The sequence below is a fragment of the Proteiniphilum sp. genome (assembly GCF_040307845.1).
Lineage (GTDB): Bacteria > Bacteroidota > Bacteroidia > Bacteroidales > Dysgonomonadaceae > Proteiniphilum.
In genome coordinates, this window is the sequence record NZ_JAWRIS010000027.1 from 57672 (window position 1) to 173014 (window position 115343).

General features: G+C 46.0%; 91 protein-coding genes (2 of these 91 cut by a window edge). 40 read left to right on the top strand and 51 right to left on the bottom strand.

Going from position 1 to position 115343, the window contains the following annotated elements; translation table 11 throughout:
• The 11 genes from ABV001_RS06270 to ABV001_RS06320 form a co-directional block, all read right to left on the bottom strand.
• Positions 1-5: the start of a CYTH domain-containing protein gene (locus ABV001_RS06270; protein WP_352422001.1), read on the bottom strand. It extends 466 nt beyond the left edge of the window; the window shows 5 of its 471 coding nt (coding positions 1-5); its start codon is at positions 3-5; its stop codon lies off the left edge, out of view.
• A gap of 13 nt (positions 6-18) precedes the next feature.
• On the bottom strand, positions 19-663 hold the full coding sequence (locus tag ABV001_RS06275) for a hypothetical protein (protein WP_352422002.1): 645 nt from the start codon (positions 661-663) through the stop codon (positions 19-21).
• Between the two features lie 123 nt (positions 664-786).
• On the bottom strand, positions 787-1623 hold the full coding sequence (locus tag ABV001_RS06280) for a lamin tail domain-containing protein (protein ID WP_352422003.1): 837 nt from the start codon (positions 1621-1623) through the stop codon (positions 787-789).
• 24 nt (positions 1624-1647) lie between these two features.
• Positions 1648-3024, bottom strand: coding sequence for an OprO/OprP family phosphate-selective porin (locus ABV001_RS06285; RefSeq protein WP_352422004.1), 1377 nt, complete (start codon positions 3022-3024; stop codon positions 1648-1650).
• 28 nt (positions 3025-3052) lie between these two features.
• The gene (locus tag ABV001_RS06290) at positions 3053-4810 is read right to left on the bottom strand and encodes an inorganic phosphate transporter (RefSeq protein WP_352422005.1); all 1758 of its coding nucleotides are present in this window, start codon (positions 4808-4810) and stop codon (positions 3053-3055) included.
• A gap of 10 nt (positions 4811-4820) precedes the next feature.
• Positions 4821-5483, bottom strand: coding sequence for a DUF47 domain-containing protein (locus ABV001_RS06295; protein ID WP_352422006.1), 663 nt, complete (start codon positions 5481-5483; stop codon positions 4821-4823).
• Between the two features lie 213 nt (positions 5484-5696).
• On the bottom strand, positions 5697-7139 hold the full coding sequence (gene creD / locus ABV001_RS06300; RefSeq protein WP_352422007.1) for a cell envelope integrity protein CreD: 1443 nt from the start codon (positions 7137-7139) through the stop codon (positions 5697-5699).
• A gap of 93 nt (positions 7140-7232) precedes the next feature.
• Positions 7233-7535, bottom strand: a complete 303-nt coding sequence (locus ABV001_RS06305; RefSeq protein ID WP_352422008.1) for a winged helix-turn-helix domain-containing protein — start codon at positions 7533-7535, stop codon at positions 7233-7235.
• The gene (locus ABV001_RS06310; RefSeq protein WP_352422009.1) at positions 7532-8161 is read right to left on the bottom strand and encodes a hypothetical protein; all 630 of its coding nucleotides are present in this window, start codon (positions 8159-8161) and stop codon (positions 7532-7534) included. Before ABV001_RS06310 ends, ABV001_RS06305 begins: the two co-directional genes overlap by 4 nt.
• Before the next feature lie 91 nt (positions 8162-8252).
• A complete protein-coding gene (locus ABV001_RS06315) occupies positions 8253-9632 on the bottom strand; it encodes an aspartate kinase (RefSeq protein WP_352422010.1) in 1380 nt (459 codons plus the stop codon).
• 129 nt (positions 9633-9761) lie between these two features.
• The gene (locus ABV001_RS06320) at positions 9762-10349 is read right to left on the bottom strand and encodes a Maf-like protein (protein ID WP_352422011.1); all 588 of its coding nucleotides are present in this window, start codon (positions 10347-10349) and stop codon (positions 9762-9764) included.
• Between the two features lie 98 nt (positions 10350-10447).
• Here ABV001_RS06320 and ABV001_RS06325 point away from each other — a divergent pair, with 98 nt between their 5' ends.
• Positions 10448-11167: a 2-phosphosulfolactate phosphatase gene (locus tag ABV001_RS06325; RefSeq protein WP_352422012.1), complete on the top strand. Its 720-nt coding sequence runs from the start codon at positions 10448-10450 to the stop codon at positions 11165-11167.
• Between the two features lie 13 nt (positions 11168-11180).
• Here ABV001_RS06325 and ABV001_RS06330 read toward each other — a convergent pair whose 3' ends face one another.
• From ABV001_RS06330 to ABV001_RS06350, 5 genes are all read right to left on the bottom strand, one after another.
• Positions 11181-11579, bottom strand: a complete 399-nt coding sequence (locus ABV001_RS06330; protein WP_352422013.1) for an RNA-binding S4 domain-containing protein — start codon at positions 11577-11579, stop codon at positions 11181-11183.
• Between the two features lie 112 nt (positions 11580-11691).
• Complete coding sequence (gene pth, locus ABV001_RS06335) at positions 11692-12252, bottom strand: aminoacyl-tRNA hydrolase (RefSeq protein WP_352422014.1); 561 nt, start codon at positions 12250-12252, stop codon at positions 11692-11694.
• 14 nt (positions 12253-12266) lie between these two features.
• Positions 12267-12848 carry a 50S ribosomal protein L25/general stress protein Ctc gene (locus ABV001_RS06340; protein WP_323423811.1) on the bottom strand — a complete coding sequence of 194 codons (582 nt, stop codon included), beginning with the start codon at positions 12846-12848 and terminating at the stop codon, positions 12267-12269.
• Between the two features lie 18 nt (positions 12849-12866).
• Positions 12867-12998 carry a hypothetical protein gene (locus tag ABV001_RS06345; RefSeq protein WP_323423812.1) on the bottom strand — a complete coding sequence of 44 codons (132 nt, stop codon included), beginning with the start codon at positions 12996-12998 and terminating at the stop codon, positions 12867-12869.
• Positions 12995-14896, bottom strand: coding sequence for a beta-N-acetylhexosaminidase (locus ABV001_RS06350; RefSeq protein ID WP_352422015.1), 1902 nt, complete (start codon positions 14894-14896; stop codon positions 12995-12997). Before ABV001_RS06350 ends, ABV001_RS06345 begins: the two co-directional genes overlap by 4 nt.
• Positions 14897-15146: 250 nt before the next feature.
• Here ABV001_RS06350 and nusB point away from each other — a divergent pair, with 250 nt between their 5' ends.
• The 6 genes from nusB to ABV001_RS06380 all read left to right on the top strand — a co-directional run bounded on the left by nusB (position 15147) and on the right by ABV001_RS06380 (position 21256).
• Positions 15147-16073, top strand: a complete 927-nt coding sequence (gene nusB, locus ABV001_RS06355) for a transcription antitermination factor NusB (protein WP_352422016.1) — start codon at positions 15147-15149, stop codon at positions 16071-16073.
• Positions 16074-16090: 17 nt separating this feature from the next.
• Entirely contained in the window at positions 16091-16414 is a 324-nt protein-coding gene (gene yajC, locus ABV001_RS06360; protein WP_352422119.1) for a preprotein translocase subunit YajC, read from the top strand.
• A 12-nt stretch (positions 16415-16426) separates the two neighbouring features.
• Positions 16427-17422 (top strand): CdaR family protein, encoded by a 996-nt coding sequence (locus tag ABV001_RS06365; protein ID WP_352422120.1) that lies wholly within the window; start codon positions 16427-16429, stop codon positions 17420-17422.
• On the top strand, positions 17419-18012 hold the full coding sequence (gene coaE / locus ABV001_RS06370) for a dephospho-CoA kinase (RefSeq protein ID WP_352422017.1): 594 nt from the start codon (positions 17419-17421) through the stop codon (positions 18010-18012). The genes ABV001_RS06365 and coaE overlap by 4 nt, the downstream gene beginning before the upstream one ends.
• Positions 18013-18115: 103 nt before the next feature.
• On the top strand, positions 18116-18313 hold the full coding sequence (locus tag ABV001_RS06375; RefSeq protein ID WP_352422018.1) for a winged helix-turn-helix domain-containing protein: 198 nt from the start codon (positions 18116-18118) through the stop codon (positions 18311-18313).
• Between the two features lie 123 nt (positions 18314-18436).
• Positions 18437-21256 (top strand): FAD-binding and (Fe-S)-binding domain-containing protein, encoded by a 2820-nt coding sequence (locus tag ABV001_RS06380; protein WP_352422019.1) that lies wholly within the window; start codon positions 18437-18439, stop codon positions 21254-21256.
• A 12-nt stretch (positions 21257-21268) separates the two neighbouring features.
• Here the strand turns inward: ABV001_RS06380 and ABV001_RS06385 are convergent, their stop codons facing one another.
• From ABV001_RS06385 to ABV001_RS06395, 3 genes are all read right to left on the bottom strand, one after another.
• Entirely contained in the window at positions 21269-22141 is an 873-nt protein-coding gene (locus ABV001_RS06385) for a YitT family protein (protein WP_352422020.1), read from the bottom strand.
• A gap of 1 nt (position 22142) precedes the next feature.
• On the bottom strand, positions 22143-24896 hold the full coding sequence (leuS, locus tag ABV001_RS06390; RefSeq protein WP_352422021.1) for a leucine--tRNA ligase: 2754 nt from the start codon (positions 24894-24896) through the stop codon (positions 22143-22145).
• A 269-nt stretch (positions 24897-25165) separates the two neighbouring features.
• Positions 25166-26968 (bottom strand): AMP-dependent synthetase/ligase, encoded by a 1803-nt coding sequence (locus ABV001_RS06395; RefSeq protein ID WP_352422022.1) that lies wholly within the window; start codon positions 26966-26968, stop codon positions 25166-25168.
• Positions 26969-27185: 217 nt separating this feature from the next.
• Here ABV001_RS06395 and ABV001_RS06400 point away from each other — a divergent pair, with 217 nt between their 5' ends.
• The 4 genes from ABV001_RS06400 (at position 27186) to ABV001_RS06415 (ending at position 32489) form a co-directional block, all read left to right on the top strand.
• A complete protein-coding gene (locus ABV001_RS06400; RefSeq protein ID WP_352422023.1) occupies positions 27186-27827 on the top strand; it encodes a DUF4294 domain-containing protein in 642 nt (213 codons plus the stop codon).
• A 213-nt stretch (positions 27828-28040) separates the two neighbouring features.
• Complete coding sequence (locus ABV001_RS06405; RefSeq protein WP_352422024.1) at positions 28041-29756, top strand: SulP family inorganic anion transporter; 1716 nt, start codon at positions 28041-28043, stop codon at positions 29754-29756.
• A gap of 4 nt (positions 29757-29760) precedes the next feature.
• Entirely contained in the window at positions 29761-31593 is a 1833-nt protein-coding gene (locus ABV001_RS06410) for a YgiQ family radical SAM protein (protein ID WP_502929863.1), read from the top strand.
• A 155-nt stretch (positions 31594-31748) separates the two neighbouring features.
• Positions 31749-32489, top strand: coding sequence for a NigD1/NigD2 family lipoprotein (locus ABV001_RS06415; protein WP_352422025.1), 741 nt, complete (start codon positions 31749-31751; stop codon positions 32487-32489).
• A gap of 101 nt (positions 32490-32590) precedes the next feature.
• On the opposite strand, the gene ABV001_RS06420 is transcribed toward ABV001_RS06415, so the two are convergent.
• The 10 genes from ABV001_RS06420 to dnaE form a co-directional block, all read right to left on the bottom strand.
• Positions 32591-34285: a cellulase family glycosylhydrolase gene (locus ABV001_RS06420; protein ID WP_352422026.1), complete on the bottom strand. Its 1695-nt coding sequence runs from the start codon at positions 34283-34285 to the stop codon at positions 32591-32593.
• Positions 34286-34312: 27 nt separating this feature from the next.
• Positions 34313-36403, bottom strand: coding sequence for a hypothetical protein (locus ABV001_RS06425; protein ID WP_352422027.1), 2091 nt, complete (start codon positions 36401-36403; stop codon positions 34313-34315).
• 53 nt (positions 36404-36456) lie between these two features.
• Positions 36457-38265, bottom strand: coding sequence for a hypothetical protein (locus ABV001_RS06430; RefSeq protein WP_352422028.1), 1809 nt, complete (start codon positions 38263-38265; stop codon positions 36457-36459).
• A gap of 73 nt (positions 38266-38338) precedes the next feature.
• Complete coding sequence (locus ABV001_RS06435; protein ID WP_352422029.1) at positions 38339-40012, bottom strand: RagB/SusD family nutrient uptake outer membrane protein; 1674 nt, start codon at positions 40010-40012, stop codon at positions 38339-38341.
• 18 nt (positions 40013-40030) lie between these two features.
• Positions 40031-43150: a SusC/RagA family TonB-linked outer membrane protein gene (locus ABV001_RS06440; protein ID WP_352422122.1), complete on the bottom strand. Its 3120-nt coding sequence runs from the start codon at positions 43148-43150 to the stop codon at positions 40031-40033.
• A 124-nt stretch (positions 43151-43274) separates the two neighbouring features.
• On the bottom strand, positions 43275-45794 hold the full coding sequence (locus ABV001_RS06445; RefSeq protein ID WP_352422030.1) for a glycoside hydrolase family 2 TIM barrel-domain containing protein: 2520 nt from the start codon (positions 45792-45794) through the stop codon (positions 43275-43277).
• Complete coding sequence (locus ABV001_RS06450) at positions 45791-48655, bottom strand: TIM-barrel domain-containing protein (RefSeq protein ID WP_352422031.1); 2865 nt, start codon at positions 48653-48655, stop codon at positions 45791-45793. Before ABV001_RS06450 ends, ABV001_RS06445 begins: the two co-directional genes overlap by 4 nt.
• Positions 48656-48784: 129 nt before the next feature.
• Positions 48785-52948 carry a hybrid sensor histidine kinase/response regulator transcription factor gene (locus ABV001_RS06455; RefSeq protein WP_352422032.1) on the bottom strand — a complete coding sequence of 1388 codons (4164 nt, stop codon included), beginning with the start codon at positions 52946-52948 and terminating at the stop codon, positions 48785-48787.
• Between the two features lie 235 nt (positions 52949-53183).
• On the bottom strand, positions 53184-53498 hold the full coding sequence (gene trxA, locus ABV001_RS06460) for a thioredoxin (protein WP_352422033.1): 315 nt from the start codon (positions 53496-53498) through the stop codon (positions 53184-53186).
• A gap of 22 nt (positions 53499-53520) precedes the next feature.
• Positions 53521-57342, bottom strand: a complete 3822-nt coding sequence (gene dnaE, locus ABV001_RS06465; protein ID WP_352422034.1) for a DNA polymerase III subunit alpha — start codon at positions 57340-57342, stop codon at positions 53521-53523.
• Positions 57343-57679: 337 nt separating this feature from the next.
• Here dnaE and ABV001_RS06470 point away from each other — a divergent pair, with 337 nt between their 5' ends.
• The 3 genes from ABV001_RS06470 (at position 57680) to ABV001_RS06480 (ending at position 60228) form a co-directional block, all read left to right on the top strand.
• Positions 57680-58507: an AraC family transcriptional regulator gene (locus ABV001_RS06470; protein ID WP_352422035.1), complete on the top strand. Its 828-nt coding sequence runs from the start codon at positions 57680-57682 to the stop codon at positions 58505-58507.
• Between the two features lie 89 nt (positions 58508-58596).
• A complete protein-coding gene (locus tag ABV001_RS06475; protein WP_352422036.1) occupies positions 58597-59157 on the top strand; it encodes a sugar O-acetyltransferase in 561 nt (186 codons plus the stop codon).
• A 12-nt stretch (positions 59158-59169) separates the two neighbouring features.
• Positions 59170-60228 carry an alpha/beta hydrolase gene (locus ABV001_RS06480; protein ID WP_352422037.1) on the top strand — a complete coding sequence of 353 codons (1059 nt, stop codon included), beginning with the start codon at positions 59170-59172 and terminating at the stop codon, positions 60226-60228.
• On the opposite strand, the gene ABV001_RS06485 is transcribed toward ABV001_RS06480, so the two are convergent.
• The 10 genes from ABV001_RS06485 to ABV001_RS06530 all read right to left on the bottom strand — a co-directional run bounded on the left by ABV001_RS06485 (position 60209) and on the right by ABV001_RS06530 (position 76888).
• On the bottom strand, positions 60209-60904 hold the full coding sequence (locus tag ABV001_RS06485) for a hypothetical protein (protein ID WP_352422038.1): 696 nt from the start codon (positions 60902-60904) through the stop codon (positions 60209-60211). The genes ABV001_RS06480 and ABV001_RS06485 overlap by 20 nt on opposite strands.
• A 16-nt stretch (positions 60905-60920) precedes the next feature.
• Entirely contained in the window at positions 60921-61124 is a 204-nt protein-coding gene (locus ABV001_RS06490) for a hypothetical protein (protein ID WP_352422039.1), read from the bottom strand.
• 386 nt (positions 61125-61510) lie between these two features.
• The gene (locus tag ABV001_RS06495; RefSeq protein WP_352422040.1) at positions 61511-63898 is read right to left on the bottom strand and encodes an ABC transporter permease; all 2388 of its coding nucleotides are present in this window, start codon (positions 63896-63898) and stop codon (positions 61511-61513) included.
• Position 63899: 1 nt separating this feature from the next.
• The gene (locus tag ABV001_RS06500; RefSeq protein WP_352422041.1) at positions 63900-66227 is read right to left on the bottom strand and encodes an ABC transporter permease; all 2328 of its coding nucleotides are present in this window, start codon (positions 66225-66227) and stop codon (positions 63900-63902) included.
• Positions 66228-66249: 22 nt separating this feature from the next.
• Entirely contained in the window at positions 66250-66924 is a 675-nt protein-coding gene (locus ABV001_RS06505) for an ABC transporter ATP-binding protein (RefSeq protein WP_294081916.1), read from the bottom strand.
• Between the two features lie 61 nt (positions 66925-66985).
• On the bottom strand, positions 66986-69328 hold the full coding sequence (locus tag ABV001_RS06510; protein ID WP_352422042.1) for an ABC transporter permease: 2343 nt from the start codon (positions 69326-69328) through the stop codon (positions 66986-66988).
• Between the two features lie 79 nt (positions 69329-69407).
• The gene (locus ABV001_RS06515) at positions 69408-71774 is read right to left on the bottom strand and encodes an FtsX-like permease family protein (RefSeq protein WP_352422043.1); all 2367 of its coding nucleotides are present in this window, start codon (positions 71772-71774) and stop codon (positions 69408-69410) included.
• Between the two features lie 14 nt (positions 71775-71788).
• Positions 71789-74137 carry an ABC transporter permease gene (locus ABV001_RS06520; RefSeq protein ID WP_352422044.1) on the bottom strand — a complete coding sequence of 783 codons (2349 nt, stop codon included), beginning with the start codon at positions 74135-74137 and terminating at the stop codon, positions 71789-71791.
• A gap of 113 nt (positions 74138-74250) precedes the next feature.
• Positions 74251-75501, bottom strand: a complete 1251-nt coding sequence (locus ABV001_RS06525; RefSeq protein ID WP_294081920.1) for an efflux RND transporter periplasmic adaptor subunit — start codon at positions 75499-75501, stop codon at positions 74251-74253.
• 49 nt (positions 75502-75550) lie between these two features.
• On the bottom strand, positions 75551-76888 hold the full coding sequence (locus ABV001_RS06530) for a TolC family protein (RefSeq protein WP_352422045.1): 1338 nt from the start codon (positions 76886-76888) through the stop codon (positions 75551-75553).
• A gap of 300 nt (positions 76889-77188) precedes the next feature.
• On the opposite strand from ABV001_RS06530, the gene ABV001_RS06535 reads away from it, so the two are divergent.
• Complete coding sequence (locus tag ABV001_RS06535; RefSeq protein WP_352422046.1) at positions 77189-78568, top strand: sigma-54-dependent transcriptional regulator; 1380 nt, start codon at positions 77189-77191, stop codon at positions 78566-78568.
• 47 nt (positions 78569-78615) lie between these two features.
• Entirely contained in the window at positions 78616-79989 is a 1374-nt protein-coding gene (locus ABV001_RS06540) for a sensor histidine kinase (RefSeq protein ID WP_352422047.1), read from the top strand.
• Here the strand turns inward: ABV001_RS06540 and ABV001_RS06545 are convergent, their stop codons facing one another.
• A complete protein-coding gene (locus tag ABV001_RS06545; protein WP_294081497.1) occupies positions 79990-81528 on the bottom strand; it encodes a peptide MFS transporter in 1539 nt (512 codons plus the stop codon). It lies immediately after the preceding gene.
• A 440-nt stretch (positions 81529-81968) separates the two neighbouring features.
• Here ABV001_RS06545 and ABV001_RS06550 point away from each other — a divergent pair, with 440 nt between their 5' ends.
• The 4 genes from ABV001_RS06550 to ABV001_RS06565 all read left to right on the top strand — a co-directional run bounded on the left by ABV001_RS06550 (position 81969) and on the right by ABV001_RS06565 (position 86248).
• Positions 81969-82817 carry a prephenate dehydratase gene (locus ABV001_RS06550; protein ID WP_294081498.1) on the top strand — a complete coding sequence of 283 codons (849 nt, stop codon included), beginning with the start codon at positions 81969-81971 and terminating at the stop codon, positions 82815-82817.
• Between the two features lie 110 nt (positions 82818-82927).
• Positions 82928-84088, top strand: a complete 1161-nt coding sequence (locus ABV001_RS06555; protein WP_352422048.1) for a pyridoxal phosphate-dependent aminotransferase — start codon at positions 82928-82930, stop codon at positions 84086-84088.
• Between the two features lie 114 nt (positions 84089-84202).
• Positions 84203-85273, top strand: coding sequence for a chorismate mutase (locus tag ABV001_RS06560; protein WP_352422049.1), 1071 nt, complete (start codon positions 84203-84205; stop codon positions 85271-85273).
• A gap of 201 nt (positions 85274-85474) precedes the next feature.
• The gene (locus ABV001_RS06565; protein ID WP_352422050.1) at positions 85475-86248 is read left to right on the top strand and encodes a prephenate dehydrogenase/arogenate dehydrogenase family protein; all 774 of its coding nucleotides are present in this window, start codon (positions 85475-85477) and stop codon (positions 86246-86248) included.
• Between the two features lie 8 nt (positions 86249-86256).
• On the opposite strand, the gene ABV001_RS06570 is transcribed toward ABV001_RS06565, so the two are convergent.
• From ABV001_RS06570 to tgt, 3 genes are all read right to left on the bottom strand, one after another.
• A complete protein-coding gene (locus ABV001_RS06570; RefSeq protein ID WP_352422051.1) occupies positions 86257-87066 on the bottom strand; it encodes a peptidylprolyl isomerase in 810 nt (269 codons plus the stop codon).
• Positions 87067-87188: 122 nt separating this feature from the next.
• Positions 87189-88289: an LptF/LptG family permease gene (locus ABV001_RS06575; RefSeq protein ID WP_352422052.1), complete on the bottom strand. Its 1101-nt coding sequence runs from the start codon at positions 88287-88289 to the stop codon at positions 87189-87191.
• The gene (tgt, locus tag ABV001_RS06580) at positions 88286-89416 is read right to left on the bottom strand and encodes a tRNA guanosine(34) transglycosylase Tgt (RefSeq protein ID WP_352422123.1); all 1131 of its coding nucleotides are present in this window, start codon (positions 89414-89416) and stop codon (positions 88286-88288) included. Before tgt ends, ABV001_RS06575 begins: the two co-directional genes overlap by 4 nt.
• Before the next feature lie 323 nt (positions 89417-89739).
• Here tgt and lipA point away from each other — a divergent pair, with 323 nt between their 5' ends.
• The 15 genes from lipA to ABV001_RS06655 all read left to right on the top strand — a co-directional run bounded on the left by lipA (position 89740) and on the right by ABV001_RS06655 (position 103465).
• Positions 89740-90603: a lipoyl synthase gene (gene lipA / locus ABV001_RS06585; RefSeq protein ID WP_352422053.1), complete on the top strand. Its 864-nt coding sequence runs from the start codon at positions 89740-89742 to the stop codon at positions 90601-90603.
• Between the two features lie 137 nt (positions 90604-90740).
• The gene (locus ABV001_RS06590) at positions 90741-90905 is read left to right on the top strand and encodes a hypothetical protein (protein WP_352422054.1); all 165 of its coding nucleotides are present in this window, start codon (positions 90741-90743) and stop codon (positions 90903-90905) included.
• Positions 90892-91263 (top strand): type II toxin-antitoxin system VapC family toxin, encoded by a 372-nt coding sequence (locus ABV001_RS06595; protein ID WP_352422055.1) that lies wholly within the window; start codon positions 90892-90894, stop codon positions 91261-91263. Before ABV001_RS06590 ends, ABV001_RS06595 begins: the two co-directional genes overlap by 14 nt.
• A gap of 32 nt (positions 91264-91295) precedes the next feature.
• Positions 91296-92069 carry a lipoyl(octanoyl) transferase LipB gene (gene lipB / locus ABV001_RS06600; protein WP_352422056.1) on the top strand — a complete coding sequence of 258 codons (774 nt, stop codon included), beginning with the start codon at positions 91296-91298 and terminating at the stop codon, positions 92067-92069.
• Between the two features lie 139 nt (positions 92070-92208).
• Complete coding sequence (locus ABV001_RS06605) at positions 92209-93204, top strand: AAA family ATPase (protein ID WP_352422057.1); 996 nt, start codon at positions 92209-92211, stop codon at positions 93202-93204.
• A 21-nt stretch (positions 93205-93225) separates the two neighbouring features.
• Complete coding sequence (locus ABV001_RS06610; protein ID WP_352422058.1) at positions 93226-94095, top strand: DUF58 domain-containing protein; 870 nt, start codon at positions 93226-93228, stop codon at positions 94093-94095.
• A 1-nt stretch (position 94096) separates the two neighbouring features.
• Positions 94097-95194, top strand: a complete 1098-nt coding sequence (locus tag ABV001_RS06615; protein ID WP_352422059.1) for a hypothetical protein — start codon at positions 94097-94099, stop codon at positions 95192-95194.
• Positions 95195-95196: 2 nt separating this feature from the next.
• On the top strand, positions 95197-96180 hold the full coding sequence (locus tag ABV001_RS06620; protein WP_352422060.1) for a vWA domain-containing protein: 984 nt from the start codon (positions 95197-95199) through the stop codon (positions 96178-96180).
• A gap of 19 nt (positions 96181-96199) precedes the next feature.
• On the top strand, positions 96200-97225 hold the full coding sequence (locus tag ABV001_RS06625) for a vWA domain-containing protein (protein WP_352422061.1): 1026 nt from the start codon (positions 96200-96202) through the stop codon (positions 97223-97225).
• Between the two features lie 132 nt (positions 97226-97357).
• A complete protein-coding gene (locus ABV001_RS06630; RefSeq protein WP_352422062.1) occupies positions 97358-98098 on the top strand; it encodes a tetratricopeptide repeat protein in 741 nt (246 codons plus the stop codon).
• Positions 98099-98341: 243 nt separating this feature from the next.
• Complete coding sequence (locus ABV001_RS06635) at positions 98342-100180, top strand: BatD family protein (protein WP_352422063.1); 1839 nt, start codon at positions 98342-98344, stop codon at positions 100178-100180.
• A 143-nt stretch (positions 100181-100323) separates the two neighbouring features.
• Entirely contained in the window at positions 100324-101154 is an 831-nt protein-coding gene (locus ABV001_RS06640; RefSeq protein WP_352422064.1) for an SH3 domain-containing protein, read from the top strand.
• A gap of 17 nt (positions 101155-101171) precedes the next feature.
• Entirely contained in the window at positions 101172-101870 is a 699-nt protein-coding gene (locus ABV001_RS06645) for a phosphatase PAP2 family protein (protein ID WP_323423877.1), read from the top strand.
• A 136-nt stretch (positions 101871-102006) separates the two neighbouring features.
• Positions 102007-102297 (top strand): DNA-binding protein, encoded by a 291-nt coding sequence (locus ABV001_RS06650; RefSeq protein WP_323423878.1) that lies wholly within the window; start codon positions 102007-102009, stop codon positions 102295-102297.
• 22 nt (positions 102298-102319) lie between these two features.
• Entirely contained in the window at positions 102320-103465 is a 1146-nt protein-coding gene (locus ABV001_RS06655) for a universal stress protein (protein ID WP_352422065.1), read from the top strand.
• 63 nt (positions 103466-103528) lie between these two features.
• Here the strand turns inward: ABV001_RS06655 and ABV001_RS06660 are convergent, their stop codons facing one another.
• The 7 genes from ABV001_RS06660 to ribD all read right to left on the bottom strand — a co-directional run bounded on the left by ABV001_RS06660 (position 103529) and on the right by ribD (position 111654).
• Positions 103529-104038: an OmpH/Skp family outer membrane protein gene (locus ABV001_RS06660; RefSeq protein ID WP_352422066.1), complete on the bottom strand. Its 510-nt coding sequence runs from the start codon at positions 104036-104038 to the stop codon at positions 103529-103531.
• Between the two features lie 68 nt (positions 104039-104106).
• On the bottom strand, positions 104107-104619 hold the full coding sequence (locus ABV001_RS06665) for an OmpH/Skp family outer membrane protein (protein ID WP_352422067.1): 513 nt from the start codon (positions 104617-104619) through the stop codon (positions 104107-104109).
• Between the two features lie 314 nt (positions 104620-104933).
• A complete protein-coding gene (locus ABV001_RS06670) occupies positions 104934-107591 on the bottom strand; it encodes a BamA/OMP85 family outer membrane protein (RefSeq protein ID WP_352422068.1) in 2658 nt (885 codons plus the stop codon).
• A 26-nt stretch (positions 107592-107617) separates the two neighbouring features.
• Entirely contained in the window at positions 107618-108361 is a 744-nt protein-coding gene (uppS, locus tag ABV001_RS06675) for an undecaprenyl pyrophosphate synthase (RefSeq protein WP_352422124.1), read from the bottom strand.
• Positions 108362-108380: 19 nt separating this feature from the next.
• The gene (gene porG / locus ABV001_RS06680) at positions 108381-109088 is read right to left on the bottom strand and encodes a type IX secretion system protein PorG (protein ID WP_352422069.1); all 708 of its coding nucleotides are present in this window, start codon (positions 109086-109088) and stop codon (positions 108381-108383) included.
• Between the two features lie 63 nt (positions 109089-109151).
• On the bottom strand, positions 109152-110498 hold the full coding sequence (locus ABV001_RS06685; RefSeq protein ID WP_352422070.1) for a DUF6242 domain-containing protein: 1347 nt from the start codon (positions 110496-110498) through the stop codon (positions 109152-109154).
• Positions 110499-110583: 85 nt separating this feature from the next.
• Entirely contained in the window at positions 110584-111654 is a 1071-nt protein-coding gene (gene ribD / locus ABV001_RS06690; RefSeq protein WP_352422071.1) for a bifunctional diaminohydroxyphosphoribosylaminopyrimidine deaminase/5-amino-6-(5-phosphoribosylamino)uracil reductase RibD, read from the bottom strand.
• A 96-nt stretch (positions 111655-111750) separates the two neighbouring features.
• Between ribD and prmC the strand changes: the two genes are divergently transcribed.
• The 5 genes from prmC (at position 111751) to ABV001_RS06715 (ending at position 114943) form a co-directional block, all read left to right on the top strand.
• The gene (gene prmC, locus ABV001_RS06695) at positions 111751-112590 is read left to right on the top strand and encodes a peptide chain release factor N(5)-glutamine methyltransferase (protein WP_352422072.1); all 840 of its coding nucleotides are present in this window, start codon (positions 111751-111753) and stop codon (positions 112588-112590) included.
• Positions 112583-113083, top strand: coding sequence for a regulatory protein RecX (locus ABV001_RS06700; RefSeq protein ID WP_352422073.1), 501 nt, complete (start codon positions 112583-112585; stop codon positions 113081-113083). The genes prmC and ABV001_RS06700 overlap by 8 nt, the downstream gene beginning before the upstream one ends.
• A complete protein-coding gene (locus ABV001_RS06705; RefSeq protein ID WP_352422074.1) occupies positions 113070-113765 on the top strand; it encodes a ComF family protein in 696 nt (231 codons plus the stop codon). The genes ABV001_RS06700 and ABV001_RS06705 overlap by 14 nt, the downstream gene beginning before the upstream one ends.
• A gap of 108 nt (positions 113766-113873) precedes the next feature.
• The gene (pyrE, locus tag ABV001_RS06710; RefSeq protein ID WP_352422075.1) at positions 113874-114527 is read left to right on the top strand and encodes an orotate phosphoribosyltransferase; all 654 of its coding nucleotides are present in this window, start codon (positions 113874-113876) and stop codon (positions 114525-114527) included.
• On the top strand, positions 114524-114943 hold the full coding sequence (locus ABV001_RS06715) for an SRPBCC family protein (RefSeq protein ID WP_352422076.1): 420 nt from the start codon (positions 114524-114526) through the stop codon (positions 114941-114943). The genes pyrE and ABV001_RS06715 overlap by 4 nt, the downstream gene beginning before the upstream one ends.
• 28 nt (positions 114944-114971) lie before the next feature.
• Here the strand turns inward: ABV001_RS06715 and ABV001_RS06720 are convergent, their stop codons facing one another.
• Positions 114972-115343, bottom strand: partial view of a glycoside hydrolase family 95 protein gene (locus ABV001_RS06720; RefSeq protein WP_352422077.1) — the end only. The gene runs 2085 nt beyond the window's last position; only the last 372 of its 2457 coding nucleotides appear in the window; its start codon lies beyond the right edge, outside the window — the gene reads right to left on this strand; its stop codon occupies positions 114972-114974.

Genomic DNA, 115343 nt, shown 5'->3' on the forward strand with positions numbered 1-115343 from the left:
GCCATGATTGTTATATAATTAATTTGCCAATGGTTTGTTGATCATTCCGATCACACGTTTGATCGCCTGCAGGTAATTGATATTTTCCACATCTCCCAGACCGACTTCCTGAATGGTTTTTTTAATATCTTCCACTTCGGTCGATTCGGAGTTGATGGTTTTCACCATCGCGCCGTTGATATACACTTCTCCGGTTTCACAGATCGTGTCGTTCACCATATATCCATAGCGATGTTTCTCTACTGTCACAGCCTGCAGGTCGGGATGCGCATCGATCATACCCAGGAACTCCTCCAGTGTATAGGTATCTTTGGTGAGTTGGGGCAGGTTATCTACTTTGAAAGCGGGAAATACCTCTTCGTTCAGCACGGTAGCGGAGATAGGAAATTCACCTTTCATCAGCGGATTCCATTGTTCCAATCCGTCAACAGTCTGTACGTAGGTCTTGATATCCATTTTTCCGTCGCGTATCTTTGTATTATTTACATCGTTCGTACGGCTCACGATATAGGTTTCCGTGCTGCGACGCTCCCATACTTTCTCGGGTACGGGAATGGAAAGACGGGCCATCCGTTTTTCCGCCTCACAAAAACAACGTCCGAATGAACGGAACTCAAATCTTGGTTTCGAGATTGCACCAATCTCCATCTTTTCTTTGCTCATATTATTTTGATATTTATTATTACAACTCATACGACAACCTCAGAAAGGACCGGAATAAACAAACCGAATCGGCATGCAACATCCCGGTCTTCCGTCTGATTTACATATCGAGAAATTGTTTTATTAGCTTTGAGGAATATCGTTTCCTGTGGCTGGATTAGCAGCACCGTTTGTCGGCGTGGCCAACTTCCAGTCTCCGGTTCCATTGGGAATCCGTTGATAGGAATTGGGTGCGGTATCACTGATACCAACACCAAGATTCGATTCATCTCCACGCAGGAAGACGCCTAAACTCGCTCCATCAGGTCCGAACAATTCAAATTTCAGGTTTTGCTTTGGTGAAATTCCGCTTCCTCCTGACAAATGCGGATTGTCAGGGTTACTCTGGATAATAAGCACATATCCTCCTGCGGGTATTTTACCGCTCTCCGCCGTTCCTGTCCACCAGGCACTTGAACCATTATTCTTCACAAGTGATACGCCGGTCAATGAAAGCTCCACCGATCCCTTGTTAAATAACTCAATAGCTTTGCTATTGCCATCAATTTCATTTAATACCAGATTGTTATAATCAATAGGAGGTGCTCCCACCGTATACGTCAGTTCATTTGAGACGGCAGAGACCCCTGCTTTATTATCGGCTGACACAGTAAATGTAACAACTGCCTTATCGGCCTGTTTTGGAATTACCCCGGTATAAGTATCTCCGTTTCCTTTTGTCATGGTTACCTGCGACTGGCTTCCGCCGTTTACCTTATATTGAATCTTGGCTCCGGTCACGCCTTGCAGGTCGGTAATGGTCGCCGTTATGGTCACGTCATCAGCAGGAGTTACTTCCAGCGGGGCGAACTCTACTTTCTCTATGTTTGCCGGGCCTTTATACATCTCGTCTTCCACGCATGATACAGCCAGTAATACCAGTACAATAAATATATTTGCTATTAAAAATTTAGTCTTCATTATGATTGTAAATTTAGAGGATTATTAGAAAACAATTTCACAACGCAGTGATACCATACTGTAATCTACACCCGCTTTGCCTTTCGACTCGGTCACTTTTGTATAGTCTTTCGTAGGTTTACCGGCCACATCATGGCCTACCAACAATTTACCTTTACCATTCGCATAACGGTCGTTGTTGTTATACTGGTAGTTGAGCATGAATTTCACATTATTATTCACCCAGAAGTTCATGCCCAGGGCATAAGCTTCGGATGCTCCACCATAGACACCTCCATCGAAATCGTTCAGGTCGATACTCTCATAACGGGCAGTCAATTCCAAATCACCCCATTTTTGTCCGCGCTGTACACGATTGTATTTTGCTCCTCCGTAATCGTAGCGTTGCTGACCGCCGAAAAGAAGATATCCGGCCTGTGCATACCATCCGCCGAAATTCTTGTTATCCTTGTTCACCATGGGGGAATCGTCCTTAAGGGAAACGGTACTCCCAATATAGGCGGTTTCCACGCGAAGCCCTTTATAATGGCCTGCCAACTCTGCTGTATAGAGCAATGAGTGATCCACCCCTTTAATCACATCGGTATCGACATACTTTTTCCGGTTGATAGAAGTAGAGTTCCTGGCACTGTAGCGTACACCGCCAAAATCGGATGGCGCATCAGTAGATTTGGGAGTCCGGTATGATACCGCTCCTCCTATATGCAACCCCATGTCATTGTATTTGTGTAACGGGCGTAAAACCAGTTTTCCGGTGTACGACTCTCCGGTACTGCGACCATAATCCTTATTGTTATCCTGTACATTGGTCACTTCTTCCAATCCTGCAATCTCCTGAAAGAAAATACCGGCTGACGCCCAGATCAATGGGATACTATACTTGATATTGGCTCCCAGATGACGGGATGGCGCGAGATATGTCACCATAGGACGCTCCATAAACTGAAGGTAACGGGATGAGGTATTCCTTTGCATGGAAAAATTTTCTTTGAAGTTACCCACTTGTATTTCCACATTCTTGATCCCGTCGTAACGGAGAATGGCATCTTTCAACTCCGCAGTCCCGTCAGCCATGTCGATATCAAATTCACCGTACCAGTTCCGCGTTACCTGGGCTTTTACTGCAAAACGGGCACGACGGATACTGGCTCCGTTCCCAATCTCGTCATAATCATCATCCACACCGAAAAAGCCTGCGTAGTCGGCTTGCACGCGTGCGTCGAACCAGAACTTGTAGTCAGCATCTGCCGATTCAAATACAAGCCTTCCATCCTGCATTTCAGTCTTCACTTTTTTAGACTGTACTTCCATTCCATACTGGTCGTATTTCACTTCGTCCTGTGCGAAGGCAGACCCTGCAGCAAAAAGAACCAGTAAAAGATAAATTGTTTTTCTTTTCATTCGTAATATTATTTTTAAATTAAACATGTTATAGTGACTGGATAAACTGTGTCAGGCTATCGTTCCGGTTCAGTCCCATTTTGGTCCGTAACCGGTAACGGGATATTTCCACACTTTTAGTGGAGATATTCAGCAGGGGTGCCATCTCTTTAGATGACAAACCGATTCGCAGCAAGACCAGAATCTTCTTCTCTTTACTTGTCAGGTTAGGATAAGACTGGTGTAGTTTTTCAATGAAGTCCATATGTGCTTGTTCCGTCTGACGATAGATTTCATCTACCTCACCCGAGAAACTCATGCGTTGCTTGATCTCTATCAACTGATTTTTCAGGATCTTATTCTTTTCCTCGGTAGTATCGGCTTTAATTGCCTCATCGATAGAGTCGGAAATCAGTTCCAGATATTTTCGCTGCTCACCGATGCTAAGCGAATAGGTAACCAATTGGTTCTTTTTCTCCTCCAACCGGGTAGCCAGGCTCATATTCTCCAAATGCACAGTGCTTACCTCTATCTCATTGAGTGCTTCCTGATAATCAGTGAACTGGTTCTGCTCGGCCTGGCGATAGCCTTCGGCCCGGGCCTTCGCATAATTACGCCTGTTCAGCATAATAGTATATATGATAAAAGCAATTACCAATAGTATCAGCATCACAAGAAAAAACCTGTTGGTTGAATTTACAGGTATGTGATAGTTCACTGTTGTCGCAGTTTGTTCCGCATAGGTCACAGCATCCGCAATGATCTCATTGCCGGATACCGGAATTCCAAAAACCCTGTCGACAAAGAACAGGCTGATAAATGTGAATGCAGCAGACAGCACCGGCGTCGTAATCCAGCTCAACATGATATTCCCGAGCGTCTTCATTTTCAGCTCCTGTACTCCTTTCACCAATCCTATACCGACCAGGGAACCCACCAACACCTGTGTACTGGAGACCGGCACCAAAGGAATAGGAGGTAAACCGGCACTTACCAGCATATTAGAAAGCCAGGTGGAAGAAAATATAAATAAGACAAGTGCTTGTGCCAGTACTGCCACAATAGCCATCTCCGGCGTCATAGACAATACCCCATTCCCTATTGTGTACATCACTTTCCTGCTATAGGTAAAAATACCCAGGGCGATTGCAAGAGAGCCGATAAAAAACAGCAATTGCGTAGAAGAAATATAGAGGGAGCCGATACTCAATGAGACCGGAAAGGAATTCACGAACACCCCCATTACATTGGCTATATTATTCGCTCCCAGGCTGTAGGCGGCAAACGCACCGACCACAATTAATGAAGTCCTGATGATCGACTCCATCTTCAGCATGTGGATCTTCGACCTGCGGATAAATCTGCGCACCAGCAGGTACAACACAAATGAGAAGGCAGCACCCAGTATCGGTCCGAAAACCCAAGAACCGACAATCTTCACCAAAACACCATAATCAACAGGATTGGCGGTATAATAACACCAACCTACGATAGACCCCACAATAGTTTGTCCCGTCGAGATGGGCAATCGATACCTGGTCATTACCGTCACGATAATGGCGGCACACAGCGCTACCGTGAAAGCGCCGCCGATAGCATCTACCGAACCCAGCTCGGATAAGGTTTCCGTGGTCCCCGACCCCTGTAACACTGATCCCAGTATGACAAATATGCTACTAATGATAGCCGCGGTCCTGAATTTGACCATACGGGTAGCGACGGCCGTTCCAAACAGGTTGGATGCGTCGTTAGCCCCCAGGGACCAGCCCAGGAACAATCCACTGACAAGGAAGAGGTATATAAACATATTTCCTGTATTATACCATTCGTTTAATTGCCATGATAGAAAGCAGGTCGGCTACCTTTTCGGCCGTATCCGAAATATTTTCTATATGCAATGTAAAATAACGCAAATGGAACTTCTCACTCAATTTCAAATCAGGCATTTCCTTAAATATCTTTCTTCGGATGATATCTGCCATCAGGTCGGTTTCCTTTTCATAAAAATAGACCCTGTGTATTTTCTCATTTACATTTACCGGCCCATTGAAATAAGATTTTGCGGCAGGGATGGTAGATTCGGCAGCAGATACCGATGTTTGGGTAAGCCGGATAAAGTCGGAGATCAACTCGGCGGGGATATGGGGTGTCTCCACCTCAAATTGGAATAGATTCTTTTTTGCCTGGTCAATCAGATTGTCCATCTCTTCGAGCAAACGCATGATATCTCCCCGTACTTGCGGCATCAGCGATTGTACATACAGTGTTGTTTCGATCTCACGGCGTAATTTATCGGATTCTCTCTCTGAATTGGCGAGTTGTAGGATATCGTTATTGAAATTTTCCGTATTATTATATAGGTAATTTTTCACTCCTTCCTTGAAAAGGAGCAGACTCTGGTCAACACAATTCAAAAAATTGTCGATGAGTTCTATAGATTTATTTGTACGGGAAAATAGCATGATCGATTTTTTCTGCAATGTTACGAAACTTTTCAATCATGACATCTCAATGGAGGAGAAAATCCACACTACACATCTAATGGGGATAGTGGCTAAATGTAGGGTTATAAATTTACCATTTTATTCTTATTATCAATATGATAAATTAGTGAATGCATAGTTGTTAATTATAAAAAAAACAACTCTACATCCAAAATGTAGAGTTGATGTAAAGGTATATATATGAGGTGACTACAGTTTCACCTTTCTCGCATAATACATAATAACCCCGAGTATGGCAAATAACCCCAGGCTACCGACTAACAGGGAGTAGCTTTCCATACGGATCAACAGGAAAACAAAAACATACAGGAAAGCCAGTAATGATCCCACCAGCAATCCCTGTTTCCTGTTCCGCAGGATAGCTGCCATATGAAGCGTAATCATTACGATGGTCATCACCGCTGCAACTGCATACGAGAGATTAAACCCCCATATTTCAGACATCGAGAGAAGCAATGCATAAAAGAGTACCAGCGCCAATCCAACCAATAAATAATGAAACGGATTGACTGCTTTTTTCCTGATCAATTCAATGAAAAGCACCACTACAAACGTAAGCAAAATAATTAATATGCCATATTTCACGCTCCGCAAATTTTGTTGATACTGATCTACCGACTGAATGAACTTTACGCCGAAGAGCGATGAAGACATCATACTGATCGCTGCGCTATCATCGCCCCCTATAACTTGTCCGTAACTGCGGTTAAGATCCAGCACTTTCCATGAAGCCGAGAAACCTTCATCGGAGATATCATGGCTCAGCGGCAAAAAATCACCGCCGAAACTCGGAGTGGACCAGTTCGACCGGAAAGTGGTGGTTGTCACTTTTCCCACCGGTACCACATACAACCCCGTCGAACCATTCAGATGCAACGTGACTGAGAACGGTATTTTTTCATTTGTCATTGTCTTCCCGAGCAATGAATCAGGACGGACGTTCAACCCGGCTGCAAAGATCCCGGTAGAGATATCCGGCGCTCCTACCGGTTTTACTGTTTCGGGAATATACATATTCATACCCGGTCCGGTAAATAAATTTTCTATGGGAATTCCGGGTTCCATTGAGAAAGTTTCTCCATTTAATTGTAGAGAAACAAGGTCCCTGATACCTTTCAAATCTGTAATCCCCATAATAACACGGGCTTTATCAAATTGTATATCTTCCCGCCTGATACCTTCTTTTTCAATCTCTTCCATATTGAAAACACCTGTCAATGTAATTTCCGCTTTATAGACCGACGCATCGTAAATACCCCGCTTCCGCCTCTCCACCGCCGCATTAGCCTCCACATCCAATTCTTGCGGCAGTAAAAGAAGATGTTTTGTAACCACTTCGCGCTTGTCGTTCACGATCCGCTCCTGTATATAAGGAATAGCGATGCATGGGCCGGTAACAATCTGCTCCCCGCTCCATTTCGATGTGATTTCCTGTATGGCGCTCGTCTTGGTGTATTTTCTCTCATTAATGAGTCCGCGAATCATTCCCAAGGGAATGAGCAACAGGAGTGTCAGAAAACCTATTGCCAACAATTTAACCGTCACTGAATGGCGCTCAATGATACTCTTCTTATTACCGTTCTCTTCCGGCGGCAACGGCTTCGCCTGATTAGATGAATCGATTGTCTCCATATTATCAATTACCAATTACTAATTACCTTATTTAGAAATGAAAAATTAAGAGTGAAGAGTGAAGAGTGAATGTCAGAGCAGTCCCACTTCAATCTACCTTTCCATTTTATTCAGGAAAGACTCCAACGCCGCAAGATGTGCCCGGAATGCTTTCTCTCCTTTCCCTGTCCGTGCAAAGGTGGTTCTTGGTTTTCGTCCGACAAACTGTTTTTTTATAACGATATAGTCCAGACTTTCCAACGCCCGGGTATGGCTCGCCAAATTGCCATCTGTCACGCCCAACAATTCTTTCAGTGAATTAAAATCGACCTCTTCATTCACCATCAGCACCGACATAATTCCAAGACGTACTTTGCTCTCGAATGCCTTGTTGATATCTTCCAGATGTTCGATCATTTTCCTGAATGTCGTTCAACACAAAAATAGAAATAGATCCCGTATATAATATGCAGGATTCCAAATCCCATTGCCCATAACAGTAATCCTCTTCCGGGAAAGAAAGCACAGATAAGCCCCAGGACTAATTCGCCACATCCCAGCCAGAAGATACTTCCGTACGTATACTTCGAGGCATTGATAAGTGACAACCCGTAAAACAGAAGCATAACAGGCGCAATAACCCCTATATTTCCGGCCACAAGAAGCGCCACACTAAAAATTCCACCCACAGTAAGGGGAAGGAAAAAATTCAGGAAAGTGCGATAAGCCGGACCACTACTGAAAGAATAGTTCATTTTTTTAGCTTTCCGGAATGAGAAAAACAGAATTGTAGACAATGACAATACAAATACAATCGCCGCCACAAGAGCAATATCAGGCAGAATACCAATCCACATGGGAACAGAATATACGTCCGGAACATAGCGGACAGATGATATAATACTGTGGCCAACAAATGCCCCTGCCAGCGCATATGCACCGATAAGAGTAGCTGATGTGCCACTGAATGATAAGAAACGGGACGATTTCTCCATCATTACCCGTATCTCTCTGACTGCTTCGAATGCTTCGTTATCCTTCATATTAAAAAGTACTTTGAATTACAAAGTAAATATATAAAAATAAACTCCCCATATACGAAGAGCTTATTTAATAACATTTAACAAAATAATATCACTTGCACAATGCCTCGTTGAGTGCGACCACCGCGTCTTCATACCGCTCACGCCGGATCACGAACTGCATATTGACCTGCATCAGTGACTGGCCGAAACTCTCCACATTAATTTCTTTCTCATACAAGGCTTTGGTTGCCCTGTAGAGAAATCCCGGAAGTGCTATATTAGACCCCATGGCGCAAACAATGGCCATCGGTTCTGCCGTCACCTGATAAAATTGTTCCTGCAAGACTTTAACCAGATCCCTGCTCTTTTCATTATCCCATACCACCATGGTGATGGAGTTGGCGTTGGTCGATTTCAGGATATAACTCACGCCATGCTTCACAAAGTATTGCATAAGATGTCCGTCGAATCCCACTTCACCCACCATCATCGGGTCGTGCACTTCAATGGCCAGCACTTTCCTTGAACCGGAAACGATCTCCACGCGAGGCTCGGGCGAAACATAATCACGCGATATCAGTGTTCCGGGATGGTTGGGTTCAAAGGTATTTTTTATACGGATATTGATGCCGGCCAGTTCCAGCGGTTTAGCCGCCTTGGGATGGATCGCCTCCATGCCGATGTCAGCCAGCTGGTCGGCAATGATATAATTGGTATGTCCCACGGGAATACTATTCTCCACTCCCACTATCTTGGGATCTGCGCTCGAAAGATGATATTCCTTGTGGATGACTGCTTCATCCGCTTTTACTTCGACGGCGATCTTACTGAAAGTCACTTCGCTGTACCCCCGGTCGAAAGCCCGCATAATACCTTCGGTTCCCTTCGTATATCCGGTAGCGATACAAAGCACGCTACTAAAATCTATATCACTGAACTCCTTATGGATACGCTCATCAATGGTGAGTGATTCGTTATCATTGAAACCGCATAAATCCACAAACCGGGCATTGATACCGTTATTATTGAGGATATTGACGGAGTTCCATCCCGAATGGGCTTCTCCGATCGATGCCAGAATTTCGCGGGCAGCCAGGTGTATCGCTTTCGGATCGACATATCCCGATGCCAACACTTTTCCTAAACTATAAAGCACTGTTTTAGCCTGATCCACGCGAAAACGGATAAAATCCCGTGCTTCTTTCAAATCAAGACCGTAATCGGCAAAACCATCATTGATCAGAAGCAATCGCTGACAGAAGGAATCCAAAGCACTACTGTAATCCTCACCGTTCAGGAATTTATTATAAATACCCGGCTCACCGGTCTTTTTGTGCTCCAGCAACCAATTGGTTACATTGTTATAAGCTGAAACCACAAAGATACGGTTATACAACTCGTCCCTCTTGCGGTCTCCCCTGATAATATTTTGAAGCACGTCCTGAAACTGGGACATGGAGGTACCTCCGATTTTTTCTACTGTCAGCATGTTTGTAAGTGAAAAGTGAATAATGAAAAATGAAAAGTGAATAATGAATAATGAAATAAACGATCACACGGGATGCAAAGATAGATTTTTTTTAATTTCCTTCACTAATTGATCGGAAAAAATTGACACCTAAAACTGTCTCAACTCCCGGTACACTTTAAAAATAGGCAATCCCATCACATTGAAGTAAGAGCCTTCTATCCTCTCTACACCCACGTAGCCGATCCACTCCTGCACCCCATAAGCGCCTGCCTTATCCATCGGATTGTATCTTTCCACATAATAATTTATCTCTTCGTCGGTCAACATGCCGAAGGTAACATGGGCAATGTCCGAGAAACAGACCTGTTTTTCTTTCGAAGTCAGGCAAATTCCTGTAACCACCCGATGCGTTTCACCGGAGAGATCTTTTAGCATCTGCTTCGCGTCCTCCTTATCCGACGGCTTCCCTAAAATCCGGCCATGCAACAACACAACCGTATCAGCCGTAATAAGTAATGTATCATCCTGCATCAGGGAAAGATATGCTGATGCTTTTTTCTTTGACAGGAATTCCGGAATTTCCTCATGAGGAATGTCGTCGGGATAAGATTCGTCGATATCCGGCAACGTCCATACTTCATATTCCACATCAATTCCCGAAAGTAACTCTCTCCTTCTTGGCGAATTGGAAGCCAGAATGAGGTGATAACCTGAAGTTGGGTGTGTAAAATCCATTTTTATCTGTTTAATTAGGGTCACAAGATACGAAAAAAGGCTTTATTTTGTACTTTTGCCCTCTATTTTGTACCTTTGCCTACAAAGTCTCAATATATATGATACTCGATCTTTGCCCTTGTCCGGCTTTATATCCCTATTATCAGAAAGAGGACGACACGGTGATCGTGGTGGATGCCTTCCGTGCTTCCGCTACCATCTGTGCCGCGTTTGCCGGTGGCGTATCAGCCGTGATCCCCGTAGCTTCCATTGAGGAGGCGAAAAGGTATAAGTCGGAAGGGTTTCTTGTGGGGGCGGAACGCAATGCCCGCAAATGTGATTTTGCCGATTTCGGCAACTCTCCATTCGATTATATACCGGAAAGAGTATCCGGCAAGGAAGTGGTGTTTACTACCACCAACGGCACACAAGCCATCCAGGCGGCCAAAGGATGCCGGCAATTGTTTATCGGCACCTTTTCCAATATCGATGCAGTGCTGGAAGCGTCTCTGCGGTCAGTCGAACGCGTGGTGATACTCTGTGCCGGATGGGAAAACAGGATCAATATAGAAGATACGCTCTTTGGCGGGGCTTTCGCCGAAAAATTAGCGGAAAAGGACGAATTAATTATCGGGTCGGATAGTATCAGAATTGCATTGGAGTTATGGCAGCAGGCAAAAGAGAATCCGCTGGAATACGTGAAGGGCAGCGACCATTACGCGCGGCTTATAGCCAATGGTGCCGTAAGTGATGCCCCCTATTGTTTACAGATGAACACGGTTTCAATGGTACCTTGTTACGATAATTGCGAAGGGAAATTAAAAGTGGTTCCCCAATAAATATAAAGGATGCTCAAAAATCGGATTCATCAAAGTCGAATGAATCGGTAAACTGCTCCAGGTCGCGACGCTCTTTCTTGGTAGGGCGTCCGGTACCTCTCTGCCGGTCAACAAAACCGCTGATCCGGTTCAGTTCCATCAGTTCATACTGATCGGGAGGTGTCACATTTTCCATGAATCCGGATACTTTAGGGGCACCCATCCTTTTGTCGGATAGGGCCAACACTTTGAATGAAAAGGTAATTGGCGGTTTTTTCACATCGATGATTTCTCCCACCCTGATATTTCTCGACGGCTTCACGGCAACGTTACCGATCAACACCCGTCCCTTTTTACAGGCTTCGGAAGCGACAGTGCGCGTCTTGAAAATACGTACCGCCCACAACCATTTATCTATTCGTACCTCATCCATTTTTTTAGAACCAAGACACAAGACTATTAGAACCAAAACTAAACCAATGTGCTAATTTTCCCACTTAGCCACTTGTCCACCCGACCACATAGCCACCGCCCACTTAGAGTGTCTACTTGTTATTGTATAGATTCATCGTATTCTGGACTCCCGCCAGACAAAAGCTGCGTATCATATCTACCGCCATATCGATCCGCTCGGGTAACAGTTTTTGCTCTTCTTCAGAAAACCGATCCAGCACATAATCGACCTGTCCTCCACGCGGAAAATTATCCCCGATTCCGAACCGGAGCCGCGGATAATTCTGACCTATCAGATCCTGAATATGTTTCAGGCCGTTATGACCGGCATCACTTCCTTTCGATTTCATCCTTAATGTACCGAAAGGTAATGCCAGGTCGTCCACCACCACCAGCAGGTTTTCATTCTCAATCTTCTCTTTCTGTAACCAGTAACGGACGGCATTTCCGCTCAGGTTCATAAAAGTAGACGGTTTGAGCAGGATAAGCGATCTGTTCCTGAGCCGCATCTCCGCCACGAAACCGTATCGCCTGTCTTCAAAAACAGCATTGGACGCCTTAGCAAAAGCGTCCAATACCATAAAACCAATATTGTGGCGGGTTTGCTCATAATCGGGTCCGATATTGCCCAATCCCGCAATCAAATATTTCATTTGATTCTCTCTTTTTATCCCTCACCCTTTGCTGCTGCTCCTCTTGCGGCACGTGTCAGCTGCACACGGCAAACAACAGCATTCTTGGCGTTCAATATTTCAACATCCTCGAAATTCAATTGTCCAACCTGGATAGATTTGCCCAATTCCAGCGTTTCCACGTTCACCACTAACTCCTCAGGCAATTTTGACGGTAATGCTTTCACTTTCAGCTTACGGATATCGAGCGACAACTTACCACCGGCTCTTACCCCGGCAGCCAAACCAGTCAGGCGAACAGGAATTTCAATCACTACAGGTGCATTTTCAACCACATGCAAGAAGTCGATATGAAGAATAGTATCTTTTACCGGATGAAACTGTAACTCTTTTACAATGGCTTGTAATTTCTTTTCTCCAAGATCAAGATTTACCAGGAAGACCTCCGGCGTATAAATCAATTTGCGTACGTCGCCTTGCTTCACTACGAAGTTCACGTTTTCCTCTCCATGTCCACCATATACAACACATGGAATCAGCCCTTCGCTGCGGTAGGCCCTGGCCGCTTTTTTCCCGAAATCGTCCCTGATCTCGCCTTTCAATTCAAATGTTTTCATTTTTACAATTTGTTTGTGTTACTCAAAATAAAGTGCTTTCTCTTTATTTCCCATCACACGGGAGCTTTCAAAAAAGCGGCGCAAAGGTAATGATTTTCTTTTTATTAAACAACCACTTCCCGCACTTTTAGTTTTCAACTTTTCACTCATCTGGCCCTTTTCATCAGCTCCTCGGCGGAAATACTCATCAGCCGCCCGACAGGTTTTCCATCGCGATAGGTAATAATTCGCATTACATAAGCATCTTTAGGTACCTGTAATGGTTCTTTATATACCGGATAGAAATTGTCAGGGGTAGAAGCATCGAAACTGGCATATATATCCAGCCCTTCAATCTCCGTGGTGAGTGTAACCATAAGTTTTTCACCTTCTTTTGCCACCTTTACAATCGGATCATAGATGGCCGGCGAGTACTTGATCCGCGCATAATCGAAGCGGGCAAAATGATCTTCAGTCTTGGAGGCGAAACGGTTCCAATCCTTCTTTTCCTTCGGCGACCAGAGCGATTCGGCTACAGCAAATCCGCGCGGCCAGACCATATATTCCACCTGACGGATATTGTAGATCTGTTCTGTCCACAAGTTCGCCTGTCCTCCCAATATATACTTCGCATTGGCACCCTCCGGTATCGGGTCGAACTGGTAGGTTTGATTCAATCGTAAGCTGCCATATACACGCGGCTCAGTAGAAAGATCCCCCTGCATATAGTCGATATAGACATAATTGGTTGGGCTCATCACTACATAATGCCCCGAATTGGAAGCTTTGATGCCATGTTCGATGCCGCGCCAACTCATCAAGGCGGTAGTGGGGGTAATGCCACCCTCCAGGATCTCATCCCAGCCCATCATTTTCTTTCCTTTGGAGAGGATGATTTGTTCCACCCGTTTACCGAAATAAGATTGTACACCGGACATATCTTTTATACCTTCACGTAGCATTAGCTTTTTTATGTCAGGACTTTTCTCCCAAAAAGTATAGGGAGCCTCGTCTCCGCCGGTATGGATATATTCAAAAGGGAAAAGGGCAGCCACTTCAGTGATTACCTTATCCATAAACTCATACACGTTTTCATTGGCCGGACAAAGCGTATTCTCATACATAGCGGCAGGGCGCCCGCCGGTATTCCAGTCGAGGAAAGGTGCCCCCGTACGCACGAAATGATCACCGCTCTCGGGGAAGCATGCCAGTTCGGGATATGCTGCCAGCACCGCAGAACTATGTCCCGGCACATCGACCTCCGGCATCACCTGCACGTTACGTTCCATGGCATATGCGATCACCTCCCCAATCTCATCCTGCGTATAAAAACCACCATAGTTTTTAGGAGCATCGGGGTCAGGGTCGGAAAGACTACCGAACCAGCCTACCTGTTCGGTTCGCCATGCACCAACCTGCGTCAGCTTCGGCAGACTCTTTATTTCAATACGCCATCCCTCATCATCGGTAAGATGCCAGTGAAATATATTATACTTGTACCTCACCATATTATCAATAAATTGCTTTACCTCATCCACCGTAAAAAAGTGCCGCGACACATCAAGCATCAACCCACGCCATTCTACCCGGGGATAATCCGTGATCTCCACCACAGGTATCTGCCAGGAGACATTCTCCTTCTTTTTATCACTCTCGATCTGGGGAGGTAAAAGCTGGAAAAATGTCTGTACCCCATATAACAGGCCCGCCGGTTCATTGGCTTTTATAACCACTTTCTGAGGTGTCACATCCAACCTGTATCCTTCGCGACCAATCTCTTTATCGGTAATCTTATTCAAAAGAAGTTCGATATGGGCGTTGTCAGCAGAAGAGGATAGCTTCACTTTCTTACCCGGTGCTGTGGAAAGTTTCTCCACCAGCAAGCTATTTATGTAAGCGCCCTGAGCGAGAGGGGTTGAAATAACCACTTCGTCAGGCAATACAAAATGTCCGCCTTTTTTAAGAAGCGAAACCGGCTCTGGAATAATGGAAATATTCCGTTCCTGCTGCTGCCCCATTACCGATACACTCATCAACATAATTGCAATTATAAATATTCCTTTTCCCATATGATTAATTTATTTTAGAATAAAGACTTTTAGACACCATTCCACTTAGCCACTTAGGCACCTTACCACTTAGGCACCTTACCACTCAGGCACCTTACCACTTTTCTTGCAAATCTACGAAATTTGTTTAAAAAACAGGTCGCAAACTGTCCTGATTTTACCCGACTTGTTTACTTTTCGCTCAACAGTATGTGTAATCCCAAAAAAATAGCTACTTTTGCAACTTAAAACGAAAACGTTCATTGCATCAATGATTAACAGGAATTTAATTCGTATCAGGGTTGTACAATTAGTTTATGCTTGGTACCAGAATACGAATAAAGATTTACGCAATGCCGAAAAAGAACTATTATTCGGCCTGCAGAAATCATACGATCTTTACTATTTTCTACTTCTTCTGATGGTAGAGCTCACCGATTCGTATCAAAACAGGGTGGAGACAAAACGGAATAAATTTTTGCCGACGGAGGAGGATCTACATCCCAATACCCATCTTATTGATAATAAGTTCATCCTGCAATTACGCGAGAACAGGCAATTCCGGAAACAGCTTGCAGAGCGCCCCATGTCCTGGGAATCCAATGAAGCGTTCATCAAAAGCCTGTTAGACGAGATATTATCTTCGGACACTTACCAGGAATATACAGCCATTGTTTCCCCTACTTACGAAGAGGACCAGGAATTCTGGCGGAAGACTTTCAAACAGTGTATCTATCTGAACGAAGAGTTGGATGAGATCCTGGAGGATGAGTGTATCTATTGGAATGATGATGTGGAGATCGTACAGACATTTGTCATGAAGACCATCAAACGGTTTTCTGCAGGGAATGGCGACGATCAACCCCTGCTACCGATGTTTAAAGATGAGGAAGACAAGGAATATGCGTTAAAGTTGCTGCATAACTCCATCCTGGACGAAAAAAAGTACCGCGGGCTCATCGAGAAACATACTGAAAAGTGGGATTTCGACCGAATTGCATTCATGGATCTTATCATCATGCAGGTAGCTCTTTCCGAGATATTCACATTTGAATCTATTCCGACCAATGTTACGCTAAACGAATATATCGAGATCGCCAAATCGTATAGTACCCCCAAAAGCGGCACTTTCATTAACGGAATTTTGGATGCGATTGTGCAGGAAATAAAAAAAGAAAAGCGTATCTTTAAAAATTAATTATAAACACCTAAACAATAACTCTTATGAATGTTCTATTACAAGCAGCACCGGGTGGTGCAGGAGGCATGGGCGGCACCCTGTTTATGATGGTAGCCATTTTTGCCGTATTTTATTTCTTCATGATACGTCCCCAGCAAAAAAAACAAAAAGAACTCCAGAAGAGCCGCGAAGCTATGAAAACGGGAGATAAGGTTGTCACTTCAGGCGGTATCCATGGAAGGATCAGGGAGGTAGGTGACACATGGTTCTTAGTGGAAGTGGCTGATGGCGTAAAATTAAAATTTGAAAAAGGCTCAGTATACGCCTCACCGGCCGATGTAGCACAACAGACCAAATAAATTGCGTTTGTGATGGAAGTAAAAGCTATCATCCAGAAATGGCTACCCAGGATTAAAGCCTTTTTCTCCACTGTCCCGTGGAAAAATGTACTGGCTTTCCTGCTCTTCCTGGTGCTGGCTTTTATTTTCTGGTTAATGCTCTTCTTTCAGAAAGAAAACGTGGAGGGCACTTACAGGATACCTTTGAAATACACGAACATCCCTAACGATGTGGTGTTCGACAATCCCTTACCTTCCTTTATAGAGGTAAGTGTTGCCGACAATGGAGCGCAGATCTTCCGTCTTGATGTGATAAAAAGGGATTCACTCGAAATCAATGTTGCCGAAATGGCCGAAGGTGAGAACACCGTAATCCAGGGAGATCAGTACAGGCAACTGATCCGTGGCCAACTATTTCCAAGTACCAATATAAGGGGCTATTACCCTATGAATATCTCTTTGGCAACCTCTAAGCTGCAGAAGAAAGAATTGACGGTGATTTTTGACGGAGAGATCACCACAAGCCGGGCCAACCTGGTGGCAGACAGTGCTACCTTTATTCCGGAAACGGTAATGGCGTATGGCTCCCAACAATCGCTCGAACCGCTGAAAGAAGCCGTAACCGAATATACCCTATTCAAGAACCTGAAAGCTACGTCACAGTTACCCGTCAATATAAACAATGTAGAAGGCGTAAAATTCATTCCTTCACAGGTAGACATCTATATTCCTGTGCAAGAATATACCGAACGCACCTTTGAGGTGCCCATTACCGCCACGCACATGCCGGGAAAGCTCGATGTGAAGTTTTTCCCGTCGCGTGCCAACGTCACTTTCTCTGTCACTCTCGAAGAGTACAAGAAGATCGTACCGGAAGATTTCTCCATCGAACTCGACTACAGGAAGTTTCACGCCAACGAGGATGGTCGCGTGGAACTCGAACTTACAGACAAGCCCTCTTCCATTGTCAATCCCCGAATCTCCCCCATTTCTGTGGAATTCCTTTTTGAAAGCAAGAGTGACAGATGATAAAGATGGGTATCACAGGAGGGATAGGAACCGGGAAGTCTGTCGTCTCGGACATTTTCCATTTGCACGGCATTCCTTTGTACAATGCTGACCGGGAAGCAAAAAAACTGAACGACTCTTCACCCTATATCCGCGCACAACTGACATTACAGATCGGAGAAGACCTTTACACAGAAGACAAACTCGACAGGAAAAAACTGGCCTCCATCATTTTTCACGATAGCCGCAAGCTGGCCATCGTCAACTCTATCATCCATCCGGAACTGGCCAGGCATTTTACTGAATGGTGCCGCCAACGGGAATGGTCCCATCCAATGGTGATCATTGATGCCGCACTGCTTATTGAGGCAGGATTCTATCAATTTGTAGACAAAGTGGTCATGGTACAAGCACCCAAAGAACTCCGTATCGCCAGGGTTATGCAACGTGACCGGTCGACACGTGACGAGGTAGAAGCCCGAATGAATAGCCAGCTTCCTGAAGAGGAAAAAATAAAATATGCTGATTATCTGATTTGTAATGACAACCGGCATTCACTCATTCATCAGGTCGCTGAAGTGATAAAAAAAGTAGCCGGAAATTCATTGTAAAGCACTACTTAATTGATAATCATTACCAATTTGTTGTTTTTATGCAAATATAACCGTAACTTTGCATCGAAATTATTAGGTTATACTATTAAACATCAAAAGAATGGTTGAACAAATTGGAATCAACGCCGGTAAAGTATGGTCAGTTCTTGACGAAAGTGGCCGGCAGAATGTAAAAGAGGTCAAGAAAGCTACTAAACTTACTGACAAAGATCTCTATGCAGCACTCGGATGGCTGGCAAGAGAGGGAAAAGTTACTTTGGAGGCTGAAGAAAAAGAGGTCTTCGCATCATTGAGTTGAAAAGTAAACGCATCGTTTAAATGAAAAAGAGTGTAAAAGCTGTCTAAACGACAGCTTTTTTCTTGTTAATTCTTCTACTGCTATGAATTTATCGCCTATCTTTACCAAAAAGATAGTGACTAAATGGAAATTAAACAATTACGCAACCGGCTTTTGCAATTATTCCCTGAGGACCAGGTTTTTACCGATGAACTATTCCGCCTGGCCAAAGGAACTGACGCAGGACTCTACCGTCTTGTACCCAAAGCAGTAGTAAGAGTGAATTCCGAAGACGAAGTAATCCGTTTATTGGGATTTTGCCGGACAGGGAACCTGCCGATAACATTTAAAGCAGCCGGTACCAGCTTAAGCGGGCAGACCATCTCCGATTCCATACTCATGGAGACAGGGAATGGCTTTGAGTTCTCCACCATCACCCATGAAGGAGCTACCGCCACATTTGGTTGTGCCCTCGCCGGCGCTGCCGCCAACCGCATGTTGATGAGATATAAACGTAAACTGGGACCGAAACCCGCATCTATCAATTCCGCGAAAATAGGAGGAATCATTGCCAATAACGCGAGTGGATCGAGTTATGGTATCCGGCATAACAGTTACAATACGGTCAAGTCGATGCGCATTATCTTTGCCGACGGGTCTGTATTGGATACTGCAGATAGCGAAAGCTGCCGCTCGTTTATTGCCGCCCATCCGCAACTTATCGCAGAAATCGAACAGTTACACCGGGATGCCACAAACAATGAAGCGGTCCGGGAGAAGATCGCTTCAAAATTCCAGTTGAAGAACACCTGTGGTTACGGGATGAACTCACTGATCGATTTCAATGACCCCATCCAGATTATCCAACATCTGATGATCGGTTCTGAGGGTACACTGGGTTTTATTTCCCAGGCCACCTTCGAAACGGTACATGATGCACCGCTAAAGGCTGCGGCGATGGTCTATTTCTCCAACCTCCGTGATGTGAGTAATACCATCATTCCCCTGAGAAGTTGCCGGGTAAGCGCTGCCGAGTTGATGGACCGTAATGCCTTGCGTGCCGTGGAAGACCAGGAAGGTATGCCGGAAGAGTTAAGATCATTGCCGGAAGGTGCGGCAGCACTATTGATAGACACCTCTGCCGACGACGAAGCGACCTTATTGTCGCAAATGGCGGAGATCGAAGAGAAGCTGGCACATATCCAGACACTTGCGCCGATCAAATTCACCACCGACAAACAACGCTACAACCTCTACTGGAATGTACGCAACGGCCTTTTTACTTCGGCTGCGGCCACACGCCCTCCCCGCACGGCAAGTATTATCGAAGATGTCGCCTTCCGGGCTGAGACGTTAGGCGATGCGCTGACCGATGTGCGCGAATTGCTCGTACGCAGCGGTTATGGAAACGCGGTGATGTGGGGCCACCTGCTCGACGGCAATATCCATTTCACCGTTTTCCCCGATATCAATTCCCCAGAAGAAGTGGAAAAATATGCCCTCTTCATGCATGAGCTCTGCGAGTTGGTGGCCGTAAAACACGGCGGCAGCCTCAAGGCGGAACACGGTACCGGACGGAATATGGCTCCTTTCGTGGAAAAAGAATGGGGTGTTGAAATCTATGACTTGATGAAACGGATCAAGCGAATATTCGACCCGGAAGATATCCTCAACCCTGGTGTATTGATCAACGATGACCCTGACGTATTTATCAAAAACCTGAAACGGATACCGGAAGCCAATCCCATCATTGACAAGTGTATTGAATGTGGTTTCTGTGAGGTAAATTGTCCCTCAAAGAACCTGACCATTACTCCCCGGCAAAGGATTATAGCCTACCGTCACCTGGCAGGGCTTGCCGTTTCCGGCAATGAGAAAAATAATCCGGTCCGGAAACAGCTGAAGGAAATCTCCTACCCTCTGGAGGAGACCTGTGCTACCGATGGATTGTGCGGACTTGCCTGTCCGGTAGGGATCGACACGGGAAAATTGGTCAAAGAATTGCGTTGGAAACAGAACGGCAAATTGGCGAACAAGGTAGCCGATATCATTGCCAATAATATGGCGGGTACGACCGCCCTGTTACGCAGATTGTTGCCGATCCCTCATTATATAGGAAAAACTGTGGGCTATCCTGCTATGGAGAGTGTGACAAAAGGGCTTTACAGGTTAGGTGACGGGGCGTTTCCCCTATGGACACGCCACACCCCTTCGGGCAGTAAAAAGATCGCCCGCAACATTCTGCCTGCCAGCAGTCCGGACAGCCCCATGGCAGTCTATTTCCCGGCATGTATTACCCGTGCCATGAGCGGACCCTCATTCGGGTATAAAGAGACGGAAGATATACCTCAAAAGATGCTTTCTGTATTACGGAAAGCAGGATATACTGTGATTATCCCTGAAGAAAAAGACAGGCTTTGCTGCGGGATGGCTTTTAGCAGCAAAGGATTCCGGGAGCAGGCACAAAAAAAGGAGAATGAACTGAATGAGGCACTTTTGAAAGCCAGCCGCAACGGCGAACTGCCGATTGTTTGTGATATGAGTCCCTGCCTGTTACACATGCGCGAGACATTAGACAAACGGCTTAAGCTGTATGATCAGGTGGAATTTATCCACGATTTCCTGCTCGACCGGCTTCAATTTATAAAACAACCCGTCTCTGTCGCCATACATACAACCTGCAGTTCCACCAAGATGCATCTGGAGGAGAAACTGCATACAGTGGCGTCACGTTGCGCGGAAAAAGTGATCGTCCCCGAAAATATCGGGTGTTGCGGATGGGCAGGCGACCGGGGATTTTTTTATCCGGAACTCAATAATTCGGCACTTGCTCCGTTAAGAGAAGGTATTCACGATGCTACAGAAGGCTATTCCAACAGCCGGACCTGCGAAATCGGATTATCGATCAACAGCGGTATTACCTACAAGTCGATGGTATACCTGGTAGATAAGGCTACTACCTAAAAGAAGAAAAGGTTATTTCATCCGGTCGAATCCCTGCCCATAAACCCCTACCACATTGCTTTGAGATATAAAGGCACTGCTATCGATCTGTTTTACCAACCGGAATATGGAAGTCGATTCGGTTCGTTTGGCCATCACCAGAAGTACCTTTTGCGGTTTTTTGGAGTACCAGCCGATACCATCCAAAACGGTGCAGCCACGGTGCAGTTGAAGATTGATCTGGGTGGCAATTTCCTCATATTGTGACGAAAAGATAAAGAACTGCACCGATTGCCGGATACCGTTCAGTACCCAGTCGACCGAGGTGGCCATCACGGCAATAATAATAATCCCGAATACAATAGTTTCCACACTTCCGAAAATCAGGAAAGAAGAAGAAACAATGATAAGGTCGACAAACAGCATTGTCCGCCCGGGGGTAATATTACGGTACTTATTGATGATAAGGACGACAATATCGGTTCCGCCACTACTACCATTCACCGACATTACCAATCCGACTCCGCCACCCGCCACGATAGCTCCTATCAGTCCCGCCATCAATGGTTCGTCCATCATAATCGGGGGCCATTGAAAACTTTCAAACATACCAATAAACGTAGAAAGAAGCCCCACTCCCACTATCGTCTTCACTAAGAACTCCGATCCTAATATCCTAAAGGCGGCCAATAACAACAGGGCATTCATGATCAACACCATCAACGATACGGGCAATCCGAAAGCATAATTAAGGAGTACCGCAACCCCCGCCAGACCACCCATCACGAAATGATGCGGCATAATGAACTGGGTGACCCCCAAGGCATACATGAAAGTCCCCAAGGCTATAATCAGATAATCTTTCCAATAAAATCTCTTCAGGCTGAATTCAGGTAACTTTTCCATCTTATATCACCACATTCACAATTTTTTTCGGGACAATAATTATTTTCTTCGGGCTTCTGCCTTCCAGCCATTTCCGGGAATTGGGATGTGCCAGTACCGCCTCTTCGATCTCTTCAGGGGTCGCATCTGCCGGAAATTCCAGCACATAACGCGATCTTCCGTTGAACGAAATAGCATAAGGGAAAGCATCCTCTTTGAGATATTCCTCATTCCATGCCGGCCACTTTGCATCACATACCGAACTATTATTCCCCAAAGCGTGCCAAAGTTCTTCTGCCATATGCGGGGCAAAAGGGGCAAGACAAATGACCAGGTCGGTCAGGATCACCCTCTTGGAGCATTTCAACGAGGTCAGCTCATTCACACAGATCATGAAAGCGGATACAGAAGTATTGAACGAAAAATGCTCAATATCGAACGACACTTTCTTAATCAGTTTATGCAGTGACTTCAACTCCTCGGAGGAAGCCACATCGTCCGTCACCGACGAACTTCCATCCTTATAGAATAGAGTCCATACCTTACGAAGGAAACGGTGTACTCCGTCGATGCCGTTGGTATCCCACGGCTTGGATTGTTCGAGTGGTCCCAGAAACATCTCATACAGACGAAGGGTGTCAGCGCCGTATTTTTCCACAATATCGTCAGGATTTACCACATTAAACATCGATTTCGACATTTTCTCGATAGCCCATCCGCAGATATATTTTCCATCCTCAAGGATAAAATCCGCCGTCCGGTATTCGGGGTTCCAGTTCCGGAAAGCCTCAATATCAAGGATATCATTATGCACTATATTGACATCCACATGAATGGGTGTCACCTCATATTGCTCTTTCAGGTTCAGCGACACAAATTTATTCGTCCCTTTGATCCGGTACACGAAATTGCTCCTGCCCTGGATCATTCCCTGGTTCACCAGCTTCTTAAAAGGTTCCTCTTCGCAGGAAATACCCAGGTCGAACAGGAATTTATTCCAGAAACGGCTATAGACAAGGTGTCCGGTGGCATGTTCGGTACCGCCTATATAAAGGTCCACATTCCGCCAGTAACTGTCGGCATCTTCAGATACCAATGCATGCTCATTTTGCGGGTCCATATAACGCAGGTAGTAAGCCGATGATCCCGCAAATCCGGGCATCGTATTCAATTCCAGCGGATACCCTTCTTTGGTTTGCCAGTTGGCTGCGCGTCCCAGCGGCGGTTCTCCTGTTTCCGTGGGGAGGTACTTATCCACTTCGGGGAGTTCCAATGGCAGTTCGCTTTCATCCAAAGGATAAGGCATCCCGTCTTTATAATAGATAGGGAACGGTTCGCCCCAATAGCGCTGTCTGGAGAAGATCGCATCACGCAGACGGAAATTGATCTTCCGGTAGCCAACCCCCTGTCTTTCCACCTCATCGATGGCTGCGGGAATGGCCTCTTTCACTGTCATCCCGTTCAGAAAACCGGAGTTCATCATCATTCCCTCTTTGGCGTCGAAACTCTCTTGCGATATATCACATCCCTCAATCAGGGGAATAATGGGAAGATCGAAATGCCTGGCGAAAGCGTAGTCGCGGCTGTCATGCGCCGGTACCGCCATAATGGCGCCAGTCCCGTATCCTGCCAGCACATAGTCCGATATCCATACCGGGATTTGTTCACCGGTAAAGGGATGGATGGCGTGCGACCCGGAAAACACCCCGCTGACCGATTTGTCAGCCATACGTTCCCGTTCGGTTTTTTTCCTGGTCCTGAGGATATACTCCTCTACGGCTTCGCGCTGATCAGCGGTAGTCAGTGTTTGTACCAGTTCACTCTCCGGCGCAAGCACCATAAATGTCACGCCGAAAATCGTATCGGCACGGGTGGTAAAAATATCAAAGGAAAGTCCTTGCGAAGTTTTGAAATGCATCACCGCACCTTCGCTGCGTCCTATCCAATTTCGTTGTGTTTCTTTCAAGGAATCTGTCCAGTCCACCTTATCCAAACCATCCAACAGGCGTTGGGCATATGCCGAAACGCGCAGGCACCACTGCCTCATCTTTTTCTGTTCCACGGGATACCCACCGCGAATGGAAAGGCCATCGCTTACCTCGTCGTTGGCGAGTACCGTCCCCAGCGCCGGGCACCAGTTCACCATAGTATCACCCAGATAGGCGATACGGTAATTCATCAATATCTCCTGTTGCTCTTTTTCGGATCTGGCATTCCACTCTCCGGCAGAAAACTCCATCGGCTCGTTACAGGCCAGGTCGAGACCGTCAGTTCCCTGTTGGGAGAAGACCTCTACCAATTCGGCAATAGGGCGGGCCTGTTGTGCCTGATTACAATAGTAGGAATTGAACATACGAATGAATGCCCATTGCGTCCATTTGTAATAACCGGGATCACAGGTGCGCACTTCACGGCTCCAGTCGTAGGAGAATCCTATTTTATCCAGTTGTTCGCGATATCGCTTGATATTGTTTTCAGTAGTGATAGCCGGATGCTGTCCGGTCTGAATGGCATACTGTTCTGCCGGAAGCCCGTAGGCATCGTATCCCATGGGATGCAAAACATTGAATCCCTGTAACCTTTTATATCTCGAAAAAATATCCGAAGCGATATATCCCAGGGGATGCCCTACATGCAACCCTGCCCCTGAAGGATAAGGGAACATGTCCAACACGTAGAATTTCGGCTTAGAAGTGTCTTCCGTCACTTTATACGTCTGTTGATCAATCCAGTAGTGCTGCCACCGTCTTTCTATCTCTCTGAAATTGTAGTCCATTCCTATACACTTTTAAAAACGGTGCAAATATAGCGAAAGCCGAGTGAAATGCCAAACATGTTTGAGCATTTCCGAGGCGCATCCTATATTATGAAAAGATAGTGAATTTTCGATAGTTATTCGGCTTCGCTGTTATTTGTGCTTTGCGGGATAACCCAATTACCATCGAATACCTACCGAACTACAACCGAATTACAACTGAAATACAACCGAATTACAACCGAATAACAATTGAATAACAATTGAATAACAATTGAATAACAACCGAATTACACATACAATCCATCAATAATATCCGCATATCGTTCAAGAATTACCTTCCGGCGGATTTTGAGGGTATTGGTCAGTTCACCTGACTCCAATGTGAAGGGATGCGGGAGGAGTGCAAAGCGTTTAATTTTTTCATAGGAGGTGAATTGCGCCTGCAACAGTTCGATCCGACCAAAAATAAAAGCATGGATTTCAGGGTTGTTCACTAACTCTTCTGTCGAATCGAACGGGATACCTTGCTCCCGTGCGTATTTGCTGAGTGCATCATAATTGGGGACAATCAATGCACTCACAAATTTCCGCTCATCTCCGATCACAGCTACCTGATCGATATATTTGTCTTCACCGATCCGCGTTTCAATCATTTGCGGTGCAATATATTTCCCATTAGAAGTTTTGTATAGGTCTTTGATCCGGTCGGTAAGAATAATTTCATTGTTCTCCGTAAGGGAACCGGCATCGCCTGTCCTGAAATAGCCATCCTCCGTAAAGGCGGCTTTGGTTGCCTCCGGCTTATTGTAATACCCGCACGTCACTGTCGCCCCCTTTACCAGAATCTCGTCATTATCCCCTATCTTCACATCCACATCAGGCATTACTTTTCCCACCGTGCCTATCCGGAATCCTTTTGCCGGGAAACAACTTACTGTGGCGGTAGTTTCTGAAAGGCCGTACCCATATATTAGGTGCACGTCTATCGATTGCATGAATTCATTAATAGTATCGGATAAAGGCGCCCCTGCCACAGGGAAGAAATTCCCCCGGTCAATCCCCACTACCCGTTTTACCAGATAAAAAACAGTGTGTCTGTAAAGGGAAAATTTCAGACGGTTACCTAACGGCGGTTTTTTCCCTTCGTTCACAAATTCCAGGTTGTGCCTGTGTCCGGTTTTCACGGCATCAGTAAACAACCATTTCATTATCCCCGAGGCATTGTCCATTTTCTCTTTCACGCCGTCATACACCTTTTCCCAGAAACGGGGAACGTTACTCATCAATGTGGGGCGCACCTGTTTAATGGTTTCCCTGATTTCGCCCGGCTCCCTATTCACTGCCACGGTTATTCCCTTGTAAAGGCAGTAATAACTCCAGGCCTTTTCAAATATATGGGTAAGGGGAAGGAAACACATCGAGAGGTCTTTGTCCGACAAATTGGTGAGCCGGATATCATGTATCCTGAATATCTCCAAGAAATTGGAGTGTTTCAACATCACTCCTTTCGGCTCACCGGTAGTACCTGAAGTATAGATAATAGCGGCAAGGTCGTTGTTGTCAAGTTGTTTCAACCGGGCATTTACCAGCGCCTGCGACTCCGAATTATCGCCTGTTGTGATAAAGTCATCAAAATAAACCGAAGTCTTGTCGTCAGGTTTCAGTACCACATTCTTGTCGAAGACGATCATCTTTTGCAAAAACCGGCTCTCCTGCTGTACCTTATATGCATTATTATACTGGAATTGTTCACCTACAAAAAGCAGTTTTATCTGCGCATCATTGATGATGTAACTTACCTGCATAGGCGATGCTGTGGCATACATGGGTACCATCACTCCCTTATTGGCATAGACGGCAAAATCGGTGATCAGGTATTTTTCCATATTCTGGGAATATATCCCGACATTTTCGCCCGGTTTTAGGGCGATCTCGGCCAAAGCCTGCGCTGCTTTCATGATTTTAGAAGAGAGTTCATTCCACGACAAATGTAACCATTCGCCGCCCGGACCCTGATACATAAGAGCGGTTTTATTACCATATTTTTGTGCCTGTTTATGAACAAGTCCACTCAGATGAGAATATGCCATTACTTTCTGTTTAATCCAGTCAAAAATACACTTTTTCCCCGATTATTCCTCACAATAATGTATTTTTTTATCCTTGTTGCGCTGATTGGCTTATATCCTGTTTTTACCTACATTGCCTCTATTTTACTTAACAATCTAAAAACTCGAAGATTAATTAACTACACTTAACGGGTTTTTTGGAGAGAAAATAAAAGCGACCCATTATCTTTGTACTGTTATGGAAAGACTTATTATCATACTTCTTACACTGGCAACCCTTTTATCCTCCGGAATAAAAGCGCAGGGGTATTATGCTTCTAACATAAGCTCCAACTCCGACACACCCGTCTCCACTATCTTTTTAATGCCGAATGTATATCCGGCCGTGGTATTGGAGGGAGATACCGTGGCCTGTATGTGGCTGAATGATTTTATTAAGTATTCCCCTCTCACTTTTCGGACAACCAAAGACCAGATAGCCTACACAAAACTGCTCCGTGACGTAAAGAAAACACTCCCCTATGCCAAAGAGATTGCCGCTATCATTTTGGAAACATATGAATATATGGAAACGCTCCCCAACGATAAAGAGCGGCAAAAACACCTGAACAGGATGGAGAAGGACCTGAAGGATCAATATACCCCGAAAATGAAAAAACTCACCCGGTCGCAGGGGCAATTACTCATAAAATTAGTAGACCGGGAGACCAACTCCTCCTCCTATCACATCATCGATGCCTTCATGGGTAGTTTTAAAGCATGGACTTACAACCTGTTCGCCGGGATGTTCGGCAATAGCCTTAAAGTCCGGTATAATCCGTATGGAGAGGATCGGATAACCGAACGCGCTTGCGTATTGGTAGAACAAGGAGCAGTGTAACAGACAACAATCACCAAGAACCGTTAAAACCATTATAATCAAACCATTCCAATCATCACATCAACAAATTATCAAATCACCACATTAATCACTACCTTTGTACCGCCAATTATTTCAGCACGACCTGCCCCGATTCATCGGGATTGGCATTAGGCGCATTAGCACATTTAACTACACTTCGTTCCGTTGAACGTTGTTTGTCACATTGATTTCATGAAGGTAAATTTCTTGCAGGATTTTCAACCGGCACTTTTTCAATCATTAAAGACCTATAACAAGGAAAAATTCTTTGCCGACCTGATGTCGGGATTGATTGTGGGGGTGGTAGCATTACCACTGGCCATTGCTTTTGGAATTGCTTCGGGGGTTGCGCCCGAGAAAGGGATATATACTGCCATCATCGCCGGATTCATCATCTCATTCCTGGGCGGCAGTAAAGTACAGATCGGTGGCCCTACCGGCGCCTTCATCGTGATTGTCTATGGCATAGTAGAGCAATACGGGGTACAGGGTCTGGCCATCGCAACCGTACTTGCGGGCGTAATGCTCATGGCGATGGGATTTTTAAAACTGGGAGCGGTCATCAAGTTTATACCCTATCCTATCGTCATCGGTTTTACAAGCGGTATCGCTCTGACCATCTTCTCTACCCAGATAAAAGATTTCTTCGGGCTTACCACCCCGTCATTACCTGCCGGATTCATTGAAAAATGGGCAATTTATTTCCAGCATTTCAATACGATTAACTGGTGGGCAGCACTCATCGCTTTTGCCAGTGTGGCCATCATCGTGATTACCCCGAGAATATCAAAAAAAATACCCGGATCATTGATCGCCCTTATAACGATGACCCTGGCAGCCTACCTGATGAAAACCTATGGAGGCATTACCTCCATAGAGACTATCGGCGACAGGTTTATCATCAACAGCCAACTGCCCGATATGGAACAAATACCACTGAGCCTCGAAAGTATCCGCCTGTTATTCCCGGCCGCATTTACCATTGCCATGCTGGGGGCTATCGAATCACTATTATCGGCGACGGTGGCCGATGGAGCGACAGGACAGAAGCACAACTCCAATATGGAGTTGGTGGCACAGGGTGCTGCCAATATCATCACTCCGTTTTTTGGTGGCATCCCGGCTACCGGAGCCATTGCGCGCACAATGACCAACATCAACAATGGCGGGAGGACGCCTGTCGCAGGGATTATCCATGCCGTGGTACTCCTGTTGATTGTCCTGTTCTTAGGCGACCTCACCCGCCACATCCCGATGGCTTGCCTGGCAGGGGTATTGGTAGTGGTAGCATACAATATGAGTGAATGGCGTACATTCGTGTCATTGACCAGACAATCAAAATCAACTATGGGTATTCTGATGGCGACCTTTCTTCTCACTGTTATTTTCGACCTGACCATCGCCATAGGAGTCGGTTTGATGCTTGCGATCTTTGGTTTTCTCAAGCGAATGAACGAAAGCACCCAGGTATCGCGAACCACCGGAAGTATCAACCTGGCGAAAGAGATGGAGTCCCATTTCACCGACGTGCCGGAAGAAGTGCTTCAATTACCCCATGGCGTGGAGGTGTATGAGATCGAAGGACCTTTTTTCTTTGGCGTGGCCAGCAAATTCGATGAGATCACACGTGAACTGGGAGAGCATCCACATATTCGTATTATCCGTATGCGTAAGGTACCTTTCATTGACTCAACCGGATTGAACAACCTGGAAATATTATGCCGCCATTCCAGGAAAGAGAAGATACAAATCATTCTCTCAGGAGTGAAAGACAGCGTACGAGAAAGTATCGAAAAGACCGATATACCGCAGATCATCGGCAGTGAGAATGTCTGCTCCAATATCCACCTGGCGGTGGAAAGAGCCGTGTTGCTGGATGCGGAACGAAAACAGACAAACAAGGGATAATCTGATGAACAACCCATCCTACCAACTCACCGATTGGTTACCTACCACAAAGAAAGAATTGGATCTTCGTGGATGGGACACTCCTGATGTAATACTCTTCTCAGGGGATGCTTATATCGATCATCCTTCTTTTGGCACCGCAGTGATTGGCCGCCTGCTCGAGAACCAGGGATTACGTGTGGCGATTGTGCCACAGCCCAACTGGCGGGACGACCTTCGTGATTTCAGGAAACTGGGTGCTCCCCGCCTCTTTTTTGCAGTGACCGCCGGCGTAATGGACTCGATGATCAATCATTACACAGCCAATAAGAGGTTACGGTCCCAGGATGCCTATACGCCGGACGGCCGTGCCGATATGCGTCCCGATAGGGCCGTAACGGTATACTCCCGCATCCTGAAGGAACTCTATCCCGACGTGCCGGTAGTCATCGGCGGAGTAGAAGCTTCACTGCGCCGGGTCACCCATTACGACTATTGGGATGACACACTTCACAAGAGTATCCTGGCAGATACAAAAGCCGACCTACTGGTATATGGAATGGGAGAACTCCCCCTGAAACAACTGATACATGAAATCAGTAACGGTAAACCTATCCGCGAAATCAATGACATCCCGCAAACTGCTTTTCTTCGCAATGAGGTGCCTGAGAACCCGTTCAATGAAGAAATCTCCCTTTTTTCGCACGAGGAATGCACAAAAGATAAGCTGAAACAGGCCAAAAATTTCCGTGTGGTAGAGGAGCAATCCAACCGGCTTTCCGCTGCACGTATCCTTCAAAAGGTAGACGGCAGGACGCTTGTCGTTAATCCGCCCTATCCCCCTATGAAAGAGGAGGAGATCGACGCCTCGTTCGACCTTCCCTATACCCGCCTGCCCCATCCCAAATATAAGGACAAGCATATCCCCGCCTACGAGATGATCAAATTCTCAGTCAACCTTCATCGCGGATGCTTTGGCGGATGTGCCTTTTGCACTATTTCCGCACACCAGGGGAAATTCATCGCTTCCCGTTCCAAACAATCTATTTTAGAGGAAGTGAAAAAGATCACCCAAATGTCCGGCTTTAAAGGATATATCAGTGATCTGGGAGGCCCCTCGGCCAATATGTACCGCATGCAAGGAAAGGATTTGTCAATTTGCGAAAAGTGCAGGAAACCCTCCTGTATCTTTCCGAAAATCTGTTTCAACCTGGATACCAATCATACCGACCTGCTGGATATATATACATCGGTGGACGCGTTGCCCGGAATAAAAAAATCATTTATAGGAAGCGGCATCCGCTATGATATGCTGTTGCAGGAAAGTGACGATCAGGAAACCAATGAATCCCACCGTACCTATATCAGCGAACTGGTCAGGAACCATGTCTCCGGAAGATTGAAAGTGGCTCCCGAACACACTTCCGACGCCACGCTTACCATCATGCGAAAACCATCTTTCCGTTTTTTCGACCAGTTCAAACAAACCTTCGACACACTGAATAAAAAGTATTCTCTGAACCAACAATTGATCCCTTATTTTATTTCATCCCATCCCGGATGTACCGATGAAGATATGGCGGAACTGGCGGCAACCACCAGGAAGTTAAATTTCAAATTGGAACAAGTACAGGATTTCACGCCTTCTCCCATGACACTGGCGACTGAGATTTATTACACCGGTTACCACCCCTATACATTAAGACCGGTATATACGGCCAGGAGCAAAGAGGAAAAAAATGACCAACGCCAGTTTTTCTTTTGGTACGATCCCAGCCAGAAACCCTCGGTGATCAAAAAATTGAAACGCATAGGCCGTCCGGATCTGATTCAGAAACTTTACGGACACAAAGGTTAAAAATATCGGGATTTGCGACCATTTCCTCCCTTTTGAAAGTACTCACCCTTTCCATCCACTTAAAGAATGTTAAATAATGCAACTTTATGGCTCTTCTATGCAGCGTTTTCTTTTTTTCTGCATCTGATATAATAAAGAAAACAAAAAATAGTCGCATGAAGAAATCGGTATTAAAAATCAGTATCCTGTTGATGGGGATTCTATTGGCTATTCCCTCTTGTGACGATAATAATGGAAGATCGTTGGGAGATATCTATATCAGCATCGCCACTGTGGTGCCGGAGGGTGACAATGCCTATTCATTCTTGTTGGACAACGGCAAACGCCTATGGCCTGCCGCCGGCAATGTAAGATATACACCCACATACAACCAGCGTGTCTTTCTTAATTACACCATCCTTTGGGACAGTCCGGGAACAACATACGATTACGACATCAAAGTAAACGACATCTGGAATATCCTCACAAAACAAGCTATTGAATTGAATGCTGAAAATCAGGACAGCATAGGCAACGACCCGGTCAGAATCCAGGATATATGGGTAGGGGGTGATTATCTGAATGTCTCTTTTTTGTTCAATTACGGTGGCGTCAAACCGCATCTGGTGAACCTCGTCGAGAACACCCTCTCTGAGGAAACATCGCCCGGGGCAATTGATCTGGAGTTCCGCCATAACGCCTATGAGAGTACACAGACAAAATTATATGAAGGATTCGTTTGTTTCGATCTCAAGCCTTTCAGGGATGACGACGCCGACGCTGTAAACCTTTCCATTAAAGTGAAAGGATGGAACGGGGAAAAAACATACGATTTGATTTACAGGTATAACCAACCGGCAGCGGAAAAGACTGCCCGGACACTTACCCCTGTGATCTCATCCAATGAATACTATTAAATATCAAAACCACAATGTATTTAGTTCTATTTCTTATATGACTTTTTGATTTTCCAATAACCGGGTGGTCCCTGTGAAGAGACCGCCCGGTTTCCTTTATCTCAGAAAGGATATTTCCCTTCTCTGGCTCCTTTCACAATGCCGTCCATCGCGTAGTTGTCCTTGATAGCACCCGTATTGCGGTTGACCACTCCACCCGTTTCCCAGTAGAAGGGTACCATCCCGTGGTTCTTGGCTTCACGCGTCACGGTTTCGTCGTAGAGGTTGCGCGACTTGTTGTGCGCTTCCTGAAGGTCGCCCAATCCGGTGCGCATCGTGATGGCGCCATACTCGCCTAAGATAACGGGTATGCCTTTGTCCACAAACTTCGTCTTCATCCTGGCGAACAGCGACTTCATCTCGGCTTCGTCGCCGGAGGTGGCATTGCGGTCGGACCCGCTTACGGCATGGGCTCCCCAGAAGTAAGCCATCTTACCCCAGCTTTCATCCTTTTCCAGGCCGCAGAACGTCCATGGATTATAGTAATGTACCTCAAGCATCAACCGGTTGTCAACCACATCGGTAGGCATATCGCCAAACAGCTTGTCGGTCATGTCGATATCGGTATTGGGACCTTGCACGATCAGGTTGCGCACGGCATTATTTCCACCGGTGGCGCGTACCGCATCGATGAAAGTCTGCAGGTATGATTTCAGCACAACCATCTTCTGGGCATTATCCACATTCGGCTCGTTGGTGCCGGCAAAGAGCAGGTGCTCGTCGTAGTGGTTCAGTTTGCCGGCGATCTGAGTCCATAGCGCATGCTGTTTTTTGTTGTTTTCCTCCTGCTTGTCGGGAGTACAGTTGTTTTCCAGCCAGCCGCCGTCCCAATGGATGTTGACAATGGCATACATGTCGTTAGCCACACAATAGCCTACCACTTCGTTGACCCTATCCAGCCAGCTCTCCTTGATCTTATAGGTCTCGGGATCTTCAATATACTGGTCCCATGCGGATGGGATGCGTATGGCATTGAAGCCAAGCTCCTTGACCTTCTTGATATAGGCTTCGGTCACTTTAGGATTGTCCCAGGCCGTTTCACCTCCAATGGCTTCGAGGGTATTGCCTATATTCCAACCGGCATACATCTTGGCGGCCAATGCCAGTGCGTCACTCTCCATGCCGGCATTCGGTATATTGCCTGCGAGCTGGTTGACCGTTGCGGTTTCCGTGAGGTCTCCCAGGGTGAAAGTGATACTTCCCATGCGGCGGTCGCCGTAGTTGGCGGCCACGTTGAAAGTCACCGTTTGTTCCGTCATGGCGGCACGAGAGGTTACTTGGGTGATCCAACTATCGTTGATAGTAATTTTCACTGCACCGTTGGTCGTCAGCTTGACCTCTATTTGGGTACCCTCTCCGGTTATATCATCAAATACAGTGGGCTTCACAATCAACCCATCGGCAGCAGTCTGCACCACATTGACGGTTTGGGTGATATTGCCCCCTTTTATAGTGATAGAGGTGGAACGGTCACTCGTTTCCGGATTGGCATCCAATATGACAGTGAATTTATACACGGCATCCGAAGTGGACGAAGCCGGCACCACGCGGCACCAGCTTTCGTCATTACTCTTCACCTCCAATGGCACATTCGACTTGACAGACAGCGTCTCGCTCCCTCCTGTCCTGGAGAAGGCTATCTCCGTCTTGGCCGGCACGATTTCCGGCGTCACCGGATCATCGCTGCCGGAGCAGGCTGTCATGCCGACAAAAACCGCCGGCAGCAAAAAAATGATTATCGTCTTAATGAAATTCATTACTTTTTTAGAAATATGCGTGTAAAGTTAATACTTTCCCGGGGTAATCACCTTATTGATAGTCACACCGGCCTTGGAACTGTCGACAAGATCCTTCCAAAGGTCGTATAATTCGATTGTCCAAACCACCGCGCCTTCACAATTCCCATTCAGATAGGTGTATACCCGGTATGTCCCATCGCCGGTGACGGTATCGCTTCCATAATTTGCACCGCCCCAATAACTTGGATCCCAACTTGCCGCGGCATAGCTCAACTCGGTATGGTAGTTTTTAGACGCACCATCCACAAGATTCCCGTTTATGCCGTCGATGGTGAATTCAACCAGCATCAACCCATTGAATTTCATGCTGCTGTTATAAGCGCCGGGGGCCGCTGCACCCGAAGAGCCATATTCGTTATAAATCTCGATACGGCCATCTACACCGTTTCCGTCTTTGTTGTTGAAGTCCACGATGGAGTGATTTATCTCCTGCGCCACATCGGCATCTAATTTGATCGCATTCACTTCCACTCCTACCTTTTCCCAATCAACAATATCGGCACCCAGTCCGTCGATGTCCACACAAAATACGACGGCACCATTGGCCCGTTCCAAGACTTCCATCCAGACGGTATAAGTGCCGTCACCCGTTACCAGGGCTTCATATTCATGCATCTTGAGATCGGACCAATAACTCACTCCCCAACTTGGATCGGAGTACTCAAGGCCTGCCACGTATGCGCTTGCCGCGCCACTCTTCAGGTTACCGGTAATACCTGTAAGGGTGAATGAGACCACCATGTTGTTGTTGAACTTGATGGAACTGGGATCAATAGGCGGATTCTTTTGGGTATCGCCATATTCGTTATAAATCTCGATGCGTAATCGTCCATTACCTTCTATATCTCCAAAAGCAAGCTTGCCCGATTCAGGGTTCAACTCCGCGTAAGGTCTTACGGGACGGAGTGAAAGCCCGAGACTCCGTTTAGAGATCCCTGCCTTTGCAGATGAGCTATTGAATGTCAGAGTATTGGCATAATCGTTATGCACGGTGCTTATATTTCCACTCCAGTAATACCCTGCGGCATCGGAAACCGTTGTTTCACCGTCACGATAGCCACCTGCCGGAAGGAAGATGCTGTTCCCGTTCTTGGCGGTGAACCGCATACCCTCCACACCGTCGACCGTTGTCCATTGGCGTGTGGTGTTATTCACCAGCTCCGCCATCTGGGCATTGGTAGGCATCTGGCTTTTCATGGGCGAATCCCCATCCAGATCAAGATTGTGGATGATATCATAAGCACTCCCCACGATATCGGAAGAGGGGTAATCGTCCACTCTTGTCGAAGTCAGCATGCCAGTCTGGTCGCCATAACCGAAGAGCGTCCCGGCATCCGTCTCCCTGTCGGCGCCGATATTGTTTTTAGCCCAGAGGATGCTCAATCCCAGATCTACATATTCCATCTGCTGCGTGGCGGTGGTAAGCGTCTTGGTTTCCCCATAGACATAACCGTTGCCGATCTTCGCGAATGCCGTGTAATAGTAGGTCGTCCCCGGCAATAAGCCGCTCACGGTAGCCAGTTCGTGGCTCATGCCGGAGGTGATGTCATCAGCAGACAAAGACAATTTCACTCCCTTCTCATACGCCGGGAGTCCATCCGTCCCGGTGATATCGGCCGAAAAGGTGGCCTTGCCACTGGTGACATCCGTGGCCTCTTTCGTGGAGACTTTCGTGTTGGTCGCCACAAACGACTTGACCTCGCCGAACCGGGTCACTTTATTCTGGAGGGTGACATAGGTGACGTAATAATAGGTGGCGCCTGTGGTAAGCCCGGTGATGGAAGCCACCACATGGCCGTTCTCATCCACGCTGCCCACTTTCTTGCTCCCCGTAGTGGCGGGATTGTCGGAGGTGCCATAGTAAGCGCCTACTTCATACGAGCTTGGCGAGACCAAAGTGAGGTCTTTCACCGTGCCTGAAACTTCAGCCGAAATGGCCGTCACACTGGCATTTCCCGTGGTGACCTCGGAGATAATCTCACCGGTCCTGACGGAGTAGTTCTCTTCATCGTCACATGAAGTGGCAAACAAACCTGCCGCCAGCAAGAGGATGCCTGATAAATATCTTATTTTCATATAGTTCTATCTTTTTATTGTAAATTTATCATCTACACAGCCATTCTCCCCGGTCATTCGGCAATGAATGGCGTGCCGTTGTCCATCGTCACGGCCACAGTGACTACTATGCTTGCGTTGAACACGTAGTTGGGCGCGTCATCGGCAGTCTCTCCCCAGGGATTGAGGATATAACGGCGGGCGGTCGTGCTGTCGTCCCCCTCACCACGGTCGATCTTCCCGTCATCAAAAGTGATGTTTGTGCCGTCCACCTTGATATCCTTGATTACGACATCCATATTCGGATTATCTTTTAATATTTTATGGATATCCAGGAACATTCCGTAAGGTTTGTCGCTCGCTCCCTTTATCTCGAAAGTATAATCCCCATTTCCGGAAATAAAGAGGGGGGCCGCTTCAAAGAAGGTCCAGTTTTCGTCGAAGAAGCTCAGTGTAGCCTTAAACGACTTGACGGCGTCTGCGGTCTGCACCACAAAATGGTACCCCATATACTGGTAGAGGTTGCCTTGGTCGTCCAGTTCCTGGCTGCCTAACCACAGGTCGGTCAACCCGCCGGAATAGTCACTGGTTTCGTAAGACATGATACGCAGGGTATGGTCGGCATTGCTTTTGAACCATGCCCTTCCATCGGCAGAAAGTGCCATCTCGGGGAGTGCCTCGCTGAAGGTGTAGATACCCTCATTGCTCAATGTATATTCCCCACTGTGCTCCGCGCCGTCTATATCGGTGATGGTATACTCCCCTGTTCCGCTATTAATGACAAGGGTTACCTCTTCTATTCCGCCACGGGCAGGAACGGTATTAATTCCCTTGACAGAACCGTCGAGGTTGCACCAGTCGAAAGGAGTATCGTCGGAGAGCTTGTAGGTGATCACCCGGTTGGTTTTGGGTTCCACATAATCCCGCCAGTCGGCGGGAAGCGACGGTTCGGGCTCTACCTGCTCGCCCGGAGTCCAGTTGTCGTAATAGTCCTGGCTGATGAAATTATAGACTAATAGGCATGCTCCTTCGCCCGATAGGGCTGCATCGCGTAATACGGCCAATTGCATCGTGTTTTCGGTAAGCGACAATATTTTGATATCTCCCCAGTCTATGACTACCCCGTCTCGGTTGGTATCGTGCAACGGCGTGGCATCGGTCATCCTCAGGGTATGTTCGTTCACATCGAGCATATAGGTACCCTTTTCTGTGCCTCTTCCGGAGATCGTCTTGTGTTCTACCACCACATTGGCGCCGTCCTTCAAATCGAAGGTCATCGTGCCGAAGTCGGCCGCATCCATTATCCAACTGTTGCCCGGCCAGTCGGCGTCCCAGCTCCAGGAATCACTTCCATCCGGCAGTTTAACACCATTGGTGACTGTTTCCCAACTATCATCGGTACCATAAAAAAACAATGGCCCCACGAAGTAACGGCTCAAACCATACGCATCGAGATCAAGATACCAGGTCTTGGCGTTGCCCACACCACCCGAGAGCAATTCCCACAATTCGTCACTGACAAATTCGGCATAGAAGTTGTCAACCTTAAAAGTAACTGGGTTTCCATATACTACCCCACCCCGCGTCTCCACACCGAACTTCACTTCATAGGTACCGGGAAAGGCTATCTGCAGCGTTACCTTTTGCTTTTGGCTGCGCCCCTGAGGATGACTCCACAAGGGAGTATAGCTGGCGCCCAATTTACTTTCCAAGTAAACAATATTGGGGTTATTGGCATCGTGGGTGACGGTATAGGCAATACCCTCCACCAGGTCATCCGGCGTCACATCCTTCGCGCCCAGGTCATATTCGTCGGGCGAGCAAGCGGAAAAGAGCGCGATCACGCTTGCTATACACAGGTATATAAATGATTTCAGTTTCATATAATTATATTTTTCTTGTTGGCATAAAAAATATGCATTCTCCATTATCCATTTTCAATTTCAATTTCTGCATTTACCATCCCGGGTTTTGCACCAGCATACCGTTAGCCAGCGTTATCTGATTATAAGGGATCTGGCTGAGTCCTTTCGTCGCACGGATCCGGTCGGCCTTGATGGAGACCACATCCTGGGAACCGCCGCTATACACGGAGATGTCACCGGCAAGTTTATTGGCCGCATAGTCTACTCCCTGGCGGAGCAAATCCCAATAGTTGATGCTCTCAAAGGCGAATTCCAAACGGCGCTCCTGCATGATATTCTCCTTAGTGGCAGGAAGCGACGAGTAGGAGGAAGAGAGCTGGCCATCGGCGGTGTAGGCACGCTTGCGTACAGTGTCGAAATAGGCCTGCGCGTTGGGGCTACCGAGTTCTGCCGCCATCAGCAAGACATCGGCATAACGGATCATCACATAGTCCTGGTGATTGGAGATCTGGAAGTCGCCCGAACCATCGGCTTTCGAGGCGGAAGTGCCGTCGGCGAAGCAGAGCGGTGAATATTTTTTCACGGCATAGCCGGTATATTCACGTTGGTCTTTATAGCTGGCCGCAAATGCGTCCAATGCGGTGATGCCTTCACCCGTTATATCGATGATGGAAGCACTACGGCGCATATCGCCGGTTTTGAATTCGTTTACGAATGCGGGATTCACCGTCAATCCTCCCCAGCCTTTTCCATAAGGAGGTGCGTTAAGGCTGCGCATGCCTACCATCACCTGCCAGCGGTTGCCGTCGTTGTTCCCGTTGTAGTCTTGCGAGCTGGTGAACTTCATGGCAAGGATGGTCTCGCTGTTACCGTCGCCGGCATAACTTCCCAGCAAGGTCTCCATGTCGCCGATTTCTGCCACGCCGGCAGAGGCGGCAGGCCATAAGTTCTTGAATTCGCTTACCAGACTGTATTCATTGGAAGAAATGATCTCTTCCACTGCGGCCAGTGCTTCCGTTTTGGTGACGCCTGCCGGCTCCTGGCCGTAATATCCCGTGTAATAGAGATAGGCGCGTGCGAAAAGTGCCGCGGCAGCATATCTGGTGATATGCCCATCGTTGCCCGAAGCGTTTGCCTTGGGATAAGCATCCGCGGGAATATTCTCCATGGCATACTTCAAGTCATCAAAAATCAGAGCGAAGACGTCGGCAGGATCGGCCTGCGGCCTGTTTTCATTCACCGGTTCGTCAAACAGGGGGATATTGCCCCAGAGGCGTACCATGTCGAAATAGAGCAGTGCACGGATAGCACGGCATTCGCCCATATAGGTGCCCCGTTTACTGTTTGCCTCGCTCCAGTTAATTTGCTCTTCCCGTGAGATCAGCTCGTTGCAGCGGTACACTCCGGCATAATAGTTCTTCCAATCGTTTTCGTAGATATTCAGGTCGGCTGGCGACTGGGAAATGTCGAAACGGTCAATGACCTGATAGCCACGTCCGTCAGCATTACCGGTTCCACCGAAACACTCATAACCCATGACCTCGGCACCCGCATAAAAACCTACCTGCACGGCCGAGGAGGTCTGCCTCCATCCGTCGTAACACCCGATCAAAGCACGCCAGACATCTTTTTCGTTCTTGTAGGAAGTACCGGTGGTGGATTCCGTCTTGGATTCCACATCCAGAAAGCTCTCGGAACAGGAAACCACTCCCAGCATAAAGGAGAGGACACCTGTTACTAATATATTGTATTGTATCTTGTTCATTTTTTATCTATTAGTGGGTTAGAATTTAAGACTTACACCGAAAAGAATAGTTCTTGGACGAGGATAATATCCCACGTCAACACCCGACACCCAACCATCCACACCATAGCCGATTTCCGGATCCATACCTTCGTACTTGGTGAAGGTAAAGGCATTTTGCACCTGGGTGTAAATACGCGCCTGGCTGATGAACTTCCGATTGACCAATCTGGAGAAGTCATAACCAAGGGTGATATTGTTGATACGTAAATAATCGGCATCGTGCACAAAGAGGTCGGAGAACTGCCAGTTGATGTTCTGTTCCGTCACTCGGGGAATTTTATGGCTTGTGCCTTCACCTGTCCAGCGGTCGAGGATGGCCGTGGTGTAGTTGGCATACTTATTTTGGTGTCCCCGGTAAGATTGTACGATCTGCTGGCCTATTGCCCCGTTGGCGTAAATGGAGAGGTCGAACCCCTTGTACTCGAATCCGAGGTTGAACCCGAACGTGAAGTCGGGCATTCCATTACCTAAGTTCACCTTGTCTTTATCGTCGATCACACCGTCATGGTTCACATCGATATATCGCACATCCCCGGGTTTCACGTCATTTTGGAGCACCCCGTTGCCGGCAGCGATCCAATCGGTGATTTCCTGTTCATTCTGGAACAAGCCGTTTGTCTTGTACCCCCAGAAGTAACCGATGGGTTTACCGTTCTCCGCACGGTAAAATTCGGGCGTGTTATCATACAACTGGTTGGTTTGGCCGTGGATAATGCCGTCCTCGGTAGGGATTTCGCCTACTTTATTTTTATTATAGGCACCGTTCAAACCAATAGAATAACTGAGGTCCTTGTTGATACGGTCATTCCAGGTCAATGCCAATTCAATTCCCTTGTTCTTCACGCTACCGCCGTTGATATAGGGAGCTCCCGCGCCCACAGTCGCCAGGATAGGCGCCTCGACTAACCAATCTTTGGTATTTTTCGTGTAGAGGTCGAGATTTATCCCAAGCCGGGTGTTCAGTAAATAAGCATCTATCCCGAAATTGGTTTGCTCTGAAGTTTCCCATGTCACCGCTTCATTGGCCAGGCGGTTGGGATAAGCCCCCCAGTTGGTGGCCAGTTCTTTCGCGGCCTCGGTATCGTCATAACCGCCTGTCCCGAACAGATAGTGGGTATTGCTGTTTTTCATCGGGGCAAGGTATTGGTAGTTGGCTATGTTCTGGTTACCCACTTGTCCCCAGCTGAGGCGTAATTTGAGGAAATTGAGCCATTCCGGGGCGTTTTCCATGAATGCCTCGTTGGTAAGGGTCCACCCCGCGGAGATGGACGGGAAGTACCCGAAACGGTTGCCGCCGGCAAACCGCGAAGAGCCGTCGGCACGTAGCGTGGCATTCACCATATAGGTCTCCTTCCAATTCCAGCCCAGACGGCCGAAATAAGAGACGCTGCGCACGTCGTCATGGGGATTGCCCGAAGCGCTTAAGCCGTCGGTGCTGGAAGAAGCGGTGCCATTATTGATGTAAGCATACTTCCAAGTATCGAACCCTTCTTTCAGCATCCCATTGCCCGCACCCAGATAGGTACCCGAGTAACGGTATGCTTCCATGCCGAGCAACGCATTGAAGGCATGGTCGTTTATATTCCAGTCATAGGTCGCCGTATTGGTCCAGGTCATGCCGAGGCCGTGGTTCATATTCTGCGACACGCTGGTGCGGGTATCGTTGTAGCTATAGATACTGAAATGATAGAGGGGGCTGAAGCTGCGGTATTCGCTCGAATTGTAGACGGCACCGAATACTGTACGCAATTTCAACCGCTTCACCGGCTCAATCTCGGCATAGAGGTTCCCGTTGAATGTGCCTGACTTATCTTGGTTGTTGGTGTTGGTCATCATCTCCCCGTAAGGGTTGCCTTCACCGTTGTACCAATCGCTGTTGCTCGTGTCGTTGTAAGGCGAGTCGTAGATGTTATTGTCGCTATAGACCGGTGCCAGCGGCGACACGCCGAAAGCGCCTCTCAACGTGTTGTTATATTGGTTTCCCACGCTGATACCGTTGTTTTTCTTATAGATGAAGCTTACCTGCTCTCCCACTTTCAGGAAGCCGTTGAACAGTTTATGCTCCGAATTGACACGGAAATTATAGCGTTCGTAGTTGGAGACATCGGCGCCACCGACCACCCCTTCCTGGTTCATGTATCCCAATGAGATGGCATAGGTGGAAGTGGGCGATCCACCGGTAATACCCAACGAGTAACTTTGGGTCTTGGCATCGTTCTTGAACATCGTATCCACCCAGTCGGTATCATACAGGTTGCCATCCGGACCATAGATGGATTTGAAGCTGCTCCAGTCGTACGCTGCACTACCACTGTTCAACGCCTGTTCGTCCATGATGGCCATGTACTGGTTGGCATTCAGCATCTCCGCCTTGCGGCCCACATTCTGCACCCCGTAATAGGCGTCGAAGGTCACTTGTCCTTTTCCCTCTTTGCCGCTTTTGGTGGTGATAAGGACTACGCCGTTGGCGGCCTGCGCACCGTAAATGGCGGCGGATGCCGCATCTTTCAGTATGTCGATACTCTCGATATCGGCAGGATTCAGGGTAGATATGTCACCGCCGATCCCGTCAATCAGGTAGAGCGGACTGTTGTTCCCAACAGTTCCCAATCCGCGGATCACCACTTTCATGTCCGAGCCGGGTTGCCCGGAGGTGGAGGTGATGCTCACCCCGGGGGTCTTCCCCTGGAGCGCCTGCAAGGGGCTGGTCGTATTCATCTTGATCAGCTCGTCACCTTTCACCTGGAGCGTCGCCCCGGTGGATAATTTCTTGGATTGCACGCCATAGCCAATCACAATCAGTTCATCAAGCACTTCAGTATCTTCGACCAGGTTTATATTCATCACATTTCCACTCACCACCACTTCCCGGGAAACAAATCCGATATAAGAGAAAACAAGTGTCTGTCCCGTGTTTACATTGATTGAATAGTTCCCATCTATATCGGTTACCGTACCGTTACTTGTCCCTTTTACAAAAATACTCACACCCACCAGCGGTTCATCGTCGGTTGCCGAGACCACTGTGCCCGTGACGGTATTATTTTGCAAAGGTTCCGCATTCAGGGCCACCGGTCTTAGCAGTACCAGCGACATCCCGATCAAAAAACAGTATAAACAGCGATGGTTTATACTTCGTTTACGATTCATGTTTATCATACTTTAATAATTAATAGGTTTGCATTTAGTGTATTAGATTACGAATAGCCCTGTTCCGGCTTTACTTCGTCACCTTTATTTCAATAGTATCTTTCATCAATCCATCTGATTCCGCCTTCAGCTGGATGGCTCCTTTACTCGCTTCACCTTGCACCACGACTAAGCATTTTCCATAAAATGCCTTTCGTTCCGATGCTTTGAAGCGTTCCATGCTTGTGGGACTTCCATTATCCACACCTGCTATTTTACCATTTCCGGCCAGGTTGAAACGGATCAGGTTATCCGCATTGGGACAAATGGTACCCTCTTCATCCAACACTTCCACTGTGACAAAACTGAGGTCCCGGCCGTCGGCCTTGATCACACGCCTGTCCGGCGTTAAACGGATTTGTGCCGGTTCGCCGGCGGTTTTTATCTCTCTGGCCAATACCTCTTTCCCGTTCTTGCGTGAAACTGCTTTTATCGTGCCGGGCTCGAAAGCTAATCGCCAAAAGACATGGTGCTTATCGCCCTCTTTCCTCTTTATTCCCTGCGATACACCGTTCAGAAACAACTCCACTTCATCGGCCTGGTTGTAATAAGCCCACACATCCACCAATTCGCCCGGCTGCCAGTTCCAGTGCGGGAACAGGTGCAGCATCTCCTTGTCGGTCCATTCTGATTGGTACATGTAATAAACATCTTTGGGGAATCCCGCCAGGTCCACAATACCGAAATAGGAACTCCGTGCGGGGAACCAGAAAGGGGTCGGTTCGCCGAGGTAATCAAATCCCGTCCAGATATAGATTCCGCTGATGAAATCGGCATTTTTCACGTCGTTCCATGCCTGCTCATGCGTGCATCCCCAGGGGACGTGGCAATTATCGTAGGAAGAACAGGCATAAGACGGGTCTGTAAATGGAATATCCCAGCGGACCGGCCAGATGTACATGGAGTCACTCGGCATCCGGTAATAGCCGCGTGTCATCAATCCCGAAGTGGTTTCGGTGGCGATGAACGGTTTTCCGGGAAAGTTCTCCGGCACTTTGGGGTAATCATGTCCATGATAATTGAAGCCGATCAGGTCGAGCGCTCCCGACGTGAAGAGGTGGTTGGCCGGATTGGTTTCGTTGTTTCCGGTTGTCACGGGCCGGGTTGGATCCAACCTTTTTACAATATCAGCCAGTTTTTTTGTCAACAGCGCATTCACACTCATTTCTTCCCCGTTTGCCCCGGCAAGTGCCGTTTCATCGCGTTTAAGGTTCAACAGCAGATTTGCCTGCTGGATATCGAGCGTGTCGGCGTCGGCATGTGTCCACTGTTCGAGCACTTCGTTGCCGATGCTCCACATAAATACAGAGGGATGGTTGCGGTCGCGGAGGATATGGTCCGTCAGGTCTTTCTCATGCCACTCATTAAAGTAGCGTGAGTAATCGTAGGTGGTTTTCCGTTTACGCCACATATCGAAGGTCTCGTTCATGACGATAAATCCCATTTGGTCACATAACCGGAGCAGTTCGGGAGCCGGGGGATTATGCGCCGTGCGTATGCCGTTTACCCCCATCTCCCTGAGTATTTCGAGTTGCCGTTCGATAGCACGTGTATTGACGGCCGCCCCGAGGCATCCCAGGTCGTGGTGCATGCAGACTCCCCTTATCTTGGTCGATTTACCGTTGAGAAAGAACCCTTTTTCCGCATCGAATGTAAAATGACGTATCCCGAGCGGGGTTGTATATTCATCAGTTTGTTTGCCTTCCACAAAAATGCGGGTGACGACCTCATACAAATAGGGATTGTCGAGTGTCCAGAGTACCGGTTTCCTCACAGGGATATCCTGTTCCATCTCCCCGGAAGAACCGGCAGCGAGTATGACAGAAACCGAAGCCGAAGCGACCTCCTTTCCCGATTTCTCCACGATGGATGTCTCGGTTCTCACATCTGCCTCCCGGGGCATTTCATTTTTGATCGTTGTCCTCACAGAGACCAACGCGTTCTCTTGCGTGACCTCCGGCGTCGTCACATATACTCCCCACAAGTCGACATAGACCGGATCGACGCTTGTCAGCCATACATTCCTATAAATCCCGCATCCCGAATACCACCGGGAATTGGGTTGTTCGCTGTTGTCCACCCGCACCGAAATGATATTTTCACCGTCAAACTTCAGGTGGGGAGTGAGATCATACCGGAACGATATATAGCCAAACGGCCGATATCCGAGATGGATACCATTGATCCATACGTCGGAATTCATATAGACACCGTCGAAATCAATAAATATCTTTTTCCCTTCATAAGATTTATCGAGGAAAAATGATTTCCGATACCAGCCAATTCCGCCGGGCAATGCCCCGCCACCGCTTCCTGAGGGATGATCCTCGCTGAAATCGCCTTCGATAGCCCAGTCATGCGGCAATTCCAGTTGCCTCCAACCGTGATCGTCGAAAGCCATGTTGCTTGCCTCGGGAATATCTCCCAGATAAAATCGCCATCCTTCATTGAAACCTTCGGTTTTACGGGGACTCCGGTCGTTATCCCGGCAGGCATTCAACCCGATGAGGACAATGCCCAGCAGTAATAGTATGGCTATCCGGCTTTTCATTTTCCTAAAGCTATTTTTTGCGCAGTACCCGTATAAGCAACCTCAATGCCTTTTGCGTCCGCGTTTACAGGCTGCGGGCTGTTCTTATCGACATAGACGATGTTGAACTTCCGTTCCTGCAACATCCCTTCGAAGGATCCTTCCCTGTCACCTATGACAAGCGTTTTGGTCGCCTCGTCGTAATGGAAACCGATGGTCGCATAGGCGCCCTTTTCATAATTGTAGTTCACTCCCTCGTCTTCATAGAGCGAAAAGTTCCCGTTTTGACCGGCAAAAACATATAATGTGATGTTTTCAGGTTTTTTCTCGTCGGAGTACTGTATTTCAGGCCCAAACGGGATAATGGCCCCTTCTTTCACGAACAGGGGTATGTGGTTATAGGGCGCGTCCACCCGTTGTTTTTGTCCCCCGTCAATGAATTTTCCAGTATGGAAATCATACCAGCCGGTGGTAGCAGGGAAATATACCTCCCTGTCGGTTGCCCGGTATTCATATACGGGACAGACCATCAGCGCGTTCCCGAACATATACTGGTCGCCGATATCATTTACTGCCGGGTCTTTGCCGAAGTCCATGACCAGCGCCCGCATGATGGTATAGTCGTTGAACCAGGTCATTCCGGCCATCGAATAGAGATACGGCATCAGACGATAACGGAGTTTATTGTAATACACCATGGATTGATAAGCGGGATGATCCTCCGGTGCAATGTTGAATACCTCTCTATAAGGAAATTGGCCGTGGGAACGGAACAGCGGAACAAAAGCCCCGAATTGCGCCCACCGCGCATTTAATTCCCGCCACTCTTTAAGATCCTCATTTTCAACCCCTGTAGCATCATAGTAATGTTGTGCCTGCTCATATCTTTTTTCCACACAAAATCCACCGATATCCATTGTCCAATAGGGTATGCCGGATAAAGCAAAGTTGAGCCCTGCGGAAATCTGCGCTTTCATATCCTCCCATCGGGTACCGATATCTCCACTCCAGACTGCGGTTGAATAGCGCTGGATACCGGCAAAACCGGAGCGTGTCAGCAGGAACACACGGTCATCGGGGTTGACACCGCGCTGCCCGTCGTAAATGGCTTCGGCATTTACCAACGAATAGGCATTGAAATATTTTGTGGATGGGCCGAGGGCGGTGGGACCGCACAGTTTTTTCCGGTAATCGATATCGGTATTATCCTGGATATTGGGTTCGGAGGCATCCATCCACCAGGCGTCGACGCCGAGGGAATAGAGGTTTTCTTCCAGCTGCTTCCAGAAGAGTTTGCGCGCACCTGCGGCATAAGCGTCATAGAATGAGCCGATATAACCCTGTCCGATCCAGTCCCGGATGCTGTCTTTTACCGCTTGTTGGTACATCCAGCCGTTTTTGTCGAATTCCTTGTAATGGTCGGTAGTCATATAAAATTTGGGCCATACCGAGATCATAAACTGCGCATTCATTTCATGTATATTGTCTACCATCCCTTTCGGGTCGGGAAACCGCTCCTTGTCGAACTCATGGCTACCCCATGACGGTTCCGTCCAATAACTCCAATCCTGTACGATATTGTCGATGGGTATTTCGCGTTTTCTGAATTCAGCAAGCGTTTCCAGCAATTCGTCCTGTGTCTTGTACCGCTCCCGGCTTTGCCAGAAGCCCATCGCCCATTTGGGCATGATCTGCGATTTCCCGGTGATGGTCCTGTATCCGCTGATCACATCGTCCATGCTGTCGCCTGCCACAAAATAGTAATCGATACCGTTTCCCATCTCACTCCACAGCGAAAGCTTATTCTGTTCCTTGTCGGGAACGGGACTTAACGCTTTTAGCGCGATATAGGATACTCCGCCGTCGGGTTCCCATTCTATACGTATGGGCACCCTTTCTCCTTTCGGCAGATTGTATTCGAATTTATAGCTGTTGGGGTTCCATGCGGTGCGCCAACGCTCCTCCACCACCGGTTCATTGTTCATATATACTTTGGTGTAGCCGGCATAATGGAGGAAGAAACGGTATAATCCGCTTTCGGGGGCTTCTATTTCGCCGCTCCATACCACGGTGGAATGATCCAGTTCGAAACCTTCGGGAAAATTCTTCAGGAGTGGTATGAACTGGTAATCGAGTTTGTTTTCCCTGCGCTCAATGGTTTTGGAAGGATCATTTTTTTTCGAGTAAACGGCCGTGAGGCCACCTTCCGATCCATCGGACCCGTAAAGCCTGAACTGGTCCAGGTCGGCATAATCGCGCACATCGCCGAATTTGCTCAGGGAATTGTTGTCCCATAGGATACCGTAGTTTTTATTGGAAATGACAAAAGGTACCGATACCTTGGTGTTATATTGGAACAACGACTCGTTTTTTCCTTTATAATTAAAGTCGTCGGCCTGATGCTGTCCCAGGCCGTAAAAGGCTTCATCGTCGGGCGATTCAAACAATTGATGTACGGTATACCCCCTTGTCCCTTCTACTTCTATCGGCTGGAATGTTTTTCCGCCACCGATATTTTCCCGAAGGATATATTCACCTTTCTTATTCAGGAAAGCTATCTCACCGGTGGTTTTGTGGACGGTCACATCCAAAGAGTCGGTGGAAAGAAGGATAACATCCCCTTTCTCCTCCACGTTGAACCTGTCCGACATCTCCAATCCGGGTTGTAGAATCAGGCTTTTCTCATCGGGGAATTTTTTTTCCGGTGTGGCCGACACATGAATAATTTTGTCGTTGACCACGTTCAACCGAATTGTTTTCACATCCGAACTGTTCTCCTGATGAATGCGGACAATCACTCCATTTTGCGTTTTTTCAAAACCGGCAGTTGAGCAGGAGAGAAAAAAGAGGGTACTGAATAGTATACAAAAAATGCGCTCCATTGTATTATAATTATTGTGTGTTGCAAAAATAGAGACAATTTGGCGCATCGCTCCCCCTTCCCGTTATCCATCGCTATTGTTTTTGATAACGGAGGGGGCAGTTTTGTTTCCGTAAGGGATGTTAAATGTTCACGCCGGGGTTTCCGGTTCATCATCGGGGGATGAGGAGGCGTTACTCCGATATTGGGAGGGCAACAGGTCAAACTCTTCCTTGAAATATTTACTGAACACTTTGGGGTTGTTGATACCCACCTGATAGGCTATTTCAGATATATTCAACTGGCTTTCCCGTAATAATTGTGCCGCCCGTTTAAGGCGGATGATGCGGATAAACTCAATGGGGCTTTTTCCGGTGACGGACATCATCTTCTTATAGAGATGCACCCTGCTTATTCCCAAGTCTTTGCTTAATCTCTCAACGGAAAACTCGCTGTCGGATATATTGTCCTCCACCAGTTTTATGGCATTTTTAATTAGTTTCTCATCCAACGGCGTGATGGTTATTTCGGCAGGTTCAATTTTCATTTGATTTTTGAACCTGTTTTGACGGTATGACCTCAACTCCAGTATTTTAAGGATCCGAAGCATAAGAATGTCAAAATTAAACGGTTTGGTGATATAATCATCGGCACCTGTCTCAAGCCCCCGGAGTTCCTGTTCCTGTGCCGTGTGGGCCGTGAGCAGGATAAGGGGGATATGCGATGTGCGCACATCGTTTTTCACTTTTTCACACAGCTCGTACCCATCCATTTCGGGCATCATCACATCGCTGATAATGATATCAGGGGAATATTCAAGGATTTTTTCCCAGGCGTCTCTCCCGTTGGAAGCCTCCAGCAGTGAAAAATCTTTTTTCAGCGTATCCTTCATGAAATAGCGGAAATCATCGTTATCGTCCACTAAAAGGATACGTGTTTCATTCCGGTCCAGTGCTTCCCCGTTTTCTTCCACGCCTGGCAAATCTTCCGGGGTTTCCCGCTGTTTCTCCTCCATCTCCCCGGATTGTGAGACAATATATTTCAGCCTGTCGACCGGGAATTGGAGGACAAACATACTTCCCTTGGGGGCATTGTCGTATACGTCAATGGAGCCTTTGCAAATAGAGACGAATTCTTTTACGATATGCAGGCCAATGCCGCTACCGGGAAAATCTTCGTTTCTTGCCTTTCCCTGGTAAAACCGCTCAAAGATCCGCTTCTTCTCGTCGTCTTTTATCCCTATTCCGGTATCTATTATTCTTATTTCCAACAGTTCATCATCGGAATCTCCATTTTTAGGTAAAAGTTTTACCAACACATCCACGGTGCCGTTTTTTTCGGTAAATTTAATTGCATTGGAGAGAAGGTTCATCATGATCTTCCTCATCTTGTCTTCATCGAATACCATTCTCAATTCGTCTACCGAAGAAAAAAAGGTCAACCGGATATTCTTCTTCTCCGCATATTCGATGAAAGAAGTACAGGAATTCTTCAAGAACGAAATAATGTCTCCATAAGACAAATTGAGGGAATGTTCATTCACATCACTTTTTCTGAAATCCAGCAACTGGTTCACCATGTTCAACAACCGGATGGCATTTTTGTGGATCAGGGAAAGTTGGTGTCTTTGATGATCATCTGCCTCGGACTTCATCATATTTTCCAACGGGGATATGATCAATGTCAGGGGTGTGCGTAAATCATGGCTGACATTGGTGAAGAAACGGAGTTTCATATCATCCATCTCATGTTTCCGTTGGGCCTCCAGTTCTATCTGCCTCATTGTATACTTCTGCTGCTCGTTTCTGATGATCATGTAACGGGCCAGTAGCAGGATCGAGATGAGAAGAAAAGCATAAACGAAATAGGCCCCGGTAGACAACCAGAACGGGGGTTTTATGCGGATTGGGAGTGCCGTTGATTCTTCACTCCAGAAGCCGTCGCTGTTGGCGGCCTTCACCCTGAGGGTGTATCTGCCCGGGGCGAGATTGGTGTAAGTGACGCTGTGGACACCATTATCGGTGATTAACCAATCCGTATTAAATCCTTCGAGCATGTAGGCGTAGGTAGTTTTTTCGGGAAGGATGTAATTCATGGCGGAGAAATCAACAGAAAAGACATTTTGCCTGTATCTGAAGGTGACTTCTTTTACCCGATTGAGTTCCGACGGCAGGATCCTGTTCCCTTTATATTCAGCACCGACCAGCACATCTTCGTTGAACAGTTTCAATCCTGTAAAAAGGACGCGGGGTTGTGAAGTATTATAGCGGATATTTTCCGGATTGAATATATTGAACCCATTGGTTCCTCCAAGCAGTATTTCCCCATCGGAGGATTTGAATACCGAGCGAAGATTGAATTCGTGGCTTTGCAGGCCGTCCTCTTCATTGTAATTCACAAAAGAGAGGTGATAGCCGCCGGTTTCCGGATCGGCATCCATGATGATATTGGATACTCCGTTAGAAGTGGAAATCCACATATTGTGCTGATCGTCTTCGATAATTCCTGAAATGACATTGTCGGCCAGCCCATCGCTTTTATACAATTGGATGATTTTGTCCTGCCCGGGATCCCAAATATTCAACCCGCTCCGGGTCCCCACCCAGACAAGTCCGCGGCTGTCCTCGTAAGCATGGTTCACATTCAGGTTAGTAAAGGGCTGATCTCCTTTGCGGTTACCCGTCAGGATCTCCGAATATCCGGTTTGTATATCGAAGATCGTAATCCCGACGGCAGTTCCGAGAATCAATTGATTGTTTTTACCCAAAAAAAGCGAGGATATAAATTCCGAAGACAGTTGTTGCCGGCTGCTGTTGTCAAATGTGGTGAATTGCCCGTTCTGCGGATTGAATTTCTGCAGTCCGCTTCCCAGGGTACCGATCCAGATCATTCCATCGCTGTCCTCAACGACTGACCAGACATTATCGTTGGCAAGGCTATTCGGATTACCCGGATCATGGCGGTAGTGGGTAAATTTTTTCCCGTCGAAACAATCCATCCCCGACAGGTAGGTGCCAATCCATAACCTGCCGTCTTTGGCGGCACACAGGCTGACGATCACGTTATCGGTCAGAGAAGAATTTCCGGATGAATAATGATGGTAAACAGGATAGGATTTGTTACCGGTATCCAAACGAACCAATCCGCTCCCATTGGTGCCGATCCAGATAATCCCCCTGTCATCTTTAATAATGGAATTCACATCGGGTTTGAAGTTATCTATCTTGTTGAAATAATTGAGATGTTCAATGCCGAATTTGTAAATACTCTCGCTGTAGTAAGATATTCCGTTTTTATAGGTGCCAATCCAAATGATGCCGGTGTCATCGGTATAGATACAATTGATGCTGTTGTGCGCGATGCTCCGTTCATCGTGGGGTCGATTCCGCAGATTCGTCAACACGTCGTTTTTCTTATCGATGATATCTATGCCTCCATGATCGGTTGCCATCCAGATCAACCCGTTGGGAGCCTGCATAATATCCTGGATCATGTCACTCGACAATGAAAATGGGGAGTCACTCTGTTTGGTTCCCAGATGCTTCCATTCATTTTGACGTGAAAGGTATAACCAGGTCCCCAGCGGGCTATCGGAATAGAACCACACATCGTTGTCCGCGTCAACAAAAGCCCGGTAGTCATGAGCATTGGCTTTCTGTTGTTGTTGAAGATAGTAATCGGTAAAACTGACCTGCAGACTGTTTTTGTCCATGTATTGGATAAGTCCGGATTGAAAGACAAACAGATAACTCTCATCCGACTCTTTTATGTCGGTAACGATGCCGCTGCTTAATCGTCCTGTCTGCCCATTTTGAGGGAAGAAAACCGATTTACCCGTATCCGGCCGGTACCTGTAAAATCCGAATGAATTGGCATAGCACCACATATTCTTATCTTTATCGATGAAAATAAGGTCGACCGGGTTTGTGATGCCCATTTCATATAACAGTCCCTGGCTTCTTTCGAATTTTTCCTGGTCGGGATCGAACACCACATATCCATTGGCTGTATGGATCCAAAGCCGTCCATCGATATCCTCCTGTACATTCCTGACAAAATTATCCGGCAAGGAATAGTCGTTATTCGGATTATGGAAAAACACCTTGAACTTATATCCGTCGTACCTGTTTAGTCCCGATGCGGTGGAGAACCACATAAAACCCCTGCTGTCCTTAAAAATATGATTAATCTGATTGTGGGAAAGTCCGTCACGAACCTCCAACTGTTTAAAAAGAAAGGAAGATTGTCCCAAAAGAGAAGGGTAAAAGCAAAGGGAAAAGAAAGGTAGTAGAACAAAGCGGAATAGTTTCATCATTGGTTCAATCTTTATACCAAACAGCTTTCCTACAATTATATAGGTCTACATTTTAGTTACAATACATCACCAGTTAATATGGGAAAGCAGATCTACTGATTGTTTACTTTACAAACATAATAAAAAATATTTGTTCTTTATACAATTATGTATTTTTTTGATACATACTTTGTTATTACAAAAAATCCCGACAGAGTTTGCCGGGATAATTTTTCTGGATAGTATAACAGGTGGTTTATACCAACTTATCGATCTTGTCGGTAAAAAGGGTTTTGGGGCCTGCTCCTACCAACTTATCCACTACCTGGCCATTCTTAATGAAAAGCACGGTAGGGATATTGCGGATACCGTATTTACCGGTAGTTTCGTCATTGTCATCCACATTCAGTTTACCTACTATCACTTTATCTTTGTATTCTTCCCCGATCTCTTCGATGATGGGTCCGATCATTTTGCAGGGGCCGCACCACTCCGCCCAGAAATCTATGACCACTAGCTTGTCCGTATCCAGGACTGAGTCAAGGGTTGCGTCTGTAATTTGAAGCGCCATATTTGTCTTTTTTTATTATTAATTAGTTGATTTTAAAATCGATAGATAAATTATTCTTTAAGTAATCGATGAACCTTTTATTGACTTGAATCTTCGCCGGTCGTGAAAACAACTGGACTCTCATGTGGGGTTCTTCACCAATGATTTGGAAATATAACAATGAATTTCCGGAATTGTTTTTTACAAGTGCCGATAATTCGGTTACCGAAGTATCATCTATCTCTGAAAGAGGTATTTGCAATGTAATCTTTGATACCAGTTTATCTTTCACTTCAGATAAGAGGGAGATAGAGGATATTTTTATTTCCATCTCTTCCGGCCGGTAATTTTTGGGTTGTACCCTTCCTTCGATATATACGGATAAACCTATGCGCGCATATCTGCCGAAATTCACGCTGTCTTCGCTGAAAAGTGCGATCTCAAATTTACCCGCATAATCTTCGAGTTTGAAGATGGTGTAGGGCGATCCCCTTTTGGTCTGCCCTTCACGTACCGCTGTAATAATCCCTCCGAAGGTGATATCCTTCCCGTTCAGCGAATCGAGATCCTGCAATTGCAGCGTATCTGCATTACATACATACTTGAGGATAAACTCATATTCGTCCAACGGGTGTGCGGAGAGGTAAATGCCGATCAATTCCCTCTCCTTGTTCAGTCTTTCCAGATCCGACCAACGTACGGCCTGGGGTATTTCGGGGCGTGCTATCTGGAAGGAAGTATCGTCGCCGAACAGTGAGTTCATGGCTTCTATCTTATCCTGCTGGTATTTATTGCCGTAGCGGACAAGGGTCTCTAAAAACTCCTCTCCCTTACTATTCTGAGCCGCGAACTGTTCCCGCTGTATGCCGGGAAAGGAGTCGAAAGCTCCTGCCATCGCCAGCGCTTCAATATTCTTCTTATTGCAGGAAGAGAGGTTCACCCGTTCCACAAAATCGAAAATATCCCTATAACGGCCGTTTTGCTTGCGCTCGGCAATGATATCGTTGACCGCATTTTGACCTACGCTCTTGATAGCAGCCAGACCGAAACGGACGTCGCCCGCATCATTCACCGAGAATTTCATCATCGATTCATTCACGTCAGGAGGCAGCACATTGATGCCCATTGCCATGCACTCATCCATGAACTTGGTAATTTCAGTGATGTTGTTCAGGTTGTTGGAGAGTACTGCCGCCATGTATTCCGACGGGTAATTGGCTTTGAGCCATGCCGTTTGGTAAGCTACCCACGAATAGCAGGTGGCATGGGATTTGTTGAAGGCATACGAGGCAAATTTCTCCCAGTCGTTCCATATCTTGTTGAGTACCTTGGCATCGTACCCGTTTTTGGTACCACCTGCGATGAATTTCTCTTTCAGCGCCGTCATCTTGTCGATCAGTTTTTTCCCCATCGCCTTACGCAATTCATCCGACTGACCGCGGGTGAACCCCGCAAGCAGACGGGAAAGAAGCATCACCTGTTCCTGATAGACGGTAATCCCATAAGTTTCATCGAGGTATTTCTCCATGACGGGAATATCATAAGCGATCTCCTCCCTGCCGTGTTTACGGGCGATAAAAGAAGGTATATAGTCCATGGGACCGGGGCGGTAGAGGGCGTTCATCGCTATCAGGTCCTCAAACTTACTTGGCTGCAGCTCTTTGAGGTATTTCTGCATGCCGGCCGACTCAAACTGGAAGGTGCCGGTGGTCTGTCCGCTGCAATAGAGCTTGTAAGTGGTATCGTCGTTCATATCGATGGCGTCGATATCTACCTTTATCCCCCGGTTCTGTTCGATGATAGCTACGGCATCCTTGATGATGGAGAGTGTCTTGAGGCCAAGGAAGTCCATCTTGATCAATCCCGTCTCCTCGATCACAGAGCCCTCGTATTGTGTGACGAGCAACTTTTCCTTTGTCTCCTTGTCTTCCGCCGTACTGATAGGCACTACATCGGATATATCAGTCTGGCCGATAATTACACCACAAGCATGCACCCCCGTGCTTCGTACGTTGCCCTCAAGCATCTGTGCATACTTCAGTGTATTTTTTACCAGAGGATCGTTACTTTGGGCGGCTTCTTGCAACTCCGGCACATTTTCGATAGCTGCTCTCAGGTTAATTTTTTTGACGTTGGGAATCCTGTCGGGTACCAGCTTAGCCAGCCGGTTCGACTCGGACAAAGGCAGTTTGTGTACCCGCGCCACATCTTTGATGGACGATTTTGTAGCCATGGTACCATAGGTAATGATATGGGCTACCTTTTCACTGCCATACTTTTCGGTCACCCAGCGTAATACCTTTCCACGACCTTCATCATCGAAATCGATATCGATATCGGGCATCGATATACGGTCAGGATTAAGGAAACGTTCGAAGAGCAGATCGTACTTCAATGGGTCTATATCGGTGATTCTCAGACAGAAAGCCACTGCCGACCCTGCAGCCGACCCACGTCCCGGGCCGACGGCCACGTCCATTGCCCTGGCAGCGCTGATAAAGTCCTGCACGATGAGGAAGTAACCGGGAAAACCCATCGTCTTGATGGTCTCCAATTCGAAATCGAGTCGTTCCTCTACTTCCGGGGAAAGTGTTTCCCCGTACCTTTTTCTTGCCCCTTCCTTCGTGAGGTATGTCAGATAATCGGCTTCCAGCTTGATGCGGATTACTTTATTATAGCCGCCCAACCGATGAAAATTAGCCTCTCCGAACTCTTCTATCAGGGCGGCTTCGGAATATTTTTGTTTGTACCCCTCTTCGGTTCCGAATGCGGAATCGATAGGGTAGAAAGGCATCAGGGCGGCATGATCTATGGAGTAAGATTCTATTTTTGCCGCTACTTCCAGCGTGTTGGTCAGCACTTCAGGGATATCGGCAAAGATATGGTTCATCTCGGCAGTGGTCTTCAGCCACTCCTGCTTGGTGTAGCGCATCCGGTTGGGATCATCGAAGTCCTTTCCCGTACTCAGGCAGATAAGGCGGTCATGTGCGTCTGCATCCTCTTCGTTCACGAAATGGACATCATTGGTCGCGATCAGCTTCACATCATATTTCCGGGCGATTCGGATCAACTCCTGGTTGACCCGTTCCTGTTTGGGATAGGTAGTCTGGTCGGCATCTATCCGGTCGGTCTTGTGCCGTTGCAATTCAATATAATAGTCTTCCCCGAAAAGGTTTTTGAACCATTGCACCGCCTCTTCGGCCTCCTGGATTTGTCCGCTGTCTATTTTCCGGGAGATCTCTCCACCGAGGCAGGCAGAAGATACGATCAACCCTTCGTGGTATTGCTCCAGCAGTTCCTTATCGATACGGGGACGGTAATAAAATCCTTCGGTCCAACTCTTGGAGACCATCTTGATAAGGTTCTTATATCCTTTCAGGTTTTTTGCCAGTACTACCAGATGCCATCCGCTGCCGTCGATCTTCTCCGACTGCAGGTGACGGCTGCGGCGTGCCACGTAACATTCACACCCCACGATTGGCTTAAACAGCTTATTTTCTGCTTCGGTGAGCTTTTGGCGGAGTTGTCCGATCTTCTCCCTGTCTCCCCGTCTCCCTGTCTCCCTGTCTCCCTGTGCCCTAGTCGCCTCGTCTCCCTGTCCCCCAGTCTCCAAGCTCTCCTCGTTCCCGGTCTTTTCCAGTTCGCTGATCTCGCTTTTAATTTTTTTTATTTCGGCATTTACCGGTGCATTTTTCTTGCTTGCGTAGTTAAGGAATTCCTTGATGCCGTACATGGCACCGTGGTCGGTCAGAGCCAATGCTTTCATGCCATCTCCGATGGCTTTGTCAATCAGGCGCTGTATACTTGCCTGCCCGTCGAGCAGTGAGTATTGAGAGTGAACGTGTAGATGTACAAACGGATGCATATATATTGGTCGATTTTTTTATTCTGAGCTGTGTACAAAAATACGGAAAATTGGCCAAGGTAGGAGGAGATATCGGGAGAAGTTATCAACGGGGTTTTAGAAATTACTCATTCAGATAAATATAATGGAGGATGGCTGTTCTTTTTTGTCTATTTGTAAAATGAATTTTCAGCAAAAAAGCATCCACGCTTAAGGTATTGTTCACCTTAAGAAGTGCTCCGAATATTTCTCTACAATATATTGAGCTTCACAGCAAAATAATTTGAGTCTTACGGCAAACTAAAGCAGACACAAAATTTCTAACTTTGTACCACTCAATAACAGCAACAACAAAATTATGGCAGAACAACAAAACGATGCCTTTCAGACCATAAGCTATTCGGATATATTCCTTTCGTGTTTTTCCGAAAGGGGTACACATTGTGTCCATTCAAAACCCGAGCACGTTTTGTTATATCTGTATTCGGGCAAACAGGTTATCGAGGACAGAAATAAACGGATAACCATAAAAGCAGGAGAGTGTGCCTTTATCAGACGTGACCACAGGTTGACAATGTACAAGAACAGCAAGGGCAAGGAACTGTACAAAGGAATTTCACTTGTATTTCAGCGCAATGTGTTGCGTGAGTTTTACAGCAAAATGAACAAATCGGAAATTCCGAAAGACATAACAATTTCCGACAAGAACGTTTTCAAACTAAATAAAACCCCTGATATAGAAAGTTTGTTTCAGTCGCTTACCCCATACTTTGACAGCAACGTAAAACCAACGGAGGGCGTTATTCATCTGAAATTATTGGAAGGAATTTATGCCTTGCTGAATAATAATGAAATGCTTTATCCAATACTGTTCGACTTTGCCGAACCGTGGAAAATCGACCTTTTGGATTTTCTTAATGACAATTATATGGAGGACCTTTCAATGGAGCAAATCGCATCATTTACGGGGCGGAGTTTGGCAACTTTTAAAAGGGACTTCAAAAAGATAAGCAACCTCACTCCGCAAAAATGGCTGATAAAAAAGCGCTTGGAAATGGCCTACATAAAGCTGAAAGAAGAAAACAAAAAAGTGCTGGACGTTTGTATGGAAGTCGGATTTAAAAATCCATCCCATTTTTCCACTGTATTTAAAAAGCAATACGGAGTACCACCGTCAGAAATTTAAAATTGAGCTTCACAGCAAAATAATTTGAGCCTTACGCCAAAGCTGTTGTAAGGCTTTGTCTTTAACTTTGCATTGTAAAAAATAATGTAATGCAAAAAACAGATATATTTGAACGGTTATGCAATGGCGAAACCATTTTGCCAAACGACCCCGAAGCTTATAAAATGCGTGAAGCATCATACAAAACAAAAGAATTATTGGCACAGATGAACAACGTCACAAACCCGAAAGAAATAAGGGTTTTATTAAGCCAAATCACAGGCACAGAAATTGACGAAAGCGTTGCCGTATTTACACCGCTATACCTCAATTATGGGAAGAACATAAAAATAGGCAAAAACGTATTTATAAACTTTGATTGTGTCTTCCTTGACTTGGGAGGAATTACCATAGAAGATAACGTATTGATAGCTCCCAAAGTCAGCCTATTATCAGAGGGACACCCATTAGAACCCGAAAACAGACACGCATTGGTACCGAAACCTATCCATATCAAAAAAAATGCATGGATTGGTGCAGGAGCAACCATATTGCAAGGCGTTACCATCGGCGAAAATTCAGTTGTAGCATCGGGTGCGGTAGTATCAAAAGACGTTCCCGACAATATAATTGTGGGCGGTATTCCCGCGAAAATCATTAAAGCCATTTAAAACAGAAAGAAAATGAAAGGATTATCAAATTTAGCAGTTGCAAGCCTTCTGTTTTTAGGGCAGTCCTGCGCACAAAGTATAAACAATCAAAATGTAGAAAATATGAAAGAAACAGCAAAAACAGAACATTATACTTTTGAGTTGAGCAATAAGGTAACACGCCAAAAAGTAACCTTTAACAACCGTTATGGGATAACATTGACAGGCGATTTATACAGTCCCAAAAGTCGTAGCAACGAAGCTTTGCCTGCGTTGGCTATTAGCGGACCTTTTGGAGCTGTAAAAGAACAATCTTCGGGGCTATATGCCAACCAAATGGCAGAACGTGGATTTGTGGTATTGGCTTTTGACCCGTCCTATACAGGCGAAAGCGGTGGTGAACCTCGTGCCGTTGCATCGCCCGACATCAATACCGAAGATTTCAGTTCAGCAGTTGATTTTCTTGGAATACAAAAAATTGTTGATAGAAATAAAATAGGTATTATTGGTATTTGTGGTTGGGCTGGCTTTGCTTTAAACGCCACTGCTATTGATAAGCGTATAAAAGCCGTAGCCACAGCAAGCATGTACGATATGACAAGAGTAATGTCAAAAGGCTATAACGATGTAGTTACTTTGGAAGAACGTACCAAAACATTAGAGCAATTAGGCGAGCAACGTTGGAAAGATGCAGAAGCGGGAATATTCCACGCAGGAGCAGTATTAAACCCCGAAAAGCTGAAAGGCGATGAACCACAATTTGTAAAAGAATACTACGACTATTACCGTACACCGAGAGGATTTCACGAACGCTCTCTAAACTCGACAGGTGCGTGGAATGCTACCAATGCATTATCGTTTATGAATATGCCGATTTTAACTTACATCAAAGAAATATCGCCACGACCCATGTTACTGATTGCAGGGGAAAAAGCACACTCACGTTATTTCAGTGAAGATGCTTATAAAAATGCTTCCGAACCAAAAGAGCTAATGATTATTCCTAATGCCGTTCACGTGGATTTATACGACAACGTAGATGTAATTCCATTCGACAAGTTGGAAATATTCTTTAAAGAGCATTTAAAATAGGTTTTTTCTCGGGAAGTGCAGAAAGTTCATAAACCCGTTTATCCATAGATAATACGACCCTACTGTTGAGATCGTCCGGTATTTCAAGAGGTTCAGCCATTCTAAGAAGGAATACGGTAGCCCACAAACGGTGCTTGTAAAGTGTGAAATCAAGTTCCCGGTGATTCTTTAAAAACTCTGCAACAGTCGCAGGGGAGAAATCACCGGACATATTCAAGTCTTCGTATATACCGGCATAACGATCGTCAGATTTGCCTGTCTCTTGCAGATATTTCTTATATTTTCCTTCAAAATTCAGTTCAAGATGCTTTCTGCATCGTGATTCCCAGGGAATATATGACAAACTCTTTCTCCAGATGGCGGAAAAAGCATCCTTATCGATTGTTTCCAGAAATTGAAATTTTGCACTGTCATCCAACAGGGGAGTAATAGCCCCCTTTTTAACATCTGCATTCACTCTGTCAAGATAAGCCCGGTAACTCTCATTGATATCTGTCAGCCCGGTCCTTTCCGATACGATACTGTCCACAAAGTGGATCATCCGGTCGATGCCCTCCAGTTCTGTCGGGGTAAAGATTTCCTTTGCCGTTTCATCAGGAGAAATGCTGTTATCCAATGAAACGCAACCATGCAATAAGACAGAAACTGTTAGAATAGATAAAATAGGGTGTTCCATTGTTCAGAATTTGAGCTTATTTTTTTGCTTCATTGTGAGACATCACATTTCCATTTTTCACTTCTTCCAATCCTCTATCTATCGCCTCCAGTTCTGCGGCTGAAACTTCTACTTCGCTTTCGCCAGTATGGCTCGTAAAGTGAATACGCATTTCCTTAAGTATAGACTTTACCAAATTACTTTGTCTTTCGTTACCGGGTGTGGTTATTATTGTTTCCATACTGATATCTTTTTTCTTGCTCAAAATTAAGAAAAATAATTTGTACTGCAAAGTAAGAAAGAAGAATCACTCCTTTCCACAATCGGAACAGACATAGGAGTTCTTATACATCGAAAAACCAAATAACTAGGGGACGAGTTCCGCAGGTTAAAGGTCAAAATTATATCAAAGTCTTATAAACAAGAATTTGGTAAGAGTTAAACAAGGGTTAAGAAAGAGTAAGGTACGGCGAAATATTTGCCGAAAATCTGTTTATCTCATTGTAAACAGGTAATTTTATCTGCTATAATAATGAAAAACAGAAATGGGTATAAAGTCTATCAGTATCTTTGCCAAACTCCTCATTAAAAATCCTCACCTCGACGGAAGAAAAAAGTTACGTTGCATCACTCACTTTTCACCACTTCAGCCGGATTCTGGACGGATGCCCGCCAGCTTTGCCATGATACGGAAACCACAGAAAATAGCAGTACGGCAATGCCTGCCAGTACAAATATCCACCAGTCGAGAGAGGTTTTGTGGGCGAAGTTGGCAAGCCATTGTTGCATGACCCACCAGGCGAGCGGCGAGGCAATCACAAAAGCGAAGAGGATGCGGTAGATAAAACTCCTATTCAGCATCCGGATGATCTGCCCGGGTTGCGCTCCGTTCACTTTCCGGATGGCAATTTCCTTCCGTCTCCGCTTGACGATAAATGCCATAAAGATAACCAGCCCCAGATTGGCGATAACAAGGCATAATAGCGAGAACAGGTTGACAAGCCGTCCTGCATTGAACTCATTACGATAGACCGTCCCATATACATCCTGCAAAAAACTATAGTTGGGCGGGTAATCAGGATTTACTTTATTCCATACTTCATTGAATATCTTCAACCCTTCTTCCTGTTTGGCCGGTGCGAATTTCAACATAAAACAATGCCGGAACAGTTGTCGCTGCATGATGATCAGGGGAATAGACTCTTCATAGATATTGATATAGGTAAAATCATCGGTTACGCCGCAGATGGTACCTTTGCTGATATAATCGATTGTGCCTTGCGTGAAATGCATATTTTTCCCGATCGCCTCTTCCGGTGAATGAAAGCCAAGGATACTGAGGGCCTTGCGGTTGAGCATATATTGTTCCGTTAAATCAGTGGGGATCTCCTTGCCTTGAAGATAATGCATCAAGATCTCCGATTCGTCCTTGTAACTCATTTTATATGGATCGAACAGCTTCCCTGCAATGGGTTCTATCCCGAAAAAAGAGAAAAAGTCTTCGCCGACCAGGAGAAGGGGAAGCGGTACAGGTTCACCTTTACCTTCTACGGTTACTCTTACCCCATCACGGATTGCGGTACCGGGCAACTGGAAAGCGGTCGTGACCTGTTCTATCTCCGGATGTTTCAGTAATTCTGTTTTCAGTAATTCGTAGCGTTCCTTTACATCATCGGGCTGTTCTTCCATCACAAGGATATTCTCCGTTTTGCCGCCTACTTGTGTTGTTTTTATCAAATTAAGCTGTTTCGATATGCCGAATGAAATAATCACGATAAATATCACAATTGCATATTGTATTACAAGCATATACCGGATATTGGAGAATGAGAAACGAGAAGGGTTCAGGCTATCGCGTGTACTGATGAACATCGTAGAAGAAATGCTTGCCAGTACGGGGATAAGCGATACAAATAGCGTAAGCCCCAAAAAACAGAGTGCCAGCCCGATTGTTCCATAAGAGAGAAACCGGAACGTTGGGAAATGAAGTATGGGCGCCAGATAATAGGCTGCAATTCCCCCGATCAGGATAGAGAGTAAACCAATCAGGACAGCCGGTATGGTTTCGTTATAGAGGATAGTGGAAGCGTCGGCACCATTTAGTCTCAATAGCCGGTAATATCTTTTGTTGTAAGAGAATAGCAGGCTGTGGTTCAACCATAAATTGAACAATACCACTACTAACAACAAGATATTGGCTCCTGCAATCAGATAGATATAATAGATATTTCCGTTATGCTCCATTTCCCGTTGTGCCCGGCTATGGAGATGGATATCGGTCAGCGGTATCAGGTGGGCCGTTACCTCTTCGGTTAGATTTTCGAATGCATCATAATGGGCTTCAATCTGTTCTTTTACTCTTGGAAGGTTACGTATATCATTCAGTAAAAGATATACATAAGTCCATTCGGGTATGTCTTGTCGCCGGTGAAAGAGCAGGTCGGTATGGAAATGGGAGTTTTCGGGAAAATCGTCGAATACACCACTTACAAAATAAGTTTTTGAATCCAGTCGCCTTCCTTCCAGAGAGAGTTCTTTTCCTATGGGGTTCTCGTCACCAAACAGTTCCTGTGCCAATGACTGACTGACAAGGATGCTCTCCGGCGATTTCAACACGTTTGAAGGATCGCCTGTCGCAAGTGGATAGCTGAATACTTCAAAGAAATTGGGAGAGACCGCATAAAAGTCGTTCATGATGCGTCGTTCACCTGCATAGGCCAACACAGCCGTATTGACTTTGGTGATGGATACAAATTGTTCGATCTCAGCAATTTTCTCCAGTTCCGATTCCACGTTTTGCAAATAGAGACGTCCGTCCAAAGGTTCATCGTCATATTGTATCGATAACCGCACCATACGGTCGGCATTCTCGTTGAAACGGTCGTAGCTCAACTCTTTGCGGATATACCGGTACGACAGGAGCAGGCAGGCGAAGATCACCGACAACCCCAACAGGTTGACGATACGCAGAGACCTGCTCTTTACTAAACGACGGAAAATTGGGGTTATATTCATTTTACTCACCTTTTAAAGAATCCACCGGATTGGCGCGTGCCGCCTTCCAGGTCATATAACTTACCGAAACCAGTGTAAGGAAAAGTACCGCCAGTCCGGCAACGACAAATACCCACCACGAAAGTCCGATCTTATAGGAAAAGTTCTCGAACCATTTTGTCATAGCATAGTATGCCGCGGGACATGCGATCACGAACGCGATAGCTACTCTTTTCAGAGAATCCTTGTTAAGCAGGAGCAATACCTCCCCTTCGGTGGCGCCATTGATCTTCCGCAGGGCGATCTCCTTCTCCTTCTGCCGGATCAGGTAGAGCGACATGGCGAATACCCCCATCACCATAATGACAATGGTCAGCAGAGTAAAAGCACTCATAATGGATGACATTTTCTGCACGCTTTCGTAATTCCGCTGGATTCCTTCATCTACAAACCGGGCTTCAAACAATTCTCCACCGGTATATTGCGTATATTCCTCCTCGACACGCCTTGCCATACTATAATAATCACTTCCTGGAGACATTTTTACGATAATCTGCCATGGAGTCTCCCCGTTTCTTCGCCACCGCATCCTCAACTGGTTATAATCCTGATCAAGTTTACGAATCTTGAAATCGTTGAAAATACCGGCAATCTGTGCTCTATACTCTCCACCCCATACACTAAATGTTTGAGTTGCCTCATCTACATGTACGGCTTTATATCCCTTCTCATTTAGCCACCAGGTGTCATTTGACGGAGGGATACCGGTCGGATCAATCGTGATCCCATATATTTTGAAGAAGGCCGAATCCACATAGAATTCCTGAAAACTGAACTGCTCACCGTCCAGGTCATACGAATTGTTGTTACCGCCGTCGAGAGGTGTTCCGCATGAGAAGGAAACCAGGTCCACTCCGGGGATCCCCAGGAGTTTCGCTTTAAAACCGTCCAACTGGGTTGTATCCAGTCCGGTATTGTTTATTTCCAGAATACCTTCCCGATTGTAGCCTACATCATAGTTGATCAAAAACCGGGATTGCCGTTGAATAAAGATGGCACATATAAGCAAGGCAATCGCCACCGTATATTGAAATATAATCAATCCTTTTGAATAGGATGATTTCACTTTCCGGGAGAAGGTACCTTTTACCACTTCGAGCGGATTGAAGCTGGAAATGATCAGTGCGGGAATAATTCCGGCAAGAAGTGAAATAATAACCACGAACAGGATACAGATTCCTATCACGGATGGTGTAAACTGATATGCCAGATCAAGTGAGGTATTCAGCACGTTGTTAAAAAACGGTTCTGCAAGGAATGCCAACAGCAACCCGGCAATAAAGGTTACTGCAGTTATCAACAGCGACTCGGCAAGCAATTGGGATATCAGTCTGGATTTGCCGCACCCCAACAGTTTCTTGATAGCCGACTCCTTTCCTCGGAATCCTGCCTGGGCTACTGTGAGATTGACATAATTCAACAGGGCGATCACCAATATCAGGATCGCGATTGCCATATAAACGGTGATAGTGGTCCGGCTGTTATGCCGTAATTCCATATCGCCATAGTTCTCTGCTTCAAAGTATGCTTTCTTCAGCGGCATAAACTCCAGATTGTCAGAAAAACCCCTGCTAAAAAACCAGAAGTCCTTTTTGAAAGCTTCGAGCAATACCGGGGCTTTTGAGGGTAAATCGGTTCCAGGTTTTGCCATAAAGAACATGGTAAATCCGAAATTGCTTGGTGTGTCAAGTACCCAGTTACCCCCAAAAACCAATGTAATGGAATTGTAATTTACCACAAAATCGGCATCAGTAATAATTGTATTTACCGGTATATCTTCCATTATTCCGGTAATGGTATGTTCGGAATTCTCGATAAAAAGACTTTTCCCTATAGGATTCTCCGCCCCGAATGTTTTGGCGGCAAAACTACGGGTTACCACCACACTTTTCTGTGCTTCTAACACCTGTGAAGGATTTCCCTCTATCAATTTAAAGGAAAAAACACTGAAAAAGGTAGAATCGGCAAACAGTGCCTTAGCCTTGATCTTGTCGTTGCCCTTTTGACCTAACGCTGTCTCCCGTGATACTACCCGGACGAAAGACTCCACCTCAGGCGTATTCTCCTTGACATACAGTGCTACCGGATTACCGAAGTTCGTTTTATTATCGTGCGTCATCAGGAAAATACGATCCTTATTCTTCTGGAAATCATCCACCGACAGTTGTTGCCTGACGTACAGTCCCAGAATAATGACGAACATCAATGATATAGAAAACCCTACAATCGAAACAAACGTATAAAGTTTGTTGCGTGAAAGGAATTTCAAATAGGTTTTTAAGTTGAGCATGTTGCGTGATTTATCCTACCTATTACATCTGTACTTCTGTGACGATCTGTCCGTCGAACAGGTTGACGATGCGGTGTGCGAACGAGGCATCGTGTTGCGAGTGGGTTACCATCACAATGGTGGTTCCTTCCCTGTTCAGTTCGGTGAGCAGGTCCATTACATCCTTCCCGTTTTTGGAGTCGAGGTTACCGGTCGGCTCATCGGCAAGGATCAGTTTGGGGTTGGCGATCACGGCGCGGGCGATGGCGACACGTTGCTGCTGACCACCCGAAAGCTGATTGGGAAAATGTCCCGCACGGTGGCTGATATTCATGCGGCGAAGCACTTCTTCCACCCGTTTCTTGCGCTCCGATGCTTTTACTTTGAGATAGGTAAGCGGTAACTCCACATTTTCATATACCGTCATCTCTTCGATCAGGTTGAAACTCTGGAACACAAAACCAATTTTACCTTTACGGGTCTGGGTACGCTCTTTCTCTTTCAGATGTCCTACTTCCTTACTGTCGAGCCAGTATTCTCCCGACGTGGGGTTATCAAGCAGCCCGAGGATATTCAACAAAGTGGATTTACCACAACCCGACGGCCCCATGATGGCTACAAATTCACCTTCTTTTACTTCCATGGCGATATTGTTCAACGCGATGGTTTCCACCTCTTCCGTACGGAATACTTTTCTTAAATCGTTAATCTTAATCATAATTGTTGCTTTTATTTTAGAAGTTTAGAAATTTGAATTTAGAAGTGAAGAATGGAAGAGTTTACTCTTTCTTCAACGCATTCACCGGATTCTGGTGCAAAGCCCACAGCGTCACTCCCGATGTAGCCAGAATGGCGATGATGCATTGGACCAATATGGGAATCACGAACATTGTCCAGTTCAATGAAGTATGATTACTGTATTCATTTAGCATGTGGGTTGCCATATAATAGATAATGGGCACGGCTACGATTCCGGCAATCACAATCCATTTGACGATATCACTGGTCAATAAGGTGAATATTGCTTCGGGGGTAGCTCCGTTGATCCTGCGGATCCCAATTTCCTTGGTCCTGCGGACGGTGGTGTATAAGTGTATCGCTACCAGTCCCAGCATTGCGATAAAAATCGAAAGCAACGAGGCCAGTGTGATTACCCTCGAAGTGGTTGCGAACGTCTCAAACTTCTGGTTGTAGATATCCTCACTCCAGGTGGCATTGATTATAAAATCGGGATCGAATTGATGGAAGACTTCTGACGTTTTTTCGAGCGCCTGTCTCCTGTCGGTTCCTTCCCTGAAACGGATATATATCGTGCCTCCCCAATTTGTTTTGCTCAAAGCGATGGGTGCAATCTTATCGGCCGGATAGGCATAACAGAAATCTTTTGCGACGCCGACTATTTCAGTAATACCCCATGTATACATTACAGATTTCCCGACCACCGGAGGTGATATCCCCAACATCTTGACAGCAGCTTCATTCAGCACGACTTGATAAATGCTGTCGGGCGCATCTTCCTTGAAAAAATCACCTTCGACCAATTGCAATTCCATCAGTTCACCTACTCCCGGCATAATCCGGTACTCATTGATGCTATGCCTTTCCTCCTTATTGTCGAGCAGGCTGATACCCTGTCCGCTGCATCCCCTCCCGAAAGTATGCTGTGCTCCACTTACCTGTTTTATTTCAGGTACGGAGAGCAATTCCTGTCTTATCGCGTCAAAACTATTGCGAATCGTATTATTCATCCAAATAGTCACTACATTATCAGGATTATATCCAAGGGGAATATTTTTGAGATAATTGGTCTGGCTATTGACAATCAGGATAAACGACACAAGCACGATGGTAATGATGGATTGAAAAACCACTACACCCACCATCAACCTGCGTTTTGAAAACCGGATCCTTTTGCCCAGGATATCGAGCGGGCTGAAACGGCTCAGATACAGTGCGGGATAAAACGCCGAAGAAACAACGGTCACGATGAAAAGGCCGGCGGCAGACAGGATAAAAGTGGGATTCCATAACTGGACCATATCAATCTCCCTGTGGATCAATTCCGAAAAATAGGGAGCAAGTATGATCGTGAGAACCACTCCGATGATAAAGGCAATCAATACGATACCGGAGACCTCGGAAAAGAATTGCCTGACAATATCACTGATAGCCGCACCGTTCGTTTTGCGGATACCGATCTCGCGCATACGGGTCTCACCCTGTGCGATAAACAGATTAATGAAGTTGCTGACAGCGAGCAACAATATAAACAATGCGAGACCGGACAAGAGCCAGACAAACCGCATGTCTCCCATCCTGCCAATGTTGCCGCTGAATCCATCGGAATGTAAATAGATATCGGTCAGTTTATCTGTTTTGCCATAAACTTTCGCACTGAACGATTCGCCGAAAGCGGTAGTGATAGAGGAATATTCTTTTTCGATGGCACTCCTTACATCGCTGAGCGATGCATCCGCACTCACCAGATAGTAGGTCAGAAATTCCAATCCCGGCATACCTCCCATCCAATCATCTATTGACTTCATGGGAAGCAATGCATCGAATGAGAAGTGAGTATTGGCCGGAAGATTTTCCACTACTGCCGAAACAGCATAATCCCGGTCGCTGATTTTGAGTATCTGGTTGATCGCGCTGTGGCTGTCACCAAAAATAATATCAGCCTGCCGACGTGTTAGCACAATTGAATTGGGGTTACTCAATGCCGTTTGGGCATCTCCTTCCACAAACTTCATCCGGAATACCTTGAAAAATTCAGGATCCACACACAAAGTACGGACATTCTGGAAGCGCTCCTTCTCTTGAATGACCTCTAACGTTCCTCTCTGATAGAGTTGAACAGCCGCTTCCACTCCGGGTATTTTCGCCGGAAGTTCCGTATAAGCTTTGCGCATATTGATCGCATAATGAGTAGTCTGCTCATTTCCCTCCCAAACGGTTATCAAGCGTACGATCCGCTCTTTGTTCTCGAAATGCTTGTCGTAACTCAGTTCATTTACCACAAACAGGATCAGCATAATAGAAACTGCCAATCCGATAGCCAACCCGGTAATATTTACCCATAAGAAAAATCGGGTACGTTTGTAAGATCGTAGAATATTCATATCATTTTTTTTAAGAGCCAAGAATAAAGACATGAAAGTCGAAATTCCCGCTGTTTCCTCATCAGTCTCATTGACTTCGTCAATCTTTCTTCAGCGAATCGACAGGATTCTGATTGGCTGTCTTCAGACAATTCATACCCACAATCAATTCGATAAACAATATCACTATGACTCCGCATCCGATAAATAAAAACGGAGACAATCCGATTTTCTCAGTAAAATTCTCCATCCATTTAGAAGCCACCAGGGCTGCCGCAGCTTCTCCCACCACACAGGCCGACAGGGCGATAACAAGGATATTCTTCATGAACAGCCCCAATATGTCACTCAAAGTCGCTCCATTAATTCTCCGGATAGCTATTTCAGCCCTGCGGCGTAGCATCTCGTTGTTGACATAACCAATCAACCCGATAAGGGTGATAAGCACGGTAATCAATCCTCCGATAAAAATGGCATCACGGAATTGACGTTCCCCTGAATACATATTCACCAGGCTGTCGGCATAGGGCGAAAGCGCTATTTCCTTTTCGGGCATGGTCTCCTGCAATAGATCGAAGACTTGTTCGATATTCTCTCCGTTCATCGAATGAAGTTTGATAATAATATTGTTACTTGGGGTATTTCTGAAAAATAGTACCGACGGACGCGTGTCCTGATCGGAAATTGCCCCCAGCCGGATATCCGGAAATACTCCCACGATCCGGCTCAGTCCATGCTCAGTAATAATGATATCTTTCCCCACCACATCGTCCCATCCGGCGATAGTTTCCATTTTTTCTTTGAATGACCGGCTGACGACTACTTCATTGGGGGCACTCTTGGCGTCAAATGCTTTTCCTTCAACAATGGGTATCTCCATCAACGGGATGTAATGTTCATCCGCCCAGTACATGTCAGCAATATTGAACAGTTCACGCTCCTCTCCGGGTATAATTACATTGTTACCGGACATATTCTCGAATGGGAGCATACTCGCCGTTGCTACTGATGCCACCTGGGGCAATTGCCACAACCGATCTATAGCCGTCTGGACAGTATTCCGGGGTACACCGAAAGTGCCGGCATGTAAAACGTTCCCGTAAGAATAACCCGGATTATCGTTGGTCATCAGGTTGTATTGTTTGCTGACAATGACCAGCAACGAAAAAAGAAATGCTGCCGCCGCGAATTGCACTGAAAGTAATACCAGTTTCCATCTTGCCCGGATCTGTCCTGTACCCCGAAAAATGCTTGCCACGGGAATACGGGATAAAATATATGCGGGTGCGAATGCGGTAAACAGAAAGATAAGAACGGCAATTACCGCCAGATAGAGGGAAGAACGGAGACTGAACAATGAACCCAATGATGCAGAAAGCATCTCTTCAATGGTTCCCCTGAAACTGAATACAAGTAAACCGGCAAGTAGCAAGGACAAGACAAAGTGAAGGAATGTCTCGGTCATTATTGAACTACCCACATTCCGGTTTTCAGCTCCATAACATTTATATACTGCTATCTCCCTGGAACGACCTACCAATGCGGTGATCACAATCAGTACATAATTCAGGATAGCCGTAAGAATCAGTGCGAAAGCTATAATTGTAAGCAGTAGTGTCATCCTCTTGACCTCGGGAGAATCGCTATGGATGGATTTTAACGGGAGGAGAGCATAAGTGAGAGTCCAGCCGTTTTTAGCCTCTATCTCCTCTATATCCTGGTGCTTCTTTTGCATCAGTCGAACGGAGGGAGCCAATTTTTCAGGATCGGTTCCCGGATGCAACTTCACATACCCCCGATAGCGGTCGTTTCCCAGCCAGTTTTCCTGTCCGTCATAGCTGTAGAAGGAGGCCATCGAGTTGAGAGAAACAACCACATCATAACGTTGATGGGAATTTTCAGGAACATCGCTGAATACCCCATCTATTGTCAGTTCCCTGCCGGGATAGGTTTCTAATTGTATCTGTTTCCCAATCACATCGCCTCCCATTTTCTCAGCGGCGGATTGCGAAACCATGGCGTACATCGGACGAGACAATACCTCTTTGGCATTACCTCTAATCATCGGACGGGGAAGCAAATCGAAAAAACAGCTGTCAGCCATGATAAAGGTGCCTTTATACCGTTTTTTGTCGGGTGTAGAAAAAACGGCATTTTCCCCGGTCAAATAGGTAAACCGAGTTGCCGCTTCCACTTCCGGTATTTCTGCTTTCATGCCGGGGGCTATTGCGCCGCTGACCTGTCCCCATTGATCCAGTCCTGTATCATTTGTCCTGCCGGACAAGGTAGTCCATATCTGATAAATTCGATCCGCGTCAGGATAGAAATCGTCATAATTTCGTTCAAAACTTACCTTTGAGAGCAGTACCAGCCCGACGGCCAAACCAAATCCCAACGAGAGAATCTTTATCAGGTTGTTTTGCTTCTTCCGGAACAGGTTGCGATATGCTAATTTCAGATTGTTCATATTGTCCCATTAATTTATTCTGTTTTCAGTGAATCCACCGGATTGGCGGTTGCTGCCCGCCAACTTTGCCAACTTACGGTAACAAGGGTGATCAATAAAACTGCCAGTCCCGCCAATACAAATACCCACCAATAGATTGGCGTGCGGAACACAAAATTTTCAAGCCATTTAATCACCGCAAAAGAGGCTATCGGAATTGCGATGACAAAGCAGACGGAAAGCGTGATGAGATATGTCTTGTTCAGCAAGGCAAGTATTTCTCCGACGGACGATCCCAATACCTTTCGGATGCCGGTCTCTTTACGTCGATATTCGCTTTCGAAGATCACCAGGCCGAAGACGCCCACCATAGAGAGAATAATGGCAATCAGGCTGAACAAGGTGATTAATGCACTGATTTTTTGTTCTTTTTCATACAATTGATTCAACACCTCGTCATAAAAACGCACGTGGAACGGATAGTCCGGGTCGATGGAATCCAAAACTTCCTTTACATGCTGCAATACTGCGCCGAGATTGCTTCCGGCTTTCACCCTGACATAGGCATAATTGGCTGATCTTCCCCAATTTTGCGTTCCCCATACATAAAAAGCCATCGGGGCCATTTCGGTACGAAAAGAAGCAAATTTTATGTCGGGAATAAAACCCACTATCTCTGCATCATCTATCCGGTGGTTCAATTCCAGATCATAATCACTGCGGGCTTTCTCGTTGAAGACATACACTCCGTTTTCCGTATCTTTATCACTTTCCCTGAACCCTCTGCCCTCGACGACATCAATTCCCATTACTTCGAGAAAATCGGGATCAACGGGAAGACATTGGTATTGGATGTTCTTGCCTCGGTATTCACGCCCCCAGCCCATGTATTGTTCCGAACTCGACAGTAAAAATTGGGCATAGGCAACACCTTCTATGCCCGAAAAGGAATGCAACTCCTCCGTAAAGACATCACGGCTTTGATTGATATTATTGTTTATATCGGTAACGATGAGCGCGTCCTTGTCGTACCCCAAAGGAGAGTCTTGCATGAACCGGTTTTGGAGGTACATGAATCCTGCCACCATCATCAACACCAGTGAGATGACGAACTGAAAGCCAATCAGCATATTTCTCAGTTTTCTGCCTTTAGGCGACAAGCCAAAACTTCCTTTAAGTACCACTGCCGGAGGGAAAGAGGTGATATAGTAGGCGGGATAAAGCCCGGACAAAATGCCGGTAAGTATGGCCAGTGCCGCTGTCATACCGATCAGGACAGGATATGACCGTAAAGCAATGTCCATATCTACCATATCGGCAACAGGGGAGCGCGAAACCAGAAAAACAAGCGCCAGTGACAACAAGTAAGCCAATACGCTGATCAGGATAGCCTCCGCCAACAATGACAACCGCAATCCGGTGTCGGTGGCGCCCAATACCTTCTGGGTGTTGATCCCTTTGATACGCATGGGAGTCTGTGCCACGCTGAAATTCATAAAATTGACTGCCGCGATAATCACAATCACAAAAGCAATGGCAAAGAGTACCGCGATAGTTTGACGACTCGATTTCGGTGAGTTATCGTACAATACGTCGGTCGTATAATGTAAATCGGGCAATTGTGTGAATTGGAGCGAACCTTTGCTGAAATCAATATTCAGATCTTCCGGTAGGTTCTTCCTGAAATTATCATTGAGCAACGTAGTATCCACCGGGTTATTTCCATTGAGACGGATATATACATTATAATTCCAATTTCCCCAGTTATTTACATTCTCATTTTCAGGCATGGCAATGTATATACAGTTCTGTAAGGAAGAATTCCGGGGGAAATCCCTGTACACTCCGCCTATCGTATAAATATTTTTGCCGGACAGTTTTAATTGCCTGTCCAAAGCTGTTTCGCTTCCGAAAAGTTTTTCTGCCATACTTTTAGGCACAAGCACTTTATCCGGCTCATTCAAGACATCCTTTTCTCCCTCTACTATATCGAAATGGAAGACATTGGTAAATGAAGGGGAGACGAATATGCTCTTTTCCTTGTAGTATGAAATCACTCCGGCCTTATCGATACCGAAAAACAACTCTCCTCCAAAAAAAGGATTACTTATTGCTCCGGCTTCAATCCGGGGTGATGATTTAAATATAAGCTCAGCGAATGGACGGGAGATAACGGCTTGCTTCTGCCCGCCCCCGTGTACAATATCTACACGGTATATATGCTCGTAGCCTTTTATTCCCTTGTCAAAATTGTAGTCATAACTGACCTGCATCATAATCACGATAAAAGAGGCAAAGGAAATCGATAGCCCTACTATATTCAACACATTGGCCATTTTAAAACGGCGGAATGCATGTGTCAGGTTTTTTACAATTTGTTTCATATTCTTTTTTAAGAATCAAGAACCTAAGCTAATTTATTAATTTGCCAATATGCCAATTCAACTGTCCCAATCTGTCGGAATTAGTCTCATTAATCACATTGACATATTATAATCTATTTCAAAATCAATTCTTCCGCAGTACCAAACGTTTCGTAGCTGGAAGTGATCACCTTTTCACCCGGTTCAAGCCCACTGGTTACTTCGTAGTAGTTGGGATTTTGCCGCCCGATGGTGATCCTGCGTTTTACGGCTTTGTTTCCGTCCGGTGTGACGACGAAGATCCACTGCCCGCCGGTGGTCTGATAGAACGGTCCACGGGGTATCAGGACTGCTTCGACCGGTTGTCCGAGTTGCAAACTGATATAATAGGTCTGTCCGGCGCGGATGTTGTCGGGCCGTTCACCCTCGAACATGAACTCTGTCCTGAACTGCTTGTCGCGCACTTCGGGGAATACTTTGCGCACGCGCAGCGCGAAGTTTTTGTCCTGCCGCTCAAAAGTGGCGTCGAGTCCGGTCCTTACCCGGTCGATATAGTGTTCGTCGATCATCGCTTCTACTTTGAAATCGGACAATACACTGATCTGGCCGATGCGTCCCCCGGTAGGAATATTCTGTCCGATCTCCACATCCAGCAAACCTAACTGCCCGTCCACGGGCGCTTTGATATTGAGATTCTCGCTCCGCTGACGTATCAGCATCAGGTTCTGGCGCATATTATGCAAGCTCTCCTCCATCTGGTCGATCTGCACGGTACGGTAAAGGGAATCCTGTTTTTGGCGTTCCACCACCAGTTGCCGTCCATCCACCGCGAATTCGTAATCCTCTTTGGCCTGCAGGTAATCTTCTTTAGAAGCCAAATCCTCTTCATACAGTTTCTTGTACTGCTCATACTTGCGCTGTTTGCGGGTCACATCAAGGTCGAGTTGCAGTTTTTCCTTTTTCAATGTGAGCCGGTCCTGTTCCATCGCTACCTGTGTATTGCGCAGGAAATTCTGTTTCTCGGCCAGTTGTGCTTCACTATCCAGAATGTTCAGGCTCAGCATCGGGTTACTCAGGCGGACAATTGGTTCCCCCCTTTTTACATCTGCTCCCTCTTCCACCAGTTTGGCCTCCACCATACCGCCTTCAATGGCACTCAACTGTATGGTACTGATCGGTTGTACCTGCCCGCTGACACGTATATAGTCGTTAAACTCACCCCGTGTGGCAGACTGAATAGAAATGCGGTTACCCTCCACATTCAATTTCGATGCGTGATTGCCGAAGATAAGCCATATAACAGCTATCAAAAATGCCACTCCTCCAAGGATGTAGGGGAGGTGTTTCTTCTTCAATCCCTTTTTCTTTTCAACTAAAATATCCATAATTTTTTCAACTAAAAACTAATAAGCACCTTTCCACTTAATCACCTAATCACTTTCCCCCTTCCACAAATGATTCTCCGTTGTAATACCGCACCAACCGCGCTTTGAGCCGGTATTGCAATTCCGCATTCATTTCTTCGGCTTTTGCTTCTACTACCCGATTGGCACTGGTATGCAATTCAAGTGGGCTGATCAATCCCTCTTCGTACTTCCTTTGATTGGCTTCATGTGCGGTCTCCATCGCTTCCCGCTGTTTCACAGCCTGCCGGTAAGCATCCGCCTGGCCATTCATATCCGCCACGGACTGCTCAATCTCACTGTAGAGCGTGCGGAGGGTTTCCTGAAATTCGCTCTCGGCAATAATCACCTGCGCCTTACTCCGCTTATAATTGGTCGTTTTTGAGAAACCGGTGAACAGGGGCACGGACAATGTAAATCCCACATAACTCCCCCGTTTATTTTTGAGCTGATCCCAAAAGGGTTCATAATCACTTCCGTTGAGGTACCTTGCAAACCCTGAGGATATACCTGCTTCCATCGAGATAACCGGGGAAAAGCCCCCCATGGCTACACGTTTGTTCATTTGCTGTACTTTCAATGCCGACTCGGCAGACAGTGCCCTGGGATTGATCACCCTGGCTGTTTCATAAATGGCCGACACCGTTTCTCCCGATTTGACGATCAACACGTCGGATTGCTCATCCGTGATATCCAATTCATCCTCTATCGGAAAATTCATTCTCTCTTTGAGCAGTATGATACCGATGGTCAGCAAGTTTTTTTGACGTGTAAGATTATAGATATCTGCTGCTTCTTTCGCCGCCATTTCCGCCACGTCGGGTTTGGCTTTCATCCCCAGCTCTTCCATCCGTTTGGCCTGCTTCATGTTATTGGCGCTCTCTTCTGCCTGCTCCTCTGCCAGCTGTACCATCCGTTTGTAATACAAGACATTGAAAAAAGACTCCATGGTATCATACGCTACCATTTCCCGCTCTTGCTCCAGCTGCTGTTTTCCGGCGAGTTTACTGGCTTTTTGCATTCTAACCCTGTAAATATTCGACAAACCATCGAAGAGTGTCAGGCTGGAATAGAGCGAATAGGCATTGCTGAAAGAGTTAATATCGATGTAGGTATTTGTATCGTAATCGATTCCACGCCCGAAGTTGAAATAGGCATTCGTATTGACACTTAGCGATGGAAGCAGTCGGCCGATAGCACTCATGTAATCTTGCTGGTATATAGCATTTTGTGCGTTTTGCTTGTTGATTTTCGGACTGTTTTCTACCGCATACCGTATGCAATCGTCCAACGTCCATTGTCTTTCCTGTGCCTGCACCCAGGTGCTTGCAACCACTAAAAACAGCAATATGGGAAAAATTTTATTCATATTGATTGGATGCTTTCTTGTTTAGAATATACCAACCAATACCGTGCCAAAACAATTATCATACTGTATATGAATAGATTGACAATATAATAAATTATTGGATTTGTAAAATTATTTTACATGGGTGTTGATAATTTTACAATATTTTGAGTACATTTGTATTTTAGATTCAAGAACCAGGAGTCAAGAAAAAAGAATACGCTAATCGGGATTATTTTCATTGGTATATTGAAACTACTTCTTGACTTCTTGACTTCTTGACTTCTAAGTTCCAAGTTCCAACCTCTCAGTTCTAACAAAATGAGACAAGGCCGTATTCTCGTTGTAGACGACAACAAAAATGTGCTCAGCGCATTGAAGGTTTTACTGAATGCCCATTTCGAAGAGGTAACCCTCCTTTCCTCTCCCAACGCCTTGCTGTCTACGCTGAGGGAGAGAATGCCGGATGTGGTATTGCTCGACATGAATTATTCCGCCGGGATCAATACCGGAAATGAAGGACTGTACTGGCTCTCGGAGGTGAAAAAAGTAAATCCCGACCTGCCGGTAGTGCTTTTTACCGCTTATGCCGATATAGACCTGGCAGTTACCGCGCTGAAGGAAGGCGCTACCGATTTTGTGGTAAAACCCTGGGATAACGCCAAACTGTTGGCCACATTACAGTCGGCACTGGAATTGAGGTTGTCACGGAAGGAAGTGACCAAGCTGAAAGAGAAGCAGGATGTACTTAATTCCCAGCTGAACAGGGAAGGCGACACCTACTGGGGTGACTCTCAGGCGATGCGGGACCTGTTACGACTGGTAGAAAAGGTAGCTAAGACCGATGCCAATGTGTTGATTACCGGCGAGAACGGAACCGGTAAAGAGGTGATTGCACGCAGGATACATCAACTCTCTCCACGGTCTAATGAATCGCTGGTGACGGTGGACATGGGAGCGGTGACTGAAACGCTGTTCGAGAGTGAACTTTTCGGCCATGTGAAAGGTTCGTTCACCGATGCGCATAGCGACCGTGCCGGAAAGATCGAGGCGGCAGACAAAGGTACCCTCTTTCTCGATGAGATCGGGAACCTCAGCTATCCGCTTCAGGCGAAACTATTGAACGCCCTGCAATCGAGGCAGATCATACGTGTAGGAAGCAACAAGCCGATAGCAGTAGATATCCGGCTGATCTGCGCTACCAATCACGACCTTTTTCATGATGTGCAGGATGGCCTGTTCAGGGAAGACCTCCTCTATCGTATCAATACGATTCAAATTGAAGTGCCGCCGTTGCGTAACAGGAAAGAGGATATCCCCGGACTGGCTTCGTTTTTCCTCGATCGTTTTACGGCGAAATACAATAAAACGGGAGTGAAGCTGAGCAAAGAGGCAATTGTCAGAATGCAGGAATACAACTGGCCGGGCAATGTGCGCGAACTGGAACACACAATAGAGAAAGCGCTTATCTTATCGGATGACCGGATAATCGATTCGTCCGACCTGTTTCTTCGTTCCCAGGAGACCCGGGGAGGCCGCAAAAAGAGCTCAGCGTTAGAAAATGTGACCCTGGAAGAGATGGAAAGGGTGCTTATTGAACGTGCCATGAATAGTTATGGGAACAACATATCGGCTATCGCCAAGGAACTGGGTGTTTCCCGGCCTACGCTTTATAGCAAGATCAAGAAATACGGACTTTAAAACCATCCCGGTCATGTCCAAATTATATCTTTTAAAACCACCCGACTATGTTCAAATCCATCGAATACAAGTTATATCTCTATATGATCCTGCTGGTCGCGGCAATTGTGATGAGCACTTATTTTGCCATACAAACAGAGTATCTCTATATGGCATTATCGATACTGCTTGTTGTTTTTCTTCTTCATAATCTGCGCCGGAGTTACAACCAGTTCAACAAGAATATCATTTTCCTGCTCAATGCGTTGGATAACGGAGATTATTCATTCAATTTTGCGGAGACCAAATTGTCAAGAAGGGAGAAAGAGTTGAACCAGATGATGAACCGTATCAAGGAGATCCTGACAAAAGCCCGCAAGGAGGTGATTGAGAATGAGAAGTTCCTAAGTGTGATCATGGAGAGCGTTTCCACGGGCATCATCATTTTGAATGAAGCCAATGTAGTGGTACAGATAAACCGTACCGTCAACCAGCTGTTGGGACTTTCAGTCTTCACCCATGTCAACCAGCTGGACCATATCGATAAATCGTTTCCCGAATTGTTCCGCAACCTGGAAGCGTCGGACGTGAAAACCATAAAAATTGCCAATGAGCGGGAGGAGGTGCAGTTGAGCCTGAGGGCCTCCGAGCTTACGCTGCAAGGGAAGAAGTTGAAAATCATCACCTTGAATAATATCGGCAGTGAACTCGATTACAAGGAAATGGACTCATGGATTCGGCTGATCCGGGTGATGACCCATGAGATCATGAACTCCATTGCCCCGGTTACGTCGCTGACCGATTCGTTGCTGTTCGCTTTCCGTCAGGATGAGCCCTATGAAGAAGATTCACTGATGCAAAATACGATCGAAGCCTTACAAACCATCAATTCAACAGCCAAAGGGCTGATCAGTTTTGTCAACTCTTATCGCCGTTTTACGGGGATCCCCAAACCTCAATTGAAACCGGTTTCATTGCAATCACTTATCGAACGGGCAGTCTCGTTGGAGACGGCACTCCTTGAAGAAAAAGAAATATCGGTGAATTTGCACCTACCGGATAAATCGCCTGTAATCCTATTGGACGAATCCCAAATCATGCAAGTACTGCTAAACCTGTTGAAGAACGCTGTCGAAGCCATTGCAGGCGGTGAAGGATATGATGGCGACGAAGGAGTGACTCAAAAGGGGCAGGAAAAACGACAGATCAGGATAGCGCTGTCAGAAGAGGGAGAGAAAACACACCTCGATGTATATAACAATGGGCAGCCCATCAACGAAGAGGTACTGCCCAATATTTTTGTCCCGTTTTTCACTACCAAGGATGCCGGTACCGGCATCGGGTTGAGTGTGTCACGTTATATCATGCGTCTGCACGACGGCACATTGATCCATTTCACCGACAGGGAATGGACGGTTTTCAGGATGACTTTTTTCCATTGATTATTTTGCAACCCTTTCCAACCATTTGAGCATCGCAAGCATGGCTCCCATGGAGATGCTACAGGCACATACAAACACAAGCCATGTACCCCATAACGGGAGTGACTCATAGAAAAGTCCGCCAAGTGCGACAAGTAAGTTACCTACAGCCGTGGCTGCCAACCAGCATCCTTGCATAAGACCTTGAAGATGGGGAGGAGCCACCTTTGACACAAATGACAATCCCAACGGACTGATAAATAACTCGGCCACGGTAAGGATAAAATAGGTGCCTACGAGTAACCAGGGAGAAACGCGCATCGCATTTGTCAGCCCGCCCATGGCCAATCTTTCCGATGCATCGGGAAGACCTATCGATCCAAGCATCAACAGAATATAAGCCAATGCGGCAATACCCATCCCTATCGCAATTTTACGCGGTGTGGAAGGTTCCATGTTCTTTCTTGCCAACCAGCCGAATAATCCTATAATCGGGAAGGTCAATAAGACCACGAGTAACGGGTTGACTGACTGGAATATCTCTGCACCCTGGATGGTTGTAAAGCCGAGGTTGATATTGATCATACTCAAATCAACATAGTCCCGGGCGAAAAAAGTAAGTGTCGCTCCATTCTGATGGAATGAGAACCAGAAGAAGATGACCACTCCGAATACAGCCGCAAGGGCATATATACGTTGCTTGACTTCCTTGATATCCATTTGCACCTGTTCCGAAGTACCGTCTTCTTTCTTTACCACTTTATTGGCCGGATCGGGAAGTTTATTTTTATTCACGCTGAATATGATCAACGAAACAAGCATCATTATCACTGCCGCTATAAAGGCAAAGTGAAATCCAGTTGTAAATACGTTCAAATAATTATTGGCAAAGGCTGTCAAGTCTGTAACCGGTGCTGAAATACTGACACTATTGGCAAGTTCCGTAAAACGATCGAGTGCCTGCCCTTCCATTTTACCATTCAGGAATTGGTGTGAAAGAGTGGAGAGGGTGGCATCATACAGGAATGAATTCTTCTGCAACCACCAGTTACGGACCGCTATACCGATAAGCGGTGCGAAGGCGGCGCCGATATTGATGAACATATAAAAGATCTGGAACCCGGTATCTCGCTTGTGTTCATACTGCGGATTGTCGTATAATTGCCCGACGACAGCCTGAAGATTACCCTTGAAGAAGCCGTTTCCCAGCGCAATAACAAAAAGACCCACGCAGGTAACGGTCAACATCAAAGCCATATTAGCGACCGGCGTCTTTGTAGGGATGGCGATAAGCAGATAACCTATCATCATCAATACTAACCCCGCCATAATGGTCTGCTTATACTTCTTCGTCTTGTCGGCAATAAAGCCGCCCAAAAGTGCAAGCACATAGGTAAGCGAGTAGAAGATGGAGTAGACCACAAGTGTAGTTGTGTCACTTAGTCCGAATTTTGACGAGATAAACAAGGTTAAAATCGCCATCATAATGTAGAATCCGAAGCGTTCTCCCATATTGGAAAGGGCGGCTCCAAGTAATCCCTTTGGATGATCTTTAAACATTGATAAAAATTTTATATGGTTATGAATATATTAGTTCACAAGGTTAGACTGTTTTAAGTCTTATTACATTTTCTCAATTATGGATGTGCCAAAATAATGAAAGCCGAAGGGTAAACCAAGCTTGCTTGTGTTTGCCTGAAGTGCCTCTTATTTTCTGCAAATATAAAATATTTTTCTTTATTTTGTTTGTCGAAAAGAAAAAAGTAGTACTTTTGCAGTCATTATCGGGATGATATTTCCATCATGTCGATTTACAAAAAGAAAATTTTAGACAATGATTACTTCTGTTTTTGCATTTGGTTTCTGGTTTTACTTTTACTTTAGTAGGTGAAGGCGGGATTTTATATGCAGAATGAGAAGAATTAAAAAATCATATCAAAATAAAATAAAGTCCTGCCGATTACACGGTGGGACTTTTTTTTGATGTAAAAACAGTTCAGATGAAACGAATAGCCATTCAAGGAGGAGCGGGTTCATTCCACGAGATTGCAGCCCGTGAATATTTCAGGGACGAAGAATTGGAAATTGTACCATGTAGTACTTTTCGTGATGTCTTCGCGGAAACCAGGAAAGACCCCGATTTGATAGGTATGATGGCAATTGAAAATACCATTGCCGGCAGCCTGTTACAGAACCACGACCTACTGAAAATGAGCGACGTGCAGATAGCAGGAGAGCATAAATTGCGAATATCACATTCATTAGCAGCACTTCCCGGCAATTCAATAGAAGATATTACGGAGGTGATGTCACATCCCATCGCTTTGATGCAATGCGAAGCTTTTCTTGATACCCTGCCGGGTATAAAAATAGTGGAACACGAGGATACAGCCCTTGCCGCAAAAGATATCCGGGATAAGAAAATGACATCGGCTGCGGCAATTTGCAGCACATTGGCTGCAGAGAAATATGGAATGGACATCCTCGCCTCAGCGATTGAGACCAACAAAAGGAACTTTACCCGCTTTCTTATCCTGGCACAGGGCGAAATGCTCCGGGAAGTACAAAAGGAAAACCATATCAACAAGTCGTCATTGGTTTTTGTGCTGCCTCACAACGAGGGAAGCCTCTCCCAGGTCCTTTCGGTATTGTCATTCTATAATATCAACCTCACCCGTATCCAGTCGTTGCCTATTATCGGAAGAGAATGGGAATATCAGTTCTATATCGACCTTACTTTCACCGATTACAACCGTTACCGGCAATCCATCGATGCGATCATGCCGCTGATCAGTGATTTGAAAGTGTTGGGAGAATACAGGGAAGAGAAGCAGGGATTCAGTGAATGAGTGAAAAGGTGAATAAGTGGAAAGGTGATGGAGAAAGGAAACGGTAAAATGTCGAAAATCATTATTTTTAATTTTTTTACTTTTAATTCTTAGTTTTTAGTTTAAAAAATATGATAGAGCCCGCAGCACATATAAAATCGATATCCGAATATTATTTTTCGGTAAAACTGGCGGAAGTGGCCCGTATGAATGCCGAAGGGAAAGATGTGATCAGCCTTGGAGTAGGCGCCCCGGACCGTATGCCGTCGGAGGAGACCATACGCACACTTTGTGAAACGGCGCAACGCCCCGACACACATGCTTATCAGCCTTATACCGGTATTCCGGAACTGAGGAGAGCATTTGCCCAATGGTATGGAAGAATATATCAGGTGGAATTGGCCGAAGATGAGGTATTGCCGTTGATCGGTTCAAAGGAGGGAGTACTGCATATCTCAATGACCTTTCTCAACCTTGGAGATGGTGTTTTAGTGCCAAACCCCGGCTATCCCACTTATAGCTCGGTATCGGAAATGCTCAGGGCAAATGTAATTTCCTACAACCTGCTGGAAAACAACAGTTGGGAGCCCGATTTCGAAGCGTTGGAAAAGATGGATCTGTCGAAGGTAAAACTGATGTGGGTCAATTATCCCAATATGCCTACGGGTGCCAATGCATCGATGGCGTTATTTGAGAAACTCGTCGATTTTGGTAAAAGGCATAAGATCATTATTTGTCACGACAATCCTTATAGTTTTATACTGAACGACAAGCCGATCAGTATTTTGTCGGTGCCGGGAGCCAAAGATATCTGTATAGAACTCAACTCATTGAGTAAATCCCACAATATGTCGGGCTGGCGTATAGGAATGCTAGCCTCTAATCCTCAATTTGTGAAATGGGTACTCAAGGCAAAAAGTAACATCGACAGCGGGCAGTTCAAACCGATGCAACTGGCAGCCATTGCCGCATTGTCGAATCCGGATGAATGGCATGCCAACATGAACAAGATATATGGTGAACGACGGGTGTGGGCAGAGAAGATTATGGATATTTTAGGATGTAGTTATGATAAAAGTCAGGTAGGCCTTTTCGTATGGGGAAAACTCCCCAATGATGCGTCGGATAGTAAAACATTTGTCGATGAAGTGCTATACAAGGCAAGAGTGTTTATCACACCAGGGGCTATTTTCGGGAACAACGGCGACCGGTTTATCCGGATTTCGCTGGGATCGTCAGCGAAGAAACTGGAGGAAGCATATCATAGGGTGGTTAAGTGGCTAGGTGCCTGAGTGGTTATACAGTTAAGTGATTAGGTTGGAGAATCCCAAACGTCTTCACTTCTCAACTTCTCAATTTCTCAATTTCTTAACTTCTCATTTAACAAACAATAAAACAACAATAATATGGAATTCGAATCAATTTTATTACCGGGCATAGATGACAAGAGGCCGCTTGTAATTGCCGGCCCATGCAGCGCGGAAACGGAAGAGCAGGTGATAGACACTGCCCGGCAACTGACAGATACCGGGGTGAAAATATACAGGGCTGGCGTGTGGAAACCCAGAACCAAACCGGGCGGGTTTGAGGGAATAGGTAGTCCTGCCCTTGCATGGATGATGGAAGCCAAAAAAGAGACCGGCATGTATATGTCGACCGAAGTGGCTACCGAGAAGCATGTCTATGAGTCTTTAAAGTATGGCATCGATATGCTGTGGATCGGAGCCCGTACGGCGGCAAATCCTTTTGCTGTACAGGAAATAGCCGATACCCTCAAAGGGGTGGATATCCCGATACTGATCAAAAATCCCGTCAATCCCGATCTGGAACTGTGGATCGGCGCTTTGGAACGGTTATATAATGCCGGAATAAAAAAATTGGGAGTAATCCATCGCGGATTCAGTACTACCGACAAAACCATCTATCGCAATCTCCCCCAATGGCATATCCCTATTGAGCTGAAACGGCGGTTTCCTACATTGCCCATTATTTGTGACCCAAGCCATATCGGCGGCGCCCGTAACCTGATCGCCAAATTAAGCCAACAGGCAATGGATCTCAACTACTCAGGATTGATCATTGAGTCGCATTGCTCCCCCGATGAGGCATGGAGTGACAAGGCACAACAGGTTACACCTGCTACCCTGAAAGAGATCCTCCACAACCTTGTGATCCGGGATACGGTACAGACTACGGAAGATCTTTCAGACCTGCGTGAACAGATCGATGACCTGGATAATGAACTTTTGCAACTGTTGGCCAAACGGATGCGGGTATCAAGGGAAATCGGGCAGTATAAGCTGGAACACGGCATGCCGATCCTGCAAACACATCGTTACGACCAGATCCTCACCGACCGTGCCGGACAGGCCGAACGGATGGAGATGTCCGGCGACTTTGTCAAGCAAGTGCTGGAAGCCATCCACTCCGAATCGGTGCGTCAGCAAATGGTAATTATGGAGAGGGCGAAAAAGTGATATTCAGCTTCGCCAATTCTATTGTTATTCGGCTTCGCCGTTATTCAGTAGTTATTCACTCGCTCCGCTCGTGTTATTCGTGCTTCGCACGTAGCTCAAATACAGCCGAATTACAACTGAATTACAATCAAACTACAATCGAACTACAACTGAATTACAATCGAATTACAACTGAATTACAATCGAATAACAACTGAAACAATGAAGATATTAATTCTTGGAGCCGGCAAAATGGGATCGTTCTTTGCCGACGTGCTAAGCTTCGACCACGAAGTGGCGATACTCGATCCCGATCCCAAAAAATTGAGGTTTATCTATAACACGCAACGGATGACCGACGCGGCTGAAGTAAAAGATTTTGCTCCGGAACTGGTAATCAATGCCGCTACACTTAAATACACCATCCCTGCATTCCATAACGTATTGCCCTATCTTCCGGAGACTTGCATCCTGAGCGATATCGCTTCGGTGAAAACCGGGTTGGAGGAATTCTACAGGGAACGCACCCGGCCCTATGTCTCCACCCATCCCATGTTCGGCCCTACTTTTGCCAGTCTGAGCGATCTGAGCCGGGAAAGTGCCATTATTATCTCTGAATCGTCACATCTGGGGAAGGTGTTTTTCAGGGATCTATACCAACGGCTCAAACTCAATGTATTTGAATACTCATTCCGGGAACATGACGAAACCATTGCCTATTCACTCTCCATTCCGTTTGCATCGACACTGGTATTTGCGTCCGTGATGAAGCATCAGGAAGCGCCGGGCACCACCTTTAAAAAACATATGAATATCGCACAGGGATTGCTTTCAGAAGATGATTATCTGCTGACGGAAATCCTTTTTAATCCCCATACATCAAAGCAACTGGAAAATATCAGGATGAAACTGCGCGAACTGCTCGATATTATCGGGGAAAAAGACTCCGAAAGAATGGAAGCCTTCTTAACAGGGGTAAGAAAAAATATAGAATAGACCGATAGCTATTCCACGTAAATCCTTCGGATCTCCGCATCGGTTTCGGGACGACTGTTGGCATCGACCGGCAGGGAGGCAATCTTATCGATGACTTCCAGTCCTTCCGTTACTTCTCCGAAAACGGTATATTCTCCATCTAAGCGGTCTATGCCGCCAAGGGTGGTATATGCCTCTTTCAATTCTTCGGGAAGAAAAAATTTCCCGGGAGCTATCGCATACAGTGAGTCCACCACGGTCAAAAGCGAATCCAAAAGCGCATTGAATCCTACTGCATCATTGGCCTCTTTGAGTTGGTCGAGTGTCTCTTTGTGCGGCAAATAATGGGTGCGGATAAGTTCGTTCTTGATCGGCACATTGACTGCCATCTCCATTGAGTCGAGCCGTCCCTGTGTATAGATTCTCCCTTGTACGATGTAAAATTGTGACGCGTCCGATTTTTTCTGCGGATTCTGGTCATCTCCCTTCCTGGGAGCGGCAAGCGCCCCTTTTTTATGAAACCGGTTCTTTCGGAATTCGGGCATCAACTCCATATCGGTACGGCCGCCACCAATCTGGACACCGGCAGGAGCATTACGTGAATCCTGAGCTCCTCCCTGAATAACAAAATCCTTGACTACCCTGTGGAAGAGAGTACCGTCGAAATAACCATCCTTTATCAGTTTCAGATAATGATTGCTATGTACGGGCGTATCATCATATAATACCGCTTTCATTGTTCCGTAATTGGTTTCAATGACAATCACCGGATAATTTGCCTGTGCATTGGCCTGCCAAGCAATTACGATCAAGATAAAAATCAGTATGTTACGGATCATATTTTTAGAATAAAGAATAAAGAGTAAAGACTTTTAGAACACCTTCCCACCAAACCACTCAGACACTCAATCAATCAGTCAATCAGACACTTAAAAACTCAGGCAGTCAATCACTCAACTACTTAATCCGGTGCTCTCTTATACAAAAACAGTGCAACGCCGGCAAAAATGACGTTTGGTATCCATGCCGCAATGAACGGGCTCATTCCCCCTTTCACGGCAAAAGTGGAACTTACCGTCATGAAGAGGATATACGCCATGCTCAGTACCAGCCCGGCGCCTAAGTTGAGCCCCATTCCGCCTTTTACCTTCCGGGCTGAAATCGCTGCCCCGATAATGGTGAGGATAAACGCCGAGAATACCGAAGCGATCCGGGAGTGATACTCTATCTGGAATGCCTGGATATTTCCCAAACCCCGTTCTTTTTGACTCTTGACATAGCTGCGGAGTTGGGGCGAAGTCATCATCTGCTGGTCTGTCTTGGCGATGATAAAATCATTGGGAACAATATGGAGCGTAGTGTCTATGGATGACCCCTTGGTGATAATCTCCTCCAGTCCTTCAAAGCGTCGGACCTGGTAATTGTTGATAGTCCAGTGATAGGCGGAGTCGTAACGGATCGATTGGGCGGTGAGCCTCGATGTTAATTGAAGGCTGTCGAAATGATCCATGGAGAAATTATATCCCGTCTTGCTGGTCATGTCGAAATTGCCGAAATAGACAATGGTCTGCGGTCCTATCCTGAACTGAATATCACGATCGCCCGTCACCTTTTTACGGGGATCCACATAGGTTTGCTCAAATTCAATACGTGTGGCATTGGCGGGAGGGATAATATAACCCCCGAAAACAAATGAAAAAACAGCAATCACCAAAGCAGACACCATATAGGGTTTCATTAACCGCTTAAAACCTATCCCGTTTGAAAGGATGGCGATAATCTCGGAATTATTGGCCATCTTGGAAGTAAAAAAGATGACGGCGAGAAAGACGAACAGAGGACTGAACAGATTGGTGTAATAGGGTATGAAATTGAGGTAGTAATCAAATACAATAGCCTTCAACGAAGCATTGTTGGTCATGAACTTATCGATCTTCTCGTTGATGTCGAACACCACCGCAATAGAAATAATCAGGGCAATCATAAAAATATAAGTGCCCAGGAACTTTCCGATGATGTACCTGTCCAGTCGCTTTAACTTCAGAAAATCATACTTCTTCATAATCGTCTGGTCACATTTTCCAGCATTATCGGTTTCCACTCCGAAAAATCACCGGCAATGATATGCTTTCTTGCCTCCTGTACCAACCATACATAGAAAGCAAGGTTGTGGATAGAAGCAATTTGTAAACCCAATATCTCGTTCACGTTGATAAGATGTCGCAGATAAGCTTTACTATATAGAGTGTCCACAAATGACGCACCGTCTTCCTCGATGGGAGAGAAATCATTTTTCCACCGCTCGTTGCGCATGTTCATCACGCCCTGTTTGGTGAATATCTGCCCGTTACGCCCATTCCGGGTGGGCATGATACAATCAAACATATCCACACCGCGTTCGATAGCTTCCAGGATATTTTCCGGCTTGCCCACTCCCATCAGGTAACGCGGCTTATCTTTCGGCAAGATCTCATTGACCAACTCCACCATCTCATACATTTTTTCGGTAGGCTCGCCAACGGCCAGTCCACCGATAGCGTTTCCGTCCGCCTCTTTGGCCGCCACATTTTCCGCGGCCCGGCGCCGCAGATCGGGATATACACACCCCTGTACAATGGGAAAAAGGGTCTGGCGATACCCATAAGGGCATTCCGTCTCATGGAAACGAGTCAGGCATCGGTCGAGCCACTGTTCCGTGAGATCGAGTGATTTTTTTGCGTAGTCATAATCGGCATCTCCCGGTGTACATTCATCGAAAGCCATCATAATGTCGGCGCCGATGACACGCTGGATATCCACCACCTTCTCCGGTGTGAAAAAGTGGCGCGATCCGTCGATATGCGACTGAAATTCCGCTCCTTCCTCTGTGAGTTTCCGGTTTTCGGTCAGAGAGAAAACCTGGAACCCGCCGCTGTCGGTAAGCATCGGTTTGTTCCAGCTGTTGAAGCGGGGTAATCCTCCCGCCTGTTGCAGGATGTCAAGTCCCGGCCTCAGGTAGAGATGATAGGTGTTACCCAGGATGATCTGCGCTCCTATGTCATTTTCCAATTCACTGATATGCACGGCCTTCACACTTCCCACAGTGCCCACCGGCATAAACACCGGCGTCTCCACCTCACCATGGTCGGTGGAAATGATACCCGCCCGGGCACTCGATTTGGGATCGGTATGTAATAATCGGAAATCCAATATGATTTGCTCTAACTCGTTTTGACGACAAAGATAATGATTTAATGTGAATAATGTGCCAATGAGGATAATCCCGATGAATCGGGACAGGTAGTGATTAATGCATGGCTGCGCTGATATGCGCTTCGAACGATAGTTCTCTTGATTTTCCATTTTCAAAGTCTTGGTTCTATCAGTCTTGATTCTAAAAAATAATTAGCAAATACCCGAATAAAATCGTATTTTTGTTCTTTGTATAACATTTAAGAATCACTTTTTCGTTGTAAAAGCAGGAAAAATTGTTTTTCACCCTGTCTGGTGCGACGGAAGAAATCAGTAAAAATATGGATAACAAGACCGAATTGATGACAAGGAAGCCGGATTGGCTCAAAATATCGCTCCCCCAGGGGAAGCAATACCTGGATGTGAGAGAAATTATCGCGAGGAAGGGATTACATACGATCTGCGTAAGCGGAAAATGTCCCAACCTGGCGGAATGTTGGGGCAGGGGAACCGCATCTTTTATGATTTTAGGCGATGTCTGCACCCGTGCCTGCCGGTTCTGTTCCGTGAAAACGGGGAGCCCGCAGGGCATCGTGGATTGGAACGAACCGGATCGTCTGGCAGAGAGTATAGAAAAGATGAACCTGCGGCATTGCGTGATTACCAGTGTGGACAGGGATGATCTGCCCGATCTGGGCGCCAACTTCTGGGCTACCACCGTCAGGCGGGTCAAAGAAAGAAATCCCGAAGTGACACTCGAGACGCTGATCCCTGATTTCAACGGGATAGAAGAGCTGATTTATAAAGTGATAGATGCAGGACCGGAGATCATATCACACAATATGGAAACTGTGAGGCGCCTAACGCCCAAGGTGCGTAGCCGTGCCAAGTATGATGTCAGCCTCAAGACGATAGAGACCATCGCCAAAAGCGGCAAAGTGAAACCCAAATCAGGTATCATGGTCGGCCTTGGGGAAACCGAGGAGGAAATACTGGAAACGATGGACGACCTGATCAACGTGGGATGCCAGGTGCTTACCGTCGGACAGTACCTGCAACCGACGAGAAAACACCTGACGGTAAAGGAATTTGTGACGCCGGAGCAGTTCCGGAAATACAAAACAGCCGGACTGGAAAAAGGATTCAAATTCGTGGAAAGCGGCCCGCTGGTCCGTTCTTCCTATCATGCCGAGAGACATGTTTGATGATCCGGTGATGTGATAATGCGCAATACCTGATATAGCCATTGACAGACTGGTGGCAGGGGATGAAAGGCGGTTGCGTTATTGATTAATACAAAGAAATGTTGTATTTTTGAGAAGTGAACTTTAAAAAACAGGTTATGATAATTACAATAGATAAATCGATGAAAAGGCAGGAGATTGAAAAATTATTGCAGCATATGAAACCACGCAAGTTGTTTCTTGCCAATCGTTTTGTAGGAAAAGTCAAATGGAACGAAGATGCGCTTGCCTATCAAAAACGGTTAAGGAATGAGTGGGATTAGAGTATTGTGCGATACGAATCCGCTTATTTATTTGCTGGATGGTAATAAAGATATAGCGGGTTTTCTAAATAACAAACAGATACATGTCTCTGTTATTACGGAACTTGAACTGTTTGGTAAACCGGATTTATCGGAGCCCGACAGAAAAATCATAGAAACAATGCTTGAAAATTGTTTTATTGCCGAAATTAATTACGAAATAAAACAGATTTACAAACATATCAAGCAAAATTATACCATAAGACTCCCCGATGCCATTATTGCAGCTACAGCGATTAGTCTTGACATTCCGCTGCTGACTTCCGATCACGATTTTCAGAAAATATCCGACCTGAAACTGATTCTCTGGCAATTATAAGATATTGTGCCATTGTAAATAAGAAAGAGAACATGAAAGTGATTTTTGAAAACCTCGGGCGTATCCGTTACAAAGAAGCATGGGATTACCAGGAGCAACTGTTCGAAACGATAATCCGGGCGAAATCGGACACCCGCGCAAAACCGGAAAGCGGGACCGGGATTGAAAAATGTGGAGAGGTCAATGGAGAAGTCTACGGAGAAGAGGAAAAGAAGAAAGAAAAAGAGCAATACCTCCTTTTTTGCGAGCATGAACATGTGTATACCCTAGGTAAGCATGGCGATAAGCAAAATTTACTTATTGCCAACCATGTTTGTAAAAGCAGGAATATCGACCTGCATACTATCGACCGGGGTGGCGATATCACCTATCATGGTCCGGGGCAGTTGGTGGCCTATCCGATCATCGACCTGGAAGTATTTGGAATGGGAATAAAAAAATATATATCCACCTTGGAGGATGTAGTGATAGATACACTGGAATCCTACGGCATCAAAGGAGAGAAGGACGAGAAGGCGATGGGCGTATGGATCGATGCCGCCGATCCGGCAAAAGCGCGGAAGATCTGCGCCATCGGCGTGCGGGCTAGCCGTTTTGTGACGATGCATGGCCTGGCACTCAACGTCAATACCGATCTTTCCTATTTCAATTATATCAATCCCTGCGGGTTCAGGGATCGTGGCGTAACCTCCATCCAGAAGGAACTGGGGTATGAGACCGACTTTGAAGAAGTCTCCGGACGGATGAAAAAAGCCTTTGCCGATCGCTTCGGAATGGAGTTATCCTACAGGCTTAAACATTTTTAACCCCTAAACTGTAAGAAACCTCTTTAACATTTCTAATTTTGTATGTCGAAAAAAATCCACCATCGTGAGAATTGAAAATCCGGGAGCGAAGGTGATTCAAAATGACTAACTTTAGTGAAATATCCAATAATAAAAAAATATGAGCCAAGTTGTCGATATTAAGGAACTGAATGAGAGAATAGAGCAGAAGAGTGGCTTCGTCCAGACACTCGTTACCGGGATGAACCAGATGATCGTGGGACAAAAACACTTAGTGGAGTCGCTGCTGATCGGGTTATTGTCAGACGGGCATATCCTGTTGGAAGGAGTTCCCGGGTTAGCAAAAACTCTGGCCATCAAAACGCTGGCTCAACTTATCGATGCAGATTACAGCCGTATCCAGTTTACGCCCGACCTATTGCCTGCCGACGTGGTCGGAACCATGATTTACAGCCAACGCAATGAGGAATTCCAGGTGAAACACGGTCCCATCTTTGCCAACTTCGTGCTGGCCGACGAAATAAACCGCGCTCCCGCCAAGGTACAGAGCGCATTGCTGGAAGCCATGCAGGAACGCCATGTCACCATCGGTGAGCAGACCTATAAACTACCGAACCCGTTCCTGGTAATGGCGACACAGAACCCTATCGAACAGGAAGGTACTTACCCACTGCCGGAAGCGCAGGTAGACCGTTTCATGTTGAAGGTGATCATCTCCTATCCTTCCAAAGAGGAAGAAAAGCAGATCATCTGGCAGAATATTTTCGAACCGGTTGCCATAGATAAGGCCGTCATCTCCACAGAGGCCATCCTGGAAGCGCGTAAAGTAGTGAGGGAGGTATATATCGATGAGAAGATCAGCAAGTATATTATAGATATCGTGTTTGCCTCACGTTTCCCCGACCAGTTCGGAATGGCCAACCTGAAAGAGATGATCGGTTTCGGGGCATCCCCCCGCGCATCCATCAACCTGGCGCTGGCCGCCCGTGCTTTCGCATTCATCAAGCGCCGCGGCTACGTGATCCCCGAAGATATCCGGGCCGTATGCCATGACGTGCTTCGCCATCGTATCGGACTTACCTACGAGGCGGAGGCGAACAACATGACTTCCGAGGAGATCGTAAGTGAAATTCTGAACAGGGTAGAGGTGCCATAAGCAGTAAAAGGCAGGAGATAAATGGAGACGACCGACCTACTTAAAAAAGTACGACATATAGAGATCAAGGCGAGGGGCCTTTCACGGAATATCTTCGCCGGAGAATACCATTCTGCATTCAAGGGGCGTGGTATGGCTTTCTCTGAGGTTCGGGAGTACCAATACGGGGATGATATGCGCGATATCGACTGGAACGTGACGGCGCGTTATAACCGGCCTTATATCAAGATATTCGAAGAAGAACGTGAACTAACCGTGATGCTGCTGATCGATGTGTCGGAAAGTCTCGGCTTCGGTTCCCAATCATTGCTGAAACGTGATATAGTAGCGGAAATAGCAGCCACACTGGCATTCTCGGCTATCCAGAACAACGACAAGATAGGGGTAATTTTCTTTACCGACAAAGTAGAAAAATTTATTCCTCCCAAAAAAGGAAGAAAACATATCCTTTACATTATCAGGGAGATACTGGGCTTCAAGCCGGAAGGGAACGGGACAGACCTGAATGTGACGCTCCGCTATATGACCAACGCCATCAAGAAACGGTGTACCGCTTTCCTGATTTCAGACTTTGTCGATGCCGGCGATTATAAGCAAGCGCTGCGGATTGCGGCCAAGAAACATGATGTGGCGGCTATCCAGGTGTATGACAAGCTGAGTACCGAACTGCAACCGGTCGGCCTGATGAAAGTGAGAGACCCGGAGACGGGAGAAGAGCGGTGGATCAACACCTCTTCCAAAAAAGTGAGGGAGCGTTACCGTTCCTGGTGGAACGACACGCAGGTGACAATGGGCAATGCCTTCCGCCAGAGTGGAATAGACAGCGTATCGGTCTCTACCCAAAGCGATTATGTGAAACTGTTACTGCAACTATTTAAACAGAGAAAGTAACTTGAAACAAAAAAAACTACATAGCATCATTCCAATCCAGAGGATAGCCGCAGTTGCCCTATGCTTTCTATGTGTTACCTCCCTTATTGCACAGAAGGCTTCGGTACAGGCAACGGTACAACCTACTGAAATCATGATCGGTGAACAGGCATTGATCAACCTGAAAGTAATTACCCCCAAAGATAAGGTCATCCATTTCCCGGTGTATGAAAAGGAGATAGTGCCCGGCATCGAAGTAATTGCCATGCTGCCTCCCGATACCCTTATCGAGAACAATGTGATGACACTTAATTTCAAGTATGTGGTCACCTCATTCGATTCCACCCTATATTATATCCCCCATATCCCCTTTTTCGACGGAACCGATACCCTCTATTCCAATTCATTCGGTTTGAAGGTTATTTCTCCGGAACTCTCCGATTCCACATTGGCATACCTGGAAAAGATCAATAAAGGGGAGACCGACTCAATCGATTTCAGGCAATTGCAACTCAATGATATAAAACCGGTACGTAAAGCTCCTTTTGTGTGGACAGACTACCTTTGGATATTCTGGATTGTATTGGGAGTGATATTGCTGCTTGGCCTGATCGGTTTTATTATCTACCTTGTACTGAACAAAAAGAAAAAAGGATACTTCTTCAAACCACCGGAGGTGCTGCCGGCGCATGTGCGCGCACTCTCAGAGCTGGACCAGCTCAAAGCGGAGAAAATATGGCAACAAGGCAGGGAGAAAGATTTTTATAGCAGGTTGACCGATATCCTCCGTACTTACATATATGAAAGGGAGGGGATCAACGCAATGGAAATGACTTCCGGTGAGATACTCAACGAAATCCGTAAAATATCGGATGTGGATTCCGTTTATGAAAATCTGAAGCAAATCCTGTCGACTTCCGATTTAGTGAAATTTGCCAAATACAAACCCTACCCCAATGAAAATGACCTGAGCCTGGTAAACGCTTATTTCTTTGTGAACCAGACACGGGAACCGGATCCTGTCGTGAAAAATGGAACGGGAGACGAGGAGAATGAGAGACGGGGGGACGAAGTGACTGGGAGACCGGGAGATGAGGAGAATAGTATTAAAAATAAGTGAGAATGGAATTTCTGCATCCTGAATATCTATATCTGTTGTTGCTGATTATCCCACTGATTGTGTGGTACATGCTGCGCCTGTCGAAGACACAAGCTTCGTTCAAACTGGCATCCACAAGTGCTTTTGGAGGAATGAAGCCGGACTTCAGGGTCTATATGCGGCATCTCCCGTTTGCATTGAGGGTAATCGCCATTGCATTGATCATCGTGGTGATCGCACGCCCCCAATCGGTGGATAGCTGGGAAGAGACAGAGACACAAGGTATCGATATAGTAATGGCGCTCGACGTGTCGGGATCCATGCTTGCACAGGATCTCCAGCCCGATCGCCTCCAGGCTGCCAAAAAGGTGGCATCTGAATTTATTACCGACCGTCCCAACGATAATATCGGATTGGTGATCTTTGCCGGAGAGAGTTTTACGCAATGTCCGCTCACGACTGATCATAAGGTGTTATTGAATTTACTCAATGATATCGATTTTGGGATGATAGAGGATGGTACGGCTATCGGACTAGGCCTGGCCACTTCAGTGAACCGGCTGAAAGACAGCGGGTCGGATTCGCGTATAGTAATTCTCCTGACCGACGGGACCAATAACAGTGGACAGATCGCCCCCCTGACCGCCGCCGACCTGGCACGTTCGTATGGTATTCGAGTTTATACCGTGGGGGTGGGAACCAAAGGGATGGCACCTACCCCAGTGAATACACCATACGGGATCAGGATGCAAAATATGCCGGTGGATATCGACGAGAAGACGCTGACCGAGATCGCCGCGATGACCGGAGGACAGTACTTCCGGGCACAGGATACCGAAGGGCTCCGCCAGGTATATGAAGAGATCGACGATATGGAAAAATACCTGATCAGCGTGCAGAATGTAACGCGACGCAAGGAGTTGTTCCTCCCCTTTGCCCTGGCAGCCCTGGGATTGATATTGGTAGAATTGTTGTTACGGAGGACATGGTTGAGGAACCTGCCCTGATAAATAAAATGCGATAGATATGTTTAGATTCGGAAATCCGGAATATTTGTGGTTGTTTTTCGTCATGCCCCTGTTGCTGGCGATTTACATCTACCTGAACATCAGGAAGCGTAAGGATGTGCAAAAAATGGGTAATCTCTCCACGCTGAAGTTGATGATGCCCGACCTCTCACTGAAACGTTCCTACCTGAAATTCTGGCTTATCTTCGCGGCACTGTGTGCCGGCATTATCATGATTGCCCGTCCTCAATTCGGTACAAAGGTGGAGACAGTAGAAAAAGAGGGGATTGAATTGGTCATTGCAATTGATGTCTCCAATTCGATGCTGGCAGAAGATGTGTCCCCTAACCGCCTGGCTCGTGCCAAGCAAATATTGTCGAGACTGATCGACCTGCGTAAAAATGACAAAGTCGCACTGATCGTGTTTGCCGGAGAGGCTTTCGTACAAATGCCGCTGACGTCCGATACCCAATCGGCAAAAATTTTCCTCAACACCATCGATCCAAGCCTCGTCCCGGTACAAGGTACGGCGATAGGACAGGCCATCAGCCTTGGAATGAGCTGCTTCTCGGGTGATCAGGAGATGAGCAAAGCCATGGTACTCATCACAGATGGTGAAGATCATGGGGGAAATGCTCCGGAAATCGCTGTGGAAGCCGCGAAAGCCGGTGTGATGATTAATCTGGTAGGAATTGGCTCTCCGGACGGTTCGCCGATACCTGCCACTGAATACGGGACCAATTTTATGACTGATGCCGAAGGGAATGTAGTGGTTTCACGCCTGAACGAGCAGATGGCGATGGAAATCGCACAAAACGGAGGTGGATTTTATGTTCGGGCAGATAACTCGAACAGTGCCCTCCGGGCTTTGGAGACGCAACTCGATGAACTGGAAACAGGTAAAACTACCAGCCTCACCTATTCGGAGTATGATGAAAAATTCTCATTGCTTGCCTGGATAATACTGGTGATTTTGGTACTGGAAATACTTGTGTATGACAAGAAGAATCCATTGTTCAGGAATGTGAGGGTGTTTGATAGGTAAGGTGAAAAGTGCCTGAGTGGATAAGTGGTAGAGTGCCTAGGTAGATAAGTGATTTGGTAATTAGTAATTGGTAATTGGTAATTGGTAATTAGTAATTGGTAATTTATAACTGGTAATTAGTAATTTTACAAAGTGAATAAGTTTCTGATAAAATATATCTTGTTCCTGATAATGGGGATGCTGCTGCCAATAACGGTTTCAGCACAGAAGGATGTCCGGAAAAACATCCGGAAGGGGAATAAGGAGTACCGGCAGGAAAAATTTTCCGACGCGGCTAAACTATATGAAAATGCGGTGGAAGGGAATGCTGCCTCCAAAGAAGCGAATTTTAATTTAGGGAATGCTCTCTACCGGCAAAAAGAGTGGGACCAGGCTATTGAGAAATATAATCATTTTATCTCTTTAGAGCAGGAAAAACCCATAGAAGCCTCAGGCGCATGGCATAACATAGGAAATGCGGCGTTACAAAAAAAAGATTTGCAGAATTCGTTGGAGGCCTATAAAATGGCATTACGGTTGAACCCCCAGGACAATGAGGCCCGGTATAACCTGGCGGTGGTGCAAAAGATGATCCAGGATGAAGAGGATCAGGGCGGTGGAGACCAGGATCAACAACAGGACCAGCAAGATCAACAACAACAGGACCAACAACAGGAACAACAGGAGCAACAGCCCCAGCAGAACAACCAGGATCAGGAGAAACGAGCGGAACAACCCGATCAACCTGAGCAGATGTCACGCGACAACGCCCGCCAATTGCTTCAGGCAATAGAACAGGATGAGAGAGAAACCCAGGAGAAAGTACAACAGATAAAGGCAAAGGAAAGAGAGGAGCAGGCTGAAAATAACAGAAGGAATAATAAAAATTGGTAGAATAGAGTAAAGAGTAGAATAAAGAGTAAAAAGAGTAGAATAAAGAGTAAAGAGTAAAGAACTAAAAGTGAATTTTCTTAGAAACGAGTGCAGAAACAAAACTTGTTTTGATTATGCCGAGTGACGACGGAAAATCTACGAAGTGAAAATGAATAGTAAAACGATTAAAAATTTCAATACTACTTCTTAACTTCCGACTTCTCAACTTCTCAACTTCCAACTTCTAGGTAAAAAATAACTCATATGAGACATATCTATATATATATTCTTCTTTTCATGGTGTTGCTTACCGGTGCCGGCAAGGCGTCTGGACAGGTAACATTCAAAGCTTCTGCTCCGGCGACAGTGGTCGAAGGGGAACAGTTCAGGTTAAGCTATATCCTAAACAAGGAAGGAAAGGATATCCGCCTTCCTGAAATTCCCGATTTTGATGTATTGTTCGGTCCCAGCATATCCACCAGCTTCAGCCAGCGGACGGTGAATGGTAAAACTACCTCCGAGAGTTCCGTTACTTATACCTATATCCTGATGGCGAAAAAAACGGGAACATTTACCATTTCCCCGGCGTCTATCAAGGTAGACGGAAGTAATTATGAATCCAATTCTTTACAAATAAAAGTACTTCCTCCCGACGAAGCGTCAACGCAGGAACCGGCGGCGGGCGGAGGACGGGGTGAGGAGCGTCCATCCGGTACCGGCACAGCGACCGTCTCGGCCGAGGATGCTTTTATCAGGGCCATTGTATCCAAAAATGATCCGTACGAGCAGGAAGGATTTACTGTCACGTTCAGACTTTATACAACCTTGAACGTAGTCAATTTCGGGAAGATACAGTTTCCCGAGTTCGAAGGTTTCATGGTGGAAGAGGTGAACCTTCCTTCGAACCAGCAGTTACAGTTGGAGCGGTATAACGGAAGAAACTATTTCACGGCCGATCTCCGTAAGACGCTGTTGTTTCCTCAACGGTCGGGACAGATATCTATTCCGCGTGGAAGCCTGGAGATGGTCTTTTCAGTCCCTTCAGGGAGAAGGGTGTCTACCTTCTTCGGCACCCAGGAGGTGATGGTGGATGTAAAAAAAGAACTGATCACGAACCCTTTATCGATCAACGTGAAACCTCTTCCTGCCAACAGACCTTCCAGCTACGCAAATGCGGTAGGTACCTTCACATTGAAGTCCGGCATTAATTCTACCGCAGTAAAGGCCAATGAAGCGATCACCATCACATGGGAAATATCGGGTACGGGAAATATGAAACTGATCCGGAATCCGGAAATAGAATTCCCTAATAATTTTGAAGTATACGATCCCACAGTGACCAATTCGCTGAATGTAACCACTAACGGATTGACCGGTATCCGAAAAATAGAATATATGGCTATCCCTCGCTATGAAGGATCCTACACCATACCTGCTGTAGAATTTGCCTATTTCGATCCGGCTAAGAACAGGTACGAGACACTCACCATGCCTGCACAGAATCTGCAGATAGCGAAAGGAGATCCGGGCAGTAGTACAACCACCTCCTTTGTGAATCGTCAGGATGTGAAGGTAGAACAGGATATACGCTTCCTGAAAACAGATGAACCATCCTATCTTTCCGCAACAACCTTCTTTGTTGGCTCGCTGAACTACTGGTTATGGTACCTGATTCCTTTACTGCTGTTAATTGTGTTGTTTGTGCTTAACCGGAAGCAGGCACGGGAAAATGCCAATGTGGCGCTGATGCGCACCCGGAAGGCGAATAAAATGGCTATCAAGAGATTAAAGACAGCGAACAGATATCTGAAAGAACAGGATAAGGAGCATTTTTATGATGAGGTCCTCCGGGCAATATGGGGATACTTCAGCGACAAGCTTTCCATTCCGGTGGCACGCCTTTCAAGAAACAATATAGAAGAAGAGCTGTCCCGAAAAGAGATCAGTGAACAATTGGCCGGCAAGTTTATCGAAATCCTCGATACCTGTGAATTTGCACGATATGCACCTGCCGAAAGTAATGCCGAGATGGATCGGATCTATAACGACACGATGAAAGCAATTGAAGAAATGGAAAATAAACTGAGAAAAGCTGCTAAATGATATGAAACTAATGAGACTAATGTGAATAATGTGCCAATGAGACTAATGAAACTAATGTAGTTAGGTGTTCTAAAAATCCTGGTTTTTGACTCTAATAGTCTTGGCTCTTGGTTCTAAAAGTCTTTATTCTTTACTCTAAAAATATGATCCGGAATATATTTATTTTTTGTTTGATCCTGTGTTGTGGCGCCGGAATGGTGGAGGGACAAGAGGTGGGCGATACCATCCCGCAGACCGCCAATACAACGGTAACCCCATCGACAGAAGCATCGACAGACACATCGGAGACTGCCGCGCAGGCATACCGTAGCCAGGACTATAAGGAAAGCATTTCGCTTTATGAAGCGCTTATCGCACAGGGGTTAACTGACGACAAGGTATCAGCACAACTCTATTATAACCTGGGGAATGCCTACTTTCGGGATAATCAACTGGGAAAAGCAATCCTTAGTTATGAGAGGGCATTACTCCTTGACCCGGGTGACAGTGATATCCGGCATAACCTTCGGTTTGCGCAGAATCGTACCGTAGACCGTATCGACACTGCGGCCAATCTCTTTCTCGCCAACTGGTTCAGGGGTATCAGAAATGTGTTCAGTTCCAACCAATGGGCTGCTACAGGTATTATACTCTTTATCTTGTTTCTGGCTTGTGTGGGCATTTACCTTTTTATTCGACTGCTTTGGGCAAGGAAGACGGCTTTTTACACAGGCATCGTACTATTTCTATTGATGATGGCGGCCAATATTTTTGCTTTTAGCCAAAAGAGCGAACGTACCCGCAAGGACTCTGCCATTGTGATGGCGGGGGCTGCTACAGTCAATGCTTCGCCTGATACCGGAAGCAATCAACTTTTTGAATTGCATGAAGGGACGAAGGTGAAGATCAGAAACAGGGATGGCAATTGGTTTGAAATCCGGATCGCCGACGGAAGTATAGGGTGGATACATCAACAGGATATTGAAGTTATTTAACGTGCCAATAAGATAATATGAAAGAATTTGTCGAGGAATTACTTCCCGCTGAACGGGATATCTTTTTTGCGCTGAACGGCAGTGAATCACTTTTTTTTGACAATGTGATGTGGACAATCAGCGGTCGGTTTATATGGGTCCCGGTAATGCTGTTTATCCTTTTTATCTTTTTCTTCAAGACACGCCGAAATGAGGCTATTCTGGTTACCCTTTTCTTCATTCTCTTATTTGTTGCCGCAGACCAGATATCTTCTTCTTTCTTCAAACCATTCTTTGAAAGGTACCGCCCCACGCACCATCCCGATTTCAAGGATACGGTAGATATAGTGAACGGTTACAGAGGCGGGAGATATGGCTTTATCTCGGGCCATGCAACTAATAGCTTTGCCATTGCCGTATTCCTTTCACTTGTGCTCAGAAACGGTCTGCTTACGTTTAGTTCCCTTCTTTGGGCCACAATCAATAGTTACACACGTATTTATCTTGGAGTACACTTCATTTCGGATATCGTTGCGGGAATGATTGTAGGTACACTTATAGCTTTTATTATATACGGGATCTATACTTTGGTCAGGAAAGCGGTTGTCAACCCTCCTTCATCAAGAAGAATATCTGCCTACGATAAGAAGAAAGGTACGTTACTGGCTGTTTTCATCCTCCTATACCTTTTCATTATCACTATTTTTAGCCCTTTTTTAGCAACTTTACCTCATTGAAAATGTTCTAAGAATAGAAACGAAATATTTTTGTAAAGATTTTACTACAAATAATTTGGTTTCTCTGTTTTTTTGTGTATGTTTATGGCATAAATGGATTACCAAATTGTATTATTCATATAAAAAATAAAAAGCCATGGCAAGAACAATTACTTTTAATGAATTAAGAGAGCTGAAAGACAAACTCCCTGACGGTAGTATCCACCGGATAGCTGAGGAATTGGATATGAAACCCGAAACCGTAAGGAATTATTTTGGTGGATACAACTACAAGGAAGGCAGAAGTGTAGGAATACATATTGAACCGGGTCCCAATGGAGGCATTGTGGTACTTGATGATACAACCATCTTCGATAAGGCACTGAATATTCTCGGCCTTAAGGATTATCCAGAACCCGATTCAGTGGAAACCGAAGAGGTAGAATAAGGATTATTAAAACAATAAAAGTATGGGAAAGGATAAAAAAGACAGCAGTTCATACGACGAAAAGCTGGTTACCGTTGCCATCCATACGTATGATAAAGCGCACATATTAAAGTCGATTCTTGAATCAGAGGGAATTCCGACAGTCATACATGCTGTAAACCTGATCGATCCGATAATCGCCGGAAATGTACGGGTACGCATCAATGAGAGTGATCTCCCCAGGGCATTGCAGATCATTGAAGACGTGGATTTTACCGCCGATATGGAAGAGAAGGAGGAAAAGAAGCAAAAGAAGGAGATCCTCATTCCGGTAGATTTCTCCGATTACTCCCTGGTTGCGTGTGAGTTCGGTTTTCGTTTAGCACATGATCTGGATTGTAAGGTGAAATTGCTCCACGCGTTCTTTACACCTTTTTACCCTGCATCAGTTCCTTTCGGCGACACTTTTACCTTGCAGACAACTGACAAAGATCTGTTTCAGGATGTAAGAAACAGAACGGAAAGAGAGATGCAGAGCCTGGTAGAGAAGGTTGAAAACAGGATTGCCTCCGGGGCTATACCCAAGGTATCTTACAATACCTCACTGGTGGAAGGCCTGCCTGAAGAAGAGATCATCACTTATTCAAGGAAGATTCGTCCGACTGCCATCGTAATGGGTACCAGAGGCAAAAATGCCAAGGAGCTGGATCTGATTGGTAGCGTGACCGCAGAAGTGATGGAAGGGTGCAGGACACCTGTTTTTGCTATTCCTGAAGGTGCGAAAATAAGAAGTCTGTCAGAAATGAAGACCATTGTTTTTCTTACCAACTTCCAGGAGCGGGAGTTCAAGGCGTTCGACATCATGATGAAGTTCCTGGCGCCTTATCCCGTAAAAGTCTATCTGGCACATATTGCCAAGAAAGAGGATGTATGGAACGAAATCAAGTTATCAGGCGTACAAAAACGGTTTTCCGACCTTTATCCGCACTTGCAGATCGAATACAAGCTGATCGACCAGAACGAGAGCCTGGAAATTACACTCGACAAATTTGCTGAGACTCTCAATGTGGATATGATATCCCTGTCGAGTTCACGCCGGAATATCTTTGCAAGGATATTTAACCCCGGAATTGCGAGGAGAATGATATTCCATTCCGATACACCGCTTCTGGTGATAAAGGGTATGTAAAAAGAAAGGGTTCTTCGCAATGAGGAACCCTTTTTTTAGCAGGTGGAGATTTATTTTATCTTATTATTTGATGCCCAGTTTGGTTTTTACTTGCGGTGTGGCATCAACCGCCGAAGGGCTAAAATAAATAATGGGCGACTGCATGGAGGAAATGTCATACACAAAGGTGTAATTGTTCTCATCCCCTATTGCTTTGATAGCCTCAAATATCTTTCTGTTCACCGGCTCAAGCAGTTTCTGTTGTAACTGCTGAAATTCCTGCTGACCATTCTGCATATAGGTCTGATACCTTTCATAAAGCTGTGTTATTTGTTTTTGCTGGTCTTGTTTTGCAGCTTCAGATGCGGCCGGATTGGTTTCAAATTCTTCCTGTTTCTTGTTGAATTCTTCTTCCAGCGCCTGCATATTTTTCCTGATCTCTTCCTGTTTGCCGGAAAGCTGGGTCTCAATACCGGAGATTTCGGGCATAGCGTTAAAAACCTCCTGTACATTCACTGTGGCGATTTTCACTTCCTGGGCCATAGCTGCCAATGGCGCCACAGCAATAAACAAAATCAATAATTTCTTTAACATGATTACTATTTCTAATTTTTTTGTTGGTAATTCGATAAAAATTCGGCTACAAAGATAATCTATTTATTTTAATAACCTAATCTTGAAAGCACCTGATCACTGATATCAATGCTGGGGGAAGCAAAAATGATCGATGTGGCTGAAGCCCTGTCAACTACGAGGGTATAGCCCGATTCAGTGGAGACGGCTTTCACAGCCTCATAAATGTCATCCTGTATGGGTTTGATAAGCTGCTCCTGCTTTTTGAACAGCTCGCCCTGTGGACCGAAATATTTATTCCTGAGTTCCTGGATAGCATTCTCTCTGGCTACGATTTCGTTCTCCCGTTTGGTTTTTTCATCTCCCCGCAGGGTAGACAAATCGGCCTGGTATTTTTTATACATGGCATCCACAGTTTTCACCTCTTTATCCACTTCACTCTCCCACTGCTTTGAGAATGATTCCAACTGCTTGTTGGCACTTTCATAAGTGGGGATCTTCTTCAGGATATATTCCATATCGATCAGGGCATATTTTTGTGCATAGGTGCTCCCCATTGCGAATGCCATAAATATTCCCATTAAAAAAAATATTTTCTTCATATCATTCTTATTTAATTGTTATTTATTCAGTTGTTATTCAGCTTCGCTGTTATTCAGTTGTTATTCACTCGCTCCGCTCGTGTAATTCGTGCTTCGCACGTAAATGCAAATTACCAGCGAATTACTATTGAATTACTACCGAATTACAACTGAATAACCATCGAATTACTACCGAATTACAACTGAATAACCATCGAAATACAACTGAATAACTACCGAATTACAACTGAATAACTACTGAATAACTACTGAATATAAAGACGGTCCCGGCAATAAAACGTTTACAGGTATCTTAATAAATTATGTTAAACGTATTAGAACTCCTGCCCGATAATAAAGTGGAACTGACTGCCACCTTTCTCTCTCGTACCCCGTCCGTATACCGTATCAAATCCGTATGCCCAGTCGATTCCCATCAGTCCGATCATCGGCAGGAAGATGCGTGCCCCCACACCGGCTGAACGTTTCAGGTCGAAAGGATTCACATCTTTCACTTCCCACCATGCGTTCCCCGCTTCGAGAAAGGCTACTCCGTAGATAGTGGAATTGGGTTCCAGGATAAACGGGTAGCGTAATTCCAGGCCGAGACGCGTATAGGCACGGGCATTTGTGGCAATGGAGTTATTCTCGTATCCACGCAATGCTATATTTTCGGTGGCAAAGGTAGTAGTATAACCCGTCATCCCGTCACCCCCCACATCGAATGTTTCGAAAGGAGTCTGTTTGTTTTTATTGTAATGTCCCAATACTCCGAATTCGACCCTGGTGGCCATCACCGGTGTCCTCTTTACGGTCATTGGTGTCAGTGGTGTGAAGGTACGTATCTTCAACTTCCACTTATGATATTCGTTCCATCTGTATTTTTCAGGATCGCTGTACGCTATTTTGGCGTAGTCTTTCCCGTCCCATAATGAGAAAGGAGGTGTGGCACTTACACTCAAAGTGAATTGAGAGCCGGTCCGCGTGTAGATAGGATTGTCCGTGGAAATACGGGACAACGTCAATCCGAGTGTAATACTGTTACTATTCCCGGTCTGGAAGGGGAAATAATTATATCTCCAGTTCTTCAGGTTATAGAGCTGGTAGCCTATCTCTGCCATAAACTGGAAATAATCGTCGGGCCATTCGAGCCTTTTTCCGTATCCTACTGAGACTCCCACCATATTGAATACCTGGTTCGGGTCGTAGCTATATTCCATGGCATCCTGATAATAACCGCCATATCCTCCATAACCATACCCCCCGTACCCTCCATAGCCATACATATAGGGATTGCTATACATATTCTGGCTGTAATAACGTTCGTTCATCCCTGTCATTCTCGAATAGTATACACTAAATGACAGGTTGTTAGGCCTTTTCCCGCCAAACCAGGGTTCCATAAACTGAAACTGGTAGGATTGATAATACTGGCCGTTGGTCTGCGCGCTCAACACCAGCGTCTGTCCCTCCCCCTGCGGGATGATCCCCCTCTGCATAGAAGGATTCAACAGGTTTTTCAGCGAGAAGTTGTTCAGCCGCAAACTGAGTTTACCCACTAATCCGGTCACACCCCATCCGGCGGAAAATTCGATCTGGTCGTTCCCTTTTGAAGTCAGCGGATAGGTAATATCCACGGTTCCGTCTTCAGGATTGGGATTGATTCCTCCCGAGATATCTGCGGAGAGAGCTTCAGGATCGAAGTGCCCTGTCTGCGCAATTTCACGTACTGAGCGCAGCAGGTCCTCCTTGCTGAATACAGCACCCGGTTTTGTCCGTAGCTCGCGGCGGATGATATCTTCATAGAGACGGTCGTTCCCCTGGATGATTACCCGTTTGATAGTAGCTTTAGGGCCTTCTATCACACGAAGTTCAAGGTCTACCGAGTCATTCTCTATATTAATTTCTACAGGGTCTATATTGGAAAACAGGTATCCGTTATTCTGGTACAGGTTGACAGCCGCATCTTCATCGGAAAGCAGCCTCTCCTGTAATTTTTTCTGGTTATACACATCACCAGACGACATATTGAGCAGTTGCCCCAATTGAGAAGAAGGATAATGGGTATTTCCCACCCAGTTGATGGAACGAATATGGTACAATGGCCCTTCTTCCACCGCAATCTCTACGTTCACCGTCTTCTCGTCATGCTTATAGACCGTGTCGCGGATGATCTCCGCATCGCGGTATCCTTTTTCATGGTACTTATTGATAATATTATTCTTGTCTTCCTTATAAAGATCCTCCACAAATTTTTTGGAACGGAAGAGGTTGGCCAGTTTTCCCTTCTCGTTGGTCTTCTTCATCGCCTTTTTCAATGTGCGGTCGGAGAGTTCGCTGTTCCCATCAATGGTGATCTTCTTCACCTTCAGCTTTTCCTTCTTGTCGACATCAATTTCCAGCACCACCTGGTTCTTTTGTGTGGCATCGGGACGCTGCATAATCCGCACTTCCGCATCACCAAATCCTTTCTCCGAGAAGTAGCTTTTGATGATCACTTCCGCACGTGATATCTGGGGAGGGGTGATCTGGTTACCTTTCACCACGCCTAATTTTTTCTCAATATCTTCCTGCTCACCCTTCTTCATGCCGGTATAGCGGATATCACTTACCCGCGGCCGGTCCGTCAGACGCAACTCTAGCCAGACACTGTCACCCTCCACCTTGGTTTGCAATATCTTTATATCTGAAAAGAGCCCGTGACGCCAGAATTTCTTGACGACACCGGATAGTTCATCACCGGGGATTTGTATCTGCTGGCCTTTGGACAACCCGGAAAATCCTACGAGGGTAAACTTCTGCTCCTCATACATCGTTCCTTCCACACCCGTCACATCGATATCGGCTATGTAGTATTTTTTGGGAGCAGCCGTATAATTTACGGTAGATATGTCCGCAGCAGATGAGGGAATGGTATCATTGGTTTGCGCCTTGGACACAAACTCCGACAACATGATAAATAACAGAAGTAAATAAGATATTCTCTTCAACATTGTGATATTTTTCTTTTCTCTGACTCTCACCTCTCTATCTGGTCACTGGTCTTCCCGTATCTCCTTTCCCGTCCCTGGTATTCGATGATTGCTTCGTACAAGGCATCATCTCCAAAATCGGGCCAAAAAGTACCGGTAAAATAAAATTCTGCATAGGCACATTGCCACAACAGAAAATTGCTTATACGTTGTTCACCCCCTGTCCGTATCAACAGGTCGGGATCGGGAATATCACGGGTAGTAAGATATCCTGCAAAAGTTTCTTCATCAATATCTTCTTCCTCTAAAACCCCTTTTACTACGTCTGCAGCCATGTTCCTTGCTGCTGTGGATAGTTCCCATTTCGAGGAGTAACTTAGCGCAAGCACTAAAGTAAGCCCTGTTCCCTCAGCCGTTTCCCTGATACATTCTCCCAGAGCTGTACGGGCATACGCAGGAAGACGATCCATGTCGCCGATAGAGCGGATCCTGACCCCGTTCTTTTTCAGGTCGGGAGTCTCCCGCGAGATGGCGTATACCATCAAATCCATCAACCCCTTCACCTCTTCGGTGGGACGGTTCCAGTTTTCCGTGGAGAACGCGTAGAGCGTCAGGTACTGTACCGATGCTTTCGATGCAGCTTCTACTACCCTTCTTATTGCATTTACTCCTTCCCTATGTCCTTCGCCCCGCCCCAGCCCTCTGGCTTTGGCCCATCGACCGTTGCCATCCATAATAATGGCGACGTGGGCAGGTAGGCGGTTTTTGTCTATCTTGTCAAGCAACGACATCTTCTTTATGTCTGAATTGTTAATTCCCATGACAAGGGTCTTCACGCTTACTGAATTCCCATGTCAGAAAAATCATTGTGAATGAATACCAATCCTTGTTTTTAAGGAAACTGCTTTCAATGCCGAAAGGATTATCCAGGTTCCATCCGGTGGTTTTCTCAGTTACATCGAAATCGTCGCCAAACAGTTTTCGCATTGAAAACTCAATGCCGATATTCATCCTGTTTTTTAATTTATACTTAAATCCCACTCCAAAAGGGATATTCGCTCCAAAAAAAGTTTTATTCCCCGTCGCATAAGTGCCACCTACCCCTGTAAACAGGTAAGGAGTATAGGGTTTCGTCCCCAGATAAGCATACTTATCGCTATACGGGAAAAAATTAAACTCTACCTGTGCCCCCAACTCTGCCAGTGTGCGGTGAAAAGAGGCTTGCTGCGCAAACGGAAAACTGTTTCCCGCATCTTCACTCTTCCCTGAAACATTGGCTACGGATATACCGGTTTTGATACTCCAGAGAAAATTGAGGTTGTACCGGAACAAAAGTCCTCCACTCATTCCGGGATGAAGGTAGAACTTGGTCCTGTTCGCATCGCCCATATAAAATGACGTGCCGGCAGCCCCTCCGATTTCATACTTGTATTCCTGCGCCTGAATATCTATATTGGATATCATCAAAAAGAAACCCATTATAAAAAGTGAGACAACGACAGAGTTTTCATTTTTCATTCTGATGCGTATTATTGTCTCAACTCTAACGCAAATTTAGTACATAAATTGTGATTTTTTCTATCAATCAAGGGCAAACTTATTGAGCCTGCCTTTCCAGATATCCACAAGTTGGGTATTGGATGAAGATATTCCGCCGAATATCCATATATTATTGTCCGCATCAGTAACGACTGAGGTATTCGTCCTTCCGGCAAAATTTTCCGGGAAGGACTGGTTCTCTTCCGCTTTAATCCAATCTTTGCCATAATTGTCGGAATACATCAATATATTTTTCCCGGCTGATGTGGCAATCAGGTAAGGTTTGTCGTCGTAATAAAAGAGACTGCTCCCTTTCAGGATACCATCCGGCCTTTTGGATGTGATATATTGAATAACCCCTCCATCTTCCTGGAGAATCCAAATATCGTTGTTGAGGGCATCACTGGTGGTATTTCCACCCGACAAGAAGATGAACTTGCTGGCATAGGAAGTCTTACTCTCCACTTTCATTGCAGTAAAATCTATTACCGGCATATTAGCCGGAAGGTCGTTCATCAGCACAATATCCGAGAAATCGTTGCTTGCCCGGGCAAACCTGACCTTTTCGTCGTGACTGACAGCCAGCAAAATATTTCCGGCAGCAGCATTGGGAAGTTCGCCGTAAATCGCTTTCACTTCATATTCTGTTTGTACTATGCTCCAATTGGCACCATCGGGAGAGTGATAAACCGCACCTGTCGCTGCATCAAGAGCATAGATAATGTTCCCCGATGTGATCAGCGAGGAAAGACGAAGCGTGTGAGGGATACCGGGGAGATCATCTACCGCTTCCCATCCTGGCGTATCGGAGATCTCTGTTGACACTGCTTTAATCTCGTCTCCCGACCGATAATAGGTGTAAAACCGGTCTCTGTAGAGGATGGTTGCCTGACTTTCTACCGGAGAATTGAGATAGTTTTCCCCTATTTTTTTCCAGGTAAGAATGTATGGATCTTCCTGGTATATATTCAGTTGAAAATCATAATTCTTTGAGGTGACACCATCAGGAGCCGTAGTTTTGATCTTGCGTAATCTGGGGATGGCGATTGAATCAGAACTGCTCCATGCGTAAGAACTGTCAGGCTCGAGGGTAACCTCTATACCCGAGAATCCATAACTGGTCGATCCGGTGAGGCTCAGCATGACACTATCCACATGAAAGCCGTAAGGAAGCGGCTCCCTGTTAAATAATTTCCCATTTACCTGGTCTATCGTAAAAACTACTCCCGGCAACAAACTGGTCGTATCGGTTTTGGAGGAAATAGAGATAGCATATATTTGCGGATCGGTAGGATATTCCATATTGTTGTCAGATGAACTTAAACAGGAAGAGAACAACAATAAATTCACGATAAGTACCGATGCCCCAAGGAAATATTTAGATATCATTTGTTTCAAAAATATTGTACACCAAGTTATTTAGGATATGCAAAAGTAGAAAGATTTTTCTCTTTAACCATATTAAAATGAATATTTAATGAAAATTTCGAGTTATTTTACTCTTTAAATGAAATTGAACCGAGCCCGGGTAATTCCTGCAAGCAACTATATCCCCCTGGATGAGCGGTGCTCTCACACCCGACTGGAGGCTTTTTTCAGCTATTTCAAGATAGGCTTCGTCCCACATCTCTTTTTCAATGAAAGAGGTCAATAATTGAGCGCCCCCTTCTATCAACAGGGAGTATATTTTCTCATCATATAAGCCAGCCAGTATTTGCCTGTTTGTATCTCCTGAAAAGTCTATTACGATGTGTTTCACATTCTCTTTTTTCCCAGTATGGGAAGGAGCGGATGCGGTGAAAACGATGGTAGGTACCGTTCCGTCAAAAAGGAATGCATCGGCCGGAATTTTATTCTCCCTATCGATAACCACCCTTACAGGGTCATTGCCAAACCATTTTCTGGCCGTCAGACGGGGATTGTCCAGGAGAGCGGTGTGAGTGCCGACCATGATTCCCTGTACCTTTGTACGAAATTTATGCACGATAGCGTGCGTCATCGTATTGGATATAATAACCGGACTCTTTCCATCACCCGGTATACGAAGGTAATCCATGAAACCGTCGCTGCTCTGTGCCCACTTCAACAGTATATAAGGCCTGTGATAAAGCTGGTTCACAAAGAAAATCCTGTTCAAATCACGGGCTTCTTTCTCCAACAGGCCCACTGTTACTTCAATACCGTTTTCCCTCATCATCGCAATTCCTTTTCCTGAGACTTTGGGATTGGGATCACCGGTAGCTACCACTACACGGGGGATTCCTTTTGTAATGATCAACTCCGCACAGGGAGGAGTCTTACCATAATGCGCACAGGGTTCAAGGGATACATAGAGCGTTGAGTCGGCCAGTAACGCACTGTCCTTTACGGAAGCAATGGCATTCACCTCTGCATGCCCCTCACCATATTTCCGATGGAATCCTTCCCCGATGATTTTACCGTTATGTACTATTACAGCACCTACCAAAGGGTTCGGTTTTGTGAAGCCTTCCCCCTTGCGGGCAAGCTGAAGGCATCTTTCCATAAACAGTGGATTGATTTCCATTTTTTTATTATTATCTTTATAGAAGATAAGATGCGCCTCGGAAAAGTTCAAACAAGTTTGGCTTTTCACTCGGCTTTCATTATCTTTACCATCGTTATGCAATATTCGATTCAACATACCCTACAGAACACCCTACAGGAATTGGAAGGCCTCTACTCCAAACCGGAGATATCCGTCCTTACGCGACTTATCCTTGAAGAGGTATGCGCCCACAAAAATACTCATTTATCCGGTTCAGAGCGCAGGAAGGCTGAAGATATTGTCCATAGGCTGAAAAGCGGAGAGCCGATACAGTATATACTGGGAAAAACAGAATTTTATGGAATGCCTTTTGCCGTTACGCCCGATGTGCTTATCCCCCGCCCTGAGACTGAAGAACTTGTAGAGTGGATTCTCGCAGAAAACAAGTCGGAAGGCCATTCAGTGCTGGATATCGGGACCGGCAGCGGCTGCATCGCGGTAGTGTTGGCAAAGAAAATGCCCGGCAGCCATGTATATGCCTGGGATATATCGGAAAGGGCAGTGAAGGTAGCTTCCGAAAATGCATTCCTGAATGGAGTGGATATAGCGTTTTCGGTACGGGATATTTTTCTACCTGTGGATATCCATACCGCTTTTGACGTGATAGTAAGTAATCCTCCTTATGTGACCGAATCGGAAAAAGTGACCATGGAAGCTAATGTACTCGGGTTTGAACCTCATCAGGCGCTTTTTGTTCCCGACGATCACGGTTTGATTTTTTATGAGCGGATTGCCGACGTAGCCCTCGCATTATTACATCACAACGGTGAGTTATATTTTGAGATCAATAGGGAGAAAGGCGTAGAAGTGTGCAATATGCTCCGGGACAAGGGTTTTGTCCTTATCGAACTGAGAAAAGATATATCGGGGAATGACAGGATGGTGCGTGCCGTAAAACCTGAAGAACATGGATAAGAAAGGAGGGGGCATTACCGAAGAGATGGCTTATGCAAGGATGGCACGGGTATGCTCACAAAAGGAGTGTGCCCCCTTTGATATTACCCTGAAACTAAAGAAGATGGATCTGCCGGAGCCACTGGCAGGCAAGATCATCGAACGGCTCAAAAAAGAGAAATACCTTGACGAAAAGAGGTTTATCCGTAGTTATATCCACGATAAACTCCATTTCAATAAGTGGGGAAAGAAAAAAATTATACTCTTTCTGAAGCAGAAGCAACTTCCTCCCGAACTGATTGAGGGGGTTTTTTCCGAACTTCCCGGGGAGTCGTTCGGCGAATCCCTGCAACCGGTACTTGAGAAGAAATGGAAAAGCATCAAAGGTGAATCGGACTACGAAAAACGGGGAAAATTGATCCGGTACGCGTTGGGCAGAGGATTCTCCATGGATGAGGTAATGGCTTGTATGCAAAAAATGAAGATAGGGGAGAGTTTTGATGAAACGGAATAATTTGTTGAATCAACTGGTACATCTTTTCTATCCGAACGTGTGTGTGGTCTGTGGCGGAGAGTTGCTGCCGGGGGAAGAAGGAGCCTGCCTGCAATGCCTGTATAAATTGCCGAGGACCTATAATTTCAGGGAATTGGATAATGATGCGGAAAAACTGATGGCCGGGCGTATCCCTTTCGAGCGGATCGCCTCTTATTGTGTCTATACCAAAGGTGGAACCCTGCCTCCTTTGATCCATCATCTGAAATACCGCCACAAGCAGGATATCGGCCTGTTATTGGGAAGGATGTTCGGTAAAGACCTGATGGGAACTGAGTTTTTGAAACCTGTTGAGTTGATCGTCCCTGTACCGCTCCATCCTAAAAAAGAAAAATTAAGGGGATACAACCAGGCGGAAATAATTGCGAAAGGTCTTTCCGAAACTACCGGCTTACCGGTCTCCACAAATAACCTGATTAGGATAGTATACAATCCCACGCAGACAAAACGCAGCAAAACGCAGCGTTGGGAGAATGTGAAAGATATTTTCAAAGTGACTAATCCATTGCTGTTCGAACGGAAACACCTTTTGCTGGTAGATGATGTGATTACAACAGGATCTACACTGGAAGCCTGTGGAATAGCTCTAAGCATATGCAAAGATTTGAAAATCAGCATAGTTACCCTGGGAGAAGTATTTTAGCCTTATTTTTTTCAGAAATTGAGGGTAAATAATTTTGAAAAAGTGTACTTTTGTAGTTAATCTGTGTAAATGTGGATAAAAAAAAGGTTATCAAAATAAATAAATCATATGAACACGCTACAGAAATTAACAGCCGAGAAACTGCTAAGGATTAAAGCCATTAAGTTACAGCCCTCAAACCCGTTCACGTGGGCTTCGGGTTGGAAATCACCTATATATTGTGACAATCGGAAACTGATGTCTTATCCGGCTATCCGTAATTTTATAAAGGTGGAGTTTGCACGCCTTGTCCTTGAGAAGTATCCACAGGCCGACGCCGTAGCAGGCGTTGCTACGGGGGCTATTGCTCCCGGTGTGTTGGTGGCCGACATACTCGGCTTACCCTTTGTCTATGTCCGTTCCGCACCGAAAGACCATGGTTTGGAAAATATGATCGAAGGTGACTTGCGCCCAAAGCAAAAGGTGATCGTGATTGAAGATCTGGTTTCTACCGGAGGCAGCAGCCTGAAAGCAGTGGAAGCCATCCGGAACAACGGTTCGGATGTGTTGGGAATGCTGGCGGTGTTTACTTACGGATTTCCTTATGCCCAAAAACGAATGCACGATGCACGGGTGGAACTCACCACGCTTTGCAATTATGACGCGATCCTGGATGAGGCGCTGGCGACCGATTATATCGATGAATCGGAATTGCAGACGTTGCAGGACTGGCGCAGAGATCCGGAAAACTGGGGACAAACCGTAAAAAAGGCAAAGAAATGACCGAATTTACCAGTGGGGTAAAAACCATTCTGCACAACGATGCCGATGTGTTCCGTGTGCTCTCCGATCTCCGCAAACTCGAATTGGTAAAGGATAAGATTCCTGAAGACAAACTCAAGGATTTCACGTTCGACCAGGATAGCGTTTCCTTCCGGATAGACCCGGTAGGGACAGTGTCTTTTCTCGTGGTAGAGCGTGAACCGAACAAGTTGGTGAAGTTCAAATCTGACAGGCTGCCTTTTGATATTTTCCTGTGGATACAACTGGTATCCAAGGCGGAAAAAGATACCCGACTGCGAATGACGGTAAAAGCCGACCTGAACCCCTTTATCAGGGGAATGGTCGAAAAACCGATGAAAGAAGCAGTGGAAAAGATCTCCGAAGTGTTGGCGCAGTTGCCCTACGATCAGGTATAACCTGATCATGCAATACCTGCCTGCTCTATTAACCAGGATATACCACTTCCAATTCCAACTCTTCCCCGGCCGTCATTCCGACCGGCACGAAACCGTTTTCCACAGGAAGTTCTTTCCCGTTCTTCTTTATTGCCGTGGCCTGATCGGGTACTTTCAATTGGAAAGTATTGCCTGTTCTTGCTCTCAGAGTGATGCGCGTCGCCTTTCCATCCTTCCATGTCGCGTCCGCTTCCGCTCCTCCCCTTACACAAAGCCCTTTGAAGCTTCCATCCGGCCATGTCGATGGCAAGGCCGGCAGCAGGTGGATATACCCATCCTGGCTTTGAATCAACATTTCAGCGATCCCTGCCGTACCTCCGAAATTACCGTCAATCTGGAATGGCGGATGAGCACAGAACAG

What these genes read in the sequence shown, in the direction of transcription:
- ABV001_RS06315 (WP_352422010.1), bottom strand. Translation starts at nt 9,632, where the DNA reads ATGCTGACAGTAGAAAAAATCGGAGGTACCTCCATGTCCCAGTTTCAG.
- pyrE (WP_352422075.1), top strand. Translation starts at nt 113,874, where the DNA reads ATGAACACGCTACAGAAATTAACAGCCGAGAAACTGCTAAGGATTAAA.
- ABV001_RS06650 (WP_323423878.1), top strand. Translation starts at nt 102,007, where the DNA reads ATGGCAAGAACAATTACTTTTAATGAATTAAGAGAGCTGAAAGACAAA.
- lipB (WP_352422056.1), top strand. Translation starts at nt 91,296, where the DNA reads ATGAAAGTGATTTTTGAAAACCTCGGGCGTATCCGTTACAAAGAAGCA.
- ABV001_RS06350 (WP_352422015.1), bottom strand. Translation starts at nt 14,896, where the DNA reads ATGGGAAAAGGAATATTTATAATTGCAATTATGTTGATGAGTGTATCG.
- ABV001_RS06275 (WP_352422002.1), bottom strand. Translation starts at nt 663, where the DNA reads ATGAGCAAAGAAAAGATGGAGATTGGTGCAATCTCGAAACCAAGATTT.
- ABV001_RS06340 (WP_323423811.1), bottom strand. Translation starts at nt 12,848, where the DNA reads ATGAAAACATTTGAATTGAAAGGCGAGATCAGGGACGATTTCGGGAAA.
- ABV001_RS06395 (WP_352422022.1), bottom strand. Translation starts at nt 26,968, where the DNA reads ATGGCATATTCTCATCTGAGTGGACTTGTTCATAAACAGGCACAAAAA.
- ABV001_RS06345 (WP_323423812.1), bottom strand. Translation starts at nt 12,998, where the DNA reads ATGAGTGAAAAGTTGAAAACTAAAAGTGCGGGAAGTGGTTGTTTAATA.
- ABV001_RS06575 (WP_352422052.1), bottom strand. Translation starts at nt 88,289, where the DNA reads ATGAAGAAGTATGATTTTCTGAAGTTAAAGCGACTGGACAGGTACATC.
- ABV001_RS06400 (WP_352422023.1), top strand. Translation starts at nt 27,186, where the DNA reads ATGGAAAGACTTATTATCATACTTCTTACACTGGCAACCCTTTTATCC.
- pth (WP_352422014.1), bottom strand. Translation starts at nt 12,252, where the DNA reads ATGAAATATTTGATTGCGGGATTGGGCAATATCGGACCCGATTATGAG.
- ABV001_RS06420 (WP_352422026.1), bottom strand. Translation starts at nt 34,285, where the DNA reads ATGAATTTCATTAAGACGATAATCATTTTTTTGCTGCCGGCGGTTTTT.
- ABV001_RS06525 (WP_294081920.1), bottom strand. Translation starts at nt 75,501, where the DNA reads ATGGATATTTTAGTTGAAAAGAAAAAGGGATTGAAGAAGAAACACCTC.
- prmC (WP_352422072.1), top strand. Translation starts at nt 111,751, where the DNA reads ATGCAATATTCGATTCAACATACCCTACAGAACACCCTACAGGAATTG.
- ABV001_RS06320 (WP_352422011.1), bottom strand. Translation starts at nt 10,349, where the DNA reads ATGGATTTTACACACCCAACTTCAGGTTATCACCTCATTCTGGCTTCC.
- ABV001_RS06310 (WP_352422009.1), bottom strand. Translation starts at nt 8,161, where the DNA reads ATGAAGGATAACGAAGCATTCGAAGCAGTCAGAGAGATACGGGTAATG.
- ABV001_RS06510 (WP_352422042.1), bottom strand. Translation starts at nt 69,328, where the DNA reads ATGAATATTCTACGATCTTACAAACGTACCCGATTTTTCTTATGGGTA.
- coaE (WP_352422017.1), top strand. Translation starts at nt 17,419, where the DNA reads ATGATAAAGATGGGTATCACAGGAGGGATAGGAACCGGGAAGTCTGTC.
- ABV001_RS06670 (WP_352422068.1), bottom strand. Translation starts at nt 107,591, where the DNA reads ATGTTGAAGAGAATATCTTATTTACTTCTGTTATTTATCATGTTGTCG.
- dnaE (WP_352422034.1), bottom strand. Translation starts at nt 57,342, where the DNA reads ATGCATCCGTTTGTACATCTACACGTTCACTCTCAATACTCACTGCTC.
- ABV001_RS06435 (WP_352422029.1), bottom strand. Translation starts at nt 40,012, where the DNA reads ATGAACAAGATACAATACAATATATTAGTAACAGGTGTCCTCTCCTTT.
- ABV001_RS06475 (WP_352422036.1), top strand. Translation starts at nt 58,597, where the DNA reads ATGCAAAAAACAGATATATTTGAACGGTTATGCAATGGCGAAACCATT.
- ABV001_RS06685 (WP_352422070.1), bottom strand. Translation starts at nt 110,498, where the DNA reads ATGATATCTAAATATTTCCTTGGGGCATCGGTACTTATCGTGAATTTA.
- ABV001_RS06595 (WP_352422055.1), top strand. Translation starts at nt 90,892, where the DNA reads ATGAGTGGGATTAGAGTATTGTGCGATACGAATCCGCTTATTTATTTG.
- ABV001_RS06410 (WP_502929863.1), top strand. Translation starts at nt 29,761, where the DNA reads ATGAACAACCCATCCTACCAACTCACCGATTGGTTACCTACCACAAAG.
- uppS (WP_352422124.1), bottom strand. Translation starts at nt 108,361, where the DNA reads ATGTCGTTGCTTGACAAGATAGACAAAAACCGCCTACCTGCCCACGTC.
- ABV001_RS06590 (WP_352422054.1), top strand. Translation starts at nt 90,741, where the DNA reads ATGATAATTACAATAGATAAATCGATGAAAAGGCAGGAGATTGAAAAA.
- ABV001_RS06535 (WP_352422046.1), top strand. Translation starts at nt 77,189, where the DNA reads ATGAGACAAGGCCGTATTCTCGTTGTAGACGACAACAAAAATGTGCTC.
- ABV001_RS06385 (WP_352422020.1), bottom strand. Translation starts at nt 22,141, where the DNA reads ATGGAAAAGTTACCTGAATTCAGCCTGAAGAGATTTTATTGGAAAGAT.
- ABV001_RS06305 (WP_352422008.1), bottom strand. Translation starts at nt 7,535, where the DNA reads ATGATCGAACATCTGGAAGATATCAACAAGGCATTCGAGAGCAAAGTA.
- ABV001_RS06485 (WP_352422038.1), bottom strand. Translation starts at nt 60,904, where the DNA reads ATGGAACACCCTATTTTATCTATTCTAACAGTTTCTGTCTTATTGCAT.
- ABV001_RS06605 (WP_352422057.1), top strand. Translation starts at nt 92,209, where the DNA reads ATGAGCCAAGTTGTCGATATTAAGGAACTGAATGAGAGAATAGAGCAG.
- ABV001_RS06500 (WP_352422041.1), bottom strand. Translation starts at nt 66,227, where the DNA reads ATGCTCAACTTAAAAACCTATTTGAAATTCCTTTCACGCAACAAACTT.
- ABV001_RS06565 (WP_352422050.1), top strand. Translation starts at nt 85,475, where the DNA reads ATGAAGATATTAATTCTTGGAGCCGGCAAAATGGGATCGTTCTTTGCC.
- ABV001_RS06520 (WP_352422044.1), bottom strand. Translation starts at nt 74,137, where the DNA reads ATGAAACAAATTGTAAAAAACCTGACACATGCATTCCGCCGTTTTAAA.
- ABV001_RS06550 (WP_294081498.1), top strand. Translation starts at nt 81,969, where the DNA reads ATGAAACGAATAGCCATTCAAGGAGGAGCGGGTTCATTCCACGAGATT.
- ABV001_RS06635 (WP_352422063.1), top strand. Translation starts at nt 98,342, where the DNA reads ATGAGACATATCTATATATATATTCTTCTTTTCATGGTGTTGCTTACC.
- porG (WP_352422069.1), bottom strand. Translation starts at nt 109,088, where the DNA reads ATGAAAAATGAAAACTCTGTCGTTGTCTCACTTTTTATAATGGGTTTC.
- ABV001_RS06515 (WP_352422043.1), bottom strand. Translation starts at nt 71,774, where the DNA reads ATGAACAATCTGAAATTAGCATATCGCAACCTGTTCCGGAAGAAGCAA.
- ABV001_RS06470 (WP_352422035.1), top strand. Translation starts at nt 57,680, where the DNA reads ATGGCAGAACAACAAAACGATGCCTTTCAGACCATAAGCTATTCGGAT.
- ABV001_RS06440 (WP_352422122.1), bottom strand. Translation starts at nt 43,150, where the DNA reads ATGTCGCTGGTACTGCTAAGACCGGTGGCCCTGAATGCGGAACCTTTG.
- ABV001_RS06405 (WP_352422024.1), top strand. Translation starts at nt 28,041, where the DNA reads ATGAAGGTAAATTTCTTGCAGGATTTTCAACCGGCACTTTTTCAATCA.
- ABV001_RS06480 (WP_352422037.1), top strand. Translation starts at nt 59,170, where the DNA reads ATGAAAGGATTATCAAATTTAGCAGTTGCAAGCCTTCTGTTTTTAGGG.
- trxA (WP_352422033.1), bottom strand. Translation starts at nt 53,498, where the DNA reads ATGGCGCTTCAAATTACAGACGCAACCCTTGACTCAGTCCTGGATACG.
- ABV001_RS06540 (WP_352422047.1), top strand. Translation starts at nt 78,616, where the DNA reads ATGTTCAAATCCATCGAATACAAGTTATATCTCTATATGATCCTGCTG.
- ABV001_RS06715 (WP_352422076.1), top strand. Translation starts at nt 114,524, where the DNA reads ATGACCGAATTTACCAGTGGGGTAAAAACCATTCTGCACAACGATGCC.
- ABV001_RS06290 (WP_352422005.1), bottom strand. Translation starts at nt 4,810, where the DNA reads ATGTTTATATACCTCTTCCTTGTCAGTGGATTGTTCCTGGGCTGGTCC.
- ABV001_RS06445 (WP_352422030.1), bottom strand. Translation starts at nt 45,794, where the DNA reads ATGAAAAGCCGGATAGCCATACTATTACTGCTGGGCATTGTCCTCATC.
- ABV001_RS06665 (WP_352422067.1), bottom strand. Translation starts at nt 104,619, where the DNA reads ATGAAGAAAATATTTTTTTTAATGGGAATATTTATGGCATTCGCAATG.
- ABV001_RS06490 (WP_352422039.1), bottom strand. Translation starts at nt 61,124, where the DNA reads ATGGAAACAATAATAACCACACCCGGTAACGAAAGACAAAGTAATTTG.
- ABV001_RS06645 (WP_323423877.1), top strand. Translation starts at nt 101,172, where the DNA reads ATGAAAGAATTTGTCGAGGAATTACTTCCCGCTGAACGGGATATCTTT.
- creD (WP_352422007.1), bottom strand. Translation starts at nt 7,139, where the DNA reads ATGGAGACAATCGATTCATCTAATCAGGCGAAGCCGTTGCCGCCGGAA.
- ABV001_RS06280 (WP_352422003.1), bottom strand. Translation starts at nt 1,623, where the DNA reads ATGAAGACTAAATTTTTAATAGCAAATATATTTATTGTACTGGTATTA.
- ABV001_RS06505 (WP_294081916.1), bottom strand. Translation starts at nt 66,924, where the DNA reads ATGATTAAGATTAACGATTTAAGAAAAGTATTCCGTACGGAAGAGGTG.
- ribD (WP_352422071.1), bottom strand. Translation starts at nt 111,654, where the DNA reads ATGGAAATCAATCCACTGTTTATGGAAAGATGCCTTCAGCTTGCCCGC.
- ABV001_RS06555 (WP_352422048.1), top strand. Translation starts at nt 82,928, where the DNA reads ATGATAGAGCCCGCAGCACATATAAAATCGATATCCGAATATTATTTT.
- lipA (WP_352422053.1), top strand. Translation starts at nt 89,740, where the DNA reads ATGGATAACAAGACCGAATTGATGACAAGGAAGCCGGATTGGCTCAAA.
- ABV001_RS06570 (WP_352422051.1), bottom strand. Translation starts at nt 87,066, where the DNA reads ATGATCCGTAACATACTGATTTTTATCTTGATCGTAATTGCTTGGCAG.
- ABV001_RS06285 (WP_352422004.1), bottom strand. Translation starts at nt 3,024, where the DNA reads ATGAAAAGAAAAACAATTTATCTTTTACTGGTTCTTTTTGCTGCAGGG.
- ABV001_RS06705 (WP_352422074.1), top strand. Translation starts at nt 113,070, where the DNA reads ATGAAACGGAATAATTTGTTGAATCAACTGGTACATCTTTTCTATCCG.
- ABV001_RS06430 (WP_352422028.1), bottom strand. Translation starts at nt 38,265, where the DNA reads ATGAAACTGAAATCATTTATATACCTGTGTATAGCAAGCGTGATCGCG.
- leuS (WP_352422021.1), bottom strand. Translation starts at nt 24,896, where the DNA reads ATGGACTACAATTTCAGAGAGATAGAAAGACGGTGGCAGCACTACTGG.
- ABV001_RS06660 (WP_352422066.1), bottom strand. Translation starts at nt 104,038, where the DNA reads ATGTTAAAGAAATTATTGATTTTGTTTATTGCTGTGGCGCCATTGGCA.
- ABV001_RS06365 (WP_352422120.1), top strand. Translation starts at nt 16,427, where the DNA reads ATGGAAGTAAAAGCTATCATCCAGAAATGGCTACCCAGGATTAAAGCC.
- ABV001_RS06610 (WP_352422058.1), top strand. Translation starts at nt 93,226, where the DNA reads ATGGAGACGACCGACCTACTTAAAAAAGTACGACATATAGAGATCAAG.
- ABV001_RS06380 (WP_352422019.1), top strand. Translation starts at nt 18,437, where the DNA reads ATGGAAATTAAACAATTACGCAACCGGCTTTTGCAATTATTCCCTGAG.
- ABV001_RS06625 (WP_352422061.1), top strand. Translation starts at nt 96,200, where the DNA reads ATGTTTAGATTCGGAAATCCGGAATATTTGTGGTTGTTTTTCGTCATG.
- ABV001_RS06425 (WP_352422027.1), bottom strand. Translation starts at nt 36,403, where the DNA reads ATGAAAATAAGATATTTATCAGGCATCCTCTTGCTGGCGGCAGGTTTG.
- ABV001_RS06530 (WP_352422045.1), bottom strand. Translation starts at nt 76,888, where the DNA reads ATGAATAAAATTTTTCCCATATTGCTGTTTTTAGTGGTTGCAAGCACC.
- ABV001_RS06655 (WP_352422065.1), top strand. Translation starts at nt 102,320, where the DNA reads ATGGGAAAGGATAAAAAAGACAGCAGTTCATACGACGAAAAGCTGGTT.
- ABV001_RS06495 (WP_352422040.1), bottom strand. Translation starts at nt 63,898, where the DNA reads ATGAATATAACCCCAATTTTCCGTCGTTTAGTAAAGAGCAGGTCTCTG.
- ABV001_RS06450 (WP_352422031.1), bottom strand. Translation starts at nt 48,655, where the DNA reads ATGGAGCGCATTTTTTGTATACTATTCAGTACCCTCTTTTTTCTCTCC.
- ABV001_RS06560 (WP_352422049.1), top strand. Translation starts at nt 84,203, where the DNA reads ATGGAATTCGAATCAATTTTATTACCGGGCATAGATGACAAGAGGCCG.
- ABV001_RS06325 (WP_352422012.1), top strand. Translation starts at nt 10,448, where the DNA reads ATGATACTCGATCTTTGCCCTTGTCCGGCTTTATATCCCTATTATCAG.
- ABV001_RS06620 (WP_352422060.1), top strand. Translation starts at nt 95,197, where the DNA reads ATGGAATTTCTGCATCCTGAATATCTATATCTGTTGTTGCTGATTATC.
- ABV001_RS06700 (WP_352422073.1), top strand. Translation starts at nt 112,583, where the DNA reads ATGGATAAGAAAGGAGGGGGCATTACCGAAGAGATGGCTTATGCAAGG.
- ABV001_RS06640 (WP_352422064.1), top strand. Translation starts at nt 100,324, where the DNA reads ATGATCCGGAATATATTTATTTTTTGTTTGATCCTGTGTTGTGGCGCC.
- ABV001_RS06330 (WP_352422013.1), bottom strand. Translation starts at nt 11,579, where the DNA reads ATGGATGAGGTACGAATAGATAAATGGTTGTGGGCGGTACGTATTTTC.
- nusB (WP_352422016.1), top strand. Translation starts at nt 15,147, where the DNA reads ATGATTAACAGGAATTTAATTCGTATCAGGGTTGTACAATTAGTTTAT.
- ABV001_RS06415 (WP_352422025.1), top strand. Translation starts at nt 31,749, where the DNA reads ATGAAGAAATCGGTATTAAAAATCAGTATCCTGTTGATGGGGATTCTA.
- ABV001_RS06545 (WP_294081497.1), bottom strand. Translation starts at nt 81,528, where the DNA reads ATGTTTAAAGATCATCCAAAGGGATTACTTGGAGCCGCCCTTTCCAAT.
- ABV001_RS06455 (WP_352422032.1), bottom strand. Translation starts at nt 52,948, where the DNA reads ATGATGAAACTATTCCGCTTTGTTCTACTACCTTTCTTTTCCCTTTGC.
- ABV001_RS06375 (WP_352422018.1), top strand. Translation starts at nt 18,116, where the DNA reads ATGGTTGAACAAATTGGAATCAACGCCGGTAAAGTATGGTCAGTTCTT.